Genomic DNA, 115,343 nt, shown 5'->3' on the forward strand with positions numbered 1-115,343 from the left:
TGAGCTAGCGGAACTCATCAGGGATCAAGGCTTAAGCCTTAACTAGAATCCGAATAGATGGCTGCAATACCAACTTTGAATTCAATGACAATTTAGCTTGCACAAAACGGAGCGTCCATAGATGTTAGGTTCTATCAGAATTGCTATCAAGCATAGGTTCAGGGAATGAAAAAATTTGTAATTTTATTATTAAGTATCAGCTTGCTAGCGAGTTGCACCGTAGGCAATGCTCCTTTTGCTGAAAGGCGAGATACCTATGTTGGGACAAAAGTTTCTTTTTTAGATCCTACAAGGTTTGGTAATGCAGGGGATTTAATTAGGTCTGATTACATGGTCGCAGGAGATGGCTTTACCCATATAACAAAAAATGAGAATGGCGATATTGTACAGCACTGGTTCATAAGTGAAGTATTGCCAAATTTTGTTGGTGAAAAAGAATGGGTTGGAAAATGTAAAATTTTTTACGTTGTAGATCCTAAAACAAATATCATTAAAAGTTGGGGGTACGATGAAGGCGGAAACCCTCAAAGTTGCAGGGATTGGCCCTAAAGAACCTAACAAATATGGATAGGCCGCGCGTAGCCGCGTCCTTATCCCGAGTGTTGAACAAGCCCGGGGTAGTTGCAGTGATACCTTTAATTGTAAATAGCAGATCGAGAGTTCGGTCTGTTTCAATGTTTGGTCAGTGATTTGTTTTCACAGAACATATCTAGCCCTTAGCAAAGCAGCTAATTAGACAAGTCCTGCTATATCAGTGCGTTGTATTTATTTCTCCTCTTTTTACTCAGTGTTACCGTTATCCTTATTCTTCCAACACTAGGCTGTGATCGTTGAACTCATCGGTCGCCTGTTGAGATAGATACCCATAAATGTCATCGGCTGCTGACAGCAAGGGCAAGGCCGTATTGCCGCAAGGCGTTTTGCCTCTTCGACTAGGGGAAATACCGTCCCAGCGACAGCGAACATCAGCTGTATTTGTTGCCTCAGCTTGCGGAAGTTCCCGCTAAGTAATCCATAATCTCGTACTCGGCGTAACCCTTTGGGTAAAACATGCTGCAGCACTAACCATAGGAAATCAGTCACTGGTAAGGTGCGTATTCTTGTCGTTTGACTCTGGCTGTCTTGATACTTAAAACTGACTTTGCCATCAGTCATGCCGATGATGCTTTTATCTGGCAATACACCGCGATAGAGATATCGGGACAGGTACTTCAGTGCAGGTAAGCCTTTGCCCACATGCTGGCAATCTACCACCCATTTCTTGGGGATGGCTGATGGCAGTGTGGTATCTAGCTTATTTATCAGGTATTCCATCAACCTTGCTCGCCACACTTTGGCGAGATTAAAAGCGTTGAACAGATATTTACCTCTGCTTTTCTGCCACTGTTTTTTGTCTTTGTTGAAGCTACCTGCGGGAATGATGAAGTGAAGATGCGGATGGTAGTCTCGGCGTCTATTGTGGGTGTGCAACACGCCAGTAAAGCCAATTTTTCCGCCGAGCGATTTTGAGTTGTGTGCAAAGTCTTTAAGTACACTGGCCGCCACCGTGAACATCGCTTGATAGACTTGCTCTGGGTGAGACTTCGCGACAGCACGAAGTTCGAAAGGTAAAGTGAACGTAACCATAAAATACTCAACGGGCAATAACTTAGTCTGCTGCTTATTGAGCCAGTCTTGTGTGGTGTTGTGCTGGCATTGAGAGCAACTGCGATGACCACAAGACAGCGGAAAGTCAGCGGTATGAGAACAGCCCTGACATGCCCAATGACTATTGCGCTCAGTATTGGTGCGGCAACTGAGCATTGCATAAATGGCTTGTCGCATCGATGATGTTATCTGTTGCTCGTATGCCTGATTAAACGTATCAAGATGGTCACGTAAAATGTCGATGAACTTCATACGCCACACTCCCACTTCAGCGCTAACCCCTCTGTCAGCAGGTTAATCGCCTCAACCGTATTTTTGCGAGTGATCTGGGTAAGTCGTGTATATCGTGCAGTGGTATTAAGGCTGTTATGGCCGAGCAGGCTTTGAACAGAGCGCAGATCTAGCCCTTGTTCTAGCAGGTGTGTAGCATAACTATGGCGTAGATTATGAGGGCTGATGAATTTATGAATGTTGCACTCAGCAATGACACGTTTTAGTGCTTTTTGAATGCCACCTTTATCCATCAATGAGTCAGGCTTGCCATTTTTACCTGGGAAAAGGTAACGCGGATGGCGGTGGGTTCGCCAGTAATAACGCAATGCTAGCAAAGTACGTTTAGGCAACGGAACCAGCCTGTCTTTGCCGCCTTTAGCGTTACGAACATGCACCTGCATTAACTGTGAATCGATATCCCCAACTTGCAAAGATATGCCCTCACCAAGGCGGAGTCCCATACTGTACAAGGTTAGAAAAAAGACCTGATATCGAAACTGACGGGTGAGGCTAATCACGATAGCCACTTCTGTAGGCGTCAGTATATCGGGCAAGCGTTTTACCTGTGGCGGCTTGACAATATTGAGCCACTCCCAGCTTTGGTTTAGCACATGACGGTAGAAAAACTGTAAACCATTACGGTCAAGCTTAACCGTGCTCCATGAGTGTGACGCTATCAGTTGAGCGAAGTAGCGCTTCAAATCATCGGTTGTGAGGTTGTCGGGGCAACAGTCAAAATAGGCCGCAATACGTCTAACAGCTCGGCTATATGCATCGATGGTGGCAGGTCGCTTGCCTTGCAGTGTTAAGTTGGTAAGATGTTGTTCATAAAGAGAATCAAAGCGTTGTTGTTCGGATGTGTTCATGACAATACTCCTAGGGTTACGACCAAGGCCGGTCGTCTCTAGAAAGTATTTAGGATGAGCAAGGAAAGAGGCTTGTTATCTTCTTCTGCCACGCAGCGGCTTCGTTCAACAAGCAACTAAAGCGGGACTGCTAACGCTTGGCTCGGTTTCGCTTCGCTACACAAGTTTAGCCAAGCATTATCAGCCCCTTAGTGTGGGCGTAAGATATGTGGGGTCAGTGTAAACTTTATTTAAACACCATAAATTTACTAATTCCATGGCCTACCTATAGACCTTTAGCACTAAATGACTTTTGTCCAAAAGCGCTCTCCTCCTTGCTAATGAGACCATTGATTACGAATGCTTAAGCGATAAATAAAGGTAATAAACTAAATCCTTATCTACAGCTGCCCCCTTACCTACATCGAAATCAATTACGCAAGGTGATTTAAGTCACACTTTTTGTGCCTTGCTAATGAGAAAATAGCGGCCTTTATCGCCTAACCCATTCCAGCTAAATTCATATGCAATCCACGACGTCTGTTAACGCAGCCTCTTCATTTAAGGGCAACGCACTCGCTGCTTTCTCGTTTCTATTATGGGGCTTGATGCCGCTCTATTATCATTTTCTTCCTAATGCGAATATTAATGAGTTATTGGCATTTAGGATCCTGTTCTCCGTCCCCTTTATGGTACTCGTATTTGTACTCATGGGGCGTAAATTGCCGTCTCTGTCACAGCTTAGGGCCGATAAAAGATCGGTACTGCTCTGTGGTTTGGCATCGCTCATAATGTGTGTCTCTTGGTATAGCTTTACTTGGGCGATAACCCATGGACAAGTGCTTGCGGCCAGCTTAGGTTTTTTCATTAACCCACTGTTTGCCATTGCTTTAGGTGTACTGTTTCTCGGGGACAAATTGACTGCTGCGCAAAAAATGGCGGTGGTATTGGGCACATGTGGCATCAGTTACATGGTCTATAGCTATGGTGAACTGCCATGGCTTGCACTTAGCATGGGCAGTTTTTTCGCGTTATATGGCCTATGTAAAAAGTTTATTCGCTTCGACTCACTGACCTCTGTAACCGTGGAGGCGCTCCTGCTCATGCCATTTGCCGCGATCTATTTATTGTGGTTATGGAGCTCAGATCAAAGCGTCGCGATATCTGCCGCGCTATCGGGTGAGACATCGGTATTACTACTGTATATCGGCTCAGCTCCTGTTACCTTAATGCCATTGGTTTTCTTTGCGTTGGCTATCAGGGCCACCAGCTTATCTATGATAGGGCTGATGCAATATATTGAACCTAGCTTACAATTCCTGCTGGCTGTCCTGTTATTTAATGAGCATTTTGATCAAGTTAAGGCGGTGAGCTTTGCCTTAATCTGGACTGGACTGCTACTTTGTTCGCTAGAGGCGCTTCCAGCACTAAAGCATATGAGACATATGAGGCATAAGTTTCGAGCGACTCGACACCCGCATTAATAAACCATGTTAAGCAGAACCGTAGCTACTGCTACGGTTCATCTCATCTTGCGGTCTAAGAAGGGGCTAGATTCGAGGGCGCTTCGCTTCGAGGACGGACTTCGTCCAGCCAGGAAAATCAAAAGCATGACGGGCTAAAGCCCGACCTACAACAAACACCGCTTTTCCGCCTTTACTTGTACCGTCTTTGCTTTAAAAGAAGGTCCTAGATTCTAGGACGCTTCGCTGCGAGGACGGACTTCGTCCTGCTAGGAAAATCAAAACATGACGGCTAAAGCCCGACCTACAACAAACACCGCTTTTCCGTCTTTGCTTGTACCGCCTTAGCTCTTCCTAGAGCCTAGAACCTTTCTTTGCCTTTCCTAGGCTCTAGCTCATACCGTGAGTGACGCAGTCACGTTCCCTAGGCCCCTAGTCGTTCGGCTCTTACCATCTCAGCTCATACCGTCTTAGCTTATCCCGTCTTCGCTCATACCGTCCTAGCTCATATCGTCTTAGCTTATCCCATCTTCGCTCTTCCTAGAACCTAGAACCTGCTTTTCCTAGCACCTTCTTTAAAGCCTGCCTTTCTTTGGCCGTTAATTTCAAAATACCAAAAAAAACGCAGCTTAGATAAACTGCGTTTTCATTTCGATACCGCTAAAAGCGAGTGCAAAAACTATATTTTACGCTGAACACTCTGCTCCCAGAACTGTCTCGACAAGTTATGGGTCTTAGTCGACAAGCGTGAAACCTGGCCGCCTCGCTCGGCAGCATCCTGTGTCTGCTGCAGGCTCTCGAGTGCCAACTCATTGATCACTTGAATAGAGTGGCTGATGTCATTGGCAACGGCCGTTTGCTGAGTCATGGCACTCGCGTTTTCATCACTCATAACATTCATCTTAATGATAGAGTCTCGCAAGGCCTCGAAGGAATCATCAACCTTCTTCGCCAGTGCCACCGATTGCTCAGCCCGGTATTGACCTGCTTCCATGGTCTTAGCCGCTTTTTCGGTGCTTTGACGAAACTTTGTAACGATAGCTTCGATATGAGAGGTCGATTCACTGGTACGGCTGGAAAGCTGACGTACCTCATCGGCCACAACGGCAAAACCACGACCGGACTCACCCGCCCTTGCCGCCTCAATCGCGGCGTTTAGTGCCAACAGATTGGTTTGTTCAGCAATACTACGGATCACATCCAGTACATTATTAATGTCGTGACTATCTTGCTCGATAGATGCGACTACAGAGGAGAAGTTGCCCACCTCATCCTTAAGTTGATTAATTGAGCCTATCACCTGCTCTAACAGCTCATGACCCTTTTCAGCAGAAACGTTACTTGCCGCCATCTCTGTTGCGGCGCCGTGAATATTATTACTCACCTCCGCAAAGCTGGCACTCATCTCCTCCATCGCCGTTGCCGCTTGGCTAGTCTGCATGCTCTGGCTATCGGCGCGCTGACGAGTACTATTAATGGTATCGTTTAAGCTAGCGCTAAGAGATTCGATTGAAGCTGCAGAGTCGGCCATCCGTCCAACGACACCGCCGGTTTCGGTGAGCAAAAATTGCAATGCAAAGCTAACCGTGCCCAACTCATCCTGACGACCAGTAAACACGCCCGTTGCAAGCGGATCATCTATGGTATTTCTTGCCTGGGTGACCAAGTTATTAAACGGCTTTAAAATAGAATTGAGACCTAGCGCCCCCACGATGCTAAACACAACAACGGCAGCAATCGGTGAGTAACTCGCAAGCATAACGGTCATAAGCACAGTTGTGATTAGCCACGCATATAACTTAGCGGTAAATCCCAAGATAGGCTTACGTAATGCCTTAGGCTGCTTTCCTGCTTTTACCTTTTGATAAATAGATTGGGCCCGTTCAATTTGTTCTGGTGTTGCTTTACGGCGCACCGATTGATATTCATGGACTTTACCGTTTTCATAGACAGGTGCGACATAGGCATTAACCCAGTAATGGTCGCCATTTTTACTGCGGTTTTTAACGATCCCCACCCAAGGCTTACCTGTTTTAATGCGCGACCAAAGGGACTCAAAAGCGGCCTCAGGCATATCGGGATGACGAACCAGGTTATGGGGCTGGCTATGTAACTCATCAAAACTATAGCCACTCACATTTATGAAGCCTTCATTTGCATACTTAATATTACCGTCAAGGTCCGTTGTAGACAGTAATATACAGTTATCGGTCAACATTTTTTCTTTTTGAGTGACCGGTTGGTTGTTTCGCATGACTAACAGCCCTTTAACTTGAAATAAACACTGGGCATTCTGACAAATTCACATAAAGAAAGGATTGATTACTATCACGAAATGGCGCTAATAGTTTAAAAATCTAACGCCTTAGAAAGATAATGACTAATGCCCTTGAATGTACTTAAATCATGGTCATGTTAGCTAATTGTTCACATTTTGAGTTAACTGGAGTCGCTTTAAGCGTTTTAATAGGAAAGAGTATTTTTATAAGAGTCAGTCCCTATAGGAAAGTTTCTTTATAGCTGCGCAGCTTTTAAAAGAGAATCACAAAAAAGCGCCAACCAAGGCTAGCGCTTTTTCTCCTACAGAGGGTTAGTTTGTTGCAGCCAGTTCAATAAATGCCGCAGTGTACAATTTAAGATTCAACATAAACTGCTCATAGGTAATAAATTCATTTTCAGTGTGGCCAGTATATTCTTTACCGGGCATCGCTGGGCCAAAACTTAGCGCATTAGGAAATAACTTACTGTTTGTTGAGCCGCCAATAGAGACAGGTTTAGGATCTTTTATCCCAGTGAAGTGACCAAATACCCGCAATAAGGTATCTAAATGCGGCGCTCCTTCCATCACCATAGGTTTACCCCAATAGGTTTCCAGCGCTAACACTTGAATATTGTGTTGCTGTTGCCATGCATCCATCGCAGCCAAGGTTTCTCTATCCAGTTGCTCAGGCTCTTTACCCTTAGGGCGTCTTAAGTTGATGGTGATCTCTGCACCTTTACTCCCCATCTTTACGACCGTAGATGCTAGGCTCATTGATCCCATAAAATCATCTTGATAAGCAATATCACCAAACTGCTCAGCATAGATCCCGAGCCCTACCATCTGCGCAATAAAAGACTGAGTTAATGATGCCGTCGACTTAGGCCATGATTGGACAGATAACAGATCAGCTAAATGAGTAACAGCGTTCACACCATCTTCAGGTGTTGAAGAGTGCGCAGACTTTCCATCGGCATAAATGACCAGCTTTTGCCCCTTGGGTTCGAACCGATACTGCATCTGCTTATGAGAATTAGCTTTCTTTTTTAGCCTTAAAAGGAGTTGGGGATCCACATTAACCAATGTTGCACTGGCCTGTTGAGGAACTTGGCTGGCAAAGTATCCCCCTTCAAAATCCAGTAGTTGCGGCAACTTGCTTTGCTCCTCCACTGGCACACTGGGGATAGTAAAACTAATTTGGCTCCAACCTTTCTCGGCGGTCACTACAGGATACTCGGCATCGATAGTGATATTGAGATCCGCTGGAGTAAATTCTTTAAGAAAATCTCGTAACGGCTGCCAATCTGACTCCTCTGCCATATAAACCATTAATTCAATGCGCTTATCTAACTGAATGTGATTATCTTTAATTGACTTCATTGCATACATGGCGGTCACGATCGGGCCTTTATCGTCTTCAGTACCACGGCCAATAAGCTTTCCAGGCTCTGATTGCCGATCCAATATATAGGGGCTTTGCGCCCACAAGCTTGCATTTGCAGGCTGCACATCACCATGGGTTATCACCCCAAGTTTCTCAGGCCCTTGCCCTAAACCTATCAGCACCACATAGCCGTGATCGCTATAGTCTAGCCCAAGCTGTTGACTCAAGACTCTAAGCTCTGACTTAAAACCGATAAACTCAGGGTTGGTGTCAGGGGTTTGCCCCTCAATTGCCTGTGTATTAAAACTGACTAATTTAGCGAGTTTGGTCACCATCTCTTCTGAATAGGTATTAACAGCATAGTTAGCAACGTTTTCAGCTTGAGGGGTTACCGCAAGTACAGCTGAACAATATAGGCTCAAAGCCATTACTGGGGCCAATATAAGTGTGTAAGGTTTCATGGTCTTCCATTTGTTATTATCAAGTTAAATCTGCTTGCATGGCATAAAATAAACCAATAAATGGGTAAAAAATAGCTAATCGCACGCTTTGTTACAAATGATAAGGGTTTTTAATGGATTTAACATCATGAACCATGATATCTAAACAGGTTAACGTTATTGCAATTAAATTGACGAGAATTAAAACAAGCATAATCGGGGATATAAATATGAAGGGATTAACCCTCAAACCAATCGTGTCAGCCGTCACTCTAGCATTGGCACTGAGTGCATGTAGCACTACCAAGATTAACACCGCCGCAGAAACACAAGTCGCACCAAACGTCGTTGCCCAGCAAATCATTGAAAACAACGCTAGCAACCCGTTCTTCAAATCATACGATACCTACTTTGGTATTCCTGATTTTGCCAAAATCAAACCAGAGCACTACTTGCCCGCGTTCAAGGCTGGCATCGCACAACATAAAGCTGAAATTCAAGCGATCATCGATAACCCAGCAGCGCCGACTTTCGCTAACACTATCGAAGCGATGGAGTTTTCCGGTGACTTAACCACTAAAGTGGCGAGTGTGTTTTATAACCTAACTGGTGCAGACACTAACGAGCAGCTTCAAGCGATCTCAAAAGAAGTGGCACCTATGCTCTCGTCTGCTAGTGATGACATCCTGCTAAACGATGCCCTATTCCAGAAAGTTAAAGCGGTTTATGACCAACGCGATTCACTGTCACTGAATGTCGCTCAGGCAAAACTGCTTGAAGATACCTATAAGTCATTTACCCGTGGCGGCGCCAATCTCAGCGATGCCGACAAAACTAAACTGCGCGCATTGAACGAGCAGATCGGCAAGTTGAGCTTAGAGTTTGGTGACAACCTTCTGGCCGAAACCAATGCATTTGAATTGGTTATCGACAGTAAAGCTGACTTAGCGGGTCTACCTGAAGGCGTTATCGCCACTGCTGCACAAACAGCAGCTAAACGTGGTCATGAGGGGAAATGGGTATTTACCACTTCACGCCCATCGATTACGCCATTTTTAACCTATGCCGATAATCGCGAGCTGCGTGAAAAGCTCTATAAAGGGTATGTGGAGCGTGGCAATAACGATAACGCCAATGATAACAAGAAGATCTTGGCTAAGATGGCAGCGCTTCGTGCAGAACGTGCACAGCTAATGGGTTATATGACTCACGCGCATTTCGTACTCGAAGAGCGCACGGCTAAGACCCCTGAAAACGTCTATGAGCTACTCAATAAAGTATGGCCTGCAGCACTTGCTCAAGCAGAATCTGAAGTGGCAGACATGCAAGAGCTTATCGACTCAGAAGGCGGAGATTTTAAAGTTGCTGGATGGGACTGGTGGTACTACTCAGATAAGATCCGCGTAGCTAAATACAGTTTTAACGAACAGCAAACTCGTCCTTACTTCTCTTTAGAAAACACCCTAAAAGGTGTGTTTTATACGGCGAACCGCCTATTTGGCATCACAGTTAAAGAACGTACCGATCTGCCTAAGTACAATGATGAAGTGCGTACATGGGAAGTGTACGACAAAGATGGTGAGCTAATGGCTATCTTTATGGGTGACTACTTTGTTCGCGACAGCAAGCGTGGCGGTGCATGGATGAACTCTTATCGTCAACAGTACAACATGGATGGCGTAGACTCTAAGCCAATCATTGTGAATGTGCTTAACTACCCTCGCCCTGCAGGAGACGAGCCAGCACTGTTGACCTTCGATGAAGCCAGCACCCTATTCCACGAGTTCGGTCATGCTCTACACGGCATGCTATCAGACGTCGAATATCGTTCTCAAGCAGGTACCTCTGTACCACGTGATTATGTCGAGTTCCCATCACAGGTGATGGAAAACTGGATGACACAGCCAGAAGTGTTAGCGCAATTTGCTAAACACTACAAAACGGGTGAAGTGATCCCACAGGAGCTAGTGAAAAAAATTCAAGCGGCAAGCAAGTTCAATCAAGGCTTTGCTACCGTTGAATATATGGCGGCGACTAAGCTGGACTTAGATTGGCACACTGTCACTGACTTCACACCAAAAGATGCGGCTAAGTTTGAAGCGGATTCGTTAAACAAGATGGGACTTATCTCTGAGATCGCCCCTCGCTATCGCAGTACCTACTTCTCGCACATCTTCTCTGGTGGTTACTCTGCAGGTTACTACAGCTATATTTGGTCTGATATCCTAGGCGCAGATGCTTTTGAAGCCTTTAAGGAAAATGGCATTTTCGATAAAGCCACAGCTGATGCATTTAGAGATAACATTCTTTCTCAAGGCGGCAGTGAAGATCCAATGCAACTTTACAAGCAGTTCCGTGGTAAAGAAGCGGGGATTAATCCACTACTACGCAGCCGTGGTTTATTAGCTAAGTAAACTCAAACCTTAAAACTAAAAAAGGCTCCCATTCGGAGCCTTTTTTCTACACTAGTGCCTAACTAACAGCAAATAGCCATTGATACAGCCAGCGTGCGCCATAGAAGCCAACAGCGAGGCCCGCGACAACGGCAATAACCACGGCAAAGGACTTTAACCTCTTGCGATTAAGCTCAGAGAGCATAGCTTGAAGATCTGGTTCGCCAAGCGGTTCCTGCGAGGTTAACTTATCGGGTTCCATCTTTTATTGACTCCATGTCGATTCATTAGCGTAAGTTTAAACCATCTCAAACAAAGTCTAGCTATTAGAATGTTTCACATAACGGCTGACAACTAACCTTGATTGATAGCAATCAACTTTTCGATGAACGCCTTAAGTCCTTCACTCGTATCGAAACTAAAAGCCAGACCATAATGAATACCATTAACACTCTTTTGTACACGCTTAGGAAATCGGGTCATCTCAGAGTAATGGCAATACTGAGCTTTAGCATTCACACCATCAATCGCCTCTAGGTCGGCTTTAAACACCTCATAGGCGGGACGGATCACCAATTGTGCCTGTTTCCCATCTAGATACAGATAAAATGGCTCCTTTAGCTTAGGTAGCATATATTCGGTAACTTTCTTTATCGAAAAGTTGGTTCTGCACTCAAGTTCATTGAGTAGCGATACAATCTGATTATGCTCAATAGCCAAAATTATGCCTGTTAACTTCAAAATTGAACTTAGATACTAACCGTTTTTAGCTGCGGTGCCTAAGACTAATTCTTTATTGTTCAACATGATATACAGAGGCTCGCATTCGTTCTATCACTCATTGACTGTTGAATTTGTCCCCTAGACAAGGTAAAACCAATAGTATCAATTCAGACAAAAGACGTTATCGTGGATCCACTTCCCTACTCGCAATCTTGTGAAAATAATAAAACTGCCATTGCTGCCGTATTAGCGCATAGCTTTAGCGAGGCGAAACATGTACTAGAGATAGGTAGCGGCACAGGTCAACATGCAATCTATTTTGCCGAGCAGCTACCTCAAGCGGTTTGGCAGACCAGTGATCAAGCCTGTTACCACCAAGGGATCAATGCCAGATTAATTCAATACCCTAGTGATAATTTACGCAGCCCGATTGAACTGGATGTGTTGCAGCCTTGGCCGATAACCCAGCTTGAGCCTATCGACGCTATCTTTAGCGCCAACACGTTACACATCATGTCCAAAACGATGGTCGAAGCTTTTTTTGAAGGAATTGGAAGGCACTTAATGCCTAATGGTCAGTTTTGCGTTTACGGTCCGTTTAACTATCACGGCGACTATACCAGTGACAGTAATCGTCAGTTCGATAAGTGGCTACTGCAGCAAAATCCGCAAAGTGCGATTCGAGATATTGAGTGGATAATGCAGCTCGCAGCGGCGCAAGGCCTGGAGCTCGTTGCCGATCACACCATGCCTGCCAATAACCGTTTGCTGCATTTTAAAAGGATTTAAGCCTTGCCTGAGACCTTAGCTTGAACCTTAGCTTAGGCCGACATCTTTGTAGTGAGCAGCGCTCGAAGTTCACAAAGTGAACTCACCTGATAGTGAGGGTCGATATCTTGCGGCTTTTCTGCACCATGGCTGTTAAGCCAACAGGTATGGATACCAGCGTTTAGTCCACCCAAAATATCTGAATGTGGGTTATCACCCACCATAAGCACTGACTCTTTGTCAGGGTGACCCATCATATCAAAGGCATGATTAAAGATCCCGATATCTGGCTTTGCGACACCGACCTCTTCTGAGATCACTAACGGCGAAAAACGGTTAGCTAAACCTACCTTTTCTAACCGAACCGTTTGTAACTGAGTAAAGCCGTTGGTGATGATCCCCATGTTCACTCGCCCAGTAAGGCTATCTATCAACTCCTGTGCGCCAGGAAGTAGCTGGCAGATCTCAGCCATCGCGTTCAGAAAGTCGCTATTTAGTTTCTGAGTTGAAACCGCTAGTTTCTCGGCCCAGGATTCGAAACGAATATTTTGCAGCTCACTGGCTGTCAGCTTTCCATCTTGATAATCAACCCAAAGTGGCTGATTGACCTTTTGGTAGTGGAGGAAGTCTTGACGGGTAAAGTCCACATCAAAACGGGAAAACATCAGCTGTAAGCCTTGATAAGCATCGAAGTGAAACAAGGTCTCATCAGCGTCAAAAAGTACCCATTTATACTGCATATCAATCCTAATTAAATGAATACAGCCTTTGCTGCTAGATAAAAGTTCGGCAAGGTTATCTCAGTTAGGATCTTTTTGTCCAAGTGCTAAGAGCAATTTCCAAGAAATAATAACGATTAATTCAATCTACATCCGATTTAGCCCTAAAAGTAAACCCCTCTATGAAGCAAAATAACTCATAGAGGGGTTTGATTGAGCAGCGGCTTAATCTATCAAAGCCTAAAATCCTGAACTTCTCAGGTCTTAGAAAGCCTTGTCGTCAAATGCAGCGATATCTTCACTCGCAGCCTGAACCTGTTTACGCAGGCTGCGGGTCTGCACCGCCCAATAGCGCATATAGAACTGCGCGGTGCTGAGCTTATTTTGATAAAACTCCGCGTCATCTGTGCCATCACTCAATGTTGCTAAGGACTTTTCGGCGATACGAGCCCAGATCCACGCCAACGCCGTAATGCCGAATATTTGCATATATGCCATAGACGCAGCGCCAATAATGTCAGGGTTCTTAGCGGCATTTTCCGCTATATAACCCGTGGCCTTCTCAAGATCCCCTGCCGCATCCATCAGTCCAACGAGATAGGGTTTCATCGCCTCATTGGTCATATTGCGCTCAATAAGCTGTTTAACTTGTCCGGACCATGCCTGCAGGGTCTGGGCTTTATCGGACAGTATTTTTCGGCCAACCAAGTCGAGTGCCTGCACACCATTGGTACCTTCGTAGATCATCGCGATACGACTATCACGCACAAACTGCTCCATGCCCCACTCATGAATATAGCCATGACCACCAAATACTTGCTGAGCATCGACACAGGCCTTAAAGCCTTGGTCAGTGACAAAACCTTTCACTATCGGCGTAAATAACGCTGCCATTTTAGATGCCGCTTTCGCTTGCTCTGGATCGCAGTGCCTTTCGGCTTCATCTAACCACAGAGCCTGCTGCCCCATGAGTGCGCGTGTGCCCTCGTTAAAGGCTTTTTGCGACAGTAACATGCGACGCACATCGCCATGCACTAAAATAGGATCGGCAGCCAGCTCTACCTGTTTAGCGCCGCTTAACGCGCGGCCTTGGATACGATCTTTAGCGTAGGCTAAGGCATTTTGATAAGCAATTTCAGAGACACCGAGTCCTTGAACGCCAACACCGAGCCTTGCCTGATTCATCATGGTGAACATGGCGCGTACCCCCTGATGAGGCTCCCCCACCAACTCGCCAAGCGCGCCATCAAAGTTCATCACACAAGTCGAGTTACCGTGGATCCCCATCTTGTGCTCTAGGCTCGCTGCATACAACGCGTTTGCCTCACCAAGCGTACCGTCATCATTAACTAACACTTTAGGCACTGCAAACAGTGAGATCCCCTTCACCCCATCTGGTGCATCGGGAAGCCTCGCTAATACCAAGTGAACAATATTGTCGGTTAAGTCATGATCGCCAGAGGAGATAAAGATCTTTTCGCCAGTAATGGCGAACGAGCCCTCGCCAGCAGGCACGGCTTTGGTGCGCAGCAGTGCTAAGTCTGTTCCAGCGTGGGATTCAGTTAAATTCATGGTGCCGGTCCATTCACCACTAACTAACTTTTCAAGATACTTGGCCTTTAACTTATCGCTGCCATGGGCATGAATAGCGGCGTAGGCACCGTGGGTTAACCCTGGGTACATGGCAAAAGCCATATTGGTTGCAGTTTTCATCTCGGTGGCAAACACACCAACCACTTCAGGTAAGCCCTGTCCACCAAATTCGGGATCACAGGTTAGGGTTGCCCAGCCGTTATCCACATACTGCTGATAGGCATCGATAAAGCCTTTAGGCGTGATCACTTTCCCCTCTTGTAAACGACAGCCTTCTACATCACCACTGCCATTAAGCGGCAGCATAATATCAGTAGTGAAATCTGCAACGCCTTGCAGTACTGCATCAATCAACTCAGGATCAAATTCATCGAAACCAGTTAGGTTATCTTGCTGATAAATATTCAGTAGTTCACCTAAAACAAACTGATAATCACGGATAGGCGCTTGATAGATTGGCATAATGTCGTCCCTTTCAATTTCTTATTAATCGTTATAAGTATGGTCAGTGCTCTGACCACCATAACCAAGTTTGAGTAAAAACTCAGCAACATTCTCACTTTGTTTGCACAAGAGAACAGCATTACCATAAATAGAGGCAAAAGAAGGCTTATCTCCTTGTTGAAAACGGGTTAAGCTAATTCAATTATTCGTGCTAACGCTATGAAAGGACAACTCCAATGGGTTCCGTCACCACTAACAAACATGCTAACGGTCTAGAGTATGTCGAAGTGAACACCGATTTGTGTAAAGCGAGGATCTTTATGCAGGGTGCCCAAATCGACTACTTCGAACCAGTGGGTAAAAAGCCACTATTATGGGTCTCCAGTGCCGATGATTATCAGCCTGGAAATGGTATCCGTGGCGGCATACCAGTGTGCTGGCCTTGGTTTGGCATGAATGACAATCCCGATTTCCCACAACATGGTTTTGCCCGTACCCGAATTTGGTCACTCGAATCGGTCAAGATATGCGATCAGCAGGTGGATCTTAAGTTCACCCTTAAACTGACCGAAGAAGATAGGCTCTATTGGCCCCACGATACTGCAGTAGAATTGCTATTTAGCTTGAGCGATGCCTTATCTGTCAGCCTTGTAAATACCAATAATGGCGATTATGACGTCAGCCTGACTCAGGCGCTACATAGCTATTTCCCCATCAGTGATATTCACCAACTAAAGGCAACGGGCTTTAGCGGCGCCAAGTATATCGAGTTTGCTAAAGGTCCTTTCTCTCAAGAGGGAGATAGCGTCGACTTTACCCGTGAGACTGACCGGGTCTATACCGATTTGGGCGAATGCCAAGAGCTGCATACTCCCGATGGTGTGATTGAAGTGCGCCGGGAGAACAGCCAAAGCGCGGTGCTTTGGAATCCTTGGATTGATAAGTCGGAGCGATTATCGCGTTTCAATAGTGATGACTACCTCACCATGGTCTGCCTAGAGGCGGCAAACGTACTAGAGGATAAGCTTACCTTAGCACCTAACGAAAGCCATACACTCACGACCCATATTCGCTGGAAAGAGTGACTTTGCAGCAGGTGAGACTAAGTTTAAGGCTCACCTTTTATTGTTTAAATTCAGCTGCAGTGAGAATCTAATAAGATCGTCGCTGCAGTCGAATTCAACAATTCTAATCTCAGCTCTTCGGCTAATCGCAAATATCACACCTAGCATCGACACCAATATCAAGTTTGTCACCTTGTTGATGTACACCGTATTGAAACACCTCTTCCTGCTCGTGATGGTTACAATTGTGATTTTTCACAGCAGTAATAGAGAAGACAAAAATAATAAAAAACAATAAATTACCAAATAGTAGATAGGGAAGATTCCCTGACGTACGTAGCGCTATAGCGATGCAGCCAAAAAGGTTTATACCTAGTAAGACAAACATACTGTTTAACACTATGGTGCTACTTTCGAAGATATGAAAGTAATGAAAAATAACCATTAGTACTAATGAGCATGTGCATAGTGCGGGAATAAAAATCAACAGCCAACCCAAGTTTTTCAATGTAAACCTCTTATTGTTAAACCTATATAATCCTATCTGCAATGCTCCTCCCTGAAGTTACAGAACCAAGCCAAAATCATGACCTAGCAACAGTGTTGAGCAGTGGCATAACAATTGGTTCAATTTGTATCAAAAGAAAAAGACATTGGCCGAAAGATATTTGAGGTCAGTCACAACTCTTTGGTTTTTATTCATTAAGGTAAATATAGAGAGGATAGCCAAATGGGAACGCACATAAGGCAAACCAAGTTTAAACTCGACTGCAATCTCATTATTGTTCATCTATTCAGCCCGTTAATTAAGATGTTAGAATCCCCCGACTATACTAAAAGCGACAAGCCAAGCCGCTCCTTTTAGCCAACGACAGATGGGAACTTGCAAGTGCAACAGCCGGTACCGATAAACAGAAGTCGCAGAATCATACGCTTTACTTTTCTTTCACTGCTGCTCTTAATATCACTTGTACTCCTCGCAGGTGGGCTCGCCCTGTGGAATTACCAAAAAATCGCCATCGAATTGGCAAACTCGTTTCTTGCTCCTTACAACACTCAGCTACACAGGCTTAATTTTAGGCCTTTAAGCCTTAGTCAATGGCATATTTCGAGTGCAGAACTCTCTGTGGATGACAGCGATATCACGCTATCTGATGTTAATATCCTACTCGATGAAAACACCAAACTGTGGGCATTTAAGGTTAGTGACTTACAAGGGATCGCTGCGGCGAAGATTGATGTCAACCTAGCACCAAGCGCCTTAATAGCATCGAGTCAAAACAGCGCTGAAACAGGCCCCACCATAGCGCTTAACGTCGGTGATTTTCCAGATATTGCGCTTAAGCAGACAAATATAACCTTAAAAGGCGCAGAAGCGCTTGGCCCTAGTGTAGAACTGAACAACTTAAGCTTAAATAAGCTTGGTCAGCTGACGAGTCAGCTAAATGTAAACCATAAGCCTCTACTCTCGCTGTCAGCAACGCTGACCCCTAAGCTGTGGAAAGCCACCACCCATATCGATCTCACGCTGCTGCAATCTTTCAGTCGACAGTTAGCGGCGACAGAAAAAGCACTGCACAGCAAGCAGACTCAACGTGAAAACAAGATAGTAAGTGATGCGGAAAATCCAAGTCTGTTCTCGCCGCTATATCGGTTCACTCAGGCGATAGACGATGAACACATAAGTGTCGAGGCCAAGCTAGATTCACAATTAACCCTGAACTTAGAAACCGCGCAGCTTAACTCCAAGAACCATTTGATTGAGACCCGAATCACCTTTAACGATTTCGCTAAGCAAACGCTGCAGCCAACGAGTCTTATCTCAGCCTCAGACTCAGATTTTGACCAAAGGCAAGGCTCAAGCCATAGCTTTAAACAGGTACAACAAAAGCAGCAAAAGCAACAACAAGCAAACGGTAGGCTAGACTTTGAAATTAACGGCCACATAACCAGTCCCAAGTTAACAGTTATGCCGTTTGAGCTTGTACTCGCCTTAGAAAATAACTTAGCCAGTTCTGACACCATAGGCCGTGGCCAAAATAGTGATGAGCAGCTTCTGCGGCTGCTCAAATCACTCAATGATAAGCCATTCGAACAAGCGCTATTTAATCTTTACCAGCAGCTGAGCCCAAGAGTCGAAGAAAGCGCCAAAGTGACAGAGAAGCGCCCTAGCCTATTAGTCAAGCTAGATAAGGGGCTGAGCTATCAATTTGCGCAACAGATCCTAGCGCTGCCGAAGCTGGCTCTCGTCATACAAGACAGTAAGCTGGACGCAAAGGTATTGGTTTCAGACATAAACTATCAAACACTCGAGAGTGAAGAGGTGTCAGTTACTCCTATCGCTTTTCAACTCAATGCTAACTGGATAATTGAAGCGAGTCATAACCAAGCTCTGACTCTCAACAGATTGTGGCCTAAACTGGCCGAACTTCCCTATCTAATTGAGTTCGGCAGTGCCGCACTCGCGCTTAACGGTACACTCAGTGCGAGCCAAACAGAGCGGCAAACAAGCTTTAGCATTTCAGTGGCAAGTGGTGCCAAGCAAGTGGCCAATGGCATTAAGGTAATTAGCACAAAGAGTAATCCAGAAACGAACGCCAAAAGTCCCTCTAAGCAATTTGCAAGTACAAGCTCGCAGGCTGCATTTGTGCCTGCGTCCCAGCTCAACACCCTGATAGACAAAACCCAGCTCACCCTAACGTCGGCAGCCAAGTACCGTTACCAGCAAAACCATCCACTTAAAAGCAGTGGCTTGCATAAAGAAGCCGAGAGCCAAACTAGCCTCACCATTCCATCGCTGAATTATGAGATCAGCGCTTTAGCGGGTCATTTAGCCTTGAACAATGCCCTTGAAGAAGATTACAAGCTTAAGCTTGAACGTATGAGTTTGGCACTTCAACAGGCAATGTCGCTACAGTTTACCTCTGGCGAGAATATTCAGACTGCTAATTCTGAGAGTACTAACGCTGAGACTGCTGACACTAAAAGTACTGACACTGAAAACGAGATAGCTCAGAGCGCTAAGGGCGCACTCAGCACAGACTCATCATTGGCAGCTAAGCTACTGTCACACACACTCAATAATCAGATCGATATATCAGTGACACAGCTTAGTCTAGACAAGTCTGGTTATAACCGAGCCGCTCACTCAAACACTAGCCAAGACAACGTAAGAGCCGGTAAATACAAAAGGCGTCACATTAAGCAAAAGCTGGCTTACTTCGACACGATAGATCTTAGTCAAAAGCTGGCGCTCAATCACCAACGTATTCACAGTGATGAAAGCTGGCAAGTTAACGACCTATACCTCACCAGCCAACACCTATTCACGCCAAACCCAAGGGACTTGAGCCGCTTTGACTTAATTGGAGACTGGCAATTTAAGAGCGAGTTTGCGCCTATTTTGGCATTTCTCAGTCAAACAGACAGTCTACCAGACTCACTCGATATCCAAGGCAATACTGAGCTTGCCATGCATTACCAGCTCAAGAAAAGTCAGCAATTGGCTTTTGACCTAACCCTTGACCCACAGGTTAGTGACATCCAAGGTAGCCTAAACAACCTGCCCTTCGATGGCGGTAATATGGATACCCAATGCCAATTTAGTTGGCAGCAAGATAGTAGCGACAAGCGCGAGAGTGCTTTTAACTGCGATAATATAAAGCTATCCCTGCAAGCCTTTAATCCCGGCGTACTGATTACCGATATCGATGCTGAAGCCGCAGTATCCTTCACGACAGAGTCACAAGCTACTGGCTCTCAACTAACGGCCCAAGAAGGTAATGAGACAGCTTTAGACAATGCTGACGATAGTGCAGCAGGCAAAGAAAATCTCGCCTTAGCCAAGCAATTGCTTGGCGTAAAGCAAGCGTCAGTTGGACTGACAGCCAAGGGCAACCTGCTCGGTGGCCAGCTCTTGATCCCGCAGTTTCAACTCAACCTTAAAAAGCCGTCATCTGCCTATTTTGTACTGCAGCATATTGATTTAAAGCAGCTATTAGCCATACAACCTCAAGTAGGTATTTATGCCGATGGTATTTTCGATGGCGTACTGCCTGTAAAGATCGAAAAAGGTAAAGCCAGCGTAAGCGGAGGTAAGCTCGCCGCCCGAGCACCCGGCGGCTTAATCGCCATCGGCAATAATCCAGCGGTTGAGCAGATGCGGCAAAGCCAGCCCTACCTTGAATTCGCTTTCTCTGCACTTGAGCACCTAAGCTATTCTGAGCTTTCTAGCAGCTTTGATATGGATGCCCAAGGCGATGCCAAACTCAAGGTAAATGTAAAAGGTCGCAGCAGAGGTATTGAACGCCCTATTCACTTCAACTACTCTCAAGAGGAGAACATGTTACAGTTACTCAGAAGTTTACAGATTGGTGATGATTTACAAAATCAGATTGAACGTGCCGTAAAGTGAGCATCAGTTTTATCAAAGGGTTATTAAGCGTTGCCATATTGCATCAACAGTCAAGACAACAAATAACCCACTTCAACCGAACCCGATAAGTCAAAGGATAAATCAATGAAAACATTGCACAATCCAAAAGTTCTACTCAGTGTAATGCTTGCGTGTTATGCACTGGTTGGTTGTAGCCCAACCGTTAAGATTGAGCCACCGGATAAGCCTATTGTGATAAACCTCAATGTGAAGATTGAGCACGAAATTAAAATTAAAGTTGATAAAGAATTAGATCAGCTTTTAGCCAATGACGAACTGTTTTAAGTAAAGGAATTAAAGGAGATCATGATGAAATCAAAATTACTTGTCCTGCTTGCTGGTCTAGTACTTAGCTTTAATGCCTTTGCTATTTCCCTTCAAGATGCTAAAGCTCAAGGGCTCGTTGGCGAGCAGCTAAACGGCTACTTAGGAGTGGTTAAAAGCTCTGCCGAAGCCAAATCGGTTGTCAGCTCAGTAAATGCTAAGCGTAAGGCACACTATGAAAAAATTGCCAAAAAGAACAACATCTCAGTGAGTGATGTCGCTAAGCTCGCCGCTGAGAAAGCGATTGAGGCAACCAAGAAAGGTCACTATATTCAAAATAGGTCGGGAAAGTGGGTTAAGAAGTAGCTTTTTACCATCCGACGGCCGTTATTCATTTGTAATAACGGCTATCAAATTTTCGTTCTGACCGCTCAGAAGGAGTTAACAGATGAGCAGTCCACTCGGCGGTTTGTATATTTCCTCCTTTAACCGATGCCAACAAACTAAGTTTGACCTATCGCGTCGAGTACGGATCCAGCTTGATGTCACCTTAGCTTTTATAGACAAAGTTTGTGACAATGAAGTGATTGTCGCTAAGAGCCGGAGTTTTTATGTCGGGGAAGCGCAAACATTCGTCGCTAACAGCTACAGCATAGAGGTTGAAAGTGGTTTTTTCAGCTCCGATGAGGTAGCAACTTGTGGCTCGAGTCTGCTAAACCTTAAGTGCCGAGTTAACGGTGAGTTCAACGGTAACAAATTCAATGGCCAGCAAGAAGTTAACCTCTCCCCCAACGAGCCCGTCTCCAGCTTAGTCAACGGCAGTGAGCAACTAAAAATCACTCTAGTTGCTAAGCCTGTTTAGCTAATACGCCTATTTGACCAGTACGATTAATTAGACAAGTACGACTAATTTAATGTGTACCACTCAGAGCTACTATCTACTGTTCACAGCGGCTTAAAGTCTTTATCTAGCAGTGACTCTAATAGCAAGGCCCCCAGCTCATTAACTCTAAACTGACCGTATTTCGCAGCTTCGTATCGCTTAGCTTGTCCCTCTTCAAAAAAGTAAGCATTGCTGGCAAATTTAACCTGATTGTGGCGCACACGGTATTGAATATTAATAATTTCATCCGTTGCTTTTGTGTCACCTTGATTCAGCGCTATTTGCTTTAATGCATCTGTGCCCGCCTCTTCATCGACCGAAACCAATGAGGCAACCAGATTGTGATCGAGTCCTACCTGCAATAGCCCCTGTCCTGTCTCCATCTCAACTAAAGAACTCAACGGAGCGGCAATGGCATAGTTCAGCGACATATAATCGCCCTGCATCAACGATCGAGGATCAACTGGAGCAAGAGCTAAGCGTACTATCTTTCCATGGGCTAATTGCTGCTCTTTTTGATAAATATCCCAATTCACCATCGCCAAGACAGTAACAAGAGTTACCAGCAGTATAGTGATAGAGAGCGGTAACTTAAGCCTCATTATGATTGGCTCCATGCTTGTCCACTTTGGGTAATAATTTAACCAGCAGTAGCCTAGCCAGAATCAATAATGAGCCTAACGCGACTAACCAGATAGATTTTTCCAGAAGCGGCAGCTGTAAACTGTAATAGTACCAAGTAATAAAACTCAATATTCCGACTAGCCCGAGTAAGAAGACAGCCCTCTCTTTGACATAGAAGCCCATAATCATAATCACTACCGCTGCCGACAATCCCGTCATCGTAATAGAGAGTCCCGCCAACAATAGCATCACAAATGCGCTTAGCAACGCCTGTTTACTACTCAAGCTTAATGACTGCGACCGGAAAATCCTTACAAGCAATACAGACAAGATGAGTAACGTTGTTACAACCGATAACCCATTACTCCATTGCGCTAATACTGGAAATTCATCATGGTCTAACAGTAGTGATTGACTGGCTAAAAGAGGTAACTGAATCAGCACGACCCACAAGGCGAGCATATGACCAAGGGCGCTCATACGTGCAAAGTGCTTAGCCGTTTTAGCATGATTCAACCAAACCCCAGCAAATAGCAATAAGATAAGCGTAGACAGCAGCTCAAACAGCTGCAATTCATATCCTATCCCGACTAGGCAAGCAATAAGGCCAAAACTCATGACACATTGATGACTATAGTGTTCAATCAACAGCCAGTGCAGCAGCAAAATACAGCCTAAAGTAAAATACCAAGCTAGCCCTATTTCTCCACCTAAGTTTGGGCTAAACCAATCGGTCATACCATAGGCCAATGACAGTAAGCCACATAGGCTTAAGGCAAATGCCATCTGGTTGACAAATAACGATTTGGCCGCATTCACCCGATAAAGATAAACTGCAATGCCAGCATAAAAAAGCCCTACGACTGTGGCGAATCCCGTGTCTAAATCATCAAGAAATAGTCCAAAAAAAGTGATACTAAAGGCAAGGATAAACACTGAAGCCACCCAGGCTGCGAATGTTTGCATCACTTGAACATACCAGGGAGTCGTTTGAAGCATCGCAGGCATTTCATCTTGGCTGGTCAGCCCCTCGGCAACGAATCTAGACCAGAGCTTTGCTTGAGCACCCTTAGTATTATCAGCCAATACTCTAGTCATTATGCGCCCCCTCATCTTGAAAAATTTGATGACGGGATCTAAGCCAAATTGTAAGCCAAGTCGTCGAGCCGATAATGGTTAACCCCAAGACTAAAAAGAGCCCCACTGGCTCACTGGTCTCAAACATCAACCGAGTCAATAGACTATTGAAAACCGCTACCAGACTAAAGCCACCTATAGCCAACACAAATATCTGCTTTAGTGCAAAATTGTAAAGCCAGTATCCAGTAGCAAACAGCCCAAAGTAAACCACTAACCAATATCGGCTCTGCTCATCAAAAATAGCTTCAACCGCAAGCAGAGTTATACACAACACAGAGATAGCTATGGTGAGCTGTTGCAATATTGGGGCGTCAAAGCGCTTATTAAGCGATCTGTTTCCCGCTAAACAACCGAGTTTGCCACTGAGTAACAAAGAGCCAAGATGCAGTAAAAGGTTAAGTATAAACAGTGGCCCCAAGGCGAGCTCGAATAAGAATAGGCTACCAAACAAACTTGGAAAGGTTTGGTAATAAAGCACGACCGTAAGATTAAGCAGTAAGGCCTGTAACAGCCAGAGTAGTTCTGAGCCTGCCAGCCACGCGATAGGAAGAGCGAACAGCGCCCATAGTGCAAACAATTGCCAGGGGTCGGCGCCAGTTTGATAGGTCTGGCCCACCAGTGCCAACAAGCTACCGATGATTATCGAAACCGCCAATAGCGCCGCATTAGCCGAGGTATAACCAAATCCAAGTCTATCGCCATTTTTCCAAGCGCGATAACGCAAGAGGATATAAATAGCCACGACAATAACAAGGCTAGACTCTAGCAAAGCAAAGCGCTCAAACCTTCCCATATTTTGCCAGTTAGCAGCAATAAAAAACACTAAACCTGCGCCGATAAGAAGCGCCGCTCCCCAAGTAAGCAACAGCTCGGTTAAAGTCCGCCACTGTAATTGACTTGGCTGATTTTCACTGCCGTCACAGGCAAGCGACAAGGCGTGTGCTAGTGACTCTTCAGGTATCGCTTTCTGCTTAAACCAGCCCCAAACCGCTGACTTTATACTATTCAATCGGGTAATCCCTCTATCTCAATATCCTAAATTGGCTAGCCTAATATTAAGCAACATGGCTAATGCTAATCCTCTCGTCTTGCTTGCTCAATCATTTATGCCCTAGCAAACAGGAAGAGCATAACAAAAAGGTGCCAAACGGCACCTTTATTATCTATTAATTATCGTGTTAGCTTATTTTTCTGGACTATCGACAGGTTCATCATTCGATGCCTGAGGTAGCGGTGTAGAACTCTCTTCTGTATTGAGCCAAGTCATGAATAACTCATACCAAATCGCCAAAATAACCGCCCCTAAAAATAGACCGATGATCCCAGCGGTAATCATGCCACCTATGGCACCGATAAGAATAACAGGCATTGGAACATCGACGCCTCGTCCCATTAACATGGGTTTTAAGAAACTATCGGAAAGCCCTGCAACTATCACCCACACAGTAAATATTGTTGCAGGGGTTGAATCATGGGTAGAGAAAACATAGAAAATAAGTGGCAATACCACAATAAGTGGCGGTAGCTGCGCTATGCCAAGAATAAACACTATGATAGTAAATAAACCCGCAGCAGGAATACTAAAGGTAAACAACGCTGAGCCAATCAATAGTGACTGAATAAATGCCACCCCGACCACCCCTAGTAATACGCTGCGAATCGTGGCAGCCGTTAAGCTGGTCCACTCTTCACCATGGGAACCGACAACACGCACAGCAACGGTACTCACTGCAGCCGAACACTTTTCTGCATGGGCCATAAAGCCTCCAGCAATGGCCAGTGAAACAATAAACATCACTAAACTGCCTAAACTACTCCCCAGCATGCCTGCTGCTGCGGATACGCCAGCTTTAATTTGCGGTAAAAAGTGCAGCATGGCTTTTTCTAAGTTATTGGCAAACAGAGCCCACACTTCAAATAACTTATCGCCAATCAAAGGAATATCAGCCACTTTTTGCGTAGGCCCTGGAATATCAACATCGCCAGACTGTAATACCTCTACCGCATGAGACACGCCATCAAACAGCGAGCTTGAGACCATCCAGAACGGTGCGATGAGCAAAATAATCCCAGCTAAGGCCAAAATTGTGGCAGCAAGTCCTCTGCGCCCCTTCAAGGCTCGTTCAAGTTTTTGTGTCATCGGCATCAAAGCAACCGCTATAATTGCTCCCCATAGCACTGGGATCACAAATGGCTTGATGATATCAAAGGTCCATACAACCAGAATAAACAGTAAGCCTATTCGAATCGCCGACTCCATCATGTTATTAATGAACAATTTACTTTGATGATGTTGCATAGGGGTTTCCATATTAACGTTCCTGTTGTGGATCTTTTTGAGCCAGTCCTGCGCTCACTAAACTTGCAACGACAATCGCCATATAAAATACACCAGCAATTGCCTCCATATATACTGCAACCTGAGCAAACGGCGTATTTGGGCTAATATCCCCATAGCCTAATGTCGTCAGGGTCACAAAACTAAAATAGGCCATCTGAGAAAAATTTTGCCCCCAGGCACTATGCTCTATCCCAGAAAACGCGTTAGGCGAGAACGCCAATATAAGAAGGTAAACCAAGGCCCACATCAGCCCCAAGAGTAGAAAAAGTGCGATGGACCCCACCACTTGATTGGCACCAACCGCGCCAGAGAACAAAACCTGTCTTGCAATAGAGCTAAAAGTGCCCCAGAAAAAGGCGAACATTAACCCCAGCATAAATAGATCAAGGTGGGGAATGGTGACAAAACGTTTACTGATAGCAGTCAGCAGCCAAATAACGATTAGCACTTGCATAAAACGCTTCCAACTCTTATCGATACCTAAGCTCACCACGCAAACCAAGAAGGTAATAGCAATAACACCTTCGAGTAAGGATTCCAGCATGCCCCCCATTAAGGACTGAGCCAAAGACGCGCTCAACAGCAACACTACAAGCGCCGCCGTCATGTAATAAAAGTTATTCTGTTTATTGATTCTTCTGTGGCTCAAGCTGGCGTTTCCTCGTCAGTTATCGTCTATTGCCATATTAAGTGGGAATTCATTTGGCTAATTCTTCTAATACAATAGCTTACTTTATCGCCAAGCACAGAATCTTTTTAACATTTACGCCCCAATTCATTCAAGCATCACCGCCATCACGCTTATTGCTCATCTGCAGTGCTAAGAAATGTGAACAATAAAAAAACCCGTGATAAGCATCACGGGTCAGTTTAACAAGGTCGGGCACTTAATCGCGCTGCAGTGCGATAATCGGATCCAGTTTGGCAGCTTTATTCGCGGGATAGAGTCCAAAGCCGACACCAATTGTCATACATACCCCAAGCGCTAACAAAATGGAAAAGGGAGACCATGCCACAGGCCAACCTGCGGCCGAAGAGATAATCAGTGCGAGCAATAGCCCAACCCCGATGCCAATAATGCCGCCTGTCCCCGAGATGGCAATGCTCTCGATAAGAAACTGACGAGCAATATCTTTACGCTTTGCACCTAGCGCACGCAGCAGACCAATCTCCCCGGTACGCTCTAGAATGGTTGCTAGCATAATATTCATAATACCAATACCGCCTACCAGCAGCGATATGCCGGCGACACAGGCCATCACGATATTAAAAATCTGCTGCGTTTTTTGATGTTGAGCGAGTAAGTCTGCAGGCACTACCACGTCGAAGTCTTTTTCGCCACCATGACGCCTATTGAGCAAGTGCTGTAAGCTTTTGGCTGCCAGCGAAGGCTCAATACCATCGGCGAGCGCCAGCTTAAATGAGTCGAGTTGATTTTCTAGGCTGTTAAAGTGCATCTTTTTAAGAGCGGTCGTCAGCGGGATAAACACTTGGTTGCGCTCCCCCCCTAACTTCACCCCCTGAATGCTTGCCTTACTACTCTCTTTCTCCGACAAGACGCCCACGACGGTGAACCATTGATGGTTAACCTTTATTAAGCTGCCAATCGCACCTCCTTGGGGGAACAGACTTCGCGCCGCCTCCGGCCCAAGTACCGCAACCTGCTGGTAATAAGCTTCATCCTTTTCGGTAAGGGTGCGCCCCTCTCCTAATGGCAAAGCGCTAAGCTCAAAATAACTTGGAGTAACCCCGACAACTTGCGCGTCACTGCGCCCCTTAAGACTAAATAGGCTGAATACTTTAACCTTCTTCTCGGCGCTCCAGTTCTGTACGAATGGCAAGGTATCGCGAGCACTTTCAATGTCTCTAAGACTAAGGCCAATACTGTGTTCACGCACCGACTTAAGCGCTTCTCCCTCGGCGCTACGGGCATTAACAACCAAGTTTTTAACGCCCATCGATTCGATCATCTTTAAGGCTTCACGCTCGGCGCCTTCACCCACGCTGAGCATGGCGATAACGGCGCCAACACCAAAGATCATCCCCAACAACGTTAAGGAGGTTCGTAGCTTATGATGACGCATCTCATCAAAAGCCTGTTTTATCCCTTCCCAATATACTGCTATGGGTAAACGCGTCTTTTTCATCGACTTGTTGTTAAACCTTTGCTCTAGCTTCACCGGCGCACTATTGACTGTCATACTCGATTCCTTTTCGGCGGCGTGGTCAGCGCGATGACATCACCTTGCTCTAATCCTTCGGTGACAACCGTCCTATTTAAACTGCGATTGCCTAATTTTACGGTTCGCTTAGCAAACCCTGCCGATGTCTTTATGTAGACCCAATATTCGCCAGATTTTTGAAACAGTGCTTGATTGGGTACGGTAATCACATCGTTAAGATCCAACGCGTGCACCATGGCATTAACTTGTCGTCCTGGCTGCATGATCTCCGTTAGGGTCTTATCCAAGCTCACTGTTATCTGAAAATAGTTAACCGGGCTATCTTGCTCTTTGGCTTTTGCCAATGCATCGAGTTGAGTTACGGTGCCTGTTATTGGTAATTCAGGGTAAGCATCAAGGTGCAAGGTGACAGGCTTGCCAACAGCTAAGCCTAAAGCCTCTGCCTCCAAAACGTATAATTTGGCCTGCATTTTTGAAGTATCAGGCAAAAGACCGATAGTCATCCCAGACCACATCATGTCTCCAGCGACTGGCAAAGCACCGTTCCAGCCAGCTTGCGCCACAAATAAACCATCATGGGGCGCCACAATCTCCATCTGTTTTAAGTTACTGGAGTAACGGCTCATCTTAGCTTGATGGCCCTTCTGCTTTAACTTAATGAGCTCCTGCTCCGCCTGTGCTTGTGAGCCATGCTGCCCTAATCCCCAGTCGTAAAACTGCATCTTGGCTTCAAGGTAATCTTGGTTACGCATCTGGTCGATGATATCGATTTTGGTGTAAACACGTTCATCGTCACTGAAAAAACGTTCGGCTAAATCCTGCTCCTGAGCGGTTACTTTAGTGTCGGTGTTTAAACTCTTATCTATGGTCTTGTCTTTTTGAGTCTGGATTTGACTGTCTAGGCCTAAGCGATCGTAATCAAGCTGCTCCATCTCCAACTTAAAGCTCTCTCGAGTCGAGTCCATTTTAGCCACGACATCACCCGTTTTTACTTCGCTAAAATTATCGATGATCCAGGCGAGAGACTGCGGCCCACGAAGCCCAGTAGGGACATTAACCGTAGTTGAATTACTGGCCTCTAACTCGCCAGATGCCGGAATATCGACTTTAAAATCTGAGCGATTCACTTCAGCGGTTAATACCCCCGTGTTATCAGCTCCACCACAGCCACTAAGTCCAATCGCAGACACGACAAGTACACCTGCTAAAAATAGTGTGCCTTCCCTGACAGGCTTTAGCCCCAAGGTTTTGCTCTGTAGTCCTATCATGGCAGTAATACCTCTTCACCCTCTGTTAACCCAGAGGTAATCGCAACCCGCTCCTTTCCCATAGTTCCTAGCGCAACATACTGTTTTGAATCTTTAAATAAACCGGGCTTCAATACATATGCCTTACCTCTGTCATAATGAACCGCATCTAGGGACAGTAATAATTCAGGACTATTATTGGCAATATCGATACTGATCTTTGCCGTCATCCCTGGGCGCATAAGCTCGGTATCAGGCTGCTCTATACTGGCTACGGCATCGAAGATCACCAGTGGTACATCTTGATTTTTCACTCGGAACACGGCACCAAGTTCAGTGATCTCACCGTTAAAGCTCTTCTCTGGGTTGGCATCGAGGCGAATCTTTAGTTTTTGTCCAAGTTTTACCCGCCCCGCTTCCACTTCTGGAATGGTCATATTCACCTGCATATGTTGCAGATCAGGGATACTGAGTACAGAATCACCGACGAAGATATTTTGCCCTTCTGCGACCTTATTGCCCTGTTGATCGTTGCCATAGACCACCATGCCATCGCGCGGCGCAATAAGTGTCATTGACTTGATGCCCTTCTCTAGCGTCGATACTTCGGCTGCAAACTTTTGTTGATCGCCCGCCAGCATTTTCATTCGCTGCTCGGCGCCTTTGATCTCAAGCTCAATCTTTTGTTTGATCAATATGACACGATCTTTGGCGATAATCGCATCTCTTAAGTATTTCTGCTTGTCGATGACGGACACAGTTTCATCAGAGATATCCACCTTCATCTGGCTCTTTTCTTGATTCATCTTAGCTTCGGCAAGTTCAAGCTTTAGCTCCTCAAGCTTCTTGGCATTTCTCAGCTTTGAGGTCTCGATATCCTGAATTGTTGTCTCTAATTCTGCCGCCTTAACAGACAGCCTTTGACTCAAGTTGGAGGTATCGAGCTGAGCGACTCTATCGCCCTTTTTGACCTCACTGCCTTCCGGCGCCAACATTTTCACCTGGTATTGCCATACTCTGCGTAGAGCCGGTGGTTTAAGGCTCACGGTATTTGCCGAGACCAACTCCCCGGTCACCTCTATCTGTTGCTCTAACACTCCAGTTTCCGCCTTAGTAACCGCAGAGTCTGAGCAAGCCGTTAATAATGTGGCACACAATAATGTACTGACGAGAGACGACTTCATGATGATGTCACTCCTGTTTCGACTAACACGCTCATTCCGGGAATAATCTCCACTCGCTCATCAGGGCTAAACTTAATCGACACTCTAAACCAATTACTGCTTCCCCATGCAGGCTGAGTTTTGGCCTGTCGGCTGACTCCAGCAACATTTCCGCTAAGCACCACTTGAGACTGAGAATCAAGCCTTAAACGAACGGGCTCGCCTACCTTAATACGATCGACATCGACCTCATTCACCCACGCGATAATTTCAAGTTCGTTTAACGCTGGGATAGTCACGACTTGCCTACCAATTCTGGCGTTGTCACCGACGGCATATTTCTTATCCGTCCATGGATCTCTTGAGTAAAGCACGGGTCCTGCTATTTCGGCGCGGATCTCAAGTTGCTCAAGTCCTAATAACGCCTGTGAAAGTTCAAGCTCTGCACGTTTTTTATCGATAGAGAGCTGTGACAGCGACGCCTTACGCTTATCTTGAATTTCGCTTAAAGCTTGGCGCTTCTTAGCAAGCTCAGACTCCGCCTTGAGTTGATTGAATTGGTTATCGGCATAGTCTTTTGCCGCAAGAAAATCGGCTAGGATAGCGGCATCAAGCTTGGCTTTTTCAAGCTCGAGTTTAGCCTGTTTCAACTCAAACTGAGCCTGTAATAACTGTGCATTGAGCTCAATAGATTGACTTTGCTCTTGGGCTTTTACCCTTAATAAGCTACCCTCCAATTGCTCTATACGATTATCTATTTCGCTTTTATCGAAGATAACCACCACTTGTCCCGGCTTCGCCAAGCTGCCTTCCGGCATCATCCACTGAATTTGATAAAGCCAAGTATCGCCAGCTTTCGGTACAATAAACGCCTGAGAAACAACCGAGGCAACCTGGCCTGTAAGCAGTAACGGCATCAATTCACGGTTATTGATTGACGCAGTCTTACCTTCCAAAGTGGCTGTGATGGGCCGCTCAGTGCTGGCAACAGCCTTGCTACTGAGAGCTGAACCCAGAAAAAATATGATTGATAAGCCCAGTGCTAAATTAACCAGTGATAAGTTAACTCGCTTCCATCGGTTGTAGGCTGCGACCTTTTCCCTACTTTTGAAATTAAGCAGCATTTTCACCTCGCTCCTCTATCTCAACAATATCGCCATCTCGCATACGGATAATTCGCTGTGCGTATGCGGCGACCTCCTCTTCGTGGGTCACTAAAATGATGGTCTGTCCGGCTTTATGTAACTCAGTAAATAGCGCCATGATCTCCACTGAAGTTTTGCTATCGAGCGCACCCGTTGGCTCGTCGGCTAACAATATGGCTGGCTTATTAACCAAAGAGCGGGCAATAGCAACACGCTGTCTCTGACCACCCGATAACTGATTAGGTCGATGATAGTGACGGGCACCGAGCCCAACGCGTTTAAGCAGCTCAAGGGCATAGCCGTTATCTTGTTCGGCTTCGGCTGAAAACCTTAAAGGAAGTAACACATTTTGCAGCGCTGATAATCGCGGTAACAGGTGAAAGCTTTGAAAAACGAAACCTATCTCCTTATTGCGCACAGCAGATAAGGCATCATCATCTAAATCAGCCACCTCTTGATCATTTAAGCTATAACCACCCGATGTCGGCTTATCGAGACAGCCAATGATGTTCATTAAGGTCGACTTGCCCGAGCCTGATGGTCCCATGATGGCGACGAACTCGTTTCTTGCAATGGAGAAGCTCACCCCATTGAGCGCTTTAACGCAGCTATCGCCCATAGGGTATTGTTTGGTTAATTCATGAACTTTAATCATAAAATGCTCATATGGCTGGATTAGCAATCATCATAGACAAGCCCTTATCATACAGATAAGCACTGGATAGCTACTTGGTTAATCTGCAAAAATTTGTAAATTATCGTCATTCTAACTATCGGACAACGAATGTTACTAAATGTTCGAAAGGAAGGGATAAAATTGCATAGAGAAGAGCGCTAAGGCACATTAAAGTCACTACAGAGCATTACATCGTCCTTGTTCTAGGATCTCAATCCGTATGAAATCGTCTGCTCAATCTACATATCCATATTTCAAAACACAAGTGATGTCATACTGATAGGTGTTAACTTGAAGGATATTCACATAGACGGGGTCGAAGCAGGACAGTTAATTAGATTAAAAAGCCTGACTTCTAACCATAAAAAAGTAAGTCAGGCTTTTATTGTTACTTTGTTTAGTTTTACGTGTAAGTTTAACGTTAAACTGACGAACCTCGCTCTTTAGCTTAAAAGGGCTCCAGCTAGGGTAAAACCTGCCACCAGCACAAAAAACACCCACTGAAATAATCGCTTAAATGGCGCCTCAAGCTCACTCATAAAACCGATATAGATTTGCCAAATTGCAAATAGGGAAAAATTAAGCGCAATAAACAGCAATACGCCGAAACTTTGCATCTTTGAAATGGCTTCAAAACCACAGCTTAATAGCAGCAAGCTCGAGAGAATCAAAAATACCGACACATAGTGAAATATGCAATGCATTACCGCCTTTGCACCCGCATCAACATCTGCTACCAGCACAGGTTTTAAAAAATGCCTACGGCCATAGGCAAAGTGACCAACCGTAGTCATTGCGGCAATAATGCCTGCGGTCAGTAAGTATAGATTCATCAGCGACTCCAAAACAGATTAACGTACGACAACGTGTAAAGGCTTGAGAAATGATGTACTCAAGCCATTAGTTATGGGTAGTAGACAGGAAGTTCGTAAAAATTCTTACAATAAAACTGACATTAAAGCCAAAAAGAGCAAGCCAAACGCTATGATTACTTTATTGTGATTGCTCTTGTGGTAATGGCCATAAGCTATCAAGGCTTAAGCGTTACATAGTCACCATGGTCCAATATTCGAGTCGCTTCTCTGGCTCAGCCAGTATACTTTTACAGGTCTCTTTATATTTGCCCATCAGAGGTCCTAAGCTTTTTGCATTTGGCATAGCTGCTCTATGCTTCTCGGCAGCGGTAGTGATAGCCGCTGAGACCTGTTCTTCTGTTTGGAACTGTTTAGCAAGCTCGGCCGCTTGTTTACCCGATAGCTTTAGCCGCTCCACGACAGCCGCCATTTGAGGTGCATCCATAGCAGAAATTGCATCTGAGGCGATATGATAATAGGCGGCACAATCGGCAAGCTCGCCCACGAAGGCATCTTCCGCCTCCCCTGCTTGGCTATTAAAAGAGAGTGCGCTAGCACCGAGTGCTATAATGGCGAAATTAATCTTTGCAAACATCGAAGGTTATCCTTTTCTTTTTAGTTGCGAATAGTTAACGCTTAGTCTAGCTGTTATTTCTACTTTAGCTTTCAGTGAATATCAAGTCCATGACGAAATAACGGATTATCTTTTTAAATAACAACCACTCAGAATACACATGAATTAAGTGATATTTTGATGATGGGTTGTAGCTACACCAACTAAAGCACGGTTAGATAAGCTAAATTTGATTTTTGCGCTTTAGATGAAAGAGCCCCGTCACTGTATCTGCAACCGAGGCTCTTAGTAGATGAAGCAATGGGTCACACTCACTTCTCACTGAAGTGTTAACTCAATAAGGAGTTTGCTATGACTCCTCATAACTCACTAGCTTATCCTTCAAGCCTTGCTTTACTTCCGGCCATTCTGTGTCGATGATGGAGTAAACAACCGTGTCTCTGACGGTGTCATTATTTAAAATTTGATGGTTGCGCAAAATGCCATCTTGGTTAGCACCGAGACGACAAATCGCCTGACGAGCAATCTGATTTTGAACATGGGTTCTAAACTCGACGGCCATCACATCTAACGTTTCGAAGGCGTAACTAAGGAGCAGCAGTTTTGCTTCTGTGTTAACCGCCGAGCGTTGGGCACTTTTTGCATACCAAGTATAGCCAATTTCGAGACGGCGATGTTGCTGCTGCCAGTTACAGATCCGAGTGCTGCCAACAATCTCGCCAGAATAGCGATCACGCACCGCAAAAGCGAGCGCCTCTCCTCTAGACTCAGCCTCTAATGCCGCTTCGATATAGGCTTTCATATCGTCTGGATGAGGGACAGATGTGTACCAGAGTTCCCATAGGTTACCGTCTGCAACGGCAATACTTAATGCAGCTTGATGTTCCAGTGTCAGAGGTTCTAGAACGATATGCTCACCCTCTAGACTGGTTTCTTTCTGTTCAACGTTCACATAACCTCCTGTATTCTTATTATTCTAAGCTAACATGCTCGATGACTAACTTTAAACGAACTTTAAACGAACTTTCGATGAAATAGATTCAACAGCCTTTATTTAACGGCCTATGTTCAATTGACTAAGCTCTAATAAAAAGGTGCTGATGACTTAACTTTTTCAATAATACGCAGCTTTAAAGATAAACGCTCTGCTATAAATATCGAGCAAAACGCTTACCTTCTTTCAACGCTTTGGTCGGTGCTTTTATCGCAGGTGTCCCTAAGTAGAGAAAACCGACTATTTGATCGCTAGCTTCCAAACCGAGTAGCCGATGAACATTGGCATCAAAGGCCAGTTCACCTGTACGCCATATTCCCCCTAAGCCTTGCGCAAAAGCAGCTTGCTGCATAGCGAATAGTGCACAGCCTGCAGCAAGTGATTGCTCAATTTCAGGAACCTTCGGGTGTGGCCTCAGTTTGGCAACCACAGTGATCACCATAGGCGCTCTAAGAGGCATATTCTTTGCCTTGGCGATAAACTCCTCATCCACTCCCTTGGCTTGTAAGGCTTCAACAAAAATATTGCCGAGACGCGTTAATCCATCTTCTTGAGCAATAATAAACTCCCAAGGAGTGAGGCCTGCATGATCAGGCGCGCGGGTTGCAGCATCAAGAATATGCTGTAACTGTAGCTCATCAGGTGCTGGAGCGACTAACCTTGGAGTTGATTGACGAGTTAACAATAATTCTAATGCGTCCAACGGATTATCCTTAAAAACGTTTGAGAAGAGAAGAATGACTTAAGTAGCAAGTCGTAATCGAGAATATCAAGTGGGTAAAAATAGTCCACTCATATTAATGAAATTTAACCCGTTTTTACAAGTTTAACGCGAGCTTTAACGAGAGAGTTGACCTGAGAGTTCGGCATACAAAAATCCCACTTGCTAAGTGGGATCTGAATTTATCATCTTAGATAATGAGTATAGCTTTAGGCTATGCGCTTTAGTCGATACCATTACGTTTAGCGATATAGTAGTCGAGGCTCGTATAGCGTCCACCGCCCATAAATATCAGAGCCAATAACATAAATAGATAAGTAATCGCAAACTCTATCCCGTTATTCAAAATCACGAAATTACCCGAGCTGGTCAGCCATTCGTAGTTACCATGTTCTTGTAAGATCTCCTTTGCGCGCTGTAACTTCTCAGCCGAGGCAAGTACATTCTCATTCGCTAGCCAAGAACCCGAGTCGGCAATAGCCAGCCAACCATTTTCAATATGCACACTAAAAGCTGCAACTAGCATGGTAAAAGCCAGTGGAATAGAAACAAGCCGAGTGGCCAAGCCGACCACCAGTAACGCGCCGCCAAAAAATTCGGTGCCAGCGGCCAATGCCACCATCACCTCAGGAAAAGGTAAACCTAGCCCCCAATCGGGGTTACCAAACCAAGCTGCGGTGTCACTAAAATTTGAAAGCTTATTATAGCCCGCCTGCATCAATACTGGTGCTAAATACAAACGTAACGCCAGAGGAGCTATCCCTTCACCATGCTTCAATAGGCTAAGAAACTTTTGATATAGATTCACAATTTGCATTTGATTTCCTCTTCAACATAATCACTTAAAGCTCAAGCAGTATGGCAATGATTAAAGCGCCCTGCCTATACAGACCCTGTTAGTTACGACTATCTTTCATAGCTTTATCTTTCACCGTAAAATTTTAATCGCAAACAGAGCAGATGCCCCAATCGGATGCTCCGCGGTCAGCATGGGACTTCCACTCAGCTCTCTGAGATCGGTAATTAGGCTGGTTAACTTCTTTTGAAAACGCCTTTTTTGTTGACCACTCGCCAATTGATTAAGCCTGATAAGTAACTCACCAAATTTCTGGGTATTGGCATCGAGTGAATTTTTATAGATTGCAGATTTTAGCCTATCAGGCTGACTCATTAAAATCGTAAGGCTATGGGATAGCGCCAGTTGGTTTTGTCGATTCTTCAGTGCCTGCTCAAAAAGCCGGATCCACTCATGGCGATATTCAAGCCACATATCTAATGTTGTGGCTCGGCTTAAGTTATATTGATGAATCGCCTGTTTTTGCTCTTGAGATAGCTTGCCTATCCAGCGCTTAATGCGGTTTTCGATGCGCTCGTCAGCCATCGCGACTAAGGCTTGCTGATCTTTACCTAGGTATTTTTGATTAAGCCGCTTTTCGTCTACCTTTAGCCGAGCAATAACCTGTTGAACCTGCTGGTCTGAAAATGAACTGATAAGCGGTACAAGGGAGGGGTTAACAAACTCAAAAGTCCTAGACCAGTGGGACTTAGCTTGTTCAACTTGTTGCGCCCAGAGACGTGACGTTAATGTTTGATTTTCCAATGCGAGCGCCAGTTGCGATAACTGCTTTGCATAACGAGGAAGCTCTTCTGTACGGTGCCAAGCTAAGAACTGATTCAAACCACTCTGAAACTGTTTCTGCTGCAGACTGTTTAATGTGACATACTCTTCAAGCTTCCACTCAATAACCCAGTCCAGAAAATAATAACCCACCTTTGTTGAGCAGCCCAAAAACGTCACGAAGAGAAGCACATATATGGCTATTTTTCTCAACTCTCCCCCCTTTGACTCAGACAATGCTATTTATCTAGCATAGAACATCATCACGGTTCCGAGGCGATCAGAGTTGCAATAAAGGCTGAAAGAACAGCAAGTATAGATAGGTTTCAACCGTTCAGAGTCGATAAGCAACGTGGAAGTAAGATTTTGTAAGCGGTTAGAAACGGCAGACGATTAGATCTCTATATTGCAGGGCATAGCTTAAGTACTCTCGGCTTTGAGATAGGCCTTTCTCATTAAGCTTGCCATTCGCTATCATACTGTCAAACGCCATCTGCAGTGCCCAGCACAAGGCAAACACCCAATACAGATCCACTGCTGCTGGTACAGCCTTATCGGCCTGTTGATTAAGGTTTGGGTGATCTTTCAAATAATTTGCAATCAACCAACGCCTTTGCTGTGATGACAAGGAGTGACTTGCGATGACTGATGCCAGATCGCATAGTGGATGAGAACTGCAGGCATATTCAAAATCGATACACTTAAGCTTATCATCGACGACCAAGACATTGTACGGGTTCAGATCTCTATGGCTAAACTGCAGATTAACGAGGCAATTGGATAGCACTGCTAGCATTTCATCAATCAGATGAGATTCGGCCAATAATTGCCCATATAAGTCTAACCATCGCTCAACCGTCTGGCTCTTTTCATCTAAAGCGTTTAATTGCTGTTGCATCTTTGCTAAACGAAGCTGATACACCTGCCACTGCTCATCAACCCCCATCACATTTTGCGGCGCCGGCAACTGCTTTAACCCATTGAGTAAGTTGAGTAACAACTCCTCAGCTCCAGGCCATTTCACTTGCAGCCTTGTGATGGGATGAGAACCATTGGCAGAGATGAGTTCACTCCAGCCATTCTCTTGGTTTTGCGCAAAAAACTCACTTAAGTAGAACTGCTTATCAGGGCTAATATAGACCAGTTCAGGCGCTAAATTGACACGGCTTGCCAGTTGCCAATTTAACACTTCATGGTCTCGATTACAGATCTGTGAGCTCGCCCAACTGTTAATTCTGAGTACCCATTCTGAATCGCTCAGCCTACTCGGGTGAACACCACGAACATAGTAGTTCTGATTACTTAACCCTTGAGTCAAAGCCGCGATCATGCTGACTTGCGAAAGCTCGGCCTGCTCAAGGTAAGGTAACAATGTTGTCGCTAATGGCAATGTCATCTACATAGTGCCAGACGATAACGCGATATCATTGGAGACTTGCTGTTCTTTCATCTGATTGCGCCACATAACATAGCCAAACACTACCATACCAATATACAGCACAAAAAGAATCGCAGTTAACATCAAGCCTTTACTGACATAGAGGTAAATTGAAACCGCATCAATCACAAACCAATAGATCCAGTTTTCTAACACCTTCTTTGCGACCAAATAAGTGGTCATCACAGCAAAACAGGTTGTCGCGGCATCTAGATAGGGAAAGGCAGCCTGCGTTTGGGTCGCCATAAAGTGACCAACCGCGATGGCGATCAAGGTCGTCATCCCAATTAGTTTAAGGTGGGTAGACAAACGCCAGGAAACAATGTTGACACCATCATGTTCCCTGCCGCCTCGTGTCCACATCCAGTAGCCATAAATCGCCATTGCCATATAGTAGACATTCAGAACAGACTCCATCAACAATGACACTTTCCAGAATAAAACGGTATAGATAGCTGTACTAATAAAGGCTGCCGCCCAGCACCAGATGTTACCTTTCATCGCTAAGATCAAATAAGCCACAGCCAATAATACCGCTACGGCCTCCCAAGCCGTTAACGCTTGGGCTTCACCAAAAGCAGCAGTAAAACTATTGACTAAGGTTAGCCAAAATTCTGACATAATCAGTGTCCTCGACTCAGCGCAATGAAGGCTTTATCAAAAAAAGTGTACTCTATTGTTAAGATCAAAAAGGCCAAAGAACGAAGTAAATTCTATGGCCATCAATCAAAACCTTTTTATTCGCTGTGACTTAAATTTAGCTCACCACCAATAAACTTACAGACGAAAACAGCCTTGCCCCACTTCTCGTGAGCCGCTTGCATCTCGATCGCGAGCATCGACATCACATCGCCATATTCGCCGACCACCTGAGTCGCCATGGCATTGGTGACTCGCTGGATATTGTCATAGGAATCAACTCGGGCAATAAACCACTTAATCGGATCTAAGTAGTTATCTTGCAGTGGGTAGCAACTGATCTCTGCTGTTAATTTCATAGTATTGACCTCAGCCGCACTGAGTACGGCTCAATAGTGTTGTTTAAAAAAATAGAATTTTATAAAAACTTAACGTTAACCGTCACACCTATCTGGCGCGGATCACCGTAACGAATATACTGCTTATCTGCCCAGTCTAAATCAGGCTCGTTACCGAAGTAGAATCCACGAACACCGTATTTTTCATCAAACAAGTTACGGCCCCACAGATAGACTGACCAGATATCAGCCTCATAACCTACTTTGGCATTAAAGATTTGATAGGCATCGGATTTAGATTCGTTGCTATCTGAGTAATAAAAATCACTCTTACCGCTGGCGTTCACGTTAGCGAACCAGCCACTATCGCTGCGATAGGTCGCACCAAGGCTGAAGGTAAAGTTAGGAGAGTGAGCAAGCTCTCGGCCAGAAAGATCCACCAAAGTACCGTACTTATCCTCATACTGATAATCGCCATAGGCGGTTTCAAGCCAACCGACGCTGCCGTAGACGTTGAAATTATTGGTGGCGTACCAGTTACCGTCTAATTCGGCGCCATAGTTATGGGAGCTGCCCGCATTTTCTGTAAATAGAATGAAGTTGCCCTCTTCACCCGGCACTGTGGATTGCTGGGAAGCGGCCACCTGCTGATCTTGTCTATCCATATAGAATACGGCTAAGTTTGTGTTAGCCTGACCATTAAACCAGCTCGACTTTAAGCCGATCTCATAGTTATAAAGAATTTCAGTGTCATACTCTTTCTTGTCGGCTAACTCATCGGGTAGTGACATATTAAAACCACCCGCTTTATAGCCCCGCGCCACACGAATATATGACTCATGGTTTTCAGCCAACGCCTTGCTCAGTGCGATATGACCGCCCCACATGGTTTCACTTGGAGCAAAACTATCACCAGCCGAGTCACTATAATCACTGTCACGACGCTCGACGCGCAAACCGACAGAAAGTCCATAGCTTGTACCTAAGTCTGAGTCCAACTGACCAAACAGTGCATAATTCTGCGCCTCATATTCGGCTGTTAATTGGTTATAGGTATCAACTGTGTCGTTATCTTCTTGCAAATCCATGGCGTACACGCCAATTAACCAGTCGGTACTATCGGCAAAAATACGCCCAGATTCCGTTGACGATAATCGAAACTCTTGGGTTGCGGTCTTTCTGTCGCCTTTTTTATCCCAGTTATATTCATATTCACAGGGGCTACCGTCACAATCTCGACTCGCCCAGTAATCAGGGTTAGCCCAATCACCATCATAGTTATGACGCGTATCTGAATGCGCAAACGAGGTTAATGAGATCAACTCAAAGTTTTCGGCACCAGTATAGGTAAACTTAAGTGAAGAGCCTGTCGTACGCTGTTTATCGACACCTGGGGCATCGGTTAAGGTATCAAAACCATTATTGTCCAGTGTCCAAGCGTCATAACCATTATCGTAGTTGGCATGAAGAAAGGTTAAATCAATCTCTAAATCTTGGGTTGCATACCAGCGCAATTTCCCACGGCCAGTAAACTCATCACGATTATTGGTATCACTTAGGCCCAGATACAGGTTATCGCGATAGCCATCCTGCTGGTGTTTTTGCAATGAGACGCGATAAAGCAGATCGCCTGAGTCGGTTAACGGCCCAGAGCTGTATCCACTGAAGGTTTGCAGGTTATCATCACCAAAGGAAACTTCGGCGCCGTGTTCAAATACATCGGTTGGATCATTACTCTTAAGGTAGATAAGTCCTGCTAAAGCGTTAGCGCCATATCGTGTTCCTTGTGGTCCCCTTAGCACTTCAACTTGTTGCAAGTCGTACATACTCGAGACCATACCTAAGCCCGATAGGTCGATATCATCCACCACAAATCCCACCGAAGAGTTTGGCGCACCTTGATACTCTTCCTGTTCGCCAACACCGCGGATCTGAAAATACTTAGGTCTTGAACTACCGCCAGACCAGTTAAAGTTGGCGATACTATTAAGAATATCTTCAAAGTGCTGAGCCCCTTCATCCTCGATCTGTTGTTGATCAAGAATCGTGACGCTCGATGGCATTTTTTCTAAGGGACTACCGCGAAAATCAGAAGTGACTACCATGACTTCAATATCATCATTAGTAGCTACATCGGCATTAGCAAAAGTATTGGTAGAGGTGATAGCAGCAATAACCCCAAGGGCTACTGGTGAGTAAGATTTAAAATTTAACATAGGACCTCAAAATTAAAAATTTGAGATCCGGCAACATAAAGAAGCGCTTGGAAAATGAATTGTGGCCCATTCCTACGCCGGTATTAGCCGGATCAGGTTCAAAGGGTTCGTTTTTCAACATCTCAGTCAAAGCCAATCAATCCAACTTTTGTTTAATTGACTCTAACACCCCTTGGCGAGCGCGATTATACATGAAATTTACAACTCCATGACAGACTTCTTTAAAAACAGCGATTTTATGCATAAAAAAACGCCAGCTTGCTGACGTTTTTTTAACAGATTTTGCTAAAGTAAATGATTCAATCGCATTAACCGCGACTAATTAGAAAAAGCTTTTCTAACATAAAGCTCAAATCGAGTCGCTGTCGCATTTGGTGCAACGGCACTAACCTGCATCTGCTGCTTGCCATGTAACTTTAACGACTTCCAACTCACCCCTTCGTCATCAATGGTCATGCCACTGGTGTCAAACCAAGTAAATTTATACTGCAGTCTTAAATCCGTCGGAACTTGGCTAACTATGGTACCCGTTCCGCGCAAAAAACCACCTTCTGGACGTGCCATGACATTGGTCACTTGTACCTCTTTACCAAAGCTGCTGTTATCGACACGCACCGCCCCATTTGATCCCGCCATCACCCCTGCGGTATGTGGAGCGCACGCCGTAATCGCCGCCGCAGTAAATAGTCCTAATAAAACCTTGTTCATTTGTGTCCCCTGTTTTTTGCTAGAACCCTATCTAGTTATACAATTGATCACTTAATCGATCAAAAAATGTGCCCTAGCCGTCGCAATAAGATGTTTGCGGTTGGTTTGCCAGCAATTAATACTAACGTTTGCAACTCGACGGCCCTGACGGGTAATCTTGCACTCGGCAAAGCTGTCTTTATGGTAGCCGGCTCTTAAGTAATCGATTGAGAAATCAACCACCTTAGGTACCTTAGTGGCTTGCATAAACACCATCAACTGCACAATCGCTGACATCTCCATAAAACCCGCTATCACTCCGCCATGTAGTGCAGGCAAAATAGGGTTGCCGATGTTGTCCTCTTTTGCCGGAAGCTTAAATACCAACTCATCACCAAAACGCTCGACAGCCATGCCAATGAACTTAGCATAGGGAACATGCTCAAGCAGATGACCGAAGTCATTAAGCTCTTTTGCTTTTTTGACAATGCTTTTTACGTCTAACTTGTCACAGCCATCTTTAGTGGAGCCATCTTGGATGGATTCAGCAAGTTCTTGTTTTTTATCAAGCATACTCATCACCTCCTCCCATTAGTGCCTGCCTAAATTCATCCCCCACCATTTCTGGACTAATTCGCATAAATGAGCCAACCGCATGAGCGATGGGATCATCGATGGAGTCTTGGTAAGCAATCGCACGGGTAAAAGCCACACTCGAGGAGAGTTTATAGCACTCGGCAAACCCATAGACAGGTTTATGGGGCTCTGCGGGTTTCATGTAATCAACCCGTAGATCCAGCGTAGGCGAGATCTCAAGCAAGCGAAACTTATCGAAGATAGAGCATACGACAGCGCAACCACTGGCAGTATCCATCAAGGTCGTGATCACCCCACCATGGATCACGCCAGTATCAGGATAACCCACGAGCTGCTCGTCATAAGGTAGCTCGATTAACACCTGCTTACCACTCGCTTCTAGCACCTTCAATTTAAGCTTACGACATTGGGTCAACTGGTCGACAAAGCGACTCGCCATAGCAGTTAATGAATAGTGCTCGCTGCTGGCACTCATTCACTCGAGCTCAGCATTGGGCCTAGTGGCTTTCCACCCAATAAATGCATATGGATATGGAAAACCTCTTGGCCGCCATGTTCATTACAGTTCATGATTAGGCGGTAGCCATCCTCTGCAATCCCGGCTTCCTGCGCGAGCTTAGCCGCCACAGACATCATACGCCCCAACGCTTTCTCATCGGATGCCTTAATGTCGTTAGCCGTAGGGATCAGATGATTGGGGATAATTAAAATATGTGTTGGCGCTTTAGGCGTGATGTCTCTAAATGCGGTAACAAGATCATCTTGGTACAAGATATCTGCAGGAATTTCACGTCGGATAATTTTACTAAATATGGTTTCTTCGGCCATTTGTCTGCCCTCAAAAAGGTAATTACTAGCCATAGTATACTCGAAAATGTTGCCAAGGCGACGGAGATTACCGATGTAAATCATCCAATTGAAGCTTTGCTTACAGCATACTAAATAAACAGATGTATATACAATATGGTTGACTTTATCCTGATTACGACTTCTAATGAAAAAAATATTTGCAGGAATCTGACAATGCTAACGGATAAAGAAACCGCACTACTCGATGCGGCCACCGAATTGGTACAAGAAAAAGGCATGATAGCACTGAATATGTCTGATGTTCATAAGCGAGCAGGCTATTCCCGCGCCGCTCAGTACCAATCATTTAGTGATAAGAATGCCCTTCTCGCTGCGCTATGTATGCGAGAATTGGTAAACAATACTAAGGCCATCGAAGAGCAACGCTTTGATGAATTCACCGGGCAGTTCACTGTGGTATTAAGACCCGTTGTGTACCGTTACTTAAAGTTATCGGATCGACTAATGATCGACTCTGCATTCGGTCTAATGCTAGCCCAAGTTCGCTCGTTACCCGATGAAGAACGATTTAACTTCCTAAAGAGTGGTTTCGAGTTCTTAAATAAAGAACGTGAGATGAACAACTAACTTCAACAAGAAGAATTAAGCTGTTAGAGAATAGTCGGCTTAGGCCGACTATTTTTTTAACTTGATTAATCTCAACCAGCCCGCTGTATTCTCGACGTATCACTGATATTAGAGGTTAATACATGCCCCTTCACTTGCAAAAAGATCTTATAACAATCAGAACAAACATAGCGACCAGACAAGGTATTTTTGTTTCGAACTGATTGCAAAAAGTACATAGACCAAAATGAGATACTTTCTTTTGAACTGCCTTTATCTGTGATGCAGGTACTGCAGGGTTTATCAGAGTCTCTTTAGACTGGGTCAGCAAGCTTCGACTTAGCCCTACCGCCAGTAATTTAAATAGGTAAATAGTGATCGCAATAATCAAACTTGAGATCATAGTTATGATACTCAATTCTGAAACATCGCTCTTAATAATGAACACAATATCAGGCAAACATATAAATGCAGCTAAGAGGGTTAACCCCCTCTCAATTAAGGGAAGTTGTCGCTCGAATGTTAACTCGCTAGCCATTTTTAACTAAGCTCTTTGATCAGATAGACTACACCATCTTTCTCGTAAACATTTGTAACTTCATCTCCCTCACCTAACACAACAACCTTATTGCCAGTGTTGGTGACGGCATTACCTGCAGCGTCTAAGACTATTGCCATCCCCATAGTCATTAAGAGAGGAGAGTGGTATGCATGATAATGACGATGGTTTTTGGGGACGACGATCACTTTAGAGCGTCCATAGTGTTTAGTTACCTTCTGACATTTGATCCCACCAGCTCGCTCACATCCCACAGTCGCAGCCTAAGTCGAAAATACACTCCATGCGAATAATGCTGTTGCACAAGATATCAATTTTATAGACCACTCTTATAAATTAACTAGAACCTAATAGGATCATAATCCAGCATCTACACACATGTATATCGCAGAGCATACCCACAATGATACGGCTCACAAAAAAGGCACCGAAGTGGTGCCTTAGAACATATAAACTCTGCTGTCTAAACGATGAATCACCCCTGTTTGAGTCTAGTTTGAACGCGCTCAAGTGAGTGAGCCTCAAGCCAATATTTCTTCAAAATAGGATTATTGAGTCCGGTTTTGGCATCGGCTAAATTCCAAGCACGCTTCCAAATACCATCGGCAATCATATGTACAACAGCACTTTCAATTGCTTGCGCAACACACAAACTGACAGGTTCATTCGAGGTATAACCGACTTCCGATTCTAAAAGCTCCTGGGCGTCGATAAATTTAAACACACCTGCCGTCAACTCTTTAGATAATACAGACTTAGTCGTGGTCACACTGCTAAGCAGTCTGCCTGTTCTAATATCAACAGCTCGTAAGTTTACAGTGACACTATCTACACGAAATTGACTGGATGCGCCAATTCCTAAATAACGTGCCCCCGCCCCTCCAGTGCGGATATTAGTGTCATAGGCCACAATGCCACCTTCCATCAAAATTTGTGCCGAATTAAGCTGACTCAAACTTGAAGCATCACCTTTAAGGCCTGCACGAACAATTTTACGCTCGGTCAGCAAATTTTGTAGCCCTTCTCGTTCAACAGGTATAAACCAGCTTGAGTCATTTAACGCTTGAGCCAAAAATGCCGTACCACTTTGTGGTACAGCAGTGGAGAAATTGCTCGAGGGGATTGGCTTATATTGACCGGTCTGATCCCTGAAGTCATAAACCGCGGCGACCATGCTGCCTTGAGGTGCAGGCAAACCAATTAGATCATAATATGTTTCACTTTTTGGCATTAAACTTGATGATGGCTCTATCTGTTCTAACTCATTGGAGGTCGAACATGCACTCACAAAACCAAAAAAAAGAAATGGAATTAGCTTTTTCATAATTAGCCTTCCCCAATACTGTTATCGATAATGCCACCCACTTCGATGATAGTCGTTTCACCTGTCACCACATCTGTAATATGTACCAATAACGCGCCGTCCTCATTAACGACTTGGATCTCAAAGTCATCGGTCTTTAAATAACCCTCACCGCCATTTGCCGCATCATTAAACAGCTGGCTCATCAGTCGAGACTCTAAAGAACTCGCCAGACGCTCAAGTGCAGTAGGCGGAACATAGCCCGATCCACCAGTATGCTTATTCTGCGCCGACGCATTAGAGAGGAGGTATGAACCATTTAGATAACTACCGCCGAAGTTAGGGTTAACTGGGGTATAGATAAGCTGTGTTGCGTAAGTCGATCCCGCAGCAGTAAACAGCCCCATAGCCACAACAGATCTTATTATTGTTTTCATTAATCTTCCTTGTTAAAACTCATCTGGGGCTAAATCCGGATCTAAGAATTGTGCCCAGCTTGCTTTCCTTTGATTTTGTTCTATTTTTTTATTTACTCTAGCTGCTGCAGCTAAAGCTTGTTCGTCAATATTACGGCTTGCGGGCGAAACGACCGTGATATAAATAGGTCTACGATTATGCAAAATACTTATTTTACTGCCACTTCTTGCAGTTGCTTGCTCAACGATTGTTAAACCTGAATGTTGAACCACGCCACCAATATTGCGATAAGCCGCCACAAACTCTCGATAGAAACGATGCCCAAATCGGGTCATCGCTCTATTAAGAATGAGTCCATCGATCAAATCGGCTTCCACTTTCGGTGGCTCGTCACTGGTACTCTTAGCAACAGTAGAGGGTTGCTTATCTAGTTCAAACTCTTCTGCAACGATAGGTTGCGACAGCAGAGCCAGGCATAAATACCAAGTTTTCACTGAGTCACTTCATGTAGGTTAGTTTGGGCCCAAGCGATAGCCTGCCCGCGACTGGAAACCCCTATTTTTCTAAACGCACGATATAGGTGGGTCTTAATAGTACTTTCACTGACAAATAATTTATTGGCTATATCAATATTAGTGCTACCACTACGCAGTACCTGTAACACTTCTCGCTCCCTAATTGTCAGCGTTTCTACATTATCTAATACGGGATCTTTATTACAGCTTGAGTCGATAAAGCTATGGGGAATGACGACCTTACCCTTTACGATTTCAGCCATGCCCTCTCCTATACTTTCAAGCGATGCGTCGGAGTAAAAAACACCGGCAGTAACTGAAGCGTTGATTAGAAACTTGGCGTCTATTTTTTTAGGAAAATGAATGAAAACGACACGGGCAGTATTACTCGCCTTATCTATACGTTTTTGGATTTGATAGGCTGTTTGAACATCAACGGTGGCAAGATCAATCAAAATAATCGTAATACGACTCTCTAATAACTCGCCGTTAAAATGTTCAGGAGAGATCCTATGTAATTTGACTAAAAACTCTTGTGGCCATCTAGTATTAAGAAGATCTGCAAATAGATGCGAACGGGTTACTAGAACCCAATGTGTCACTTTAAACATAAACTCACTCCGTGTTTATTCTGTATCACCATCCATGTGGGTATTATTGTAATACACTTATCCCGCAAATAAACATCAAATATTTCACACAAACGCAACGTTTTCGCAGAAAATTAGTTTGGGCTCAGCCCCTGTGTCACTCGCGCAGATTGCCCTTGCCCATATTGAATAACCGAGACTCGATGACCTGCACCATTTTGATTAATCGTTATGGCGCTTTCACTACCCATTTGTAATATAGTTGCCAAATTATCACTTCCCTGCTGTTCGATATCTAAATTGAGGAAGGAGCCTTGTTGAGAAGAAACCACAAAATTATTAAAGCCGTGCTGGAGAATGCTTGCTTCTATCTCTGCACCACTTTGAAAAGCTGTGATTCGGTTACTATCACCTATTTGATTAACGTCGATTTGAGTCGAAAAGCCTACTTGGCTAATTGCCGCGCGGTTAAATATCCCTTGCTGAGTAATGATTGCATTTAAATTATCACCTGCTTGAGAGGTTACAGCATGATTATCATAACTATTAAGTTCATCGAACTGACTTAAGTCTTGTGCATGCACGAAGATAGCAGGAAGAAGAAGGGTCGATAGTATTGCAGTTTGAACCGATATGACTTCTGCTTGAGAACAAATCTTCTTCTCTAAGCGCTTTAATCTATCCATGACTTACAACCGCCTCTTATTGAGCTTGTACAATTAACGCGGTCATTATGAAGTCAAACTCATTTAGCATCATCAACCCTGAGTATTAAAGCTTACCATACCAAATGATTAGTTCCTGGACACAACCTAGACCTTACTACTATATAGCTTTCGTTTAAGCGTATCGCTACTAGTGGTAAAAACGCCTTTAACCAGTTGTATAATCAATGAAATCTACCGATAACTAAAATAACAGCCTTTTAGGCTTCTCATACTAAAAGGGTAAAACGACTACTGGGATGCTAACCATTGTAACTTTGCTTGATATAACAATTTATCGTTATCTCGCTCAGAGTAATGCAGTGCCAAATCGAGAGATTTCTTGGCTTCGCTTTGCTCTCCCAACTGTATGTAGATCTTGGCTAAGTCGTAATAGGCTTTGTGATAATAGCGGGTGTTTTCCAAAAACTTGTTTAAATACGCCTTAGCACTAACAAAGTCATCCTGTGCCATCGCATCCATTGCCTGCAAATACCATTTATATGGGCTAGGGTCATCAAGTGCCAGTAGACGCTGCTTAACTTTAAAGGCTTGCTGCTGTCGCCCTTGCGTACTTAACAGGAAGTGATAATTACTTAATAGTGTGATCTTGTTATCCGATACCTCAAGCCCATAACGGTACAGCTGCTCTGCAGCCCTCTCATCTCCTAACAGCCTTAATACAACAGCCTGCATATTTATTGCCGGTCCATATTCAGGTGCAAAACTACGGCCTTTTTTTAGCAACAAAAAAGCCCGTTCGAGTTCACCTAATAACATTGCGTCGGCGGCAAGATTTCGATAGAACATAGCAAAAAATTCATTGTGATCAATTAGCTTGCCTCCCCGATCATATCGACTGGGGAAGTAATCGATAAGAATACGGTTTCTTCCTGACAAGTAGCCCGCCCCGTCCCTTCCCGATTCATATAAAAATGCCCTAACATGATCAGAAGTAACAGCAAACTTGTCCGACACCTCTAAAAGTAGTGGCATGGTATGCATAACTTGAAAACTCAATTCTACCTGCATCTGCTCGGCTACAGCGTAAGTAAGCATCGCAAGCGCCATACAATTACCACGGCGACTCGCTAATGACTCACTAGCAAATAGGTTTTCACCTTGAAAATTAAAGTTAACAAGCCTGCTTTGTAAAAATACTGAAGCTTGTTGGTGGCGCGGCATCTTAGCGATATCTTCAGCCTGCAAAAAGCGCTCAAGTTCAATAACCTGCTCGTCCGTAAGCGTGTAGAAAGACTCTAGATCTGGAATATTATACTTTGACTCATCGACAAAATAGTGAATAGTCGGTGATTTAATGGGCGGGGCAGGATTAACAACGCGACTCTGGCAGCCTTGAAGCAAGGTGAATAACAATAAAACAAGTATAATCGGCATCACGCAGTCCTTCGCAGTCAATAAGTTAGCTTAATGAAGCTAATTTAATTCAGCCACAAAATCAACTTAGACAAAGTGATAGCCATTGTAGTGTCTCCGCAAAAGAACATAACTATCCAACTGATTACTAAATAAAAATAAGCTCCCTCTGCGGTATCGTATTCAAGCATATCTCCCTTCGAGTCAAGGTATTAAATATGGACAGTCTCCCTCTAACAAAGTCTGGTCCAGCATGCTCATCCTTGATTTTACCCACAAAAAAGCCAGCTCGAAGCTGGCTCTTTTTAGCAAATTGAGTTAATTCAAATTACTTAAGTACTGACTCAGCAGTACGGCCATCATCGTGACAGCTATCACAAGTTGGCTTATCACCCACGTTCATTTCGTGAGGTGCATGACAATCAGCACACATAAGCATGCCATCATGTGGTTGGTGAACAGCGTCCATTTCAGCTAATGTACCGTGACAAGACTGACACTGTTCAAATTCATATTCGCCATCTGCAGATGGTGAACCGTCAGCGTGACACGCTTCACAACCATCCATTTCAGCATGCATTTCGGCTAGCTCTTGACCATCTGCGAAAGCTGATGGCGATAAAGCCAGTGCAGCGAATGCCGCACCAAAGACCAGACTTAGTAGTTTATTGCTCACAATTGTATCCTCATTTGATGTCCGCATAGTGAAAACTTAATAGTCAGGTTGTTTTCATCTTGCGAACAATATTTTTTTAGCACGACTTAGGTTAATTTAGCTAAGCATTATCTAATTCGCAACTAATTTAGCTGAAAGATCATATCATTGTGATAATCCCCAAAATGTGCGCTTAGTCAAATTACGCCAGTGAATATGACAATTGTACTTGTTTAGCACCTTGATTTTGGGCAAAAAAAAAGCGGTTCGGAGAATTTACTCTCGAACCGCTTTTTTGGAAATGCGTAATCTTAGTGCGCTCGTAGCGCCGCAATACGTTTTTCTAGTGGCGGGTGACTCATTAGCAATTCCGCCATTGATTTCTTGCCATTGATGCCAAATGCTGACATTGAGGCTGGCATAGCGCCAGTTTCAGGGCCTTGACGCAATCTATCAAGTGCCGCAATCATCTTCTCTTTACCTGCTAGACGTGCAGCGCCTTCATCGGCTCTGTATTCACGAATACGTGAGAAGTAAGCAACAATCATTGACGCAAGGATACCAAACAGCATGTCTAAGACAAACACGACCGCCATATAAGCGAACATGCCAAGACCTTCGCCCTCTTCATCGTTACTTGATACAAAGTTATCAATGATGCCAGCAACCACACGAGCCGCGAAGATAACAAATGTGTTCACAACACCTTGAATAAGGGTCAATGTCACCATGTCACCGTTAGCTACGTGGCTAACTTCGTGAGCAAGAACCGCTTCAATCTCATCTTGGCTCATGCCATACAGTAAGCCACTACTTACAGCGACCAGAGAGTTGTCTTTGCTTGGTCCAGTAGCAAAAGCGTTTAGCTCAGGCGACTGGTAGATCGCAACTTCTGGCATCTTAATACCGACTTTCTCTGCTTGACGAGCAACAGTCTCAACTAACCAGCGCTCTGTGTTATCACGTGGTGTAGTAATAACCTCACAGCCCATGGTCTTTTTAGCCATCCACTTTGAGATTGCCAAACTGATAAATGCACCACCAAAACCAAATATCGCAGCGAATACTAATAATCCGCCCATGGTAGAGGTATTAACACCTAGAATAGACATCACAATCGATGCCACCAATAAGATCGCCATGTTAGTGGCAATCAGTAAAAATATACGCTTCATTTAAGCTCCTGTAGGATACAAAGTACCTGATATACACTCTTGAAGACATAATATGTCCTAAAAACAAGAATTCAAGGGGAGAGATAGAAAATTATCTACTATTGCTTTAATAATAGTCGCTTCAGCCCTACTTAATACCAAGTGAGATGAGTCTAGGTTTATTTCATTAAAACAAAATTAATTTAATCGGCAAAGGATGAGATTAATATTGAAGTGGGATTAATCTTTGTTAACAAAAAGATAAGCCTAACTTTTTGAGGTAGTTCCCCAGCAAATTAGGCTGAAACTTTGGCCAAAAGACAGATGGTTATACTGACTCTAACGCTGCTAAATCGAGATATCTAGCAGCCGATTTGGCCGTAGCATCGGCAAGATAAGGCACATAGCCTAGGAACGGTGCTGTTAACTGCGACTTTAAGGTCTCAAGATTTTGCTCTGAATAAGCCATATCGGGGTCAACTTGGTTTGCTACCCAGCCCACAATATTTAAGCCATCAGCTTTAATCGCTTCTGCTGTTAATAACGCGTGATTTAGGCAACCTAGCTTCATGCCCACCACCAAAATTACGGGTAACTGCATTGATTGTACGACTTCTGAAAGGAAATGCCCTTCCCCTAACGGTAGGCGCCAGCCCCCTGCGCCTTCAATCAAACAAAAGTCAGCTCCAACAAACTCAGACATTTTTAGTAAAGCTTCGATACGCTTAGGCTCCAACTTTAGCCCTTTCTCCGCAGCGGCAATGTGTGGTGCAATCGCGGGCTCAAAAGCAAATGGGTTGATGTCTTCGTAAGGTAGCTTAATACTCGATGCCGCCATAAGTGCTAACGCATCGCTGTTTCTAAGCCCTACCTCTGTTTGCTCGCAGCCTGAAGCTATCGGCTTAAAGCCTACTGTCTCACCCTTAGCGGCCGTTAGCAATGCAGAAGAGATCAACGTCTTACCACAATCGGTATCGGTACCCGTTACAAAAAAAGTCATATCTACTCCAAGTTGTCTCAGCGGCTTTAGCGCTTTTTCCGCGCTTTAATAAAGCTAATATTATATGTTAAAGGTAGGCCCTCAGGGGCTCTGTTCAACTCTGCCTTAAGCTGTAATGCTTGCCAATCTTTACGTCCTCTCAATGTGACTTGAGGCTGATTAACTCCCTGTTGTTGCTTAACTATTGATGCACCCACTCCCTTTATCGACTGTAGTAATGCTCTTAAATCAGTAAAGTAAACGGTAATAGCTTTGGTTTCGAACGACTCGAGTTGCCAATGAACCTTATAAAAATAAGAGCGTAACTCCTGCTCATCGATAAACGAATTCACCTTAAAACCAAGCTCAGATAACTGCATAAGGCTACCTTTAGCCACTATGCTCATATTTAACTCACCATCTTGAGTAAGCACTCTATTCGCTTCAGACACGGCCTTAGGGAGATCTAGGCACCATTGCAGGGCAACATTTGAGTAAATACTGTCTACTGATCCACTAGCTATTGGTAGGTTTTGCGCATCACCACAGATAGGAGTGTAATGAGGAAAGCTGTTATTAAGCGTTTTGAGCATGCCGTTGGCGATGTCTAAACAGTAAACTCGCTCAACTGCTGAAAAATTAGAGAAATCAGTGCCCGGTCCAGCACCGATATCGAGCAAGCGGGTGCCGGGGGTCATTAGAGCCAGTAAGTGCTTTGCCGTTTGCTGCTGAAGCACATCGTAACTGTGATAATGAGCAGCCGCAGCAGAGAAGCGTTCAGCAACCTCTAGGTTAAGCTTATTTGATCCTGTATTCACAGCGTTGGATCCTAAAAATCAATTAAATTTGATGGTTTCAGTTCAAAGAGAGTTAGAGACTCAGTCTCATTCATATCAATCGTCACTCAATATACTCGCTAACACACCCACTAACGCCAAGATATCTTTCTGACAGTGGTTCGCATTGAGTGTCAGCCTAAGCCTTGAAGCATCTTTGGGAACGGTTGGTGGTCTAATAGCTCCCAGCCAAAAACCATGCTCTTTCAATCTTTTGGCAACGGCCATAGTCTTAGCTGAATTGCCAAGTATAATCGGCTGAATCGCAGTTTGAGAGTCGGTGAGTTTAATATCATGCTCTGCGCAGGCTTGCCTAAAACAGCTAATATTATTGCTCAGCTTTTCTCGCAACTCGGGCTGCTCTTTTATCACTTTTATCGCGGCGTAGGCAGCCACAGCGCTAGCAGGAGACAACGCCGTAGAGTAGATATATTGACGGGCGTTAGCGACTAAGAAATCGATTAGCTCTTGACTGCCTAGAATTGCTGCGCCCTGACCGCCCATAGCTTTACCAAAAGTCACCAGCTGTGCATCGATTTTAATCTCATCCGACATCCGTGACGCGCCTAGACCATTTTCACCTAATACACCAAAGCCATGTGCGTCATCGACGATAAGCCAGCACTGATGTTGCTGACAAAGTGCTGACAACTCAACTAATGGTGCGAGATCACCATCCATACTAAACACACTTTCAGTAATTAATGCGCTAGGCTTGAAGCGTTCTAAATGGCTCTTTGCACTTTCTAACTCATTGTGAGTAAAGCGCTTAAGCTTAGCGCCACTGTCCTGAACCCCATCTATGATAGAGGCATGAATGAGCTTATCTGCCAACACTAGATCGGTTTCATTAAACAGGGTTTTCATCAGTGCGGTATTGGCACTAAAACCCGAGCAAAACAGCAGTGCCGCTTCATGTCCTGTCGCATCACACAGAGTCTGCTCAAGTTGCAGATGTGCTTGACTGTAACCAACCACTAGAGGTGACGCAGTACTGCCAACACCATAATCTTTTGCCCCTTGATAGAGGGCATCTATGATAATGGGGGACGTTGACAGGCCAAGGTAATCATTACTACTGAAATTAACATATGGCAAAGCATCAACTTCGAAGTAATTGGACTGGTTAGAGTCTAAAACAAGATTGATTCGTCGCCTTAGCAGCCCCTGCTCATCTAATGATTGGTTTTTTGTGACCACCCGAGTACTCAACGATTCTTTAACAGGGTGAGTAATGGAACTTTCTGACATTAAGCTTGCTCAATTTAAAGACGTAAATATCCAATAAACCCACTTAAATATCAGTAAGTGGGTTTATATAACTCTATGTCTTAGTACTAAGTAGCCGCTATCGACATAAAGCAATGAGAAGGCACTCTATAACGATAATGCCCTTATAGATAGACAAGAGCACACGTGACTAGAGTGCTCCGGCGTCATAAAATGCAGCCGATTTTTTATCTTGCTGTGCTGCTGCTTTGGCAAGCATAGCTTCATCTTGCTCTTTTGTCGCAGCTACGCCCTGCTCAGGATGTAAGCCTAGTTTCTTAAACAGGCTCATGTCATCATTCTCTTCAGGGTTTGGTGTCGTAAGCAGCTTACAACCGTAGAAGATGGAGTTCGCCCCGGCAAAGAAACACATCGCCTGCAGCTCCTCGCTCATATTTTCACGACCCGCCGACAGACGAATTCGAGATTTAGGCATGGTAATGCGAGCTACAGCAATCGTACGCACAAACTCTAATGGATCGAGATCATCGAGCTTTTCAAATGGTGTCCCTTCAACTTTGACCAACATATTGATAGGCACAGAATCTGGGTGTTTATCTAAATTCGCCAATTGTTGAATAAGTCCAGCGCGATCCGTTGCCGTTTCACCCATACCAACAATTCCGCCCGAACACACTTTCATGCCTGAAGCGCGTACATTAGACAAGGTATCGAGGCGATTTTGATAGGTACGCGTGGTAATCACGTCACCATAGTATTCTGGCGAGGTGTCTAAATTGTGATTGTAATAATCTAGCCCCGCTTTAGCCAGTTCATTAGCTTGCTCTGCAGACAGCATGCCCAATGTCATGCAAGTCTCCATCCCCAGCGCTTTAACCTCTTCAACCATCGTCTTAAGGTACGGCATATCGCGCTCTTTCGGGTTACGCCAAGCGGCTCCCATACAAAAACGCGATGCGCCAGCCGCTTTAGCGCTACGCGCTTCGGTCAAGACGGTTTCCATTGCGAGCAGGCGCTCTTTCTCAAGACCCGTGTCATAACGAGCGCTTTGAGGACAATATTTACAATCTTCTGGACAAGCACCTGTTTTTATCGACAACAAACGACTGATCTGAACTTCATTTGGATCAAACTCTTGGCGATGAATACTCTGCGCCTGAAAAAGAAGATCGTTCATAGGTAAAGCGAATAAGGCTTCAATCTCTTCACGCTTCCAGTTATTTCTTGGCTGTACTTCAGACATGCTGTTCCCTTTTACTCTCACATTCAGCGATAAATGCAGCGATTTATGGTGCGATGACAATCCACATTCGCACTTTGGCGAGTTTGCACTCTATCTGCTCTATTATACTTATTAACAAATTAATATTAAAAACATATAATTAACTGCATTTAATTCGTGTTTTTGGTAAATTTTTATCTTGCCTAGGATACCTTCAAGCCGTAACCTGTCAATGTCATACCATTCAAAAGGTTTACTAACGGTTAAATTATGAACAAAGATATCCTATCTACTACTACGCATATCGACCTTCAATTTGACAAGGAACACTTGTGGCACCCTTATACTTCTATGGCTAATGCGCTACCAGCCTTCGGTGTTGTCGCTGCTAAAGGTGTTGAACTGCAGCTACAAGATGGTAAAACACTGATTGATGGTACGAGTTCTTGGTGGGCTTGTGTACACGGTTACAGCCACCCCAAAATTGTTGCGGCCATGCAGCAACAAGCGGCAACACTTAGCCATGTCATGTTTGGGGGCATCACACATCGTCCTGCAGTGGAGCTTGCTCGTTTACTCGTAAATATGACCAGCCCTAACTTAACCAAAGTGTTTCTAGCCGACTCCGGCTCCATCGCTGTAGAAGTCGCGATGAAAATGGCACTTCAGTATTGGCAAGGTAGAGCCAAACCTAACAAGCAGAAGATTCTCACCATAAAAAATGGCTACCACGGTGATACTTTTGCCGCCATGAGCGTGTGCGATCCTGAAGGCGGTATGCACACCATGTTTGGTGATTTAGTCACGAAACAACTGTTCGCTCCTGCACCTCAATCTCGTTTCGATGGTGAGTTTGATCCCGAAGAGCTCAATGAAATAGCCGCTATTTTTGAAGACAATCACCAACAAATTGCCGCGTTACTCGTTGAGCCAATAATGCAAGGTGCTGGCGGTATGCGTTTCTATCACCCTGAATATTTATCAGCCCTTCGTAAACTGTGTGATAAATATGATGTACTACTCATTCTCGATGAGATAGCCACTGGATTTGGCAGAACCGGTAAGCTGTTTGCTTATGAGCATAGTGATATTGAAGCCGATATTTTATGTTTAGGAAAGGCATTAACGGGCGGCTATATTTCATTAGCAGCGACATTGTGTAGTGATGAGGTTGCTCAAGGTGTCAGTGACTCACCTGCAGGTGTGTTTATGCATGGACCTACCTTTATGGGCAATCCTCTAGCCTGCTCTGCAGCCATAGCCAGCCTTGAGCTACTCCAGGAAAATATCTGGCAAAAGCAGATCAAGTCGATTGAGACTCAACTCAAGGCAGAGTTAGCCGAAGCTACAGCTTTTGACAATGTAAAAGATGTACGAGTTTTAGGGGGGGTAGGCGTACTAGAGATGAATACCACACTCAACACTGCTGAGTTGCAACAACAGTTTGTCGATTTAGGTGTATGGATAAGGCCTTTCTCTAATCTTATCTACATTATGCCGCCCTACTGCATAACCTCAGCTCAGCTGAGTCAATTAACTCATGCAATGAAAACGGTAGCCAAGCAGATATCCTTACCCTGCAACGAAAGCGTCTTTATTAGTCACGGTTAAGGCCAAGCGTTACAGACGACTAGAAAGAATAATTCCGGCCGATGAGGGCTCAACCTCAAGCGGTCGAGCTATTTACCCAAGATTTTCAAACTGGCTGTCCTCTACCATTCTAAATGACCTGAGGCTAGCCAAGCCTCGGACTCTCCTGTTTGTTTGCTCTATATCCTTAAAAATAAATCTAGAAGAGCAATCATCACGGCAAATTGAGACTAAAATAGCGACAACCCGTGAAGTACCTTGCCCGCGCGCTTAATTACCAACCTTAGATTTGGCTATAAAATGTGATTTTTTTATGATATTTCGTTTAATTTAGCCCTGAATGATAAAAATCGATAAAATAAATTGAAAAGTATTGCTATACTTGCGCGGAATTTTAGAACGTAACTCCAATAGAGTAGAAAAATGACTGATTTATCAAAGTACAGAAACATTGGTATCTTTGCTCACGTTGACGCGGGTAAGACTACTACAACTGAGCGTATCCTAAAGCTTACCGGTAAGATCCATAAGCTAGGTGAAGTGCATGACGGCGAATCAACAACTGACTTCATGGAACAGGAAGCTGAGCGTGGTATTACCATTCAGTCTGCTGCTGTTAGTTGTTTCTGGAAAGATCACCGTTTCAACGTTATCGACACCCCTGGTCACGTTGACTTTACAGTAGAAGTTTACCGTTCTCTTAAAGTTCTTGATGGCGGTATCGGTGTATTCTGTGGTTCTGGTGGTGTTGAGCCACAATCAGAAACTAACTGGCGTTATGCTAACGAATCTGAAGTTGCTCGTATCATCTTCGTAAACAAGTTAGACCGTATGGGTGCTGACTTCTTACGTGTTGTTAAGCAAACTAAAGACGTACTAGCTGCTAACCCGCTAGTAATGGTACTTCCAATTGGTATCGAAGATGAGTTCAGTGGTGTTGTTGACCTACTAACTCGTAAAGCATACGTTTGGGATGATACTGGTGAAGCTGAAAACTACACAGTAACTGACGTTCCAGCTGACATGGTTGACCAAGTTGAAGAATACCGTGAAATGCTAATCGAGACTGCGGTTGAGATGGACGACGACCTAATGGAATCTTACATGGAAGGCGAAGAGCCATCTATGGAAGACATTAAGCGTTGTATCCGTGCTGGTACTCGTGACATGACTTTCTTCCCAACATACTGTGGTTCTGCATTCAAGAACAAAGGTATGCAGCTTCTTCTTGACGCAGTTGTTGATTACCTACCAGATCCAGTAGAAGTTGATCCACAGCCTCTAACTGACGAAGAAGGTAATGAAACTGGTGAGTTTGCTTTAGTTTCTATCGACGAGCCACTAAAAGCACTAGCATTCAAGATCATGGATGACCGTTTCGGTGCACTAACATTCGTACGTATCTACTCAGGTCAGCTACGTAAAGGCGACACGATTCTTAACAGTGCAACTGGTAAGACTGAGCGTATCGGCCGTATGTGTGAGATGCAAGCAGACGAGCGTAACGAGCTAGACTACGCACAAGCTGGTGACATCATCGCGATCGTTGGTATGAAGAACGTACAAACTGGTCACACTCTATGTGATGTTAAGCACCCTTGTACTCTTGAAGCAATGGTATTCCCAGAGCCAGTAATCTCTATCGCTGTAGCACCAAAAGACAAAGGTGGTTCAGAGAAGATGGGTATCGCTATCGGTAAGATGATCGCTGAAGATCCATCATTCCGCGTAGAGACTGACGAAGACTCAGGCGAAACTATCCTTAAAGGTATGGGTGAGCTTCACCTAGACATTAAGGTAGATATCCTTAAGCGTACATACGGCGTTGAGCTAATTGTAGGTGAGCCTCAAGTTGCATACCGTGAAACTATCACTCGTGAAATCGAAGATAGCTACACGCACAAGAAGCAATCTGGTGGTTCTGGTCAGTTCGGTAAGATCGACTACGTTATCCGTCCAGGCGAAGCTAACACTGGTTTGACGTTCAAATCTTCTGTTGTTGGTGGTAACGTTCCTAAGGAATTCTGGCCAGCAGTTGAGAAAGGTTTCGCTAGCATGATGAACACCGGTACTGTTGCTGGTTTCCCTGTGTTAGACGTTGAATTCGAACTTAAAGATGGTGCTTTCCACGCAGTTGACTCGTCAGCTATCGCGTTCGAAATCGCTGCTAAAGGCGCATTCCGTCAATCTATGCCAAAAGCTGGCGCACAACTTCTTGAGCCTATCATGAACGTTGACGTATTCAGCCCAGATGACAACGTTGGTGACGTAATTGGTGACCTTAACCGTCGTCGTGGTATGATCAAAGACCAAAACGCTGGTGTAACAGGTGTTCGTATTAAGGCTGACGTACCACTTTCAGAAATGTTCGGTTACATCGGTTCACTACGTACTATGACTTCTGGTCGTGGCCAATTCTCTATGGAATTCGCTCACTACGCACAGTGTCCAAACAGTGTTTCTGAGAAAGTTATCGCTGAAGTTAAAGAAAGAAACGCTAAGAAGTAATTATTACTCTTAGAAGTTAACTCTTTAATAAAAGCCTATAGGTGCAAACCTATAGGCTTTTTTATTGGCTTAAATTCGGCTAATCTGCTTTGCAACAGCTCAACACTCTTCTAACTAAATAGAGTAAAAAGTGAGAAAGGTAGCAATGTAAGCTCGTTTCTTGGCTGGTTAAGAGCTCTACTCGCAGATGATGATCTTGCTATAAGGCTTCAAATGCCCTTGCCATACGAGTAATACTACTTAGAGAAACCCTGTGTTTATTTCTATCGGCACATAATAACAGGTGCTCCTTATTCTTAGGTTCACCAATTTGTTGGATCTGAATTTGATAACCCTCAGCCTTAGCTGCGGCGCAATAGCCCTCAAATTCCCACTGTGCCATATTAGTATTATCACAGATCACCACTGGCACTTTATTGGCTATGGCGTGAATAAACCGAGTCAGATTGAGCTGATGATATTTTGATAAATGCTTCGGTTCGAAGCGATACTCCCCCTCTTGATAGAAAAACTCATCGGTTGAGCAAACTTTATATTGAGCGGTATCCTTCTTAGGTAAGCTATTAATATATTCCTCTACCCAGTAGCTTTTTCCACTTCCAGGCAAACCGCGCATTATGATCGCGAGCCCATTAAAATCGGTATCATTCACTAAACTATTCACCTAAAGCGTTCTCCTAAAGTAGGTCACTGATTACCTTACCACTAAGAATATTGTCAACTAACCTAGGGACAAGTTCGCTCGCCTTCCCTTCCAAGTGGTACTGAAACTGGCTATGACGATCCACTGGCATAATATTAACTTCTACAGTCTGCGCTCCATGATGATTAGCAGTATCAACAAACCCCGCAGCGGGATAGACAGTGCCCGATGTACCTATAGCGATAAAAAGGTCACAACTATCGAGCGCATGCTGAATTCTATCTAAACCTATTGGCATCTCGCCAAACCACACGATATGCGGCCTTAACCTTTGTGCAGGAATACAGCAGGTACAGGTATGCTCAGGTCCAAAAGGCTCTCTCAGTACAAAGGTCTGCTTAGAGCGTGGACATCGGCCCTTTGATAATTCACCATGCATATGTAAAAGCCGCTTAGAACCGCCTCTCTCATGCAGATCATCGATGTTTTGAGTCACAACTAACAAATCACCTTCAAACTCCTGCTCAAGTTTTGCTAACGCAATATGACTCGCATTAGGCTCTATCGAACCATCATGAAACTGGCGCCAACGCTCATTATAAAAACGTTCGACCAACAGCGGATTGTTGGCATAGCCTTCAGGTGTCGCGACCTCTTCAATATTGTGTTGCTCCCATAGTCCATCTTGATCTCGAAAGGTACGTAACCCTGATTCCGCTGAGATCCCTGCTCCGGTCAATATTACAATCTGCTGGTACATCTAGGGTCCTTTTCGTTTACTTTGTAATTATTCTGCCTGTTTGTAGGCATAGATGACATTAGGCGTTAGTATAAATGGGCAATAACAATACAAAATCCATGGTTAAATTGCTTGTTTTATATCTAGTTACTGGCTTTTATTTGTTAAAGGCGCTTTATTGCAAGATCAAAGGTTTAAGTTTTCAACTTGTACACATATAATGGCTTTAATACCCACAAATGAACGGATTAACTTATAGCTAATCGTTCTGCAATCAAGAGATCAATAATGACAGATGGAAATCAAGCGCTAAAAAAAGCGGGTTTGAAAGTGACCTTACCACGAGTCAAAATTTTAGAATTGATGCAAGAGCCCGAGAATCAACACATCAGTGCTGAGGACCTCTATAAGAAATTACTCGACATTGGGGAAGAGATAGGGCTTGCAACTGTCTACCGAGTACTGAACCAATTCGATGATGCGGGCATTGTGACTCGTCACCACTTCGAGAGTGGTAAAGCAGTTTTTGAACTTTCAACACAGCAGCACCATGATCATTTAGTATGCCTATCGTGTGGTAAAGTTATCGAGTTCTCAGATGAAGTGATTGAACGCCGTCAAGATGAAATTGCGATGAAGCATAACATCAAACTGACCAACCACAGTTTATATCTCTATGGAATATGCACTAACGATCAGTGCGACCACGCCGATAGCTAATGCTAATCAAGACAAAAAAACCAGCTTATGCTGGTTTTTTTACGTCTGTAAAAAACCTATAGCACTTTATGAAACACATTCACCTTATGTCCCATAAATTTATCCCGGTTGCGCTCTGTCATCCCAAGTTTTCGTGCCACGCCCTCTGAGCCCTTGTTACCCAATAAAATAAGTGCAATAGCTTCGTGAATATCATAATCCTTAAACCGCGCCAAAGCTGCAGTTCCAGCCTCAAAGCCGATCCCTTTCCCCCAATACTGAGGCAGATAGCGGTAACCAAGTTCGACTTCATTAAATTCTGTGATAAGTTTTGGGCCACAGAATCCGATCACTTTAGCATCCGCTTTATGCTCTACCGCCCATCGGCCATAACCAAGCTCACGATAATTAGCTAAAATAACGTTTTCCAAAATATCACTGGCCTGCGATATAGAGGTCATGGGAGCGCCAGGAATGTAAGTCAGGACTTTAGGTAGACTGTTTAGTAAAAAGAGTGCCTCGGTATCTCTCACTTCAAAATGACGTAAGATAAGCCTGTCAGTCTCAGCAATAATCACAATTAACTCCTTTTCAATCTACTTCCATACTAAACAACTAATATACCCATATTCTGTTTAGTTTAGAAAGTATTAAAACATATTTGCTTAAGCTACCTTTATAGCGTTCAATAAACTCATGCCGTAATGAAGTCTGTAACAAAGGAATGCTTTATGACTATTATGCAGAAGGTCTACTGGATCATAGCGAGCTTAGGTAACCTCCTCGCCATCAGTTTTATGTTTAACAATACCGGGATGCTCCCTAGCTTAGTACTAATGTTTACCCTTTTCTACACTGCTATAGGGTATTTCGATATTTTCCATAGTCCCCACACGCTTAATCGCCTTTACCCCGTTGTGGCTTATCTTCGCTACTTTCTTGAATCTTATCGTGTTGAAATCCAGCAGTACTTTATTGCTAATGACACAGAGGAAACCCCCTTCAACCGCGAACAGCGCTCCTTAGTCTACCAGCGAGCTAAGAATGTAAGAGATACCATTGCCTTTGGTACTCAAAGAGACTTGTTAGAAGATAACTATTTAAGCCTTTGGCAGTCACTTCACCCTAAAGAGATCTTAGAAACAGCCAAGCGAGTGCAAATTGGTGGACCGAACTGCTTAAAGCCCTATCAAGCTTCCTACTTTAATATCTCGGCTATGAGCTTTGGCTCGCTCAGTGCAAATGCGATTGAGTCACTCAACCTAGGCGCCCTAAAAGCAGGTTGCTATCATAATACTGGCGAAGGTGGCGTTAGCCCCTATCATTTAAAGCATCGTGGTGACATAGTGTGGCAGTTAGGCTCTGGTCTATTTGGCTGTCGCGACGTAGAGGGCAATTTTAATCCCGATGCCTTTAAAAAGATGGCCACAAAACCTCAAGTAAAAATGATTGAGATAAAGTTATCTCAAGGCGCAAAACCCGGTCATGGCGGCGTACTGCCAAAAGCAAAAATAACCGATGAAATCGCTGCTATTCGACATATTCCCAAAGATAGAGATTGTGTCTCCCCCGCTATCAACCCTGAATGCACCACCCCCAAAAAACTACTCAACTTCGTTGAGACCCTGAGAGAGCTTAGCGAAGGGAAGCCTATCGGCTTTAAACTCTGTATCGGTAACCCCGTCGAGTTTTTAGGCTTATGTAAAGCGATGATAGAAACTGGGATCACCCCCGACTTTATCACGGTAGACGGCGCAGAAGGTGGAACCGGAGCTGCACCAGTGGAGTTTAGTAATCGTTTAGGCATGATGTGTCTCGAAGCAGTTTATTTTGTTCATAACGCCTTAATCGGTGCAGGGCTAAGAGGTAAGATTAAAATCATCGCCTCGGGAAAAACCGCATCCAGTTTCGACCTACTCGCTAAAATTGCCGTGGGGGCAGATACGGTAAATGCGGCGCGGACTATGATGATGTCTCTAGGCTGCGTTCAATCTCGGCACTGTAATACCAATATGTGCCCCACTGGCATTGCCACTCAAGATCCTGCCCGAAGTAAAGCAATAGATGTCAACGCCAAGAGTGAACGAGTAAAGAACTATCACAAGAATACCCTCAACAGCTTCTTTGAATTAGTTGGGAGTATGGGGTTAGACAGTCCTGAAAAACTGCAACCTCATATGCTAAAGCGCCGTACTCCCTATGGCCTACTGATGTCGGTCGGCAGTTTAATCGAACCACTACAAACTAACGATCTGATCAATGAGAATAAAATTGAAGGGCCTTGGAATGAGTGGTGGCGCATGGCGCAGACGGAGGACTTCTACTCAGAAGATCTCTATATCCTTAGTCCCGCCGAGCTTTCTCGTACCCATAGAAAAGATTAAAGCTCATCAGAGTAATATTGTGAGCCACAGACTCATTGTAAACACCGACAGTACCGTAGACATCACTACGGTACTTGCAATTAGCGCTTGCTGAGCCTGCACCTGCATCGCAACTAGATAGGCATTGACGCCCAAGGGTGAAGCACTGAGCAGCACCAGTAGCGCCAATGAATCCCCCTCGACAGAAAATGCAAAGCGACCAATAGCATAAACACACAGAGGCAAGAGCAATAACTTAATCACCGACGCTATTAGTGCCAAATGCCAACCTTTTGCCACCTTATAAAAAACCAAATTCGCTCCAAGCACGAATAGCGCACAGGCCAGTGCAGGCTCACTAAGTAAACGCAGACCATTCGTTAAGTTGTGCTCTAAGGGCACCTGTAGAAGATTCAAAATGAGTCCTGTCGAGATACTCAATACAATCGGATTGAAAATTATTCCCTTGCTAAAATTCCAGGCTCCCATTACACCTATTTTCTGTTTCGAACTCAAAATAAAAGTTAATGAAAACAGTAATGCGCTATGAAAGGTAATGATGGCAAACACCTTACCCATCATCACTTCTCCTAAGGCTCCCACTATAATCGGCAAACCAACCAAGATAGTATTGGAGTAACTGCAGCCCAATGCATATACAGCACTATTACTGCGGTTCTCCGTCTCCCTTGGACTTAAGTAATAATAGAGCCCGGCGCTTAATCCATATACTGCGATCACAGGTAAATAAAAGGTACATAAACTGCTGGTATCAAAACTACTCCCCAGATCCGCTTGGTACATATTGATGAATAAAAAGGCGGGAATACAGATATAGAAAGTGAATAAACTAATCCCAGCGATATGCTCTTTAGTGAAAGGTCCCTTTGCTGTTAACAAGTAACCTAAACTCGCCATAAACAGTAGCGGGAAAATAATTGAAAGCGTCGACATGAAGACTAAACCTTGAGCTACAGCATTCAGAATAACGACAACCCGCTATTCAAGCCTTACTTATAAGATGATTACTTGAGCATTGACGGACAAGTAAACTTGACCATCAAACATAGGATTTGAGTGGCAAAATAATAGCAGAAGATGAAAACGATTTGTTAACTTTGGCTATCATTTAGACGAGTAAAACACTTTAAGGGGATAACGATGACCGAAGCTAACAAAATATTAAATAGGCTAATAGCAAGAGGCAGATGTCATTAACCTTAATTAAAAATATATAAGAGACCGCTAGCCCCTACTTACTGGAAATATTGAGCGGGATAATGTTGCAGAAAATTTCTTTTTCAAACTGCTGTTCTAGCTGATCTCGCCAAGATTGCTTGTTAATCGGCACTAAGTAAAACTCTTCTCGAGAAGTATCAGTAACAAACGCTAGTCCGTGGCGCATTAACTCAAAATGAATGTCATTAACAAAGTCGGAAGAGAAATTCTGCCGCCCTGTAAGCTGATTAATATCACTGCGCGTAAGCGAGACGCCCTCTTTAAGGCCGCCAAACCTTAGCCTTAACCAATCAGAAAACTCTTTCGCGCTGACCATTGACATAAAAGTTACCTACAAGTTCCCTATAGATAAATTAGGTATAACAGATTGGATTAACTCCGCCATTTTTTTGACCAAATATCCCGTTTTTATCGCCAAACGTTCTAGAGAATGGGATATAACTAAAATTAAACTCTAAAAATAACCAGACAAAAATCAAAAAGTAGACTCGAGTTTTCATATCTTTAGTCAGATTAGGCAATAAAAAAGGCGCTAAAAGCGCCTTTTTTAAAACAAGCTAGAGATTACCAACCTGTTTTAGTGCGTAGTGCCTTACCGATATCAGCAAGTGAACGTACAGTCGTTACGCCTGCAGCTTCTAACGCTGCAAACTTATCTTCTGCCGTACCCTTACCGCCAGCGATAATCGCGCCAGCATGACCCATACGCTTGCCTTCAGGTGCAGTTACACCGGCAATGTATGAAACAACAGGTTTAGTCACGTTAGCCTTAATGTATTCAGCGGCTTCTTCTTCAGCGGTACCACCAATTTCGCCAATCATAACGATAGCTTCTGTTAGTGGATCGTTTTGGAACATTTCCAATACATCGATGAAGTTAGTACCAGGAATGGGGTCACCACCAATACCAACACAAGTTGATTGGCCGAAACCTTCATCAGTTGTTTGTTTAACCGCTTCATACGTTAATGTACCAGAGCGAGAAACAATACCGACTTTACCCGGCTTGTGGATATGGCCAGGCATAATACCAATCTTACATTCACCCGGAGTGATAACACCTGGACAGTTAGGACCGATCATACGAACGCCAGTTTCTTCAAGCTTAACTTTAACTTGAAGCATATCTAGCGTTGGGATCCCTTCAGTAATACAAACGATTAGCTCGATGCCACCGTCGATTGCTTCTAGAATTGCATCTTTACAGAAAGGTGCAGGAACGTAGATTACTGACGCAGTTGCACCAGTGACTTCTACCGCGTCTTTAACAGTATTAAATACTGGAAGACCTAGGTGAATTTGACCACCCTTTCCAGGAGAAACACCACCCACCATCTGAGTACCGTAAGCGATAGCTTGCTCAGAGTGGAATGTGCCTTGGCCGCCAGTGAAGCCTTGACAGATAACTTTTGTATCTTTGTTAATTAAGACAGACATTATTTGCCCTCCGCAGCAGCAACAACTTTGACAGCAGCATCTGTTAGTGATTCGGCTGCAATAATGTCAAGACCTGAGCTTGCCAATACATCGCGACCTAGATCGGCATTTGTACCTTCAAGACGTACAACAACAGGCACTTCAACACCCACTTCTTTCACTGCCCCAATGATGCCTTCAGCAATCATGTCACAGCGAACGATACCACCAAAGATGTTCACTAAAACGGCTTTAACGTTATCGTCAGAAAGAATGATCTTAAATGCTTCAGCAACACGCTCTTTAGTCGCGCCACCGCCCACATCTAGGAAGTTAGCTGGCTTACCGCCGTGAAGGTTGACGATATCCATCGTCCCCATTGCTAGACCTGCACCGTTAACCATACAGCCAACGTTTCCATCTAGTGCAACATAGTTAAGCTCAAACTTAGCTGCATGTGCTTCACGGGCATCATCTTGTGATGGATCGTGCATGTCACGGATCTTTGGTTGACGGAACAATGCGTTGCCATCGATACCAATCTTGCCATCAAGACAGTGAATGTTGCCTTCGTCTGTGATTACAAGCGGGTTGATTTCAAGTAGTGCGAAATCATGATCTTCAAACATTTTCGCTAAGCCCATAAAGACTTTAGTGAATTGCTTCATCTGAGTTGGGTTAAGACCTAACTTGAAGCCAAGATCACGTGCTTGGTATGGCTGAGGACCCGTTAACGGATCGATGATAGCCTTGTGGATCAACTCTGGCGTTTCTTCAGCCACAGTTTCAATCTCAACACCACCTTCAGTCGATGCCATAAACACAACGCGACGAGTTGCACGGTCAACAACCGCACCTAAATAAAGCTCGTTTGCGATATCAGTACAGCTTTCAACTAGAATTTTAGCAACAGGCTGACCTTTTTCATCAGTTTGATAAGTCACAAGGTTCTTACCTAACCAATGCTCAGCAAATGCTCTGATCTCTTCTTTATCGCCAGTGACTTTAACGCCACCCGCTTTACCACGGCCGCCAGCGTGTACTTGACACTTAACAACCCACATATCACCGCCAATATGGCCAGCTGCTTCTACTGCTTCTTGGGCAGTATCACATGCAAAACCTTCTGACACTGGTAAACCATATTCGGCAAATAAGGCTTTTGCCTGATATTCATGCAAATTCATGATGATCTATCCATTATACTTCTTATGTATTTCAGCAGGCCCAAACAGGCCTGCAGCGAGGGTATTGTCTGTCTTAACTTATAGGTCAAGAAGCAGACGAGTTGGATCTTCAAGGAAGTCTTTAATAGCCACCAAGTAACCAACTGATTCACGTCCATCTACAATACGGTGATCGTAAGAAAGTGCGAGGTACATCATAGGCAGGATTTCAACCTGACCATTTACTGCCATAGGGCGCTCTTTGATGGCATGCATGCCTAAGATAGCGCTTTGTGGCAAATTCAAGATTGGCGTTGACATCAATGAGCCAAATACACCACCGTTAGTTACGGTGAAGTTGCCGCCCGTCATATCTTCAACGGTTAACTTACCGTCACGGCCTTTAATGGCTAATTCACGAACATTTCGTTCGATATCAGCAAGGCTCATCTTGTCAGTGTCACGTAGTACTGGTGTCACAAGACCACGAGGAGTCGATACTGCGATGCTTACATCAAAGTAGTTGTGATAAACAATATCATCACCATCGATTGATGCGTTTACTTCTGGAAAGCGCTTAAGTGCTTCAGTCACAGCCTTAACATAGAAAGACATGAAACCTAGGCGAATACCATGACGCTTCTCGAAAATCTCTTGATATTGCTTACGAATATCCATGATTGGTTTCATGTTAACTTCGTTAAACGTCGTTAACATAGCTGTCGAGTTTTTCGCTTCTAGCAGACGGTTAGCAATCGTCTTACGAAGACGTGTCATAGGTACACGCTTTTCGCTACGCTCAGCTAATGGTGCTACTGCCGCTGGAGCTGTTGTGCTGGCAGGTGCGCTCGCAGGCTTATTCTTAACGAAAGTTTCAACGTCTTCTTTGGTGATGCGTCCACCAACACCAGTGCCTTTAACGGCGCTAGGGTCAACGTTGTGCTCAGCGATAAGACGACGAACCGATGGGCTTAGTGCATCGTTTGACTCATCAGATGCTTCGCTTGCAGGCGCTGCAGCTTCTGCCTCAGCCTTAGTCACCTCTTGGCCTGCAACCGCGCCAGCAACAAAGCTAGCGATTACCGCTTCACCAAGAACCGTGTCACCTTCTTCGGCTAAAAACTCAGAAATTTGTCCATCTTCTGGCGCAACAACTTCAAGTACAACTTTATCAGTTTCAATATCAACAAGGATTTGATCACGAGAAACTTGCTCGCCAGCTTGAACATGCCAAGTAGCAATGGTTGCATCTGCAACTGATTCTGGCAGTACGGGTACCTTAATTTCGATACTCATGGATTACGATCCTTTTTATAAATGTTCTATTACTACAGCTTTAACGCACTGTTGATTAATGATTCTTGTTGCTGTGCATGCAATGCAGGGTAACCACATGCAGGTGCAGCTGAGGCTTCACGACCGGCATAGCTCAATTGAGCTCCTGACGGAATGACGCTCCAGAAATGGTGTTGACTACAATACCAAGCACCTTGGTTTTGTGGCTCTTCTTGACACCAAACGAAATCTTTTACGTGGGTATAATCGGCAAGAGCCGCTACAGCTTCATCATGTGGGAACGGGTACAGCTGCTCAACACGAATTAGCGCAACATTCTCTAAGCCCTCTTTTCGACGACGTTCTAATAGCTCAAAATAAACCTTTCCGCTACAGAATACGACTCTATCGACTTTACTTGCATTTAATTCATCAATCTCGCCGATGATATTCTGGAATGAACCTTCAGCCAGCTCCTCCATACTCGATACAGCGAGTGGATGACGCAGTAATGACTTAGGTGACATAACCACAAGCGGGCGGCGCATAGGACGTACCACCTGACGACGCAGCATGTGATACACCTGCGCAGGAGTCGACGGCACACACACTTGCATGTTGTGATTAGCACAAAGCTGTAGGAAACGTTCTAAGCGGGCGCTTGAATGCTCAGGGCCCTGACCTTCATAGCCATGAGGCAATAACATAGTCAGACCACATAGACGGCCCCACTTCTGCTCACCCGATGATAGGAACTGATCGATCACTACCTGAGCACAGTTAGCGAAATCACCAAACTGCGCTTCCCAAAGCGTTAATCCGCCAGGCTCTGCTGTCGCATAGCCATATTCGAACGCTAATACTGAGGCTTCAGAAAGCACCGAGTCGGTAATATCGATTGGGCCCTGCTCATCGGCAATGTTGCGAAGTGGCATATAAGCTGTTGCATCATTTTGATTATGCAGTACCGCATGACGGTGGAAGAAAGTGCCACGACCTGAATCTTGACCTGTAATGCGGATACGCTTCTTATCTTCAAGAATCGATGCATAAGCTAGGGTTTCAGCAAAGCCCCAATCGAGCAGCTTCTCGCCAGCAGCCATCGCAAGACGGTCTTTGTAGATCTTAGCAACGCGAGATTGAAGCTTATGGCTTTCTGGCACGTAGCTGATCTTCTCTGCTAACTGCTTGATTCGATCGATTGGCAATTCGGCTTGATAAGCATCATTCCACTCTGCACCAATATACGGGCTCCAATCGACTGAGTGCAGTGTCATTGGACGCCACTCTTTAACCACACAGTCGCCACCATCTAGCGCGTCACGGTAATCGTTCACCATAGCGGTGACTTCATCGCTACCTAGCGCATTTTCGGCAATCAGTCTGTCGGCGTAGATCTTTCTTGGCGTTGGATGCTTCTTGATTTTGGCATACATAAGAGGCTGAGTCGCACTTGGCTCATCGGCTTCATTATGACCATGACGACGATAGCAAACTAGGTCGATAACCACATCACGCATGAACTCGTTGCGATAATCAACCGCCAGCTGTGAAACAAAGGCAACTGCTTCTGGGTCGTCAGCATTCACGTGGAAAATTGGTGCCTGTACCATCTTAGCGATATCGGTACAGTACTCAGTCGAACGTACGTCTTCAGTTAAGTTAGTGGTGAAACCAACTTGGTTGTTGACCACGATACGTATGCTACCGCCCACTCTAAACGCGCGAGTTTGAGACATGTTAAACGTCTCTTGCACAATACCTTGACCGGTAATGGCCGAGTCACCATGAATAGTGATAGGCATGACTTGACGGCCACTGTCGCAACCACGACGGTCTAGACGAGCACGGACTGACCCCATAACCACAGGGTTAACAATCTCAAGGTGAGATGGGTTAAACGCAAGCGCTAAGTGAACATTGCCACCTGGCGTTTCAAAGTCTGACGAGAAACCTTGGTGATATTTAACATCACCAGAGCCGTTAAGCGCATCGCTATGCTTACCAGCAAACTCGTCAAACAGTTCTGATGGCTTCTTACCAAGAATATTCACCAGTACGTTTAAACGCCCGCGGTGCGCCATACCAATAACCACTTCTTTGGTACCCGCATCACCGGCGCGATAGATGATTTCACGCATCATTGGAACGAGGGCGTCACCGCCTTCTAATGAGAATCGCTTAGCACCTGGGAACTTAGCACCTAGGTATTTTTCCATACCTTCGGCGGCGTTAAGCCCTTCTAGAATTCGAGTCTTATCTTCTTTCGAGTAATTTGCAGCACCGAGAGAAGGTTCAAGACGTTGCTGGATCCAGCGTTTCTCATCGGTGTCAGTAATGTGCATATACTCGGCACCGATAGAACCACAATAGGTTGCTTTCAGTGCTTTTACTAAGTCCACCAGCTTCATGGTTTCGCCACCATGAGCAAATGAACCCGTATTAAATTGACGCTGCATATCATCGCTATCTAGGCCATGAAATGCTGGGTCTAACTCAGAAACCTTATCACGCTTCCAAATATCAAGCGGATCTAAGTTGGCGTTCTGATGACCGCGGAAACGGTGAGCGTTAATTAACTGTAGGACTTTAACTTGTTTTGCATCGACTTCAGGATCGGTCACCTTAGGTGAGCCCTTCTGACGTCCTTCTAATGCAAGACTACGAAAATAGTCACGTACTTTAGAGTGGGCAGCTTCTGGTACATCAGCCGATGTGCCATTAACTAGAGGGAGGTTATCAAACACGACACGCCAGTCTTCAGTTACCGACTGCGGATCTTCTTGATAGGCTTCATACATCTCTTCTACATAGGTCGAATTCGCACCATTGAGATGAGACGATTCGAGCCAGGCTTTCATGATGCCTTGGTGCATTTCTATTCCTTTCAAACTGTATACGCGTGCTTAGCCAAAGTCATAAATACAGATCGTTTGAGCTGACTCAAATTATCTGTAATCTCTGTAGCCCCTAGAGTTCCAGATTATCGTTATACTTGTCTTCCATGACACAAAAAAGAGCCACTCTCCACGGGGAAAGTGACTCATATAGAGCTATATCAATATCGGCTCTTGGTACTGCATTTAAACGGCTCTCTTCAGAAGCATAGACTTGATATGTCCGATTGCTTTTGTCGGGTTGAGCCCTTTAGGACAAACGTCAACACAGTTCATGATGCCGTGGCAGCGGAAGACGCTATAAGCATCATCTAACCCAGATAAACGCTCCTCAGTTGCTGTATCACGGCTATCGATTAGAAAACGATAGGCGTGAAGCAAGCCACTTGGACCGATGAATTTATCAGGATTCCACCAGAACGAAGGACAAGCCGTAGAACAACATGCACACATGATGCACTCATAGAGTCCATCTAAGTGTTCACGATCTTCAGGTGATTGCAGATGCTCACGCGCAGGCGTTTTCTCATCGTTAATCAAGAAAGGCTTAATCTTTTCATACTGGGTATAAAACTGAGTCAGGTCGACAATCAAATCACGTACCACAGGCATCCCTGGTAGTGGACGAATTTCAATCTTCTTACCTTTGAAGGTAGAAACGGGCGTGATACACGCAAGACCGTTTTTACCATTCATGTTGATACCATCACTGCCACATACACCTTCACGGCATGAACGTCTAAACGCCAGTGTTGGATCTAGCTCTTTAAGCTTTAAAAGCGCATCAAGGACCATCATGTCGGTACCTTCATCTACTTCTAAGCTGTAATCCTTCATATACGGCTTCGTATCTACATCAGGATTGTAGCGATAAACTGCAAATTCCAATTTCATCGGGGCTTCTCCTTAGTAAGTACGCTTGATTGGCGGGAATGCGTCACGAAGCTTAGGCTCCATGTTCACATCACGCTTAGTCATTAGCTCGGTTACTGGGTCATAGATGCTATGACATAGCCAGTTTTCATCGTCTCGGTCTAGATAGTCTTCGCGAGAGTGAGCACCGCGGCTTTCAGTACGGAAGTTTGCCGCCGTTGCCGTTGCAATCGCTGTCGCCATCAAGTTATCTAGCTCTAAGCATTCGATACGCTGAGTATTAAACTCTGTTGAGTTATCAGAAAGCTTGGCATTAGCGAGACGCTCGCGAATTGCTTTAAGCTCTTTAAGGCCTTCAGCCATCGCATCACCACTTCTAAATACAGAGAAGTTAAGCTGCATACAAAGCTGTAGGTCCTTACGGATCACCGCAGGGTCTTCACCATCCTTGTTGCTTTCCCAGCGGTTCAAACGCGCAAGAGAAGCATCGATATCGGCTTGGCTAGCCTCTTTTGGTGTAGGCGTTTCATCTAACGCTTTACCTAGGTGTTGACCCGCTGCTCGACCAAATACTACAAGATCTAACAATGAGTTACCACCCAATCGGTTCGCTCCATGTACCGAAACGCACGCAATTTCACCAACGGCAAATAGGCCGATAACCTCTTCTTCACTGCCATCGGCGTTTTGGCGCACAACCTGACCACTGACTTTTGCAGGTAGACCACCCATCATGTAGTGACAAGTTGGTAGAACTGGGATTGGACCATCGGCAGGATCGATATGAGCGAAGGTACGAGACAATTCACAAACACCAGGAAGACGCGCTTCAAGGGTTTCTTTACCTAAATGGTCAAGCTTAAGTAGACAATGCGGACCTAGTGGGCCGTCAAGACCACGACCTTCACGAATTTCTGTCATCATCGAACGTGCTACTACGTCTCGAGATGCCAAATCTTTCGCATTCGGAGCATAGCGCTCCATGAAGCGCTCACCGTCTTTGTTTAGCAGGTATCCGCCTTCACCACGACAACCTTCAGTCACCAAGACACCTGCGCCAGCAATACCCGTTGGGTGGAACTGCCACATTTCCATGTCTTGCATCTGAACACCTGCACGCATCGCCATACCCACACCGTCACCGGTATTAATATGAGCATTGGTAGTTGATGCGTAAATACGCCCTGCACCACCGGTTGCAAGAATCGTTGCTTTCGCCTTGAAATAGACGATTTCACCGGTTTCAATTTCGATAGCAGTACAACCAACAATCACGCCGTCTTCATTTTTAACTAAGTCGAGCGCATACCACTCAGAAAAGACTTCAGTCTTATGCTTAACGTTTTGCTGATAAAGGCAATGAAGCAGTGCGTGACCAGTACGGTCTGCCGCCGCAGCAGTACGTGCCGCTTGCTCACCACCAAAGTTTTTAGACTGACCACCAAATGGACGCTGGTAAATCTTACCATTGTCGAAGCGTGAGAAGGGTAAACCCATGTGTTCAAGTTCAATCACGGCCTCTGGGCCAGTTTTACACATAAACTCAATCGCTTCTTGGTCACCGATAAAATCGGAACCTTTCACGGTATCGTACATATGCTGTTCCCAATGATCTTCATGGGCATTACCTAAAGCAACGGTAATACCACCCTGTGCAGATACTGTATGAGAACGGGTTGGGAATACTTTAGATAAAAGCGCACAGCTCTTACCTTCTTTAGAGATCTGTAGAGCGGCACGCATACCGGCGCCACCAGCACCGATTACAACCGCGTCAAATTCGCGAACAGGAATACTCACTTAAACACCCCACACAATCAAAATGCCAGCAGCCAAATAACAGAAGGCAGCAATGACAAAAACAAACTGAAGTACACCACGTAGAGAAATACACTTAACGTAATCGGTAAGCACCTGCCAAATTCCAATCCAGGCGTGAACTAAAACCGCTATCAGCGCGAGTACAGTGAAAACTTTCATCGACAATGTGCTAAATAAGCCATGCCATGCGTCATAAGTTAGTGGAGAGCTACATGCGATAAACCCAACCAAAAAAATGGTGTAAAAGGCTAGGACTACCGCACTTGCACGTATAAGAATAAAGTCATGGACGCCGCTGCGACCAAGAGTTGCTGCGTTAGTTACCATACCCAAATCCCCGCAATGATTGAAAGCACTACTGACAATGCAATAGCGACTTTAGCAGAAGTTAATCCTGAAGAGAGTTCTTCCCAGTAGCCAGCATCCATCACTAAGTGGCGAATACCCACTATCAAGTGATAACCCAGCGCGGTAAGAATTCCCCAGACGATAAACTTAACGATAAAGTTATCAAAAAGAGATTGGACGCCAGCAAAGCTCTCAGCTGATGCTAATGATTCATTAAGCAACCAGATAAGGATACCGACGGCAAACAGCATGATGACACCCGAAACACGGTGAAGAATGGACGCGATCGCTGTTGCAGGGAAGCGTATGGTCTGCAGATCTAAATGGACAGGTCTTTGCTTTTTCACGTTCTGCTCACTCTGCTCAATTGAGCTAATTTTTGTTATATGAACCGCTTTTACTCAAATTCCAATCAGTGATTTAGATCACGGTTTGAAACTTTTGCAAAAGAAAACTTGAAACAAACATTTAACAAATCAACCATCACTAATTAAGCATGTAAAAAAGTGATAACTATTTGACAATGCATGCAGCTCTTCTGAGCTGCGGCAAGTATACGTGGGTGAAATGTCAAATACAAACATCACATTATGCAAATTTAGTTTTTTTGGTAAAAAATTCTACCAAGCCTATGATGCTACAGGTGGTTAAGGTCATTTAAGACCATGGTCTAACAAATTTAAACGCTTATTTAAATTGAAATGTGATCTAGATTCACTGTAAAGTAATTGTGTTTGATAAGCCGCACTCAATAAGAATGAAGTAAGGAGAATGGGGTATGGCTGATAATATAGCCACATTAGAACTACCAGGGAATGATTCAATCGAACTGCCTATTAAAGAAGGTACGGCAGGATTTGATGTAATCGACATCAGTAAGCTAGGTAGCAAAGGTTACTTTACTTTCGATCCAGGATTTCTTGCGACCGGATCCTGTGAATCTGCAATTACCTATATCGACGGTGAAAAAGGCGTATTGCTACACCGCGGTTACCCAATTGATCAGCTGGCTGTAGAATCTGATTATTTGGATCTGTGCTACTTGCTACTATATGGCGAACTACCAAATAAAGCAGAATACGAAAAATTCGTATACACAGTTAAGACTCACACCATGGTAAATGAGCAGCTAGCCTTCTTTTTTAGAGGTTTCAGACGCGATGCTCATCCAATGGCGATGTTATGTGGTGTAACTGGTGCCCTATCTGCATTCTACCAAGACTCTTTGGATGTCAATGACGAACGTCACCGTGAAATTGCCGCATATCGTTTGGTGTCAAAAATGCCAACAATCGCAGCTATGTGTTACAAGTATTCAATCGGTCAACCGTTTGTCTACCCACGCAACGAGCTAAGTTATGCAGGTAACTTCCTAAGTATGATGTTTGGCGTGCCATGCGAAGAATACAAGGTTAATCCAATCGTAGAACGCGCGATGGATCGTATCTTTATCCTTCACGCTGACCACGAGCAAAATGCCTCGACTTCTACCGTACGTTTGGCCGGTTCTTCTGGCGCTAACCCGTTTGCATGTATTGCTGCGGGTATCGCGTCACTATGGGGACCTGCTCACGGCGGCGCTAACGAAGCATGCCTAAATATGTTGGAAGAGATTGGCACTGTTGATCGCATTCCTGAATTTATTGCTCGCGCTAAAGACAAAGAAGATCCATTCCGTCTAATGGGCTTTGGTCACCGCGTTTACAAGAACTTCGACCCTCGCGCTAAAGTGATGCGTGAAACTTGTCATGAAGTCCTAGCTGAACTTAAGGTGAACGATCCGCTACTCGATGTGGCGATGGAGCTTGAGCGTATCGCACTAGAAGATGAGTATTTCGTCTCTAAGAAGCTTTACCCGAATGTCGATTTCTACTCAGGGATCATCATGAAGGCGATTGGTATTCCAACAAGCATGTTCACCGTTCTGTTTGCGCTTGCGCGTACTGTCGGTTGGATTGCTCACTGGAAAGAGATGCTGGATCAGCCAGGTCACAAGATCAGTCGTCCTCGCCAGCTTTATACCGGTGATCCTAAGCGTGACTTTGTCGATAAAGATAAACGCGATTAGTTAAACGACTAAAACGCCGCTTAACCTGAACTCGTCACTTAAGTCTAAGCTCGCGTTAATTAATAAAAAGCACTCATCGAGTGCTTTTTTTATGCCTATATACCCAGTTTATAACGCGAATAAAATTCATCTTGAAATTCACTCATAGTAAACAAAAAATGCGATTTCCAGCTAGATCTAACATTTAATGGGTCAAATAAGCACTCAAAAACAGCAACAGCCTGATAACAGCTTTAGTCTAAGTAAGCTTAAACAGACTCTATCTAGATGGCTTTCAATATACAAAGTTAAAGCCCACCCGCTTTGTTAAAAAAACTAACATATGTAACTTTTCGCTACATTATTCGTAAGAATTACCACCGCCCAGTCACCACCACACGTAAACAACTGAATTTATTACATTAAAATATTGGCACACATAATGCTTTATAAGGCCTATCGGAAAATCGAATATAAGGTCGGCTTACATGGAAGCGTTAAATAACAAAACAATCATTCTCCCGCTACTACTTGCAACACTATTAACTGCGTGTGGCGAACAAGAACAAGCTAAAGAAGAGGAGAAGTACGCTGTACCAGTGGAAACGGCCACTGTAGTCCAAGGTGATGTTTCCTCTTTCTATAGCACCACTGCTACGTTGGAAGCGCCTCAAGAAGCGAAAGTTGTCACCCGAGTCGCCGGTCTGATTGAAGAACTTAGGGTCGAAGAAGGTGACAGAGTCACAAAAGGTCAGCTACTTGCGGTTATCGACTCTAAGAGGCAGAAGTTTGATTTAGACCGCTCTCAAGCCGAAGTTGAGATCATCGAGCAAGAGCTAAATCGCCTCAAGAAAATAAGCAATAAAGAATTTTTCAGCGCAGATTCAATGGCAAAACTGGAATATAACCTACAGGCTGCCATGGCAAAGCGCGATTTAGCAGCCCTTTATGTCCAAGAGAGTATGATCCGCTCGCCAATCGATGGTGTTATCGCGACCCGTTTCGTCAAATCTGGCAACATGGCAAAAGAGTTTGATGAGCTATTCTACGTAGTTAATCAAGATGAGCTCTACGGCATCGTGCATCTACCAGAGCAACAACTGCAACATCTGCGCCTTGGCCAAGACGCAGAAATTTTTGCAAACAAGCACACACAACAAACCACCCATGCGACCGTGCTGCGCATAAGTCCGATTGTCGATGCACAAAGCGGTACCTTTAAAGTCACCCTCTCAGTACCAAATCAAGCAGCAACACTCAAAGCAGGTATGTTTACCCGAGTCGAGCTTAAGTACGACACCCACAACAATGTGATCACCGTGCCTTACAACGCAGTGATAAACCAAGATAACGAGTTTGCACTCTATGTTATCGATGGCGACAACGCCGCTCGCCGTGCAGTCTCTCTAGGCTATCGCGAAGCCAATACCGTTGAAGTTATAGAGGGGATTATGCCGGGCGAGCAGATAGTGATCCGCGGTCAACAAAATCTCAAAGACCAATCCTTAGTCGAAGTTATCAATTCACTAGACCTAGCGTCAGCCAAATAGAAGAGTAACAACGGAGCACGTTATGTCTATTATAAAAACAGCGGTAAATCGACCGATAACTGTATGGATGTTTATGTTCGCGGTCATTCTTTTTGGCATGGTGGGCTTCTCCCGCCTTGCGGTAAAGCTTTTGCCCGATTTGAGCTACCCTACCATCACCATCCGTACTCAATATGTGGGGGCAGCGCCGGTAGAAGTCGAACAACTGGTTTCAAAACCTATCGAGGAAGCGGCGGGTATTGTAAAGGGACTTAGAAAAATCAGCTCTATTTCTCGCTCAGGCATGTCAGATGTGGTGCTTGAGTTTGAATGGGGCACCGACATGGACATGGCTAGCCTCGATGTGCGAGAGAAGCTCGATACTATCGAGTTGCCTTTAGATGTTAAAAAGCCATTATTACTGCGCTTTAATCCCAACTTAGATCCCATCGTTCGTCTTGCCCTCTCGGTGCCCGAAACCAGCGATAACGCAGTAGAAGGCATGAGCGAAACTGAGCTCAAACAGATGCGAACCTATGCCGAAGAGGAGCTTAAACGTCAGCTGGAATCCCTAACTGGCGTGGCTGCAGTCAGGCTTTCTGGTGGTTTACAACAAGAGGTACACATTCAGCTAAACCAGCAAAAGCTAACTCAGCTTAATTTAAGTGCCGACCTTATTCGTAACCGTATTGCCGAAGAAAATATTAACCTCTCGGCAGGTAAAGTGATCCAAGGCGATAAAGAGTATTTAGTCCGCACCCTGAATCAGTTCAATTCTTTAGATGAGCTCGGCCAGATAGTGATCTACCGTGACGATCAGACTTTAGTACGCCTATTTGAAGTGGCAGAAATTGTCGATGCCTATAAAGAGCGCAATGACATTACTCGTATCGGCGATAAGGAGTCGATTGAGCTAGCCATCTACAAAGAAGGTGATGCCAATACCGTTGCCGTGGCACAAAAAGTCACGGATGAGCTTAATAAGCTCAATGAACATAACGCCAAAGCCGAGCTCAACGTCATCTATGACCAGTCAGAGTTTATCGAAAGCGCGGTCAACGAGGTGACCACAGCCGCCTTGATTGGTAGCTTGCTATCAATGCTCGTCATCTATCTGTTCCTAAGGGATATTGTGCCAACGCTCATCATCTCTATCTCTATTCCCTTCTCGGTTATCGCTACCTTTAACATGATGTACTTTGCCGATATCAGCCTTAATATCATGTCTCTAGGAGGAATTGCCTTAGCCGTCGGTCTCTTGGTCGATAACGCCATCGTGGTGCTCGAAAATATCGACCGCTGTAAATCACTTGGTATGAATCGATTCGACGCCGCCGTAACAGGAACAAAAGAAGTCGCTGGCGCTATTTTTGCCTCGACCTTAACCACACTTGCGGTATTTGTACCTCTTGTATTTGTCGATGGCGTTGCGGGAGCATTGTTTTCAGACCAAGCATTAACCGTAACCTTCGCCCTACTCGCATCATTGCTTGTGGCATTAACCACTATCCCAATGCTTGCCTCTCGTGAAGGCTTTAAGGCACTGCCTCCTTTGCTTGAAAAGACGGTAAAACCAAAACCTGAAACCAAAATGGCGAAACTCAAGCATTACAGCGCCACCGTATTCTCGTTTCCTTTTGTATTGTTATTTAACTACCTGCCAGGCGCACTGTTAACTTTAGTGCTAATTATTGGTCGCAGCCTATCTTGGTTAATGGGTCTTGTCATGCGCCCGATTAGCGGCGCCTTTAACTGGGGCTATCACAAGTTAGAGCGCTTCTATCATAAACTGTTAGCGGCGGCGCTTAAGTTTAAGGTACTGACACTGTCGGTTGCGGTCGCAGTGACTGCGGCTGCGGCGCTGTTAATACCGCGTCTTGGTATGGAGCTTATTCCGCCAATGAACCAAGGAGAGTTCTACGTCGAGGTACTATTGCCGCCTGGAACCGAAGTCGCACAAACCGATAGAGTGCTACGAACCCTAGCACTGTCGATTAAAGATAGAGACGATGTCAAACACGCCTATAGCCAAGCCGGTAGCGGCGGCTTGATGACATCTGACACCTCTAGAGGTGGTGAAAACTGGGGGCGCTTACAAGTGGTGCTTCGCGATCACAACGCCTTCGATGCTGTGGCCGATAAACTCCGTACCACGGCGATGCGCATTCCAGAACTGGAAGCTAAGGTACAGCATCCTGAACTGTTTAGCTTTAAAACGCCGCTTGAGATTGAGCTAGTCGGTTATGATTTAGGCCAGCTTAAACAGACCGCCGACAACTTAGTCGATGCTTTGTCTGACTCAGATCGCTTTGCCGATATCAATACCAGCCTACGTGATGGCCAACCAGAACTTAGCATTCGCTTCGATCATGAACGCCTAGCAGCACTGGGTATGGATGCGCCGACTGTCGCTAACCGGATTGCACAGCGCATTGGCGGCACCATTGCGAGTCAGTACACGGTGAGAGATCGGAAAATTGATATCTTAGTACGCAGTGAGCTCGATGAGCGCAATCAGATCAGTGATATCGACTCGATGATCATTAACCCTAACAGCTCTCACCCGATCTCACTCAGTGCGGTTGCAGACGTGAGTTTAAAGCTTGGTCCATCGGCGATTAACCGTATTAGCCAGCAGCGTGTGGCTATTGTCTCAGCAAACTTAGCTTACGGAGATTTAAATGACGCCGTACTCACTGCCCGCGATATTCTAGCGGCGCAAACTTTGCCGACCTCAATTCAAGCTCGATTCGGTGGACAAAATGAGGAGATGGAGCACTCATTCAAGTCTCTACAAATTGCCCTAGTGTTAGCAGTGTTTCTGGTTTACTTGGTGATGGCGAGTCAGTTTGAGTCCTTGCTGCATCCGCTACTGATCTTAATCGCAGTCCCTATGGCGGTTGGTGGCAGTATCTTAGGTCTGTTTATCACCCAGACCCACTTAAGTGTGGTGGTGTTTATCGGCCTTATTATGTTGGCGGGTATTGTGGTCAATAACGCCATTGTACTGGTCGATAGAATTAACCAACTGCGCCAAAATGGCGAAGAGAAGCTGACAGCCATCTCTAACGCGGCAAAATCGCGACTACGCCCGATTATCATGACAACCATGACGACAGCGCTGGGTCTCTCTCCTATGGCGTTTGGTCTAGGTGATGGCAGCGAAGTCAGAGCGCCAATGGCGATTACGGTAATTTTCGGCTTATCATTATCAACACTGCTTACTTTAGTGGTTCTGCCAGTACTTTATGCCCTCTTTGATAGAAAAGAGTTTGATAGGAAGGAATTTGATAGCAAAGAGTCTGCTCCAAAAGAGAGAGCTCAAGCCAAGTCAGACATAAGTCTTGAAGGAGGCCAAGCATGAATATCACCCGCTTAGCCATTGCCAGACCTGTAACGACCACGATGTTTTTTGTGGCAATACTGCTGTTTGGTCTCGCCTCAAGTCGCTTATTGCCACTGGAGATGTTTCCAGGCATCGACATTCCCCAGGTGATTGTAGAGGTGCCCTATAAAGGTTCTACACCTTCAGAGGTGGAGCGTGACATCACCAACGTACTTGAGGAGTCACTAGCTACCATGGGCGGCATTGAGGAGTTACGCTCAAGTTCTTCTCAAAACGGCGCCGAAATTGAACTGAGAATGAAATGGGGAGAAAACGTCGCCACTAAGAGCCTAGAAGCTCGAGAGAAAGTCGATGCGGTGCGCCACTTACTGCCAAAAGATGTTGAGCGAGTGTTTATCAGGCAGTTCAGCACCGCCGATATGCCTGTGCTTAATTTGCGAATTTCCAGCGACCGCGAGCTATCGAGCGCATTTGACTTGCTCGACAAGCAGCTAAAGAAACCACTGGAGCGCGTAGAGGGCGTATCGCAAGTCACCCTATATGGTGTCGAGCAGAAACAGATTGAAATTCGCATCAATGCCGACAAGTTAGCCTCGAGCAATATTTCGGTGCAGGCCCTTAATCGCCGTTTACAACAAGAGAACTTTGTTATTAACGCAGGCGTGTTAAAAACTGACTCTCGTGTCTATCAAGTATCACCCAAGGGGGAGTTTAGAAACTTAGATGACATTGCCGCATTAGTATTAGCGCCAGGGATCACCCTAGGCGACATCGCTAACATCAGCTTCTCCTTACCAGAGCGATTAGATGGTCGTCACTTAGATCAAAACTACGCCGTTGGCTTAGATGTGTTTAAAGAGTCTGGCGCAAATCTAGTCGATGTATCAGAGCGGGTGATGAAAGTCATTGATGAGGCTAAGCGGAACTCACAGTTTCAGGGGATTAAGCTGTTTGTCATGGAAGATCAGGCCTATGGCGTGACCTCTTCCTTGCGCGATCTGCTCACTGCAGGACTGATTGGTGCCCTGCTCTCTTTTATCGTTTTGTATCTGTTCCTTCGCGACCTTAAGATGACTTTAGTCGTGGTGTCATCGGTACCGATTGCTATCTGTATGACCCTTGCCGCCATGTACTTCTTAGGCTATAGCCTCAATATTTTATCCATGATGGGGCTGTTACTCGCCGTTGGTATGCTGATTGACAATGCCGTCGTCGTTACCGAAAGCGTGCTGCAAGAAAAGCAAAATCTAGACAGCGATGTTAATACTGATACGAGAGTTAAAGAGCTCGCCGCTGACAGCGTGCCAATGACAAGTAGTGCTATTCTTCGCGGTGTCGACAAAGTCTCACTTGCCGTACTTGCGGGCACGCTAACAACGGCAATTGTCTTTTTACCCAATATTTTTGGTGTAAAAGTGGAGCTCACTATCTTTTTAGAGCATGTGGCTATCGCAATCTGTATTTCACTGGCAGCGTCCTTATTAGTCGCGAAAACCTTGCTGCCCTTAATGCTCTGTAAAATGCGCTTTAAGGTAAAGCAAAAAACTAAGCAGAGCCGTTTGCAAACTGATTATCGTCGCAGCCTTAACAGGTTCTTGGCTCATCCGCGCATATCGGGTGTATTAGCTATTGTCATCCTAGTCTCGACCGCACTGCCGCTGAGTATGGTCAAACAAGATCAGTCCGATGGTGAAGGGAATAATCGTTTATACATCAATTATCAAGTTGAAGGTCGTCACAGCTTAGAGGTCACTGAAGCCATGATCACTAAGATGGAAACCTATCTCTATGCTAATAAAGATAAGTTCCAGATAGACTCTGTTTACAGTTACTTTTCTGCCGACCGCGGCCAATCGACACTGATTTTAAAAGAAGACACCGAAGTCGATATGAAAGCGTTGAAGAAAACCATACGTGAAGGTTTTCCAAAGTTTGCCATCGCGAAGCCGCAATTTGGTTGGGGCGGCGAGAACAACGGTGTTCGTGTCTCACTCACTGGTCGCTCGACGACAGAGTTAATCCATCTCAGCGAGCAAGTCATCCCACTGCTAAGTAATATTGATGGACTCACCGATGTACGCTCTGAGTTAAATGGCGCCCAGCAGGAAGTGGTGATCCGTATCGATCGTCAGATGGCGGCAAGACTGGATTTAAAGCTCAATGAAGTAGCCTCTAGTATTTCGATGGCGTTACGTGGCTCTCCTCTGCGTTCATTTCGTCATGATCCCAGTGGTGAGCTGCGTATCGAGATGGCATTTGAGCAGCAATGGCGCTTATCACTGGAGAAGCTAAAGCAGCTGCCAGTGATCCGAATCGACAATAGAGTCTACACCTTAGATAGTCTAGCCAAGGTGGAAATTTTGCCACGATTTGACACCATCAGACACTACGACAGACAAACAGCGTTATCGATTGGCGCCAACTTAGATGAGCTGACGACAGAGGAAGCGCAGGAGAAGATCACCCAAGTGATGGACAACGTTAACTTCCCTGCAGGTTACGGTTACTCGTTACGAGGCGGTTTTCAAAAACAGGATGAAGATGAAGCGGTCATGGCGACAAATATGATTTTAGCTATTGCGATGATCTACATCGTCATGGCTGCACTGTTTGAGTCGCTCTTACTGCCAACGGCGATTATCACCTCCATTTTATTTTCGATTACTGGTGTATTTTGGGCACTGCTATTTACTGGTACCCCCATGTCAATTATGGCAATGATAGGTATTTTGATCTTAATGGGAATTGTGGTCAATAACGGTATCGTATTGGTGGATCAAATCAATCAGTTATCACCCGATCTCGATAAGCTGTCAGAGACCATAAGCGCCGTGTGTTTCACCCGATTACGTCCGGTACTTATGACGGTAGGTACGACAGTACTGGGCTTAGTGCCTCTCGCCATGGGCGATACGCAGCTTGGCGGTGGCGGCCCATCCTACTCGCCGATGGCGATTGCGATTATTGGCGGCTTGACCTTCTCAACGGTCACCAGTCTGTACTTGGTGCCCTTGTGTTATCAAGCACTTTATAGAATGCGCCACAACAGCGCGATACGCCTTGGCCAAGCCGATAGGTTTTCAAGGAGGCTGTTACCTTGGATGAGTTAGCTCATGGCTGTTGCGAACATACTTTAATCTATGGCTTCCAGCTCAAGACTCTGCAAGCATAGCCTGACACGACATAGTGTGTAGCCAAGGCAATACTCACGCCTTGGCTCCTTCTTTCCTTTTCTAGGAAACAGTACAGCGACATCTGCTAGTACAGCCCTTCCCTGCAAGTATTTCGCCTTAAAAGTGTATCACTTTTGAAACAAGGTAAGCCTCTGAAAAAACTAAAAATAAATTTAGCCACCAGGAACCGTTACACTTTCAGCCCCAAGATAAAACATAAGCAATTGAATAATAAGAATTAAATTGTTGGCACTATATATGTATTAAATCAGAGTGAATATTACGATGAATGAGGTATCAATTATGAGCATTTACAGTAAGCCTCGATTCTCACTCTTACCTATGGTTGCAGCACTTGTGCTTGCAGGGCTGCCATTGGCAGCAAATGCCCTATCGGGTGCAATTTTCACAACCACTGAAGATGGTGGCATAGTAAATGAGAATGTAAGGTATGAAAGCAAACTAGACGTATATCTAGATGGTGGACCTAGGATGAATGCGCCAGCATTCGCTGCGGCGCTTCCTGACGGTAATTACTATTTCCAAGTCACCGATCCTAGTGGTAAAGATCTTCTCTCTAGAGACCATATCAGTTGTCGTGAGATCAAAGTTGAAAATGGTGTAATTACTGAATATCCAGGTGCAGGCGGAACTAACTATGTGAAAGAGAAAGGTGCATGGCAGGCAGTTTCCTGTACCGAGTACCCTACAAACGGTAACAAAACCATGGCCGTTCACGAGTTTAACTCCGACATAGATCACGGTAGCGACTTAGGTGCTATGGTTATCCAGCTCTATCCCTATGATGACACGCCTAATAAAGGTGGCGTTTATAAGGCATGGGTAACCCCTGTCGAAGACTACGACCCAGTTAATCAGTTTGACAACGCAGGAGGAATGGGTGCGACAAATCAGCCTAACCAAGAGGGCTATCAAGCTGGTAATTTCCATGGTTTTATTCCGCGCTATACCAAAACCGACAACTTTAAAGTAAAAGAGAGAAAACCTCAGTACGGTATTATCGCGTTACGTAACTATCACGATGCCAACTTAAACTGTCGTTTAGACCTAGGTGAAAAATTTATCTGGCAATGGCAATACGGTATCGAAGATGGTTTAAATGTCCGTAATGACGATAACACCAACGATGAGTCTAGTGGCGATCCAACGACCATTTTACTTAAAGAGGCTTTAGGACAGCTCAATGATACTTGGTCTTTAGACCACTTCAGGTGGACCGAACATCAAGATAAAAATCTTAATAGTCAATATTTCACCACTTCCGGTTATGTCCATAACTACCAAGCGTTTAGCTCATTAAATACCGGTCCTGAGGACCCTAGCCTTTGGGATGGCGATGATGCGAATGATTTTATTCAGCGCTTCGTGATGGAGATGCCTTGTCCAGACCTGTTTGATGATGGCTTAGCGCCACATACCAGTAATGAGTTTTCAGACTTTATCCCAACAGCCTTAGGTGTAGAGCCACTAGTGGATAGCGATCCCCAAATCACTATTACCTTAAGTCAGGTGGGGTTTGCCAATATTAAAGTGAAGAAAATTTTTGATATTAACAATAACGGTATCCAAGATGGTAATGAGTCAGGGCTAGCTAACTGGCCAGTTCGATTAAAATACGCCCCAAGTTTGCTGGAATCTAATGGTGGGCCAGTCCCCGATACGATTAGCAGCACGGTTAATGCCGATGTGTATGCCGAAGTAGTGGCACGTTTTGGGCTCACAGCAGATCCGATCCTAGAAAACGGTTATGCAAACCGCATGACAGATGCCCACGGTGAGATGACCTTTAGCGTACTGTTACCTAATGGATATGGTGATGCACCGCTAACTCCTTATCCATCAGACTTCTATCAGGTAGAAGAGGCATCAGCTCAAGGCTGGATAGCAACATCAAGTATCACAATCGACTTTGATGTGAGATCCGAGGCCAGCGGCCCAGATGGTCGACACCCTCCTATCATGGGTAACGCATATCTGGACAATAGCAGCACCCCTCTAGGTGATGTGGTATTTACCAATATCTGTTTCAATGAGGCAAGCTTTGGAACTAAAGGTTATTGGCATAACAAGAATGGCTTAGGCGAAATGGAAACAGCCTTTGTCACAAGTTATATCAATAGCTTAGATCCTTATGACAGTGAAACCAGCTACTTTGGTAAAGGCGATGAGCCATTTGATGGCATGTTCACCGATGGTACTTTGGTCGATGCCGCCTACCAAAATGATTCTATCACTGATGGGATCTCAGCAGGTGCTGGTACCGTCAAGGCAGAGGTTTCTCATTTCCTAATTGATGGCAATGGCGGCGGCGATCCACGAGAGCAGCTCGCACAGCAATTACTGGCATTTTTGTTCAATATTGAGTATCGCCTAGGCGGTGATGCCGTGTTAATGATGCCTGGCGGAGGCACTATGTCTACCGCAGATATCGTTGCTGCAGCTATCAGTGCATGGCAAGGTACGGATGCCGCAGCGCAAAATCACTACAAGACCTTGTTAGATACCTTTAACAACATGAAAGTTGCCGATGATAACGGAGTTAAATACGTACCAAGCGATCCTAGTCAGTGCCCTGCACTTCCTAGCGCATACTAGTTCCACCTACAGCTCAGGGATGAGCTTTACTTTTTAGCACAGTCTAATCTGTTAACTGATAGAAAGTCCGCATCAAAGAACCTCCCCCAGTGACATAATTTTGCCACACGTCAATAATACAGCACCTTTAGCTCTCTATCGGCTTGCGTTCCGCCAAATCCTACCTAAAATTTATACATCAATAGTTCGCCATTGAGGGCACTGACACAGAGTTTCTCTAAGGGAGAACCGTGAACAAATTCCAGCATAAAAAGCCTGTTGCTTACAGAGAAATCCTAGTGCTTGACCTCACTGGTGAGTTTTTTTGTTGTGAACAGGAACTTAAACCGTTGCATTGGCACTGTATTCACGCCGCAACCCTTCCTTGCGCAAAAAAAGCATTGCGAGATTATAATTTCTTCGTTGCCATTGCGGTGTTATCTAAAAATACTCAGCAACGGGTGCTCAACAACATCAATGAGATAAACCTGCGTCAACAGAATATTATCTGGGTAGCCGTATTGATCGATATCGATGCGGAAGATGCAAAGTTCACTTCACATCTTCCCTACTATTTTACCGACTATCATCATCTTCCCATTGACTGGAACCACCTAAACCAAACATTAGGCCATGCCTATGGTATGGCACTGTTGAAGCAGAAAGATCAAAATAGTTGCTGTCATCTAGGCCAAAAAACGCCGCTGTTGGGCGACTCTCATTTGATCAATAAACTCAGAGATAATATTACCAAGGTTGCCGCATCAGACGAGTCAGTACTGATCAGTGGTGAAACCGGTACGGGGAAAGGCCTTTGCGCCCATCTTATCCATAGCCAGTCAGCCAGAAAAAGAGGCCCTTTCATCACTATCAACTGTGGCGCTTTACCGCAAAGCTTGATCCATTCTGAACTATTTGGTCATGAGAAAGGTGCCTTTACTGGAGCTGATAAACAGTACATAGGCCATATAGAGAGAGCCAATAAAGGCACGCTATTTCTAGATGAGATTGGTGACCTTACATTAGAGTCTCAAGTGAACCTGTTACAATTTCTCGAAGAACATATCATCGAGCGCCTAGGTGGTAACAGAAACATAGCCATAGATTGCCGAATCATCTTCGCCTCCCACGTTAATCTTGAAATCGCGGTCGAAGAGGGGCGATTTAGAGAAGATCTCTATTATCGCATCAATATATTGCACCTTAATGCGCCAAGTCTTAGAGAGCATAAAGAGGATATCCCACAGCTCGTAAGTGAGTACTTAGATCTGTTCTGTCCCGAACATCAAAAGTATACCATAGCCCCAAAAGCACTGGATACCATGCTAGCTTATGAATGGCCAGGCAATGTCAGAGAGCTCAAGAACCGCGTACATCGCGGTATTATCATGGCAAACAGTGAGCAATTGAGCGCAGCGGATCTAGGGATAAAAGTCACCAACATTAAACCAGATGAAGACGATGTGGTTGATCTCGCTCAGCATAGAGTCGTAATCGATACCGAACTGCTACTCGATGCCATCAAGCGTAATAACCACAATATCTCTGCTGCAGCACGCGAGCTTAAGATTTCAAGAACCACCTTTTATCGCCTTATTAAAAAATGCAAGATTAAACTCTAATGTTGGCTATTTGACTCCATCTAAATAGCCGAGGACCCCCACAATGTTAAGATACAAACGACTACCGATTGCATTAATGCTGACACCATTATTGCTCACAGGCTGCCAACCTCAGGATAATGCCGAAGTGAAACAGGAAATAGCATCACTCAAGCAGGAAATCTCACAGCTGAAAAAAGAGATGAGTACGATTGGAGGCCAAGTTAAAGATATTCATACCATTGCGATGCGCTCACAAAAGCCGCAATATAAAATCTTACCGACACAGCCTAACTTTAATGAAGATGGTAAGCTGCCTTCACTGGGTGATGTCACTGCTCAGCTAGCTATTATCGAGTTTTCTGACTATCAATGTCCTTACTGTAAACGTTTTATCGATCAAACATTTACTAAACTAAAATCCAATTATATCGATACGGGTAAAATCCAATATCTAACCCGCGACTTTCCGCTGAACTTTCACCCTAAGGCTAAAGGTGCAGCCATAGCAGCAAACTGCAGTTTGCAACAGAATGCATACTGGCCGATGCGAGACACTCTATTTAAAAATATGCAGCAACTAGATGATGAGCTTTACCAACAAACCGCCAGCAATCTCTCGTTAGATATCACCAAATTTAACGCTTGTCTTGCAGATGAACAGATGCTCAATAAGGTGCAGCAAGATGTTGCCTATGGCTCCTCTCTAGGAATTAGAGGAACACCAAGCTTTGTAATTGGCCGAGTCGAGAACGGTCAATTAATCTCACCTAAACTGGTTGTTGGAGCCCAGAATTATCAAACTTTCGCGCTATTACTCGATGAACTACTCGCCCCCCCCCAGTAAAGTGGCTAACAAAAAGTATCTAGTAAGCGGTAGCTTCCGTAAATATATCGCGAGGCGACACCACTTCCGCTTCTAATTAATGATACCAGTATCGAGCTAGCGCTCCTTACTGGTAATGGCTTCTTACTAATAATAGTTCCTTACAATCCCCCTCCACTTAAACAGAGGCTGATATACTCCTTTTTAAATACCTATCTTACGGCAACCAACCCCGCCCTTACTTACTCTAAATAACAAGTAAATTAAGTGTATTAACGACTTACACTGATAAAATCCTAGGCACTAATTCATCGTGATTTTTCGTTAGTAAAAACGCATTCTCAACCCTGTTCTATGAATTCAGAAGATAACTGCACCAGGTGTAACAGGCGTTACAACCACATGTTGAACACTGCTTTAAAAATAAACTTTTAATAAACAACAGATTATAAATACAGTTAATTACTTCTGTTTCACCCCTGAAACATCACCTTCCATTATCAGCACCAGCAAAAACACATTACTTAATATATTCAAACACTTAAATCAATGGCTTAGGGTTTGCTTACTCTCTAAGCATAAGTTTGAATTTGACCTCTCTGAACCCAATTGCTAGCGATCTTCTCAGTCAGGTAATCAGTCTTATCGGCAAACCGCCGACAGTGACGTGACCATGATGTCACGCCAAATTTTGACACTCTCCAAGTAAGTATCATATTGGAGAAATTGACAAAAACTAAGCACGTTTTATCCATATTCACTTATTAAGATGGTAAATATTATGAAACGAATCAAATGCAAAAAGCTTATTCGCGCGCTAGGTATTGCGCTTATAAGCTCGACCACCCTCTATGGTGTGACGAGCCTGTCAACCGCAGATGCTGGAGCCTATGACTGGCTAGGCATGAGCGAAGACCCAACTAAATTCTGTATGGCTGATGCCTACCTGATGAAAGCAGGTAACAAGCTTGCTCAGGGCTCACTCAACTGTACTGCGAATGACGTTGAAATCACTAAAGTCACTCCTACCGACCCTAACGCCGAGTGTAACTTAGGTGACGTGTTCACCTTCAATGCCGATGTGACAGTACGAACTAATGCGAATGAGCGTTGGGATACCACTTTCTATCTACCTTTGACCGAGCAAAGTCCTCAAGTTGTACAAGGTGCCGGGCTTCGTAACTGTAGTATGATTTTACCGATCCCAGGTGATAGCGGTGAGACGGCAGATGTCCAACTAGATGGCGACCAATGTGGTGATATCACCAAAGCCTTAGGCCCTGATGAATATGTGCTCACCAACGAGCCCATCACCATGTTATGTGCCGATGCTGATGGTAATAATCAGGCAGACTTTACCTACTGTGCGGCTTGGGATAACATCGACAGAGATAATTGTACCTATGGAGAAGACCCTTATGCAGGTCAAATCCCCAACAACAAATCAAAATGTAACTGTGACACCTTTAATATCGATGTCTTTATTAAGCCGACCCCACCTGTAATCACCAAAACACTCACGAGTGTCTCAACCCGTAGTGAGCCTGGTGGCACCTTTAGCTATACCGTTAGCTTTACTAACCCTAATGCCCAAACCTCACTGTTTATCACATCATTAACTGATGAGATTGATATCGGTGGCGAAGGTACTTTCGATACTTCAATTAATCTTTGGGGTCCAACTGTCACACCCGATCCAGACGTTGATGGGCTGTATCTAAAAGCTACTAACTGTTCAATGCCAGCTAACGGTGGTGAAATTTTACCGAGTGCCACATACAGTTGTGCCTTCACGGTACATATAGTCGACAGAGACTTGCCGAATGACCAAAGTCCACAGTTCTACGATGACCTCGTTAAACTTGCACTGATCGATAAGAACGGTGATGCCGTTGTTAATGGCGATAGCTGCTCAGCGATTAATAGCGTTGCTGGCGATCATTGTAGTAATGAAGTCAGAGTGCAGATCACCAACCTACCACCAGCAATAACCGTGACTAAGACGGCTAACCCAACCGAGGTTTTAGAACCTGGCGCAAATGTCGAGTTTACCGTTAAAGTACAAAATGATGCTGCATTCTGGGATTCTCCACTCATATTAACAGTATTAAATGACACTGACTTTGGTGATCTACTGGCCGATGAGTGTACTGGGATCTCTACTAGTATTGCGCTCGGTGGCACTTATACCTGTAAGTTCACCAAATTTATCGGTGGTAATGCAGGCGATCAGCACTCCAATACCGTATCAGCAACCGCTATCGATGATGAGGCAGATAAGGCAACGGGTAATGACTCTGCCATGGTCGATATCCGTGATGTACCATCGTCAATCACTCTGATTAAGACTGCAAACCCAACTGAGGTGTTAGAAACTGGTGACGATCCAAATAACTATAGTAACGTTAGCTATAACTTTAAGTTTAAAGTCAACGCTGCAGGTGTGGATGATGTAACCTTCAAGACTCTCACCGATAATAAGTTCGGCACTCTAACCGGACAATGTATGGTTAACAGCAAAAATGGTAACCCTATCACTCCTACAGCACTTAACGGCTTTGTATTACAGCCAGGAGATTACGCAAGCTGTGATATCACCAAAGGGCTACAGGGTAATGCGGGTGATACTCATGTCAATATTGCCACTATTACAGGTGTCGATGAAGACGGTCAGGATGTCGATGCATCCAACGATGCAACAGTGACCTTTACACCGCAGGCTCCTGATACCGATATGGCATTCGCAACCAGTATGCTAGTAGTGTTAGAGCTAACTAATGCCGGTGTCGAGAATGTGACCTTAACAGATCTCACAGTGAAGGGTGTTACAGTTGCCCATAATAATACACATCCTCTGTCTGAATTTGTCATTCTCAATGCTGCCAACGGTGAACATGCAGGTGTATCTTACTCACCTTGTGCCATTGATACGGTACTTGGTTATAACGGTTCAGGTAGTGAACACTATACCTGTGCCTTTACCATAGAGCTTAAGCCGGGTGTGGAAAACACTGACAATATAAAATTCCTAGCAACGGGTGTTGATGGTATCGTCGCTGTGGTAGAAGATGATGAAGGTACGCAGATTGTCAATGGCGTAACTGTTGAAGTTAATACTGTTGAGTAAATAACAGGGCTCAACCATTAACTGTACTATTTTGCACAGTACTATGATTAACAGTACATAAGCTTTAAATGACAAGAGGGCGACGGTAAAAACCGCCGCCCTCTTTATAAATCACTATCTAGGATAGTAAACTTGATAGTAAACCTTGTGACAGGTTATTTCTTACCGTTACCATGGCCGTTACCACCACCGCCAGAACTCGCTAGGCTCAAGCTAACAGAAGCCGTTGCCGTCTTATCACCGTCACTGATGGTGTAACTGAAGCTATCGCTGCTCTTAAAACTTTTGGCAGGTGAATATATCACTTGCCCATTGCTATTTATCTGTACGCTTCCCTTTGCTCCCTGACTCACTGAAACAATCGTCAGTTCATCATTCTCAGCATCCCAGTCATTGGCTAGCACATCGATGACCACAGATGTTTTGGATGACATAGTCACACTATCACTAACCGCCACCGGCGCGGTATTAACAGCAGCCTTAACCGTATAGCTCAGACTGGTTTTTCCTAAATACTCTGCTTCACTCGCATTCTGAGCATTAAGGCCAATATTAAATGTTCCAGCTTCTGCCTTGGTATCCGATGTCACGCTAATATTGACAACAGTGCTGGCGCCAGGCGCTAACGTTACTCGTGTAGAACTAGCACTCCAGCCAGTTGGCACATCGGCAAACAGAGCAAATGCGGCCTCTGAGCACGCCTCACTATCATGACTCGTTACTGTAACGCTATAACTCACCTGAGTCCCTGCTGCAACCTCCCCCCCTTGAGGGTTTGATGCCACAATCGATGGTGCAGCCAATGTACAAGTTGGCAGCGGCTTTGCCACCGTATAACTTGCGATATCATTGCCACTGTAACGATTATCGAGACGGTTTGTCGCGCTCATATCGAAATCATAAGTGCCATCTTGCGCAACTGCCGATGATTCTACATTCAAACTAATATTGCGGCTCTCACCAGGCGAGAGACTCACCCCAAGGTTATCTGCACGCCAACCGGCAGGCACATTGGCTGTCACATCAAAGTCGCTACTTGCACAACTGCTGCTATCTTGACTGGTGATAGTTCCTCGGTAGGTTGCAGCCTCCCCAGGAGCCAGCTCACCACTATTATCGACTGACAAGATAAATCTTGGGCTTGCCATGACGCAGGCCTCGATAGGTGAGTCAACAACATAGCTGACTATGCCTGTCTGAGCGTACTCGCTATCGCTACTGTCAACCGCCGTGATGGTGATATCGTAGAAACCATCAGTCGCAGTATCAGCCGAGGTCACATTTAAGCTCACTGTACTGCTCGCCCCAGGCGCTAAACTAAGACTATTTTGTGTCGCTGCCCAGCCACTCGGCACAACAGCTGACAGGTTATAATCAGATATCGCACAACCTGTACTGTCATTGTTAGTTACTGTTGCTTTGTAGGTAACTGAAGTCCCCGCCTCAACCCAAGCACTTTCATTAGGCTGCAATGACAAACTCGGACTCGCCTTTACGCAGCTTAAACCAGAATAGCTAACACTGACGCTGGCGCCCGAAGCATCGGCCCACTCAGTGGTAATCGTTACGCCAGCATCGGGATCGGTATAACTTGTTCCCGCCAACAAGGCTGCATCATCAAAATCATAAATACCACTGTTTGGTGTCATATCGATGAGCAGGTTACTCTGCATATCATTTTCAGTCGCTAGATGAAATACCACGCCATCGGTAATCCCATTTTTACCCGCAAGAAAATCATCGAAACCTATCGCCTGGCGATACTCAATGTAATACCACAGAGGTAAGCCTGTATCGGCATCGGTACCGCGTCGTACCTTAAGTCCCTTAGCATTACCAGCTGGCAAAGTTTCATAGGGCTCAAGCAAGTAGCTACCATCATTTTCAGCAGTAACAACTCCTCCAGCAGCAGGCGTTATCCAACCAAGCTGCTGTTTGCTAAACGCATTAAAATGCCCTGTTACTCCAGATTTACCCATGATATCCATGGTATCGCCATATTCAAATGACATACAACGGCCTGTTAATACCCCTTCTGAGCAGTCATAATCTTTCGCATGGTGTAAGCCAAAATTATGCCCTAGTTCATGACCAACGGTACGCAATGTCATTGAACCGTTGATAAAGGCACGAGAAGGACTTCCGCCGATAGTCCCCTGACCAGTCCAGCCACAATCTGAATTTTCAGGATAGATGTATACCCAGCGGTCATATTCTGATACATCCACTCCACTAGCGATAACGGCTTGACGACCATAATTATCGATATCGTTGGTTCTACATGTCGCATCGATTGGCAGGGTAAAGTAACCTTGTACAACACCGCTTAACCAAGTTTGACCATAAGATGCTTCCTGGTAGTAGTCGTTGACAGTCCCAAAGACCATCTCTTGTACTTCTGCTGTTGTCCAAGGCTGACTCGTGTTGTTCTGAAAGTTAACTAAAATAACCAGCGTTCGCTGCTCACCTATTGTATTAGGCAAGCTAGATGCCGAAGCGCTCATTACATCCGTGGCGGCAAGAAGCTGCAAACTATCGCTGTCATCGTTTAGCACTAACGCGCTAGATTCTGTTTGCTCAATATCGCTCCCTTTAAACATCCAACCTTTAACTTTAATGTGAGCGCCTGTTTTCAGCTGCTCAAACTTAGATCCTTTAGCAAGGTGCAAGTCTACCGAGCCATTCTCTGTTATTAACGAGTGACGTAGCTGGCTATGGCTACCATCCTCATAATCGACATATGACTGTTCAAGCTCACCTTTAAGCTCACGCTTTTGAGTCAGCATAGCCAATACATCTTTTGGCATACCAGCTCTAGCAGACTCAGGTAAAACGGCACGAACAGCAGCTTGAGGATCGGTTTTAACCAAATCCTTGAGTAATTCCTGACGGGCTTTAGCCTGCGCGATTAATTCTTGTTTAAGCTGTTGCTTATTTGACTTACTCGCTTGACGAAACTCTGTCATACGACTCGCAAGCTGTAAGGTCTGCTCTTCAACCAGTTGCTTATGAGGGTTGCCTTTCCAGCCCAGTGCGTGACCTTTAGCATGAGCTTGAGTGTACTCATGGCTAGCCGAGCCATTATTGCTTAGGGGGTGAGAATGTCTGGTATCCGTTACAGGTGCGGCAGTAGAAGTTACTGAAAGAGTGAAGGCTGAAAAAGTCAACAATGTCGTTGCCGATAGCTTCAGAATTGTGGCAGCCGAACGCGATGCCAATTTGACATTTTTGTTATTCAAATATCATTACCCCTAAGAGTCGAACATACTTATTTAAACCTGCCTAACGACAGATTTCTCATTTTGGTATTATCAGTATGAAAATTAATAAATAATCATAAAGCAGAGGGGTGAAACCCTTGCTGGCTCTAGGTTTGACTAGAGAAACCAGACGGCATACTAGCAAAAATGGAGATTAAATTACAAACAGCAATTGATCATTTTTTGATCAATCGTACGTTTTTTAACCACTCAGCACTCTAAGTAATTGATAAGCGACATTCAGTCAAAAAGGAGTTTTATAGCGACAATATATAAAAGGCTCTACTTAGGCTTTTATAAGACTTGATTTTGACAATAGCGATTCAAGTGCCACTACTGTCCAAACCTGTAATATGAGAATTGACTACGGCTCTACCGCTAAAATGAAAAAAGCGCCACTTAGGCGCTTTTTAATGGTAGTAAAACTTACTCTACTAATGGTTCTGCTTTGTTTTCTAATAGTACTGGAATACCATCATTAATCGGGTAAACCAGCTTATCTGCTTTACAGATCAGCTGCTGGGCTTCTTTGTTGTATTCAAGCTTGCCTTTACATACAGGGCACGCAACGATTTCGAGTAGTTTTTTATCAAATGCCATTTCGAATACCTTTACTTATCTGCTACTAACCGATCTATTTTAGCGAGTAGTTGTTGATCAAATGAGGCGGATAGCTTCGCATCTACAGCGAGATACCACCAGTTATCTTTTGCAAAATCGCGACATTTCACAGCATCTTTTTCTGTCATGGCCAAGATACGACCATTTGCGAGTTCATTTAGCACAGACTCACAGTAAACACTGTGGTCGTCAAATGTTTGGGTTTGCTCCAATTGGTAGCCCTGAGCAGATAACGTATCGAAAAAACGCTGTGGATTGCCAATCCCAGCCATCGCAACCAGCGGCGCGTCCTTACTCGGAGTTTTACTTGCATCATGATGAGTCGATACAGGTAACCATGCGGAGGGATGCAAAGTCATCGGCACCTCTCCTTGCAAAGCACTGCCACCATTAACGATGACGTGATCCACGCTTTGCAAGCGCCATGGGCCTTCGCGCAGAGGACCTGCTGGTAACAGCATGCCATTACCGAAACGACGCTCTCCATCGAGAATAACCAGCTCGATATCTCGGGCTAATTGATAGTGTTGTAGACCATCGTCACTAATGATGATATCAACATCAAAATCTGCTAATAGCTTATTTGCCGCATCGACCCGCTTAGCACCTACCACCATAGGGACTTGCGTTCGTGACACTATCATTGCAGGCTCATCACCTACAGTATCTGCAGTGTCAGCAGGCAAAACCGCTCGGACGCCATCAATCTCGACACCATAACCACGGCTAATCACACCAGGCTTTAAACCGTGCTTTCTGAGTAACTCGATAAGATAAATAACGGTTGGGGTTTTACCGCTGCCGCCAACGGTAATATTACCGACGATAATTACTGGCACAGGGAGCTTAACCGCTTTTTTAATCCCTAAGCGAAACAGTTGACGCCTGAAGCTAGTGATTGCCGAAAATAGTAAGGCAAGAGGCCATAACGCAAACCTAAGCGGATGGCTCTGATACCATAATTTATTAACCCAAGACTGCATCTAGCTACCAAACTGCATCTGATACAGGTTGGCGTAAACACCGCCCTTAGCAAGCAGGGACACATGGGTTCCTCGCTCAACAATCTTGCCTTGATCGACCACCAAAATTTGGTCAGCGCTTTCAATGGTCGATAAACGATGGGCAATCACAATTGAGGTCCGGTTTTGACGCAGATTATCTAAGCCCTGCTGAATCGCCTTTTCTGACTCGGTATCAAGCGCTGAGGTCGCTTCATCAAGAATTAATACTGGCGCATTACGCAAAATAGCACGGGCAATGGCGATACGTTGTCTTTGACCTCCTGAGAGCATCACGCCATTTTCACCAATTTGGGTATCGAGTCCCTCAGGCATTGGCTCAATAAACTCCATCGCATGGGCTAAGGTCGCCGCTTCAATGATCTGCTCTCTTGTGGCCACACCAGGATAAGCATAGGCAATATTGTTAGCGATAGTGTCGTTAAACAGCGTTACTTGCTGTGATACGAGTGCAACCTGGCTACGTAAAGTCTTAAGCTTATAATCATCGATATTTTGACCATCGAGAGTAATATCCCCCGCCTTAAGACCAGTGTAAAAGCGAGTCACTAGACTGGCAATGGTTGACTTACCTGAGCCTGAGCGACCTACCAAGGCTAAGGTTTGCCCCTGCTCAACTTTAAAGTCGATATTGTTAAGCGCCAACTTCTCGTGTCCAGGATAACTAAAGTCAACATGGTTAAAAGCTAGCTCGCCTTTAACGCGGTCGACTTCTAGCGTACCCGTATCGCTTTCTGGCTCAGTATCGAGTAGCTCAAACACTGTAGTACAAGCCGCAATACCGCGCTGAAATTCTGCGTTAACACGGGTAAGGTTTTTAATTGGCTGTAGCATGGCAAGCATAGCACCTAAAATGGTGGCAAAAGTACCTGCTGTAAGCTCGGATTTCATACTGTCGATGCTCGCGGCATAAAGCACAAATGCCAATGCAAATGAACCGATAACCATCACTAAAGGTTGACTAATAGCCTGCGCCGTTGCCAGTTTCATGGTTTGATATCGGTTTTGATCGTTTACTTTAGCAAACCGCTTGGCTTCAGTTTCTTGACCACCAAAAGAAAGCACATTCTTATGGCCTTTGATCATCTGCTCGGTTGCAGCTGTCACTCCGCCCATAGCAGCTTGAATTTGCTTAGACACCTTTCTAAAGCGGCGACTCACAACGGTGATCACCACACCGATAATAGGTCCAACAATCAAGATAACTAAAGACAATTTCCAAGAGAAATAGAACATGATTGAAATCATGCCGACAACGGTGATGCTGTCACGAACGATAGTGATAAGCGCACTGCCCGATGCACGAGCTATCTGCTCTGTATCATAGGTGACTCGAGAGATAAGATTGCCAGTGTTTTCAGAGTCGATATAACTCACAGGTAGTGTCAGGTAGTGCTCAAACACCTCTTGACGCATATCCATGATCACCCGTGCACTCATGTAAGAGATGCAATAAGTCGAGAGGAAGTTGGCTAGACCACGAAGTGAGAATAATCCGATAACCACAAACGGCGCCATCATTAAAACATCATTCGATGAGTTAAAACCACCACTCGTGCCTAAGTCTAAACTACTTAGGCCACCAGCAGCTTGAGCCGCCTGCCCAGCTTGGCCGCCAAAGCCTTCATCGATGAAAGGTTTAATCACCGCGATAAAAGTGGCATCAACAAGGGCGTACATTGCAAGGCCAATGATGGCAAAAGCTAATACTGTTTTAAGAGGCTTTAAATACCCTAACAGGCGCTTAAAAACAGTCCAGACTTCATTTTTAGGAGATGTTGTCATTGAGGAATTAACATATTGGCAAAAGAAGCATTCTACTCTGGATTTTTAATCTGGCCAAACCTAAACACTTGGTTATACCAAAATGGTGCAAAATCTGACCGGTATGTACGAATTTCCACATCTTTTCGATTAAATAAAATACTTATTTGCCCCAATTCTCCACTGGTTAAAGTCGAAATATTGCGTTTTTGGTAACGCTCAACGATCTCTTCTTTAGGAAATCCCCACCGATTTCGAAACCCAGCAGGAAAAAGAACCAACTCAGGTGATACTGCATCGATAAAAGCTTCGGTTGATGAGGTCTTACTACCATGATGTGGCGCAATTAACACTCGGCTCTGCAATTTAGCGCCGCTGTTATGAGTATTAGCAAGTAGCTGCAACTCTGCACTTCTCTCTATATCGCCACTAAGTAACACACTATTGGTAATGTCACTCACTCTAACCACACATGAGCCATTGTTACCAGAGGTTACCTCACTCGGAGCCAACAGCTCTAGAGTCAGCCTTTGCCAATGAAGGGTCTTTGGTCTACAGCTAACTTGCTGAACGCCAGCCAGTTCAGGCCTAAGCTCAGTTGCCAGATCAGAGATCAGCTTAACGTTAGGATAATGCTTAATAATCGCCTCAGCCCCACCAGCATGATCATTATCTCCATGGCTTACCACCAAGTAATCAACCTCATTGATGCCTTTACTGGTAAGAAACGGTAACGCGACTCGCTCTGCGTAGCTAAAGCTGTTGCCATAACGAGCGCCTGTATCATAGATAATGGCTCGCTTATTCTGCTCTATCACGAGAGAAAGCCCCTGGCCCACATCGAGTAGATGAACCTGCCAGCGCTTATCATCAATGGGCAGCAATCTAAACATAATCGTGAGCAACAAGGGAATGAACATCACCGACAATAAGGCTCGCCATCGCGCTTGTTTAAAATTGACCATAAGGTAAAGGCCTATTAATGCAATCGTCAAAGTAGCGATAACGTCATTAGCGAGATCGATCCACACAAAATCAACAGAGCTGCTGTAGTCCAATATACTGACCACTGGCGACATAGCATAAGCCGCAAGAGTAAAAACGCCTGTGGTCGATAAACCTAAGTTGGTGAGCAGAATAAAAACCAATAACGACAACAGGCTTATAGGAATAAGCAACAAGGTAAACCAAGGCACAAGCAACAGATTGACGACTAAACTAGCCAGCGATGCTCCAGAAAAAAAGATCGCCTGAACCACGCACAGCCCAAGAGTTAAGCGCCACTGAACCGCCCAAAATGAGAGCGCTGCCGTGCGAAGCTTATTCCACAAAAGCAAATTCCAAGCAGGGGCGACACTTGCACTTGACGTAACCTTGATATTGGCGCTGTACGCCTCATCGGTAAACCGATACTGACTCACAGTGAGTAAGATAATAGCCAAGGCACTAAAAGAGAGCCAAAAGCCAGCACTTAACATACTCAAGGGATCGAGAACTAGGACGACAAAGAGTGCATAGAGTAGCCTTTCCCAACTTGAGGAGTGAGTTTTCAATGCGCTAAAACAGACAAATGCCAGCAGCATGATTAGCGCTCTCTGTGTAGAAACAGAAAAGCCTGCAAGATATGCGTAACCGATTGCTCCCAGAGCAGAGATAGCCAAACACAACAGCCAATTTCGGCGACTATTAACTGGCGAGTAACGATACAAGAATAAACGAGCCAGGATCAACAACCAAAGTGATACCACAGAAAGGTGTAGACCTGAGATAGCAAACAGATGACCCGTTCCAGTATTTCGAAGCTGCTGCCAACGTGCTGATGAAATAGCGCTCCTATCTCCGGCCAACAGCGCAAGTAACAGGTCGCCACTTCCATCATCGGCCAACACTGATTTCAACGCTATAATTAATCTTGTACGGTAATCAGGCTCATTTGTTAACATTTGGCCACTAACAACCCAGCCTTTTCCTATAATATGTTTAGCCAATAAATTCTTTTGTTGATTAAAACTGCCCTGATTTAATGTGCTGGTAATGGACTTAGGCTTTATGGTTAATAACCAGCGCTGGCCTGGTGTGACCGGCGGCGCATCACGCCAAGTTAATCTAAGCTTGCGATTAAGAATATGGGGGGAAACCGAATCAATAAGCGTAATATCCATACTGATCCGGTCGCCGTTTGTATGAACAAATGATATGATCTGCGATTCGACATTCAATGTATCGACTCGTTCACCTGTATTCCAGTCCATTAATAATGAATAAAACAGGCTAATCCAACTAATCGCAATTAAGCTTCCAGCGATAAATGGCATGCGTTTACAGGCGATAATAGCCGCCACGATAAGTACAGGTAGAATAGAGAGACTTGGTAGAGCAGGCCAAAGCAGCGCTGAAACTATAGTGATGCAATAGCCACACATAAATCGATTCATAGTGAGTAAGTTAAGACAGCAAATTGAAGTTATGCCAAAAAAAATAATTGAAAAGTTTATGCCTAAGCCTGAAACACTGCGCGAACACAAACACCTGCGCATGTTTGGCGATCTACTCCTAAAACCCAATTTATGGACCTTAAACCGCCGCTCAGCCCCCGGCGCCTTTGCCGTAGGCCTGTTTGCAGCATGGATCCCGATGCCATTTCAAATGGTGTTGGCCGCCGCATTGGCAATTTTATTTAACGTCAACCTTCCACTAGCCGTTGCGCTCGTGTGGGTAACGAACCCGATCACCATGCCTTTTATGTTTTATATCGCCTACCTTTTAGGCGCGACGCTACTAGGACATGAGCCTCAGGCGTTTAATTTCGAAGCAAGCTGGCAATGGGTCCAAGCCTCTGTTTCGACGATCGGCCCACCTTTCCTATTAGGTTGCTTGGTTTTAGCGGGTATTTTTTCAGCTGGGGGTTACTTCGTAATTAAAAACCTCTGGAAATACTCAGTATTATTTAAATGGAAGAAGCGCTACAAATAAGCCGAACCAGTTTAAGTTTCCCAATAAAAAAGCAGCCATTAGGCTGCTTTTTTATTTACTTGGCGCTTTCTTTTGCCAGTACGCTCTTCATCGAAGGCACGATAGTCGTTGGATCCAGTCGCATCTGGTACCAGTTCACGCGCCAATCAAGGTGCGGGCCTGTAGAGCGGCCTGTAGAGCCAACTTCTGCAACTTTGTCTCCCTGTTTCACCACATCGCCCTCTTTAACATACAACTTACTCAAGTGCAGAAAACTCGAGTTAACACCATAGCCATGATCAATAATCATGGTGCCACCAGAATAGAACATATCTGGCACAGAAAGAGATATCACCCCATCGGCCGGAGCCACTACAACGGTCCCCGTTTTCGCCGCGACATCTACACCGTAGTGTGGCGTACCGGGTTTACCATTATAAACACGCTGGCTACCATAAACTCCGGAGATCCTACCCGTTAAGGGCCAGATAAATTGCTGATTAAAAGCATCACTTGGCGTAAATTGCGCCCTTGCTGCTTTCACCTGCTTCGAATCCTTTGCTGCACGCGCTTGTGCCTTAGGATCCGGTTTCATGATTTTTTTGCTGATCCCATTTACTTGCTGAATTCGATACTCGCGCTTTGTCAGTGTTAACGGCTTCAGTTCGGTCAAACCATCGGGGTAAACCAATTTGAGCATCTGCTCTAGCTCTGCCTCTCTGGCAAAACCAAAGGCGAACTGACCTTGAGCGTTCACTTTTACTGGCTCATCATTCAAAAACACCTGCGTGCCGGGTTGCACCTTAGCTCGAACAAGTGCCCCTTGGGATAACTCACCGTTTATCTCAACCGCAGCATTGGCCTGAAAAGCCATGCTGGTCAATACACAGGTAAAAATCGTACGAGTAAAAGCTCTCAAAGCCACTCCTTATATGCTTATTAACTTGCAGCTTGAGTCGCTGCTTTACTAACAATCGCGCCCTTACCAACCCCTTCATAAGCAATCACTTTAAAGTCACTGCTTGGCGTTTTTTCAACTAAAGTTTGCGCCATATAATCAGCCAGTAACTCAACGGTTGTATCATGTGGAAGGATGTCACAACGCCCTTTAGGCATTGCTAGTTGAAAGTCGCCCTGTGGTGCCTGATAGTGAAATCCATAATGAGTATCATCGTTGACTACCGCTTGGGGCGACAAGGTTAGCGAACTGACTAATACCTGATCCTCTACCGTGGCTAAGTAGATATCCTGCCAACGCTTAGCCCAATACTCATCCCACTTGGGTGCCGCAACGCCATTTTCAAACACGGTGACCGGGCTACGATGACCGTGAGCTATTCGCTGGCAGTTACCATCATGTTTTTTCAAGCCGTGGCTGTAATGATAATAAGGCGCCTCGTGAATTTCATTTCTGAGTGTCAGCGAGATCCCCTCAACATTTGCCGGTAATGCCTCTTTTAGTGCCTGCTGCAAAAATTTATTCACACTCTCAAAATCGATTATCTCGCTTGGAATGAGTGCAAAAGCCTCTGACGGACAGGCAAGGTGTATCTCACCTTGTTGACTGGTAAAATCCATCCATACCCTGTCGCCCTGCTGTTGCCAACGAACTTCACTGCAGGCTGTCGGGATCAGAAGACGATGGTCAGCCACATCATCAATGGTACTCTTAATGGTTCGTTTCACTTTCGCAAAATCGAGCACCATGTTTTGCTCATCTAAACCACCATCGAGTAACACATCAACAATCCAGCTTTCTCCCACCATGCCTCTAATAGGACAAAGATAAGAAAAATCGATAACCGTTAAATCTTTAACAAACAATTGCATTTGCGCTCCTAGGTAGAAAAACAGTCTACCGGCCTTAGTCCACGCAGCAATGGCCGCAGGATAAATGTACTTAATTAGAGTCAAGCAGGTATGACTCTTCTAATAATAGCCGTAGCTTACATTGAACAGAGATAACATTCGACTTTTTTAGTCTGAGTGTCTATTTACTCCGCACAGCCCTCAATCTCAGGTATAAAATGACACTCCAAGGTGATATGCAATAACAAAAAACCGAGCTACTAAGGCTCGGCTTTCAAATTCATTACACCCATTGTCATGCTGACACTTTAAGGGTTACTCGCCCTTTAGGCGACGGTCGAGCTGATCTTTTAGGTTTGCTGGTACACCTTTAATGATAATGGTGTCTGAAACTGGATCGTAAATAACCCGCTCACCAAGGTGTTGACCGTCGAAACTTAGTGTTACGCCACCACCAGTACCTGAGAACTTCTTCAACTGCCTTAGGGTTGGTTTATCACCAGGAAATTCCTCTTCCAGTTCATAATTGCCCCCCTGAGCGAAGTCATAGAAAGAGTCCATACCTTGGTCTGCAAGCTCGTCTGCTAAGTCTTTAATCTGAATCGACGCGCCTTCATCACAACGCTCGGTGCAGTAATCAAATACTCGCTCACGGGCTTGCTGACGTTCATCTTTGGTGAGCTCGCTATTACCCACAAAATCTTCAACCGCGTTCATTAACGACTTATTCTGTGCTTTGGTGTTTACGCCTTCAACGCAGCCCATGAAATCGAGGAAGAAATCAGCGACTTTACGACCCGCGCGGCCGCGAATAAAGGAGATATATTTTTTCGATTCAGGATCGGCTTGCCACTCTGTTAAATCGATTCTCGCCGCAAGTTGCACGTTATTAAGATCTAAGTGGGTATTTTGCGACAGCTCCATATCATCGAGTACTGTCATCGAAGATTTTGCGTTAAGTAACGAAACAAACAGATAGTCGCTCGTCATATAGGTATAACAAGACAACAATAGGAAGCCACCGGTACTAAAGTCATATTTGGCCAGCTCCTCTTGCAAAAGCTTGCCAGCGATGCCAGAAAACTCTACAAAACCCAGCTCGCCCTGACGATAAGTCGTTAACGCTTCTTCAAACTTAGTGTTGGCTTCGCCATCTTCTCCATTAATACCAAAGTGACCAAATCCTTTACCCGCTTTAGTGGTATAGGTTTGATGCAACTCTTCTAGCATCGCCTCAACCGCTTGGCTGTTTAGCAGAGGTTGTGGACGTAATCGACAACTAAGTTGACCTTCACCATCTTGAGAAATGGAGTGGATAATTGCTTGTTCGACGTTAATACTCATTGAGCCTCGATAAATTTGGCAAGGAGCGCATGCTTTGGCTCACGCTCTAAGTGTAAATAATTGATATTCTGCCGTTGTATAGAGGAAGAGATATCCCCCCTAAACCAACAACATTCTAATGCTCGCTATCATACCAGAGAGGTGTTAAAAATCTATATCTCTTCAATCACGACTCGAAGCTAAAAAATTCATTTAAAACCACTATGCCCACAATCTGGCCTCGCCAAAAGCAGCAAGTAGAAGAGCCCAATGCAGGCTGTAATCTTCATAAAAACGCCAGCAAATATGCCGCACAAACTCGGCATTATCAGCAATAGAGTGGCTCAATCAAACTGTCATCCCAAAAAGGAGAACAAAAAGTGCGGAGCTTCTGCAAAAAATCCGTTATTATATGCCGTTAATTAAGATTTTAAGTGAACCTTTATCATTATGGCTATTCAATCCAAATATTCTAACGCTCAAGTAGAGTCAATTATTGCAGAGTTACTTGCAGTTTTAGAGAAGCACCAATCTCCAACAGACCTAAGCTTAATGGCGTTAGGTAACTGCGTAACTCACCTTTTGCAAAACAAAGTTCCCGCTGAAGCTCGTGAAGTGGTTGCAGAGCAATTTGCTAAAGCATTATCGCAGTCAGTCAAAGCTAACTAAGATAGATATAATTAAGCTGAACAAGTTAAGGCTAACCGACTTAGGTTAACCTTCATAAAGCCTAAACAATAAATGGAACAACATGGTCGAGCGACAAAAACAGATTGGACGTGATCGCGTTTCACGATTAGTAAGCTGGGGACATTGGTTTGCCTTTATTAATGGCCTACTCGCCATTATCGTCGGCTATCGCTACCTCGACAGCATTGGACTTCCTGAAACTTTTATTGGCTGGGGCTACTTAGTGATCAGCACCATAGGCCATTTTAGCTTTTTAGCTTTTATGGTCTATTTGGTTTTTATTTTCCCGATAACGTTATTGCTTCCCTATTCAAGGATCCTCAGGGGATATGCCGCAGTCGTGGCGACTTTGAGTTTATGCTTATTGCTCTATGATACGGTTATCTATGATGATTATGGTCTTCATTTAAGCCCCTTTGTTTTTGATCTCGCATGGGCAGACTTAAATGCTCTGCTTCGCGGCACCTCATACATTATTACCCCTATTGCCATCTTGGTGATAGAACTCACCCTTGCCAACTTCCTGTGGAAGCGGATCGAGAGAATCCGTAAGCGTAACGTCGGCAACAAGGTTGTTGCGATTGTTGGGATCTGCTTTGTGTCCAGCCACCTCATTCATATCTGGGGCGACGCTGCCGATGTCACCGAAATTACCCATTTTGATGACGCCTATCCGCTATCCTACCCAGCAACAGCAAAGAGCTTAATGGAAAGCTATGGAATAGAAGGCATTCAAGATCACCAGAGCCAAACACCACCTAAGTCTCGCCTGCAGTATCCACTGGAGCCGATGCAGTGTCATGCCGATAGCCAACCTAATATATTAGTCATTGCCGTAGACAGCTTACGTGCCGATCTTGTCAATGAATCAACGATGCCGTTCCTATCGTCTTACGCTAAGCATAATGTGAACTTTACTCAGCACCTCAGTGGCGGCAACCAGTTCAATAGTGGCATGTTTAGCTTGCTCTACGGCCTACAAGGCAGTTACTCCAACGACGTAGATCTACATTATCAAAGTCCAGTATTAACCCAAGAATTAGCTTCTAAGGGCTATGAATTAGGGCTATTTACCACACAAGATACGCTGGCCTCCCCGCTGGCAATATACAAAGATTTTGAACGAATCGATGCCGAGCATCTAAATAGCTATGCCAAGTCGGATCTACAATCCATAGCCAACTGGCAGCAGTGGACCGATTCAGCCCGCCAACCTTGGTTTAGTCTGCTCAACTTAAAGTCCCCCGATAGCTACGATACACCTATCGGCTTCCTTGGCATTAAAACTGTACAATCTGAGGCTAAATTAAAACCTGCACAAAAAGTGCTATTTAACCAATATCGTCAATCGCTTAATTTTATCGATAAGCAGATTGAGCAGGTCGTGAATAGCCTACCCGAAGGGACGATGGTGGTCATTACTGGCGTTAACGGTAAGATGTTTACCAGTAACCCCGATGAAGCACGGGTTAACCTGTCTCCAGACAGTGTTCGTGTACCTATGATCATTCATTGGCCGAACGAAGTGTCGCCAAAACAGGTTAATTATCGCACCACCCATAACGGTTTAGTCCCAGCGATTATGACCCAAATCTTAGGCTGTACTAATCCGGCATCAGATTACAGCTCAGACCAAAGCTTGATGCAACCAAGCGACAAGAGCTGGGTATACGTTGGCGACCATAGAATATTTGCTATTTATCAACCGTCAGAAATTACCGTAATTGACCGTCACGGCAAGTATCGGATCTATGACAGTGAGTACCGTAAACGCTTAAAGAAGAAAATGAGCGCACCAGAGTTGATTGAGGTCATGCGCGAAGGACGCCGACTACATACCCACTAAAGATTATAAACTAAGCAAATGAACCGTTTAAACGAATGAAGAGCTTGCGCTAATAAAAATGACTTGATAAAGTGCTGGCTCTTCAGAACGCTCCCCCTTAGTTATAAATTGCTATAACGGTTCTGTAGAATATCTCGGGATATGGCCTAGTCCGGTAAGGCGCTTGTCTGGGGGACAAGAGATCACAGGTTCAAATCCTGTTATCCCGACCAAATCAAATAAAAAAGCCAGCTTATTAGCTGGTTTTTTTATATCTGCACTATTTATAAATCACAAAGCTCAGATAATTGCAGATTAGACATAAAAAAAGCGCTGATATTACAGCGCTTTTAATCTTGCCTGAGTATTTACTCGTGACAGTCAGCACACTCTTTCATTGTTAGATCTGGAGTGTGAACTTCTTTATCTAATTCGTGAGCACTTCCCATATCGTGACAATCGTTACAAGTCGCAATGGTTGCTTCCATTTCAGTATGCTCTTCGACATTAATTGTCTCATGGCAATCTGTACAGTTTACAGCCATAGCTGAAGCAGAAAACGCTAACGCAGCAACCAAAGTTAAATATTTCATATGCATTCCTTAATATCGGAGTTATCGCACTTAATGTTTGTGTTGTCACAAAACTGTTAAGGCTTATTTTTGTTAATGCTGCCTAATAAATGAAAGACTTAGTCCCTCTGCAGACTTGCCTACCATGATATGACTTAACCTTAATTGAAACTTAAATTTGGCGGTGGAGTTGAACAAAAGCTGAATGGCGGACCGATGACTTTTAAAGGATGTGAGCAAGGTCAGACATATCACCAAAATAGTACTTTTTCCTTTTAATCCGCATAGATTTAAACGTCCTGTTACTCTGTAAAACCACCTCAATCATTGACTATTTTTTATTCAAGCAGGGTTCAGCTTCTCGTTATAAGTTGCTATCACAGAACAAAGTTAATAAATTGTAAATATCGGTACCATTAATCAAAGCCATTCTAATCAAAACAAAGGCGAATTGTATTGGGGAAAATAGAAAATAATAAACTGCTGCTAGCCTCGGTGTTAGGATTCATTGGATTAGTTATAAACCTCTATCCCATCCATCTGTTTGCTAACATACAGCTGATCCTCGGCAACGTATCTTATGTTATTGCCGCCATATTACTTGGCCCTTGGTATGCACTTTACACTGCAATAATTACCGTTACTGGGTTAATGATGGTCTGGGATAGTCCCCATGTATACTTTCTATTTGGCGTTGAGGCTCTCTGTCTTGGCTTTGCTAGGCGAAGCCATCTCTACGCACTATATGCCAGCTTCGGTTTTTGGTTATTCATAGGAATGCCACTGTTTTACCTGTATATTTTTCTATTCACCGACCTGCCCAGTAGCCATATCGCTTTCGTTATTTTAAAGCAAGGGATCAATGGGCTCGTCTACGCCTGTATTGGCTCACTGTTGATTATCTTAATCCCTTCTTTTTGGCATTTTAAAAACAAGCTCAAAGACGCACCTAGGCGTACCTTCAATGCCCAGCTCACCTATACTTTCACGCTGGTTATTACCGTTGCCCTGCTGTTAGCCGCATTACTGTTTAACAATCAGTTTATCGAACGCCAACAAGCCTTGCTTTATCAAAATATCGAAAACTCTGCCGACCATTTAGGGCTATCGACTCAGGCTTACTTAAACTCTCATACCCAAGCGATTAAGAATGCGGCTGCATGGCTCAGCCTAAATCAATATGCTGAAGTTGAGGAACAAATTTTATTATCTCAGCTGCACACTCATTACCCGGGCTTTATCACCATGCTACTGGCAGATAAACAAGGGACTGTCATTAGTGCCAGTCCAGCGTCACTTCTTTCTAGCCTAGAGAGCCAGCCTGAATTCGATATTCGAGATAGGAGCTACTTTGTTGAAGCCTTTATTAATCAACGTCACTTCACTTCTCCCGTTTTCTTAGGTAAAGGTTTTGGGCAAGATCCGATTGTCGCCATCAGCGCACCAATCTATCGCCCTGATACTCCTCATCAGCCCATAGGGATCATCGAAGGTTCACTTGACCTACAGGAGTTCAAAGCAATCGACCACGTCAATACTGGCAGCCATAGCCAGTCCATAGTGCTCATAGATAAAAACCGTCGAGTAATTTATGCCTCTGATAATCTGGATATTACTCCGCTGTCAGAATTTAGTTACTCGGTACCCAGTAAGAACTACATCACCCCATTTCCTATGCTTAATATCGCCCATAGTGACAATATGGCCCCTGAGTACGTCTATGCTAGTGTGAAGCTCGAAAATGACTGGCAGCTATTCGTGCTTAATCCTTTTCGCCCCTTAGTGGAACTGGTTGAAGGCATGTATTTAGCAACATTTGCAATATTATTTGTTGCGCTATCGATCACCATCTATATCTCGCACGTCATCAGCGGGCGCCTTACCTTGCCACTAGAAAATATCGCCAACAAATTCAGCACAACACCACAGGGGCCTCACAGCGAATATGCGGTAGATGAAGAGTCACCGCAGGAGATCTACACACTGTTTCAGCGCTTACAACAGAGTAAAAGCCAACTTATTGGTTATCAGCTCGAACTTGAAGAAAAGGTGGCGCTGCGAACCCTAGAGTTAGAGCGCGCTAACAACAAATTACAGGCATTAGCCGAGAAAGACCCACTCACAGGCTTGTATAATCGCCGCTACGCCGAGAATAAGTTCCCTGCTATTCAGGAGCTTTGTCAGCGTAGTGATGAAGTGATTGCCATCGCCCTACTGGACCTTGATAAGTTTAAATTCATTAATGACACTTACGGCCATGATGGTGGCGATCTCACCCTTAAACGCGTTGCCGAGCTCCTCAGTCAGGAGTTTAAACGCGACTCAGACATTATAGTGCGATATGGCGGCGAAGAGTTCTTACTGATTATGCCCCTTTGTAATGCTCTGAAAATTGAGGGGCATTTAGAAAGCTTTAGACAGAAATTACAAGAGACGGGAATTGAACTAGAAACAGATAAAGTACAATTCCAAGTGACTGCCAGCATAGGTGCCGTCATAGGTAACGGAAGCTTCAACGCCTCACTGGATGAGTGGGTCAAGCAGGCCGATATCAACCTTTATCAAGCCAAGAACTCTGGCAGAAACCAGCTCGTTTTCACCACCTTAGAAGACTCATAGACTCGACAAAACCGTGAGAGTAATACAGTTAGGGCGAACTTTTTAGCAGGATCGTTAGTTAATATTAGGGAACGATTACCTCATCCATTTTTTCAAGCAGATAGCTATGAAAAGGGTTCCACTTTTGCCTCAACATCTCACTGGCTGACACACTGATCACGCCTCTCTCACCACGGGATGCACCAGTACCAATCTGAATATGCGGCTTTTTATCATCCCAAATCGGACCATAAAGGGCATCACTTTTTGGAAAAGGCAGTGCAACATGCGACAAAGAGTAAACCTGTTTTGGCCAACTTAACCCAAGTGATGTGACGTCGTTGTCATTTAAGCGTCTTGCTTGAAGCTCTCTGCTCTCGGGGCTCTGGTTTTCTATTAAGGTAAAGTCATAGTTAAACTCTCCCTTAGCCATCATCTGCCGGTAAGGCTCGAGTGGATCATTTAAAATAAGGCTCAAATTCACTTTGGTTCGGTTAATATCGAACAATACCAACTCATGGTCAGCATCGGGCAGCAGGCTGTATAGCGAACTGATCACCGCACTGGTATCAACGGTATCATCGGTCAGGGATTGAAACGTCAGTATGGGAGGCAACTCTTCTAGCGCTTTAAAGCCTAACTGCTGAACAAGTTGATGATTACGCAATGAAAGCTGATACACCACATCTCCGGCATTCACGGCAAAGGAGCCATATTTAAACGGATCGTATTCGGCTTGAATGCTGTTCCAGCTTAACTTATCTAAACCGAGTACCGTCCCGAGCCTAGCCTGCCATTTTGCGCCAGCGGCAACCGGGGGTAAACCTATTGCCGGAGAGATCAACACCATGGTTGCATAATCAGTCCCTTTGTCGGTTGCTATCTGCTCTAGCTCATGATTAAGCGCTAATGCAGCTCCGGTAGAGAAGCCAACTAAATACAGTGGTTTTTCACCTAACACCTGCTTCATATGCGCTGTTGCCAGTGCCACAGCCCCAGCCATGTCTTGCCAATAGATATGCGTCAATGCCGACGGCAAGGTACCATGACCAGGCAATCTTAAACCTAGCACATGGGCTTGGTCTTTATAGTGCTTAGCAAAGTGTGACATGGCATAAGGAGAGTCTGACATGCCGTGAATGAGTAGTACCCCAAACTCGGCATCGGCGTTGGCCCATTCATAGCTTCGATTCCAGTCTTGTGACCAGAGTGCAGGATCTGAGTAACTGCCACGAACATAACGATTGATAACATCAAACGGCTGAGGCGCTTTGGGATCAAGATAAATCTTTTTTTCCAGCTCATCGAACAGCTTGTCTTCAAGCTGCATATACTCTGAAAAACTACTCACATCGCTGTGGGCACGATATTCTGAGGTTAATTCAGTTGTATGCCAGAGTGATAAGTCGGGACGAGAATTCAAATACCAAACGGCCATCGCGATTAATGCTAGGCTGGTTCCTAAGGATGCATAAAACAGCGCAAAGGCCAAATGTTTTGTCGACCCTATAATAATGGCTTTCATAATCGTCGCGATTTTCCCTAAACAAGCGTATTAGTTTAACTTACACGCTTTTACACTGAAATGGTGAGATTAAGGAGAAACATTGAATAAAAATAAGCAGATAATCGGTTTAGAAAACGCAAAAATATGTTTCTACCTGCCGACACCGCCTACGCTTGAGGCTAATTGGAGCCATACTGCGCCATTAGCAGTACAAAACCTTATCAAGATTAACGGGAATCATTGGCGCAAAATTTTAACTATTATGGCCAAAATCGCTGTAGCCAATACGAACTGGAAACGCTATCGTGACGAGCTGTTACTCAAGCAAGATGAATCTATTTTGATTGATAGCGTTCAGCTTAATCCAAACGCCAGCGTGCATATTATTTGCGGCCAGCTAAGTGCTCAAAAGTTAAATCTTAACTCCGCCCTCTTTAAGCCGATAACCTCAGACTCAAGCTCAAGCCATGTTAGCAAGCATACAAGCCAAGCTATCTACCTCTGCCCCTACCTTGACTATCGCCAATTCCCAAACCAACAGATCGACATATTAAGAGCAGCATTAACTCTACCGCCACTGAGTTAAACCATAATCGCGAGCCAATGAAAAAGGCGCCGTAGCGCCTTTAAATTCAGAGTGGATAATTAGTCGTAAATCGTCGGAATTGACTCACGCTTATGTTGAGTAGCACGATAGATCCCAACCAGCTTATCATTAACAAAATCGCTGACCTCTTTACCCTCTAGGAAATCATCAATCTGATCATAAGTAAGACCTAGGGCAACTTCATCTTCTAACTGAGGCTTACTCTCTTCTAAATCCGCCGTCGGCGCTTTGACGACTAATGTCTCTGGCGCACCTAGGAAGGCTGCGAGTTGACGAACCTGACGCTTATTAAGGCCAAACAGAGGTGCTAAATCGCAGGCACCATCGCCCCACTTGGTATAAAATCCGGTAATATTTTCGGCGCTATGATCGGTGCCAACTACAAGCCCACCAACTAAGCCCGCGATCTCATACTGGGCGACCATGCGCATTCTTGCTTTCACATTACCCTTAACAAAATCGACTTTATCGGCGTCAGGCAACTCAATACCCGCCGCTTCTGCTGCCGCTAAGGTTTCGGCATGTACACCATCGACTCCGAATTTTACATTCACCGTGACCAGCTTCGAAGGCTGAATAAACTGACAGGCCAGCTGAGCTTCATCTTCATCTTTTTGTACATCGTAAGGCAGGCGAACCGCGATAAACTGATAACTTTTACCGTTAGACTCACTATTGAGTTCTTCAATGGCAAGCTGACACAAGCGCCCTGCGAGTGAAGAGTCTACGCCACCACTGATCCCCAAGACTAAAGAAGAGGTACTCGATTGCTTAAGCTTTGACTTAATGAATGCGATACGTCTTTGTACTTCAAAGCCAGGATCAATAGCATTAAGCACCTTCATTTCTCTTAAGATCTGTCCTTTCACGTTCTACACTCCGATGGTAGTTGGCAGAAAAATCGATTTATATTATGGGTGAATTCGCTCGACAATTCACGACCTGTTTAATCACAATCGTGTTAATTTAAGCGCTAACGGGCAATATGTATCATTCAGGCCCTAAAGTTGTCATTAACTCACGCAATAAGAGACTCGATGGAATATCAATTACTCCTATCACTTAGCATCATTCATCTGTTGGCGCTTGCCAGCCCCGGCCCTGACTTTGCGTTAGTGGTTCGCCTTGCAACCCAAGAATCTCGCACTGCGGCAGTCGCATCGGCGCTTGGTATCGCAGTGGCCATTTTAGGCCATACCCTGTTGAGCCTAACTGGTGTCAG

General features: G+C 44.7%; 98 protein-coding genes, 1 tRNA gene and 1 riboswitch (1 of these 100 running past the window's edge). Of the genes, 29 read left to right on the top strand and 70 right to left on the bottom strand.

Annotated features, from left to right (window positions below; genetic code table 11):
- The first annotated feature begins 165 nt into the window (after window positions 1–165).
- The gene (locus JMA39_RS18395) at window positions 166–549 is read left to right on the top strand and encodes a hypothetical protein (RefSeq protein ID WP_202723344.1); all 384 of its coding nucleotides are present in this window, start codon (window positions 166–168) and stop codon (window positions 547–549) included.
- A 267-nt stretch (window positions 550–816) separates the two neighbouring features.
- Here the strand turns inward: JMA39_RS18395 and JMA39_RS18400 are convergent, their stop codons facing one another.
- Both JMA39_RS18400 and JMA39_RS18405 read right to left on the bottom strand, forming a co-directional pair.
- Entirely contained in the window at window positions 817–1,899 is a 1,083-nt protein-coding gene (locus JMA39_RS18400) for an IS91 family transposase (protein ID WP_202723345.1), read from the bottom strand.
- The gene (locus JMA39_RS18405; protein ID WP_202723346.1) at window positions 1,896–2,786 is read right to left on the bottom strand and encodes a tyrosine-type recombinase/integrase; all 891 of its coding nucleotides are present in this window, start codon (window positions 2,784–2,786) and stop codon (window positions 1,896–1,898) included. The genes JMA39_RS18400 and JMA39_RS18405 overlap by 4 nt, the downstream gene beginning before the upstream one ends.
- Window positions 2,787–3,289: 503 nt before the next feature.
- On the opposite strand from JMA39_RS18405, the gene rarD reads away from it, so the two are divergent.
- Entirely contained in the window at window positions 3,290–4,249 is a 960-nt protein-coding gene (gene rarD / locus JMA39_RS18410) for an EamA family transporter RarD (protein ID WP_202723347.1), read from the top strand.
- A gap of 658 nt (window positions 4,250–4,907) precedes the next feature.
- Here rarD and JMA39_RS18415 read toward each other — a convergent pair.
- Both JMA39_RS18415 and JMA39_RS18420 read right to left on the bottom strand, forming a co-directional pair.
- Entirely contained in the window at window positions 4,908–6,482 is a 1,575-nt protein-coding gene (locus JMA39_RS18415; protein ID WP_202723348.1) for a methyl-accepting chemotaxis protein, read from the bottom strand.
- A 336-nt stretch (window positions 6,483–6,818) separates the two neighbouring features.
- Window positions 6,819–8,300 (bottom strand): dipeptidase, encoded by a 1,482-nt coding sequence (locus JMA39_RS18420; RefSeq protein WP_237732924.1) that lies wholly within the window; start codon window positions 8,298–8,300, stop codon window positions 6,819–6,821.
- Window positions 8,301–8,542: 242 nt separating this feature from the next.
- Between JMA39_RS18420 and JMA39_RS18425 the strand changes: the two genes are divergently transcribed.
- Window positions 8,543–10,726: a M3 family metallopeptidase gene (locus tag JMA39_RS18425; RefSeq protein WP_202723350.1), complete on the top strand. Its 2,184-nt coding sequence runs from the start codon at window positions 8,543–8,545 to the stop codon at window positions 10,724–10,726.
- Between the two features lie 58 nt (window positions 10,727–10,784).
- On the opposite strand, the gene JMA39_RS18430 is transcribed toward JMA39_RS18425, so the two are convergent.
- Both JMA39_RS18430 and JMA39_RS18435 read right to left on the bottom strand, forming a co-directional pair.
- Window positions 10,785–10,967, bottom strand: a complete 183-nt coding sequence (locus tag JMA39_RS18430) for a hypothetical protein (RefSeq protein WP_202723351.1) — start codon at window positions 10,965–10,967, stop codon at window positions 10,785–10,787.
- A 92-nt stretch (window positions 10,968–11,059) separates the two neighbouring features.
- Complete coding sequence (locus JMA39_RS18435) at window positions 11,060–11,425, bottom strand: hypothetical protein (protein ID WP_202723352.1); 366 nt, start codon at window positions 11,423–11,425, stop codon at window positions 11,060–11,062.
- A gap of 189 nt (window positions 11,426–11,614) precedes the next feature.
- Between JMA39_RS18435 and JMA39_RS18440 the strand changes: the two genes are divergently transcribed.
- The gene (locus tag JMA39_RS18440; protein WP_202723353.1) at window positions 11,615–12,217 is read left to right on the top strand and encodes a DUF938 domain-containing protein; all 603 of its coding nucleotides are present in this window, start codon (window positions 11,615–11,617) and stop codon (window positions 12,215–12,217) included.
- Between the two features lie 32 nt (window positions 12,218–12,249).
- On the opposite strand, the gene yjjG is transcribed toward JMA39_RS18440, so the two are convergent.
- On the bottom strand, window positions 12,250–12,936 hold the full coding sequence (gene yjjG, locus JMA39_RS18445; protein WP_202723354.1) for a pyrimidine 5'-nucleotidase: 687 nt from the start codon (window positions 12,934–12,936) through the stop codon (window positions 12,250–12,252).
- Window positions 12,937–13,179: 243 nt separating this feature from the next.
- Window positions 13,180–14,970 carry an acyl-CoA dehydrogenase C-terminal domain-containing protein gene (locus JMA39_RS18450; RefSeq protein WP_202723355.1) on the bottom strand — a complete coding sequence of 597 codons (1,791 nt, stop codon included), beginning with the start codon at window positions 14,968–14,970 and terminating at the stop codon, window positions 13,180–13,182.
- A 218-nt stretch (window positions 14,971–15,188) separates the two neighbouring features.
- Here JMA39_RS18450 and JMA39_RS18455 point away from each other — a divergent pair, with 218 nt between their 5' ends.
- Window positions 15,189–16,037: a D-hexose-6-phosphate mutarotase gene (locus tag JMA39_RS18455; protein WP_202723356.1), complete on the top strand. Its 849-nt coding sequence runs from the start codon at window positions 15,189–15,191 to the stop codon at window positions 16,035–16,037.
- Window positions 16,038–16,158: 121 nt separating this feature from the next.
- Here the strand turns inward: JMA39_RS18455 and JMA39_RS18460 are convergent, their stop codons facing one another.
- Window positions 16,159–16,404 carry a hypothetical protein gene (locus JMA39_RS18460; RefSeq protein WP_202723357.1) on the bottom strand — a complete coding sequence of 82 codons (246 nt, stop codon included), beginning with the start codon at window positions 16,402–16,404 and terminating at the stop codon, window positions 16,159–16,161.
- A 501-nt stretch (window positions 16,405–16,905) separates the two neighbouring features.
- On the opposite strand from JMA39_RS18460, the gene JMA39_RS18465 reads away from it, so the two are divergent.
- The 4 genes from JMA39_RS18465 (at window position 16,906) to JMA39_RS18480 (ending at window position 21,577) form a co-directional block, all read left to right on the top strand.
- Entirely contained in the window at window positions 16,906–20,430 is a 3,525-nt protein-coding gene (locus JMA39_RS18465; protein WP_244999887.1) for a YdbH domain-containing protein, read from the top strand.
- Window positions 20,431–20,535: 105 nt separating this feature from the next.
- Window positions 20,536–20,736, top strand: coding sequence for a YnbE family lipoprotein (locus tag JMA39_RS18470; protein ID WP_202723358.1), 201 nt, complete (start codon window positions 20,536–20,538; stop codon window positions 20,734–20,736).
- A gap of 24 nt (window positions 20,737–20,760) precedes the next feature.
- Window positions 20,761–21,081, top strand: a complete 321-nt coding sequence (locus JMA39_RS18475; protein ID WP_202723359.1) for a YdbL family protein — start codon at window positions 20,761–20,763, stop codon at window positions 21,079–21,081.
- Between the two features lie 82 nt (window positions 21,082–21,163).
- A complete protein-coding gene (locus JMA39_RS18480; RefSeq protein ID WP_202723360.1) occupies window positions 21,164–21,577 on the top strand; it encodes a hypothetical protein in 414 nt (137 codons plus the stop codon).
- An 83-nt stretch (window positions 21,578–21,660) separates the two neighbouring features.
- Here JMA39_RS18480 and JMA39_RS18485 read toward each other — a convergent pair whose 3' ends face one another.
- The 24 genes from JMA39_RS18485 to hinT form a co-directional block, all read right to left on the bottom strand.
- Entirely contained in the window at window positions 21,661–22,200 is a 540-nt protein-coding gene (locus JMA39_RS18485) for a GDYXXLXY domain-containing protein (RefSeq protein WP_202723361.1), read from the bottom strand.
- On the bottom strand, window positions 22,190–23,320 hold the full coding sequence (locus JMA39_RS18490; RefSeq protein ID WP_202723362.1) for a DUF4401 domain-containing protein: 1,131 nt from the start codon (window positions 23,318–23,320) through the stop codon (window positions 22,190–22,192). The genes JMA39_RS18485 and JMA39_RS18490 overlap by 11 nt, the downstream gene beginning before the upstream one ends.
- The gene (locus tag JMA39_RS18495; RefSeq protein WP_202723363.1) at window positions 23,313–24,371 is read right to left on the bottom strand and encodes a DUF2157 domain-containing protein; all 1,059 of its coding nucleotides are present in this window, start codon (window positions 24,369–24,371) and stop codon (window positions 23,313–23,315) included. Before JMA39_RS18495 ends, JMA39_RS18490 begins: the two co-directional genes overlap by 8 nt.
- Window positions 24,372–24,545: 174 nt before the next feature.
- Window positions 24,546–25,673, bottom strand: coding sequence for an AI-2E family transporter (locus JMA39_RS18500; protein WP_202723364.1), 1,128 nt, complete (start codon window positions 25,671–25,673; stop codon window positions 24,546–24,548).
- Between the two features lies 1 nt (window position 25,674).
- Window positions 25,675–26,352 carry a potassium channel family protein gene (locus tag JMA39_RS18505; RefSeq protein WP_237732914.1) on the bottom strand — a complete coding sequence of 226 codons (678 nt, stop codon included), beginning with the start codon at window positions 26,350–26,352 and terminating at the stop codon, window positions 25,675–25,677.
- 238 nt (window positions 26,353–26,590) lie between these two features.
- Window positions 26,591–27,850, bottom strand: a complete 1,260-nt coding sequence (locus JMA39_RS18510; RefSeq protein ID WP_202723463.1) for an ABC transporter permease — start codon at window positions 27,848–27,850, stop codon at window positions 26,591–26,593.
- A gap of 50 nt (window positions 27,851–27,900) precedes the next feature.
- A complete protein-coding gene (locus tag JMA39_RS18515) occupies window positions 27,901–29,154 on the bottom strand; it encodes an efflux RND transporter periplasmic adaptor subunit (protein ID WP_237732915.1) in 1,254 nt (417 codons plus the stop codon).
- Window positions 29,151–30,317, bottom strand: coding sequence for an efflux RND transporter periplasmic adaptor subunit (locus tag JMA39_RS18520; protein WP_202723365.1), 1,167 nt, complete (start codon window positions 30,315–30,317; stop codon window positions 29,151–29,153). Before JMA39_RS18520 ends, JMA39_RS18515 begins: the two co-directional genes overlap by 4 nt.
- Window positions 30,314–31,420, bottom strand: a complete 1,107-nt coding sequence (locus tag JMA39_RS18525) for an HlyD family secretion protein (protein ID WP_202723366.1) — start codon at window positions 31,418–31,420, stop codon at window positions 30,314–30,316. Before JMA39_RS18525 ends, JMA39_RS18520 begins: the two co-directional genes overlap by 4 nt.
- Window positions 31,410–32,096 (bottom strand): ABC transporter ATP-binding protein, encoded by a 687-nt coding sequence (locus JMA39_RS18530; RefSeq protein WP_202723367.1) that lies wholly within the window; start codon window positions 32,094–32,096, stop codon window positions 31,410–31,412. The genes JMA39_RS18525 and JMA39_RS18530 overlap by 11 nt, the downstream gene beginning before the upstream one ends.
- Window positions 32,097–32,560: 464 nt before the next feature.
- Window positions 32,561–32,950, bottom strand: coding sequence for a hypothetical protein (locus tag JMA39_RS18535; RefSeq protein WP_202723368.1), 390 nt, complete (start codon window positions 32,948–32,950; stop codon window positions 32,561–32,563).
- Between the two features lie 211 nt (window positions 32,951–33,161).
- A complete protein-coding gene (locus JMA39_RS18540; RefSeq protein ID WP_202723369.1) occupies window positions 33,162–33,566 on the bottom strand; it encodes a hypothetical protein in 405 nt (134 codons plus the stop codon).
- Window positions 33,567–33,894: 328 nt separating this feature from the next.
- Entirely contained in the window at window positions 33,895–34,497 is a 603-nt protein-coding gene (locus JMA39_RS18545; protein WP_202723370.1) for a GNAT family N-acetyltransferase, read from the bottom strand.
- Window positions 34,498–34,693: 196 nt separating this feature from the next.
- The gene (locus tag JMA39_RS18550) at window positions 34,694–35,242 is read right to left on the bottom strand and encodes an NAD(P)H nitroreductase (protein ID WP_202723371.1); all 549 of its coding nucleotides are present in this window, start codon (window positions 35,240–35,242) and stop codon (window positions 34,694–34,696) included.
- Window positions 35,243–35,483: 241 nt separating this feature from the next.
- Complete coding sequence (locus JMA39_RS18555; protein WP_202723372.1) at window positions 35,484–36,077, bottom strand: HvfX family Cu-binding RiPP maturation protein; 594 nt, start codon at window positions 36,075–36,077, stop codon at window positions 35,484–35,486.
- Between the two features lie 111 nt (window positions 36,078–36,188).
- On the bottom strand, window positions 36,189–37,091 hold the full coding sequence (locus JMA39_RS18560; protein WP_202723373.1) for a DUF6279 family lipoprotein: 903 nt from the start codon (window positions 37,089–37,091) through the stop codon (window positions 36,189–36,191).
- Window positions 37,092–37,254: 163 nt separating this feature from the next.
- Window positions 37,255–38,274, bottom strand: coding sequence for a phosphotransferase (locus tag JMA39_RS18565; protein ID WP_202723374.1), 1,020 nt, complete (start codon window positions 38,272–38,274; stop codon window positions 37,255–37,257).
- Window positions 38,275–38,937: a nicotinamide riboside transporter PnuC gene (pnuC, locus tag JMA39_RS18570; RefSeq protein ID WP_202723375.1), complete on the bottom strand. Its 663-nt coding sequence runs from the start codon at window positions 38,935–38,937 to the stop codon at window positions 38,275–38,277.
- A 116-nt stretch (window positions 38,938–39,053) separates the two neighbouring features.
- A complete protein-coding gene (locus tag JMA39_RS18575) occupies window positions 39,054–39,314 on the bottom strand; it encodes a hypothetical protein (protein WP_202723376.1) in 261 nt (86 codons plus the stop codon).
- A 59-nt stretch (window positions 39,315–39,373) separates the two neighbouring features.
- On the bottom strand, window positions 39,374–41,509 hold the full coding sequence (locus JMA39_RS18580) for a TonB-dependent receptor (protein WP_202723377.1): 2,136 nt from the start codon (window positions 41,507–41,509) through the stop codon (window positions 39,374–39,376).
- 52 nt (window positions 41,510–41,561) lie between these two features.
- A riboswitch (TPP riboswitch) is annotated at window positions 41,562–41,692 on the bottom strand.
- A gap of 135 nt (window positions 41,693–41,827) precedes the next feature.
- The gene (locus JMA39_RS18585; RefSeq protein ID WP_202723378.1) at window positions 41,828–42,217 is read right to left on the bottom strand and encodes a YcfL family protein; all 390 of its coding nucleotides are present in this window, start codon (window positions 42,215–42,217) and stop codon (window positions 41,828–41,830) included.
- A 51-nt stretch (window positions 42,218–42,268) separates the two neighbouring features.
- A complete protein-coding gene (locus JMA39_RS18590; RefSeq protein WP_373316324.1) occupies window positions 42,269–42,775 on the bottom strand; it encodes a PaaI family thioesterase in 507 nt (168 codons plus the stop codon).
- On the bottom strand, window positions 42,762–43,268 hold the full coding sequence (locus JMA39_RS18595) for a PaaI family thioesterase (protein ID WP_202723379.1): 507 nt from the start codon (window positions 43,266–43,268) through the stop codon (window positions 42,762–42,764). The genes JMA39_RS18590 and JMA39_RS18595 overlap by 14 nt, the downstream gene beginning before the upstream one ends.
- Window positions 43,265–43,621 carry a purine nucleoside phosphoramidase gene (gene hinT / locus JMA39_RS18600; RefSeq protein WP_202723380.1) on the bottom strand — a complete coding sequence of 119 codons (357 nt, stop codon included), beginning with the start codon at window positions 43,619–43,621 and terminating at the stop codon, window positions 43,265–43,267. Before hinT ends, JMA39_RS18595 begins: the two co-directional genes overlap by 4 nt.
- 195 nt (window positions 43,622–43,816) lie before the next feature.
- Here hinT and JMA39_RS18605 point away from each other — a divergent pair, with 195 nt between their 5' ends.
- A complete protein-coding gene (locus tag JMA39_RS18605) occupies window positions 43,817–44,230 on the top strand; it encodes a helix-turn-helix domain-containing protein (RefSeq protein WP_202723381.1) in 414 nt (137 codons plus the stop codon).
- 519 nt (window positions 44,231–44,749) lie between these two features.
- Here JMA39_RS18605 and JMA39_RS21255 read toward each other — a convergent pair.
- The 13 genes from JMA39_RS21255 to bioB all read right to left on the bottom strand — a co-directional run bounded on the left by JMA39_RS21255 (window position 44,750) and on the right by bioB (window position 55,771).
- The gene (locus JMA39_RS21255) at window positions 44,750–44,887 is read right to left on the bottom strand and encodes a hypothetical protein (protein WP_237732917.1); all 138 of its coding nucleotides are present in this window, start codon (window positions 44,885–44,887) and stop codon (window positions 44,750–44,752) included.
- Window positions 44,888–45,243: 356 nt separating this feature from the next.
- The gene (locus JMA39_RS18615; RefSeq protein WP_202723382.1) at window positions 45,244–46,092 is read right to left on the bottom strand and encodes a CsgG/HfaB family protein; all 849 of its coding nucleotides are present in this window, start codon (window positions 46,090–46,092) and stop codon (window positions 45,244–45,246) included.
- Window positions 46,093–46,094: 2 nt separating this feature from the next.
- Window positions 46,095–46,508 carry a curli assembly protein CsgF gene (locus JMA39_RS18620; RefSeq protein WP_202723383.1) on the bottom strand — a complete coding sequence of 138 codons (414 nt, stop codon included), beginning with the start codon at window positions 46,506–46,508 and terminating at the stop codon, window positions 46,095–46,097.
- A 12-nt stretch (window positions 46,509–46,520) separates the two neighbouring features.
- The gene (locus tag JMA39_RS18625; protein WP_202723384.1) at window positions 46,521–46,982 is read right to left on the bottom strand and encodes a curli production assembly/transport protein CsgE; all 462 of its coding nucleotides are present in this window, start codon (window positions 46,980–46,982) and stop codon (window positions 46,521–46,523) included.
- Complete coding sequence (locus tag JMA39_RS18630) at window positions 46,979–47,614, bottom strand: LuxR C-terminal-related transcriptional regulator (RefSeq protein ID WP_202723385.1); 636 nt, start codon at window positions 47,612–47,614, stop codon at window positions 46,979–46,981. The genes JMA39_RS18625 and JMA39_RS18630 overlap by 4 nt, the downstream gene beginning before the upstream one ends.
- A gap of 113 nt (window positions 47,615–47,727) precedes the next feature.
- Window positions 47,728–48,279, bottom strand: coding sequence for a curlin (locus tag JMA39_RS18635; RefSeq protein ID WP_202723386.1), 552 nt, complete (start codon window positions 48,277–48,279; stop codon window positions 47,728–47,730).
- A 270-nt stretch (window positions 48,280–48,549) separates the two neighbouring features.
- The gene (locus JMA39_RS18640) at window positions 48,550–49,695 is read right to left on the bottom strand and encodes a tetratricopeptide repeat protein (protein ID WP_202723387.1); all 1,146 of its coding nucleotides are present in this window, start codon (window positions 49,693–49,695) and stop codon (window positions 48,550–48,552) included.
- 307 nt (window positions 49,696–50,002) lie between these two features.
- Complete coding sequence (gene cctA, locus JMA39_RS18645) at window positions 50,003–50,350, bottom strand: tetraheme c-type cytochrome CctA (RefSeq protein WP_202723388.1); 348 nt, start codon at window positions 50,348–50,350, stop codon at window positions 50,003–50,005.
- A 290-nt stretch (window positions 50,351–50,640) separates the two neighbouring features.
- Window positions 50,641–51,504, bottom strand: coding sequence for a protease HtpX (gene htpX, locus JMA39_RS18650; RefSeq protein ID WP_202723389.1), 864 nt, complete (start codon window positions 51,502–51,504; stop codon window positions 50,641–50,643).
- A gap of 307 nt (window positions 51,505–51,811) precedes the next feature.
- Window positions 51,812–52,483, bottom strand: a complete 672-nt coding sequence (bioD, locus tag JMA39_RS18655) for a dethiobiotin synthase (RefSeq protein ID WP_202723390.1) — start codon at window positions 52,481–52,483, stop codon at window positions 51,812–51,814.
- A 26-nt stretch (window positions 52,484–52,509) separates the two neighbouring features.
- A complete protein-coding gene (locus JMA39_RS18660; protein WP_202723391.1) occupies window positions 52,510–53,280 on the bottom strand; it encodes a methyltransferase domain-containing protein in 771 nt (256 codons plus the stop codon).
- Window positions 53,281–53,355: 75 nt separating this feature from the next.
- Window positions 53,356–54,549 carry an 8-amino-7-oxononanoate synthase gene (locus JMA39_RS18665; protein WP_202723392.1) on the bottom strand — a complete coding sequence of 398 codons (1,194 nt, stop codon included), beginning with the start codon at window positions 54,547–54,549 and terminating at the stop codon, window positions 53,356–53,358.
- Between the two features lie 169 nt (window positions 54,550–54,718).
- The gene (gene bioB / locus JMA39_RS18670; protein ID WP_202723393.1) at window positions 54,719–55,771 is read right to left on the bottom strand and encodes a biotin synthase BioB; all 1,053 of its coding nucleotides are present in this window, start codon (window positions 55,769–55,771) and stop codon (window positions 54,719–54,721) included.
- Between the two features lie 249 nt (window positions 55,772–56,020).
- Here bioB and bioA point away from each other — a divergent pair, with 249 nt between their 5' ends.
- A complete protein-coding gene (gene bioA / locus JMA39_RS18675) occupies window positions 56,021–57,361 on the top strand; it encodes an adenosylmethionine--8-amino-7-oxononanoate transaminase (RefSeq protein WP_202723394.1) in 1,341 nt (446 codons plus the stop codon).
- Between the two features lie 402 nt (window positions 57,362–57,763).
- The gene (gene fusA / locus JMA39_RS18680; RefSeq protein ID WP_202723395.1) at window positions 57,764–59,848 is read left to right on the top strand and encodes an elongation factor G; all 2,085 of its coding nucleotides are present in this window, start codon (window positions 57,764–57,766) and stop codon (window positions 59,846–59,848) included.
- Window positions 59,849–60,047: 199 nt separating this feature from the next.
- Here fusA and JMA39_RS18685 read toward each other — a convergent pair whose 3' ends face one another.
- Window positions 60,048–60,464, bottom strand: coding sequence for an AAA family ATPase (locus JMA39_RS18685; RefSeq protein WP_202723466.1), 417 nt, complete (start codon window positions 60,462–60,464; stop codon window positions 60,048–60,050).
- Between the two features lie 61 nt (window positions 60,465–60,525).
- Window positions 60,526–61,251 carry a Sir2 family NAD+-dependent deacetylase gene (cobB, locus tag JMA39_RS18690; protein WP_202723396.1) on the bottom strand — a complete coding sequence of 242 codons (726 nt, stop codon included), beginning with the start codon at window positions 61,249–61,251 and terminating at the stop codon, window positions 60,526–60,528.
- Between the two features lie 267 nt (window positions 61,252–61,518).
- On the opposite strand from cobB, the gene fur reads away from it, so the two are divergent.
- Window positions 61,519–61,950: a ferric iron uptake transcriptional regulator gene (gene fur / locus JMA39_RS18695; RefSeq protein WP_202723397.1), complete on the top strand. Its 432-nt coding sequence runs from the start codon at window positions 61,519–61,521 to the stop codon at window positions 61,948–61,950.
- Between the two features lie 56 nt (window positions 61,951–62,006).
- On the opposite strand, the gene JMA39_RS18700 is transcribed toward fur, so the two are convergent.
- The gene (locus JMA39_RS18700) at window positions 62,007–62,507 is read right to left on the bottom strand and encodes a GNAT family N-acetyltransferase (RefSeq protein WP_202723398.1); all 501 of its coding nucleotides are present in this window, start codon (window positions 62,505–62,507) and stop codon (window positions 62,007–62,009) included.
- Window positions 62,508–62,660: 153 nt separating this feature from the next.
- Here JMA39_RS18700 and JMA39_RS18705 point away from each other — a divergent pair, with 153 nt between their 5' ends.
- A complete protein-coding gene (locus JMA39_RS18705) occupies window positions 62,661–64,313 on the top strand; it encodes an FMN-binding glutamate synthase family protein (protein ID WP_202723399.1) in 1,653 nt (550 codons plus the stop codon).
- 6 nt (window positions 64,314–64,319) lie between these two features.
- Here JMA39_RS18705 and JMA39_RS18710 read toward each other — a convergent pair whose 3' ends face one another.
- From JMA39_RS18710 to sdhC, 10 genes are all read right to left on the bottom strand, one after another.
- Window positions 64,320–65,246, bottom strand: coding sequence for an AEC family transporter (locus JMA39_RS18710; protein WP_202723400.1), 927 nt, complete (start codon window positions 65,244–65,246; stop codon window positions 64,320–64,322).
- 298 nt (window positions 65,247–65,544) lie between these two features.
- The gene (locus JMA39_RS18715; protein ID WP_202723401.1) at window positions 65,545–65,853 is read right to left on the bottom strand and encodes a hypothetical protein; all 309 of its coding nucleotides are present in this window, start codon (window positions 65,851–65,853) and stop codon (window positions 65,545–65,547) included.
- A gap of 242 nt (window positions 65,854–66,095) precedes the next feature.
- Window positions 66,096–66,968 (bottom strand): succinate--CoA ligase subunit alpha, encoded by an 873-nt coding sequence (sucD, locus tag JMA39_RS18720; RefSeq protein ID WP_202723402.1) that lies wholly within the window; start codon window positions 66,966–66,968, stop codon window positions 66,096–66,098.
- Complete coding sequence (sucC, locus tag JMA39_RS18725; RefSeq protein ID WP_202723403.1) at window positions 66,968–68,134, bottom strand: ADP-forming succinate--CoA ligase subunit beta; 1,167 nt, start codon at window positions 68,132–68,134, stop codon at window positions 66,968–66,970. The genes sucD and sucC overlap by 1 nt, the downstream gene beginning before the upstream one ends.
- A 78-nt stretch (window positions 68,135–68,212) precedes the next feature.
- The gene (gene odhB / locus JMA39_RS18730; RefSeq protein WP_202723404.1) at window positions 68,213–69,409 is read right to left on the bottom strand and encodes a 2-oxoglutarate dehydrogenase complex dihydrolipoyllysine-residue succinyltransferase; all 1,197 of its coding nucleotides are present in this window, start codon (window positions 69,407–69,409) and stop codon (window positions 68,213–68,215) included.
- Between the two features lie 32 nt (window positions 69,410–69,441).
- Window positions 69,442–72,264, bottom strand: a complete 2,823-nt coding sequence (gene sucA, locus JMA39_RS18735) for a 2-oxoglutarate dehydrogenase E1 component (RefSeq protein ID WP_202723405.1) — start codon at window positions 72,262–72,264, stop codon at window positions 69,442–69,444.
- A gap of 207 nt (window positions 72,265–72,471) precedes the next feature.
- Window positions 72,472–73,179: a succinate dehydrogenase iron-sulfur subunit gene (locus JMA39_RS18740; RefSeq protein WP_202723406.1), complete on the bottom strand. Its 708-nt coding sequence runs from the start codon at window positions 73,177–73,179 to the stop codon at window positions 72,472–72,474.
- 12 nt (window positions 73,180–73,191) lie between these two features.
- The gene (sdhA, locus tag JMA39_RS18745; protein ID WP_202723407.1) at window positions 73,192–74,958 is read right to left on the bottom strand and encodes a succinate dehydrogenase flavoprotein subunit; all 1,767 of its coding nucleotides are present in this window, start codon (window positions 74,956–74,958) and stop codon (window positions 73,192–73,194) included.
- Window positions 74,959–75,306, bottom strand: a complete 348-nt coding sequence (sdhD, locus tag JMA39_RS18750; protein WP_202723408.1) for a succinate dehydrogenase, hydrophobic membrane anchor protein — start codon at window positions 75,304–75,306, stop codon at window positions 74,959–74,961. It lies immediately after the preceding gene.
- Window positions 75,300–75,695: a succinate dehydrogenase cytochrome b556 subunit gene (gene sdhC, locus JMA39_RS18755; protein ID WP_202723467.1), complete on the bottom strand. Its 396-nt coding sequence runs from the start codon at window positions 75,693–75,695 to the stop codon at window positions 75,300–75,302. Before sdhC ends, sdhD begins: the two co-directional genes overlap by 7 nt.
- A gap of 410 nt (window positions 75,696–76,105) precedes the next feature.
- Between sdhC and JMA39_RS18760 the strand changes: the two genes are divergently transcribed.
- The 8 genes from JMA39_RS18760 to JMA39_RS18795 all read left to right on the top strand — a co-directional run bounded on the left by JMA39_RS18760 (window position 76,106) and on the right by JMA39_RS18795 (window position 93,571).
- A complete protein-coding gene (locus JMA39_RS18760; protein WP_202723409.1) occupies window positions 76,106–77,395 on the top strand; it encodes a citrate synthase in 1,290 nt (429 codons plus the stop codon).
- Window positions 77,396–77,862: 467 nt separating this feature from the next.
- On the top strand, window positions 77,863–78,924 hold the full coding sequence (locus JMA39_RS18765) for an efflux RND transporter periplasmic adaptor subunit (RefSeq protein WP_202723410.1): 1,062 nt from the start codon (window positions 77,863–77,865) through the stop codon (window positions 78,922–78,924).
- A gap of 22 nt (window positions 78,925–78,946) precedes the next feature.
- Window positions 78,947–82,267 carry an efflux RND transporter permease subunit gene (locus JMA39_RS18770; protein WP_237732919.1) on the top strand — a complete coding sequence of 1,107 codons (3,321 nt, stop codon included), beginning with the start codon at window positions 78,947–78,949 and terminating at the stop codon, window positions 82,265–82,267.
- Window positions 82,264–85,359: an efflux RND transporter permease subunit gene (locus JMA39_RS18775; protein WP_202723411.1), complete on the top strand. Its 3,096-nt coding sequence runs from the start codon at window positions 82,264–82,266 to the stop codon at window positions 85,357–85,359. Before JMA39_RS18770 ends, JMA39_RS18775 begins: the two co-directional genes overlap by 4 nt.
- 366 nt (window positions 85,360–85,725) lie before the next feature.
- On the top strand, window positions 85,726–88,038 hold the full coding sequence (locus JMA39_RS18780; protein WP_202723412.1) for a hypothetical protein: 2,313 nt from the start codon (window positions 85,726–85,728) through the stop codon (window positions 88,036–88,038).
- 230 nt (window positions 88,039–88,268) lie between these two features.
- Entirely contained in the window at window positions 88,269–89,639 is a 1,371-nt protein-coding gene (locus JMA39_RS21260) for a sigma-54 interaction domain-containing protein (RefSeq protein ID WP_202723413.1), read from the top strand.
- Between the two features lie 43 nt (window positions 89,640–89,682).
- The gene (locus JMA39_RS18790; RefSeq protein ID WP_202723414.1) at window positions 89,683–90,465 is read left to right on the top strand and encodes a thioredoxin domain-containing protein; all 783 of its coding nucleotides are present in this window, start codon (window positions 89,683–89,685) and stop codon (window positions 90,463–90,465) included.
- A 760-nt stretch (window positions 90,466–91,225) separates the two neighbouring features.
- Window positions 91,226–93,571 (top strand): hypothetical protein, encoded by a 2,346-nt coding sequence (locus tag JMA39_RS18795; RefSeq protein ID WP_237732920.1) that lies wholly within the window; start codon window positions 91,226–91,228, stop codon window positions 93,569–93,571.
- Window positions 93,572–93,726: 155 nt separating this feature from the next.
- Here the strand turns inward: JMA39_RS18795 and JMA39_RS18800 are convergent, their stop codons facing one another.
- The 5 genes from JMA39_RS18800 to JMA39_RS18820 form a co-directional block, all read right to left on the bottom strand.
- On the bottom strand, window positions 93,727–96,810 hold the full coding sequence (locus JMA39_RS18800) for an Ig-like domain-containing protein (protein ID WP_202723416.1): 3,084 nt from the start codon (window positions 96,808–96,810) through the stop codon (window positions 93,727–93,729).
- A 447-nt stretch (window positions 96,811–97,257) separates the two neighbouring features.
- Window positions 97,258–97,431 (bottom strand): Trm112 family protein, encoded by a 174-nt coding sequence (locus tag JMA39_RS18805; RefSeq protein WP_202723417.1) that lies wholly within the window; start codon window positions 97,429–97,431, stop codon window positions 97,258–97,260.
- An 11-nt stretch (window positions 97,432–97,442) separates the two neighbouring features.
- Window positions 97,443–98,435 carry a tetraacyldisaccharide 4'-kinase gene (lpxK, locus tag JMA39_RS18810; protein WP_202723418.1) on the bottom strand — a complete coding sequence of 331 codons (993 nt, stop codon included), beginning with the start codon at window positions 98,433–98,435 and terminating at the stop codon, window positions 97,443–97,445.
- Window positions 98,436–100,259 (bottom strand): lipid A export permease/ATP-binding protein MsbA, encoded by a 1,824-nt coding sequence (msbA, locus tag JMA39_RS18815; protein ID WP_202723419.1) that lies wholly within the window; start codon window positions 100,257–100,259, stop codon window positions 98,436–98,438.
- A 32-nt stretch (window positions 100,260–100,291) separates the two neighbouring features.
- Complete coding sequence (locus tag JMA39_RS18820) at window positions 100,292–102,673, bottom strand: DNA internalization-related competence protein ComEC/Rec2 (protein ID WP_202723420.1); 2,382 nt, start codon at window positions 102,671–102,673, stop codon at window positions 100,292–100,294.
- Between the two features lie 31 nt (window positions 102,674–102,704).
- Between JMA39_RS18820 and JMA39_RS18825 the strand changes: the two genes are divergently transcribed.
- Complete coding sequence (locus JMA39_RS18825; RefSeq protein WP_202723468.1) at window positions 102,705–103,211, top strand: DUF2062 domain-containing protein; 507 nt, start codon at window positions 102,705–102,707, stop codon at window positions 103,209–103,211.
- A gap of 55 nt (window positions 103,212–103,266) precedes the next feature.
- Here JMA39_RS18825 and JMA39_RS18830 read toward each other — a convergent pair whose 3' ends face one another.
- The 3 genes from JMA39_RS18830 to yejK all read right to left on the bottom strand — a co-directional run bounded on the left by JMA39_RS18830 (window position 103,267) and on the right by yejK (window position 106,343).
- A complete protein-coding gene (locus JMA39_RS18830; protein ID WP_202723469.1) occupies window positions 103,267–104,064 on the bottom strand; it encodes a M23 family metallopeptidase in 798 nt (265 codons plus the stop codon).
- A gap of 65 nt (window positions 104,065–104,129) precedes the next feature.
- Window positions 104,130–105,020, bottom strand: a complete 891-nt coding sequence (locus tag JMA39_RS18835) for a 6-carboxytetrahydropterin synthase (protein WP_202723421.1) — start codon at window positions 105,018–105,020, stop codon at window positions 104,130–104,132.
- Between the two features lie 294 nt (window positions 105,021–105,314).
- Complete coding sequence (gene yejK, locus JMA39_RS18840) at window positions 105,315–106,343, bottom strand: nucleoid-associated protein YejK (protein WP_202723422.1); 1,029 nt, start codon at window positions 106,341–106,343, stop codon at window positions 105,315–105,317.
- A gap of 429 nt (window positions 106,344–106,772) precedes the next feature.
- Here yejK and JMA39_RS18845 point away from each other — a divergent pair, with 429 nt between their 5' ends.
- From JMA39_RS18845 to JMA39_RS18855, 3 genes are all read left to right on the top strand, one after another.
- A complete protein-coding gene (locus JMA39_RS18845) occupies window positions 106,773–106,991 on the top strand; it encodes a YejL family protein (protein ID WP_202723423.1) in 219 nt (72 codons plus the stop codon).
- Between the two features lie 82 nt (window positions 106,992–107,073).
- Window positions 107,074–108,858 carry a DUF3413 domain-containing protein gene (locus tag JMA39_RS18850; RefSeq protein ID WP_202723424.1) on the top strand — a complete coding sequence of 595 codons (1,785 nt, stop codon included), beginning with the start codon at window positions 107,074–107,076 and terminating at the stop codon, window positions 108,856–108,858.
- A gap of 135 nt (window positions 108,859–108,993) precedes the next feature.
- Window positions 108,994–109,070, top strand: a tRNA-Pro gene (locus JMA39_RS18855).
- A gap of 135 nt (window positions 109,071–109,205) precedes the next feature.
- Here the strand turns inward: JMA39_RS18855 and JMA39_RS18860 are convergent.
- Entirely contained in the window at window positions 109,206–109,430 is a 225-nt protein-coding gene (locus JMA39_RS18860) for a cytochrome c3 family protein (RefSeq protein WP_202723425.1), read from the bottom strand.
- A gap of 435 nt (window positions 109,431–109,865) precedes the next feature.
- Between JMA39_RS18860 and JMA39_RS18865 the strand changes: the two genes are divergently transcribed.
- Entirely contained in the window at window positions 109,866–112,028 is a 2,163-nt protein-coding gene (locus tag JMA39_RS18865) for a sensor domain-containing diguanylate cyclase (RefSeq protein ID WP_202723426.1), read from the top strand.
- A gap of 64 nt (window positions 112,029–112,092) precedes the next feature.
- On the opposite strand, the gene JMA39_RS18870 is transcribed toward JMA39_RS18865, so the two are convergent.
- Window positions 112,093–113,532, bottom strand: coding sequence for an alpha/beta hydrolase (locus JMA39_RS18870; RefSeq protein ID WP_202723427.1), 1,440 nt, complete (start codon window positions 113,530–113,532; stop codon window positions 112,093–112,095).
- 82 nt (window positions 113,533–113,614) lie between these two features.
- On the opposite strand from JMA39_RS18870, the gene JMA39_RS18875 reads away from it, so the two are divergent.
- On the top strand, window positions 113,615–114,100 hold the full coding sequence (locus JMA39_RS18875) for a DUF6942 family protein (protein ID WP_202723428.1): 486 nt from the start codon (window positions 113,615–113,617) through the stop codon (window positions 114,098–114,100).
- 59 nt (window positions 114,101–114,159) lie between these two features.
- Here the strand turns inward: JMA39_RS18875 and nadE are convergent, their stop codons facing one another.
- Entirely contained in the window at window positions 114,160–114,990 is an 831-nt protein-coding gene (gene nadE, locus JMA39_RS18880) for an ammonia-dependent NAD(+) synthetase (protein WP_202723429.1), read from the bottom strand.
- 168 nt (window positions 114,991–115,158) lie between these two features.
- On the opposite strand from nadE, the gene JMA39_RS18885 reads away from it, so the two are divergent.
- A protein-coding gene (locus JMA39_RS18885) for a LysE family transporter (RefSeq protein WP_202723430.1) crosses the window boundary here: on the top strand, window positions 115,159–115,343 show its beginning. Its footprint extends 460 nt past the window's final position; only the first 185 of its 645 coding nucleotides appear in the window; the start codon lies at window positions 115,159–115,161; its stop codon lies beyond the right edge, outside the window.

The sequence above is a fragment of the Shewanella schlegeliana genome (assembly GCF_016765635.1).
Classification (GTDB): Bacteria; Pseudomonadota; Gammaproteobacteria; order Enterobacterales; family Shewanellaceae; genus Shewanella; species Shewanella schlegeliana.

Bases quoted from the DNA above. Each gene is read 5' to 3' on its own strand.
- msbA (WP_202723419.1), bottom strand. From the start codon at position 100,259: ATGACAACATCTCCTAAAAATGAAGTCTGGACTGTTTTTAAGCGCCTG.
- bioA (WP_202723394.1), top strand. From the start codon at position 56,021: ATGAACAAAGATATCCTATCTACTACTACGCATATCGACCTTCAATTT.
- JMA39_RS18805 (WP_202723417.1), bottom strand. From the start codon at position 97,431: ATGGCATTTGATAAAAAACTACTCGAAATCGTTGCGTGCCCTGTATGT.
- JMA39_RS18515 (WP_237732915.1), bottom strand. From the start codon at position 29,154: ATGATAGGACTACAGAGCAAAACCTTGGGGCTAAAGCCTGTCAGGGAA.
- JMA39_RS18530 (WP_202723367.1), bottom strand. From the start codon at position 32,096: ATGATTAAAGTTCATGAATTAACCAAACAATACCCTATGGGCGATAGC.
- htpX (WP_202723389.1), bottom strand. From the start codon at position 51,504: ATGAAGCGTATATTTTTACTGATTGCCACTAACATGGCGATCTTATTG.
- JMA39_RS18460 (WP_202723357.1), bottom strand. From the start codon at position 16,404: ATGTTTGTCTTACTAGGTATAAACCTTTTTGGCTGCATCGCTATAGCG.
- JMA39_RS18430 (WP_202723351.1), bottom strand. From the start codon at position 10,967: ATGGAACCCGATAAGTTAACCTCGCAGGAACCGCTTGGCGAACCAGAT.
- JMA39_RS18590 (WP_373316324.1), bottom strand. From the start codon at position 42,775: ATGAGTATGCTTGATAAAAAACAAGAACTTGCTGAATCCATCCAAGAT.
- JMA39_RS18790 (WP_202723414.1), top strand. From the start codon at position 89,683: ATGTTAAGATACAAACGACTACCGATTGCATTAATGCTGACACCATTA.
- JMA39_RS18575 (WP_202723376.1), bottom strand. From the start codon at position 39,314: ATGAAATTAACAGCAGAGATCAGTTGCTACCCACTGCAAGATAACTAC.
- JMA39_RS21255 (WP_237732917.1), bottom strand. From the start codon at position 44,887: ATGGCAATAGTCTTAGACGCTGCAGGTAATGCCGTCACCAACACTGGC.
- JMA39_RS18835 (WP_202723421.1), bottom strand. From the start codon at position 105,020: ATGCAATTGTTTGTTAAAGATTTAACGGTTATCGATTTTTCTTATCTT.
- lpxK (WP_202723418.1), bottom strand. From the start codon at position 98,435: ATGCAGTCTTGGGTTAATAAATTATGGTATCAGAGCCATCCGCTTAGG.
- pnuC (WP_202723375.1), bottom strand. From the start codon at position 38,937: ATGTCAGAATTTTGGCTAACCTTAGTCAATAGTTTTACTGCTGCTTTT.
- JMA39_RS18705 (WP_202723399.1), top strand. From the start codon at position 62,661: ATGACTATTATGCAGAAGGTCTACTGGATCATAGCGAGCTTAGGTAAC.
- JMA39_RS18760 (WP_202723409.1), top strand. From the start codon at position 76,106: ATGGCTGATAATATAGCCACATTAGAACTACCAGGGAATGATTCAATC.
- JMA39_RS18395 (WP_202723344.1), top strand. From the start codon at position 166: ATGAAAAAATTTGTAATTTTATTATTAAGTATCAGCTTGCTAGCGAGT.
- JMA39_RS18620 (WP_202723383.1), bottom strand. From the start codon at position 46,508: ATGAAAACAATAATAAGATCTGTTGTGGCTATGGGGCTGTTTACTGCT.
- sdhD (WP_202723408.1), bottom strand. From the start codon at position 75,306: ATGGTAACTAACGCAGCAACTCTTGGTCGCAGCGGCGTCCATGACTTT.
- hinT (WP_202723380.1), bottom strand. From the start codon at position 43,621: ATGGCCGAAGAAACCATATTTAGTAAAATTATCCGACGTGAAATTCCT.
- JMA39_RS18405 (WP_202723346.1), bottom strand. From the start codon at position 2,786: ATGAACACATCCGAACAACAACGCTTTGATTCTCTTTATGAACAACAT.
- JMA39_RS18580 (WP_202723377.1), bottom strand. From the start codon at position 41,509: ATGTTAAATTTTAAATCTTACTCACCAGTAGCCCTTGGGGTTATTGCT.
- JMA39_RS18850 (WP_202723424.1), top strand. From the start codon at position 107,074: ATGGTCGAGCGACAAAAACAGATTGGACGTGATCGCGTTTCACGATTA.
- JMA39_RS18540 (WP_202723369.1), bottom strand. From the start codon at position 33,566: ATGTTTGCAAAGATTAATTTCGCCATTATAGCACTCGGTGCTAGCGCA.
- JMA39_RS18770 (WP_237732919.1), top strand. From the start codon at position 78,947: ATGTCTATTATAAAAACAGCGGTAAATCGACCGATAACTGTATGGATG.
- JMA39_RS18615 (WP_202723382.1), bottom strand. From the start codon at position 46,092: ATGAAAAAGCTAATTCCATTTCTTTTTTTTGGTTTTGTGAGTGCATGT.
- JMA39_RS18825 (WP_202723468.1), top strand. From the start codon at position 102,705: ATGCCAAAAAAAATAATTGAAAAGTTTATGCCTAAGCCTGAAACACTG.
- JMA39_RS18830 (WP_202723469.1), bottom strand. From the start codon at position 104,064: ATGGCTTTTCAGGCCAATGCTGCGGTTGAGATAAACGGTGAGTTATCC.
- JMA39_RS18485 (WP_202723361.1), bottom strand. From the start codon at position 22,200: ATGAGGCTTAAGTTACCGCTCTCTATCACTATACTGCTGGTAACTCTT.
- rarD (WP_202723347.1), top strand. From the start codon at position 3,290: ATGCAATCCACGACGTCTGTTAACGCAGCCTCTTCATTTAAGGGCAAC.
- JMA39_RS18500 (WP_202723364.1), bottom strand. From the start codon at position 25,673: ATGGAAACCCCTATGCAACATCATCAAAGTAAATTGTTCATTAATAAC.
- JMA39_RS18565 (WP_202723374.1), bottom strand. From the start codon at position 38,274: ATGACATTGCCATTAGCGACAACATTGTTACCTTACCTTGAGCAGGCC.
- JMA39_RS18685 (WP_202723466.1), bottom strand. From the start codon at position 60,464: ATGCGCGGTTTGCCTGGAAGTGGAAAAAGCTACTGGGTAGAGGAATAT.
- odhB (WP_202723404.1), bottom strand. From the start codon at position 69,409: ATGAGTATCGAAATTAAGGTACCCGTACTGCCAGAATCAGTTGCAGAT.
- yejK (WP_202723422.1), bottom strand. From the start codon at position 106,343: ATGAGTATTAACGTCGAACAAGCAATTATCCACTCCATTTCTCAAGAT.
- sucD (WP_202723402.1), bottom strand. From the start codon at position 66,968: ATGTCTGTCTTAATTAACAAAGATACAAAAGTTATCTGTCAAGGCTTC.
- cobB (WP_202723396.1), bottom strand. From the start codon at position 61,251: ATGTACCAGCAGATTGTAATATTGACCGGAGCAGGGATCTCAGCGGAA.
- JMA39_RS18820 (WP_202723420.1), bottom strand. From the start codon at position 102,673: ATGAATCGATTTATGTGTGGCTATTGCATCACTATAGTTTCAGCGCTG.
- JMA39_RS18520 (WP_202723365.1), bottom strand. From the start codon at position 30,317: ATGAAGTCGTCTCTCGTCAGTACATTATTGTGTGCCACATTATTAACG.
- JMA39_RS18525 (WP_202723366.1), bottom strand. From the start codon at position 31,420: ATGCTGCTTAATTTCAAAAGTAGGGAAAAGGTCGCAGCCTACAACCGA.
- JMA39_RS18640 (WP_202723387.1), bottom strand. From the start codon at position 49,695: ATGCCGATTATACTTGTTTTATTGTTATTCACCTTGCTTCAAGGCTGC.
- JMA39_RS18860 (WP_202723425.1), bottom strand. From the start codon at position 109,430: ATGAAATATTTAACTTTGGTTGCTGCGTTAGCGTTTTCTGCTTCAGCT.
- JMA39_RS18765 (WP_202723410.1), top strand. From the start codon at position 77,863: ATGGAAGCGTTAAATAACAAAACAATCATTCTCCCGCTACTACTTGCA.
- JMA39_RS18420 (WP_237732924.1), bottom strand. From the start codon at position 8,300: ATGGCTTTGAGCCTATATTGTTCAGCTGTACTTGCGGTAACCCCTCAA.
- bioB (WP_202723393.1), bottom strand. From the start codon at position 55,771: ATGTCTGAAGTACAGCCAAGAAATAACTGGAAGCGTGAAGAGATTGAA.
- JMA39_RS18555 (WP_202723372.1), bottom strand. From the start codon at position 36,077: ATGCAAATTGTGAATCTATATCAAAAGTTTCTTAGCCTATTGAAGCAT.
- JMA39_RS18510 (WP_202723463.1), bottom strand. From the start codon at position 27,850: ATGAAAAAGACGCGTTTACCCATAGCAGTATATTGGGAAGGGATAAAA.
- JMA39_RS18535 (WP_202723368.1), bottom strand. From the start codon at position 32,950: ATGAATCTATACTTACTGACCGCAGGCATTATTGCCGCAATGACTACG.
- JMA39_RS18455 (WP_202723356.1), top strand. From the start codon at position 15,189: ATGGGTTCCGTCACCACTAACAAACATGCTAACGGTCTAGAGTATGTC.
- JMA39_RS18490 (WP_202723362.1), bottom strand. From the start codon at position 23,320: ATGACTAGAGTATTGGCTGATAATACTAAGGGTGCTCAAGCAAAGCTC.
- JMA39_RS18595 (WP_202723379.1), bottom strand. From the start codon at position 43,268: ATGAGTGCCAGCAGCGAGCACTATTCATTAACTGCTATGGCGAGTCGC.
- JMA39_RS18480 (WP_202723360.1), top strand. From the start codon at position 21,164: ATGAGCAGTCCACTCGGCGGTTTGTATATTTCCTCCTTTAACCGATGC.
- JMA39_RS18470 (WP_202723358.1), top strand. From the start codon at position 20,536: ATGAAAACATTGCACAATCCAAAAGTTCTACTCAGTGTAATGCTTGCG.
- JMA39_RS18425 (WP_202723350.1), top strand. From the start codon at position 8,543: ATGAAGGGATTAACCCTCAAACCAATCGTGTCAGCCGTCACTCTAGCA.
- JMA39_RS18450 (WP_202723355.1), bottom strand. From the start codon at position 14,970: ATGCCAATCTATCAAGCGCCTATCCGTGATTATCAGTTTGTTTTAGGT.
- JMA39_RS18630 (WP_202723385.1), bottom strand. From the start codon at position 47,614: ATGTTTAAAGTGACACATTGGGTTCTAGTAACCCGTTCGCATCTATTT.
- JMA39_RS18635 (WP_202723386.1), bottom strand. From the start codon at position 48,279: ATGGATAGATTAAAGCGCTTAGAGAAGAAGATTTGTTCTCAAGCAGAA.
- JMA39_RS18475 (WP_202723359.1), top strand. From the start codon at position 20,761: ATGAAATCAAAATTACTTGTCCTGCTTGCTGGTCTAGTACTTAGCTTT.
- JMA39_RS18775 (WP_202723411.1), top strand. From the start codon at position 82,264: ATGAATATCACCCGCTTAGCCATTGCCAGACCTGTAACGACCACGATG.
- JMA39_RS18415 (WP_202723348.1), bottom strand. From the start codon at position 6,482: ATGCGAAACAACCAACCGGTCACTCAAAAAGAAAAAATGTTGACCGAT.
- sucC (WP_202723403.1), bottom strand. From the start codon at position 68,134: ATGAATTTGCATGAATATCAGGCAAAAGCCTTATTTGCCGAATATGGT.
- JMA39_RS18585 (WP_202723378.1), bottom strand. From the start codon at position 42,217: ATGAACAAGGTTTTATTAGGACTATTTACTGCGGCGGCGATTACGGCG.
- yjjG (WP_202723354.1), bottom strand. From the start codon at position 12,936: ATGCAGTATAAATGGGTACTTTTTGACGCTGATGAGACCTTGTTTCAC.
- sucA (WP_202723405.1), bottom strand. From the start codon at position 72,264: ATGCACCAAGGCATCATGAAAGCCTGGCTCGAATCGTCTCATCTCAAT.
- JMA39_RS18715 (WP_202723401.1), bottom strand. From the start codon at position 65,853: ATGTCAATGGTCAGCGCGAAAGAGTTTTCTGATTGGTTAAGGCTAAGG.
- JMA39_RS18400 (WP_202723345.1), bottom strand. From the start codon at position 1,899: ATGAAGTTCATCGACATTTTACGTGACCATCTTGATACGTTTAATCAG.
- JMA39_RS18605 (WP_202723381.1), top strand. From the start codon at position 43,817: ATGCTAACGGATAAAGAAACCGCACTACTCGATGCGGCCACCGAATTG.
- JMA39_RS18710 (WP_202723400.1), bottom strand. From the start codon at position 65,246: ATGTCGACGCTTTCAATTATTTTCCCGCTACTGTTTATGGCGAGTTTA.
- JMA39_RS18845 (WP_202723423.1), top strand. From the start codon at position 106,773: ATGGCTATTCAATCCAAATATTCTAACGCTCAAGTAGAGTCAATTATT.
- JMA39_RS18780 (WP_202723412.1), top strand. From the start codon at position 85,726: ATGAGCATTTACAGTAAGCCTCGATTCTCACTCTTACCTATGGTTGCA.
- JMA39_RS18795 (WP_237732920.1), top strand. From the start codon at position 91,226: ATGAAACGAATCAAATGCAAAAAGCTTATTCGCGCGCTAGGTATTGCG.
- JMA39_RS18870 (WP_202723427.1), bottom strand. From the start codon at position 113,532: ATGAAAGCCATTATTATAGGGTCGACAAAACATTTGGCCTTTGCGCTG.
- JMA39_RS18740 (WP_202723406.1), bottom strand. From the start codon at position 73,179: ATGAAATTGGAATTTGCAGTTTATCGCTACAATCCTGATGTAGATACG.
- fusA (WP_202723395.1), top strand. From the start codon at position 57,764: ATGACTGATTTATCAAAGTACAGAAACATTGGTATCTTTGCTCACGTT.
- bioD (WP_202723390.1), bottom strand. From the start codon at position 52,483: ATGACTTTTTTTGTAACGGGTACCGATACCGATTGTGGTAAGACGTTG.
- fur (WP_202723397.1), top strand. From the start codon at position 61,519: ATGACAGATGGAAATCAAGCGCTAAAAAAAGCGGGTTTGAAAGTGACC.
- JMA39_RS18665 (WP_202723392.1), bottom strand. From the start codon at position 54,549: ATGTCAGAAAGTTCCATTACTCACCCTGTTAAAGAATCGTTGAGTACT.